Below are 91,570 nucleotides of genomic sequence, written 5' to 3' on the forward strand. Positions count from 1 at the left end.
CGCGGAGCTTCGCGCGGCGGGGCCGCTTACGCGCATCGGCATTGCCGGGCTGCAAGACATCCCGGAGCCGCTTATGGCGATCATTCGGGCGGCCGCGGGAGAAGCGGAGCTGGCGGATGCCGGCGGACTGTTGTATGAGCTGCGGATGACCAAATCCGCTCACGAGATCGCTTGCCTGCAGGAAGCGGCGCGCATCGCGGATGCGGGCTACCGGCGGATGATCCGGGAGGTGAGACCCGGCATGACGGAGCTGGAGCTGGCGGCGCTGGCCTATGGGGAATGCACGAAGGAAGGCGCGGAGTTTATGCCGTTTATCGTGCTTGCAACCGGGGCGCGCGTCGATACCATCATCGGCCGTCCGACCCGCAAGGTCATTGCGGACGGAGACATGGTGATGGCGGCAATCGCCGTGCAGTACGAAGGTTATGTCGCCACCGTCGGATTTCCGTTTGTAGCCGGGACGATGTCGGAAGGCCAGCGGCGGTTTATCGACATCCTGGTGGAGGCGGAAGAAGGGGCGCTGAACGAGTTAAAGCCGGGCGTTCCGATGGGACAGCTGGTTCGCGCGGTGAAGGAACGGTTTACCCGGCATGGCGTAACCGAATACGACCTGTATCCCCCGATGCATGGCTGCGGGCTGGCGGAAGCGGAGTCGCCGTACCCCGACGAGCACAGCGAAGCGCGGTTTGCCGCGGGCATGACGGTCAATACGGATGTCAGCTTGTTCGGGCACCCGCATGGTTCGAACCGGATCGAAGAGAGCTTGCTCGTTACGGATGAGGGTTATCGGTCGATGTCCGGGCTGGTACGGCAGCTAAGCAAAACCTGGCGTGAAGAAGGCGTCATTGAAGCGAGATAGAAAGGAGATCACAACATGGAGAAGCAAGGGAAGCGCAACTGGTATGTAATCGACGGCTATCTCCCCTATAAAGGCAAAGTGATGGACGAACCTTTCGAAGGCCATGAAGCCATTATGATTCTGAACTGTCACGACGAAGACGCCGATATCGCCATGGATATTTATTACGAGGATCGCGAGCCCGATCTGAACATCCCGCTCACTGTAGCGGCGCGGCGGGTCAAATGCTTCCGCATGGACCGTCCGGAGGATATCGGAGGCATCGCGCTGGAGCGGCAGTGCCAATATTCCTTGCGTTTCCGCAGCAATATCGAAGTCGTGCTGCAATACGGTCGCATGGATATTGCCCAGCCCAATCTGGCGTATATCGGATTAATGGGTTACGGCGAATGAACAAAAAAGCCAAAACCAAACGGGAATTGCCCCTGCATTTTATGCTGCTGCCGGGCGCGCTGCTGCTGATCGTGTACAGTTATATCCCGATGACGGGCGTCGTCATCGCATTCCAGAAATTCGTGCCGATTAACGGGTTGTTCGGCTCCAAGTGGATCGGGCTGGACAATTTCCGCTACGTGCTGCAGATGCCGGACATCTGGCAAGTGCTGTGGAACACCGTTTTTATTGCCAGCATGAAAATAATCGTGGGCCAAATCGTGCCCATTGCCATTGCTTTGTTGTTAAACGAAATGAGGAACGCCCTGATCAAGCGCGGGGTACAGACGTTGATTTATTTGCCCCATTTCCTGTCATGGGTCATTTTGGGGGCTATTCTCGTCGATATTTTGTCGCCTTCCCAAGGGATCGTCAATCAGGTGCTGGGAGCTATCGGGCTGGAACCGGTCTATTTTCTGGGCAGCAACAGCTGGTTTCCCGGCGTGCTGATTGCTTCCGAGGTGTGGAAGGAGTTCGGCTTCAGCACCATCGTCTACCTGGCGGCCATCACCGGCATCAATCCGGCTTTGTACGAAGCGGCGATCGTCGACGGGGCCAGCCATACGCGGCAAGTGTGGCATATTACGCTGCCGGGGATGGTCCCCATCATCATCCTGCTGGCGACATTAAGTCTCGGCAATGTGCTTAACGCGGGTTTCGATCAGGTGTTTAACCTGTACAGCCCAAGCGTCTACCAAAGCGGCGATATTCTCGATACGTTGATTTATCGCATCGGCCTGGTGGATGCCCAGTTCGGCGTGGCGACCGCAATCGGTTTTTTCAAATCCTGCGTATCGCTTGTGCTGATTTCGATTTCGTATTATTTGGCTTACCGGCTAGCTAACTACCGCATTTTCTGAGGAAGGGGAAAAGGTTATGCATGTTCAATCTCTGGGCAGAAAGATATTCGTTTTTTGCAATTATACGTTTCTTATTCTACTGTCGCTGTTATGCCTGTTTCCCCTGATTCAGGTATTGGCCATTTCGTTCAGTTCCAGCCCGGCGGCATCCGCCGGACTGGTCAAATTCTGGCCGGTGGACTTCACGATGGCCTCCTACAAGTACATTCTTGGGAAACGGGAGTTCATCCAATCCTTCGGCATTACCATGCAACGCATCGCCATCGGCTATACGATCAACATGTTGATCTCGTTATTATGCGCTTACCCGCTGGCCAAGGAACGTCACGATTTTCGCCTGCGCACGGTATACGCCTGGTTTTTTATTTTCACCATCCTGTTCAGCGGCGGCCTCATTCCGGTTTATCTGATCGTCTCGAATACCGGACTGCTGGATTCGATCTGGGCGCTCGTGCTGCCGGGAGCCGTGCCGGTATTCAATGTCATCCTGCTTCTTAATTTTTTCCGGGGTTTGCCGAGGGAGATCGAGGAGTCGGCGTTTATGGACGGGGCGGGCCATTGGACGGTGCTGTGGCGGATGTTTGTCCCCATGTCGATGCCGGTACTCGCGACCATCACCTTGTTTACGCTGGTGGGGCACTGGAACTCTTGGTTTGACGGGTTGATCTATATGAATTTCCCGGATCGTTACCCGCTGTCCACCTATTTGCAATTAATGGTCATCAACAGCAATCCCATGAAGATGGACCCCACCAATTTAAGCGGCATTATCCAAATATCCGAACGCACGACCCGTGCGGCCCAGATCTTTTTGGGCGCGTTGCCGATCTTGCTCGTGTACCCGTTTTTGCAACGTTTTTTCGTCAAGGGAATTGTACTCGGCAGCGTCAAAGGATAAGGATGAGCCAGCGGAGGAGAGCTATGAAAACGCAGCCTTACGAGAGATGGATCTGGATCGAGCTGATCGGATTCGACCATGGGGCGCCCGACTTCGGGGTGGCCGATTATTTGGAGAACGCGGGATTCGTACCCGAAGCCGTATCGCTATTGCTGTTTACCCCCGATTTCCTGCACGGTCATGGGGGCATGGAGCGGGAGTGGGAGCTGCCAATCGAGGCATGCTCTTATGCCGCCAGACCTTACGGCAAGGAGCGCAATCGCCAGCCGTGGAGCAATTGGCAGCTGCGCGGCTTGGTAGAGCAGCTGCGGAGCCATGGCATTGCCGTCTATTGCAGCTTCTTTAACCTGTTCCTGTACCGGGACAACGGCAAGCAAGCGGCGAGCCGATGGTGCTCGGCCCACCCGGAGCTGTATGAAATGCGCGGCTCGGGCGAGGCTTTCCCGGTCATAAATCCGCTCAAACGGCTCCAGGACGGAACGTTATACGAAGATTTGTTTGTCGCCGATCTGGCGCGCGTCATTGCCGATTTCGGCTTTGACGGCCTGCATGGGGGGGATGGCTATACGAGCCCGCGACTCAGTCTGGCTGATGCCGATTATTCTGACGATATGGTGGGGCAATTCCTCGCCGAAAGCGGCGTGGCGCTTGAGCCAGAGCTCGAGCTGAACTGCGATGGCGATGCGGCCGCGATGCAGCGGCGCGCGGATTGGATTTGGAAGCGGCAGCGAATGGCATGGATCGGGTTTTATGCCCGCCGCTGGGCCGGGTTCTGGCGCAAGACGATGGCGGAGCTGCGGCGGATGGGCAAAACCGGCTACCTGAATACGGCTTGGACGCGCGAGCCGTTCGAGGCTTTGTATCGCTACGGAGTCGATTACAGGCTGCTGGTGGAAGCCGGGATAGACGGCTTTATCGTGGAATCCGGAGCTGCGGGACTGTCGGCCGGCGCGGATGGCATCGAATATGAGCCAAGCACGGAGTTTATGGCTACCTTGCTCGCGCTGAAGGCGTATGTTCCCGATACGAAGCTGATTTGCCTTAACGGCATTCAAGATACGACGGAGCAATGGGACGTGCTTAGCCATGCCCCGACCTTGATCGAACGGGATATTTATACGTTGGCCAACGTCTATCTGCATGAGCCGGGCGAGCTGCGCCGCTGCGCTGACGGCTTCCTGGCCTGCCTGGGCGATGGCATCGAAGCGCGCAACTGGGCCTGGATCAACGGACGTTGGCAATCTGCTTTCGCCGGCGAGCCGCGGCAGGTTGCGGGAGCCACCTTTGTTTGGAGCGATGCGGCCTTGTATCCGTCATTGGCGCAATATTCGGACAATAGGCAATGGCCGGCGCACAAGTTTTTGCAAAGCCTGATTGAGCAAGGAGCGTCGATGGGCGCCATTGCGCGAGCCGAACAACTGGAGGGGATCACGGGAAATATCTGCATGGCCGATTTGCATCTGTGGCCCGATGAACAGCTTGATCAGGCATTGTCTTATACGGCGGGCGGGGCTTTGCTCATTGCCAAGCTGGATGATCGGATGCAGTCGGCCTTGAGCCGGCATGGCATGGAAATGGAGGGCAGTCGGAACGAGTGGTGCGCGATTGTCAGGGAAGCCGGGGGACGCATCGTCAAAGCAATTTCCGGCGGACTGGCCGCGGAGTTGGCCGACGATGAGACGGATGACAAGCTGAGCTGGATCCAGCCTTTGGCTTATGCGCCGCTTCCCGCTGATTTCGTCGGCGATTGCGTACAAGCGCTGAACGAATTAGCTTGCGCGCCCAGGGTAACCCGATCTGCGGAGATGTCACCGCTGGCGGCATTCCTGATGGACAACGGGCATTACCGTCTGTTCATCCGCAATTTGAATGCCAAATATCGGGCGGTGCAAGTCGAGGCGGCGCAGCCGATCGGCAAGCTCGAGGTTGTCACCGATTTTCCCGGCGTGCCGCTGTTTCCCGAAGGCAACCGGTTTACGACGCAGGTGCCGGGCAGGGGAATTACGGTCGTCGATCTGTTTACCAATCCATAACGAGGTGAAGAAATGAACGCTCATGAAAATCGCAATGGCGCGGTGACTAAGGGCAAGAGGTGGGACGTGGACGGCCAGTTTCCAATTGGCGTCTTCCACATCCCGGGGCCTGCGGATACGTCCCATGCCGCCTATGCAGCCATACGCGAGCTGAATGCCAATTTGGTCGTCGCGACCAATGAAATAACGACGCCGGCCCGTACCGATTGGGCGCTGGAGCAGGCGGAGGCCAACGGGCTGAAAATGCTCGTGACCGACACCGGCATCCGATGGGTGCAATGCGAATGGATCGCGCAGGATGCCGATGACGGCTCCGCCCTGTTCGTGCGGAAGGGCGAGCCGATTGGGCAGACCTTTACGACGCCGGCGGTGGAAGGGCTCAAGCTCGCCTTCGTATCCTTCAAGCTGGGCGAGCCGCCGGAAGATGAATCGCTGACGCTGCGTCTCACGGTTTACGATAGCCCAGGCAAGAATGAATTGGTTGCCGCATCCAGTTGGCATGCGGCGGCAGGTACCCGCTACCCGGAATTCGTATTTGCCAACTTCCCGCAGTCGCGGGAAGCCGACCGTTTTGCGCTGGCGCCCGAAACGGCTTATTACATGGAGCTGTCGACGGAGAGCGATAAGCCGATCGGTCCGCTGCTGACCAGCCGGGAGGATGCTTATAGCGGAGGCGCGGCCTACAGGGGATGCGATGAATTGGGATGCGATCTCTATTTCCAACTGACGTTGGCCACTCCGCGAGGGGGCTCGATTTCGGCGTTTGCGCCGGATAGCCGTCCGTCCGATGAGTTCGTGCGCACCTTCGTGCGTCATTACAAGGACAATCCGGCCCTTCTGGGATACAACCTGATCGACGAGCCGTTCGGCGAAATCTACTCCAGCATGCATGGAACGACGCAAGCCATTAAGGCGCTGGATCCGGATCGGCTGGTGTATGTCAATCATTATGCGCTTAACGATGAGGGGGAACATTATTTCTCGCTCGAGGGCACGCCGCCGATGCGTTACGAAGCCTACGTGACGGACTGGCTGGATACGAACCCGGATTTAATGTCCTACGACTACTACCCCTTCCTGACGAGCGGCTTGGACGAGAAGGTGCATTATCAGACGTTGGAATTTCTGCGCGAGCAGTGCGCGGCTTATGGCAAGGACCTGTGGGTATATATCCAATCGGTCGCGTACGATACCTTCCATATCGCCAAGCCGACCGAACATGAAATGCGGTTCCATGTCTACTCATCGCTTGCTTACGGGGCCAAAGGCTATATTTATTTTACGTACGAAACGCCGCATACCAATGGCGAAACCGGTTTTCATAACGGCCTCCTGCTGCCGGACGGCACGCGCAACGATACGTTTCAATACGCGGCCGCGATCAATCGCGAGGTGCAGAAGCTTGGACCTGCCTTGTTGAACCTGACGCTGGACCATGTCTATCATACCGGAGGCTTGCCCCCGGCCACGCGGGAGCTCATGCCGCAATCCGGCATCGAGCTGGCGGAGGGAGGAGACCATTCGGAGCAGTCGCCGCCATTGATTATCTCGCTCTTTACGGCGGAGAACGGCGACAAATTCGTTATGATCGTAAGCAAACAACTGCTAGAGGTGCAGGATGCCCGCTTGCGCTTCCTCGCCAAGCCCGAATTCATTCACGAATGGAGAAACGAGGACGGCAAAAAGTGGCATCAACAAGAGGAGGTGGGAGTACTGTCGGAAGCCGACTACGACAAAGAGACGGGGGTGCTGAGTGTTAGTCTTCGCCCAGGCGAAGGAAAGCTCTATCGCATTGAAGGTTAGTCCATTCCAATCGAAGAGGTGAAGCTTGTTATGAGACGCATTCGCTTGCCCATCATTGCCGCATTAGCCTTTGTATTGACCTTATTCTCCGGCTTGACGGCCGGAGCCAGCTCGAACCCGACGCCAACCGTCGACGGCGAATTCCCGATCGGCATTTTCCACAATCCGCCGCCCAGTGATACCACAGATAGCGCATATGGGGATATTCGGGCGATGAATGCCAATTTCATCGTGTCCACCAATCTGATGACGACGCCCGCGACTACGGATTGGGCGCTGAAGATGGCCCAAAACAACGATTTGAAAATTTTGGTGACGGACACCGGCATCCGCTGGTACCAATCGGAGTGGATCTCCCAAAACGACGATACGGATGCAAGTCTGTATCTGCGCAATGATCGGGCGCTCGGCCAGACGTTTACGACCCCGGACGCTACCGGGATGGCGGTCTGGAAGCTTAGCTTCAAGAAAGCGGGTGCTTGGCCGGCAGGGAAGTCCGTTACGGTCGACATTTACGATAGCCCTGCCAAAACAACGCATATCGCGACATCCACGCTGTCCGGTCCCGTGGTGACGGACTTCCCGGAATTTACGATTAACGGGGCCGTCGTGGCGGCCGAGACGGACTATTATTTTGAGCTGACGACGGATTCTGTCACGGACTTGGGCCCGTTCCTCGCCAGTACGGGAGAACAGTACGGTGATGGCGATCTCTATGTGAACGGCGTGGCGGCCGGCAACGATCTCTATTTTCAGATGACGCTTCCGAAAGACGGGGGAGGCAATTGGTCCGCTTTTTCGCCGACGGGCCGTTCATCGGATGATTTCTTCACCACTTATGTCAATCATTATAAAGACCATCCCGCCTTGCTCGGCTATAATCTGGTGGATGAACCGTTCGGCGACCAGTTCCCGCATCTGCAATCCGCCACGGAGCTGATTCGCACGCTCGACCCGGATCATATGGTATACACCAATCTGTATGGATTATGTCCGACTTGCATGCACTATTACAGCGGCACGGACGATCCGCTGCGCGGCAGCTACCAGGATTACGTCAACGGCTGGCTGGATACCAATCCCGATATCATCTCGTTCGACCATTATCCGTTCTATAGCACCGGCTTCGATGAGGCTTGGTACTTGCAGTTGGAATATTATCGCGAGCGATCCTTGCTGTACGATACCGACTTATGGGTGTATATCCAGGCGATGCAATACGACTATTACAATATGATCGAGCCGTCGGAAGAGCAGATGCGCTTCCAGATTTATTCTTCCTTGGCCTATGGGGCCAAAGGTTATGTCTACTTTACTTACTATACGCCGGACGGCATGGACAACGGATTGATTTTGCCGGACGGTACAAAAAACGATACGTATTATTATGCCCAGGATGTTAACGCGGAAGTGTTGAATCTGGGTTCTACCTTGCTTGGCCTTACCTCCAAGGAGGTTTACCAAACCGGCGGAACGCCCCCATACACGACGGCATTGCCAAGCGGTTTTTTCTGGCAGCCGACAACCGGCGCACCGGAAATGCCGATGATCGTTTCGCTGCTGGAGGATGAGGACGGACGTGAGTACGTGATGATCGTCAACAAGGATATGGAGGATGCCCATGCAGCTTCCTTTACGTTATCCGGCACACCAACGGCCGTAACCGAAATTTCCAAGACAACCGGCCTTGAAGTCGGAACTTCCTATAATACGACGACGGGCGTGTTGACGGCCAGCTTTGAACCTGGCGAAGGCAGACTGTATGCGCTGCCCGCGCCGCCTGCTCCAAGCGCGGCTCCTGCATGGGAGGAAGGCAGCGAGCTGGCGGCCAGCCAGGCTACCACGTCAAGCATTAGGCTGACTTGGCCGGCCGCTGCTGCCGGCGGCGAAGCGGCAGGGTATCGAATTTATGCCAACGGTGGCTTGCAAGGGAGCGTCGCGGGCGATGTGCTGACGTATACGGTGAGCGGCCTCGCATCGGGAACATCCTATGGGTTCAAGGTGGTCGCCGTCGACGCCAACGATGAAGAGCATGGACTGCTGGAGCGGACTGCATCGACGATATATGCGTCGAATGGATACGTGCCGCCGGCAGATCCGCCTGCATCAGGCGGCGAGACCGAAGAGGACAACGGTGGCGACAACGGCCAAATCAAAGAAGACAACGATGATGACAACAGCGAAAGCGAGCGGGCGCCGTTGTTCGACGATATTGCAGAGGGCCATCCCGCATGGGAGGCGATAGCGGAAGCCTTGGAACGCGGCATCGTCACCGGTTATGCGGACAAAACCTTTAAGCCGCAAGCGCCCGTCACCCGGGCGGCATTCGTAACGATGCTTGTCCGTGCGCTGGAGCTGCCGGCTGCAGGCCAAGCGCCGCCGTTCCGCGATGTCGCTGCCGGCGTATGGCACGCCAGGGCGGTAGGGGCGGCATACGAGGCCGGCCTTATAAACGGAGTAGACGGCGAGCGGTTCGCCCCCGATCGGACGATCAGCAGAGAACAGATGGCGACTTTGCTTGTCCGTGCTTATGCGTACTTGGCAGGGGCGGATGCTCCGCCACTTGTGCCGGATGAGTCCGTCGCCTATCAGGACGAAGCGGCTGTCGCGGACTGGGCACGGGCGTCCGTCAATCAAGTCGTGGGAGGCGGTATTATGGAGCTGAGCCAAGGCGACTTGTTCCAGCCTCGGACCGCCGCCACTCGCGTGGAGGCCGTGGAGGCCATTCTGAAGCTGCTTGGTATAGCGCGGGAGTCATAAAGAGGATGAAGATATAACCGCATGTACAGGGCGAGAAAAGCTGAGCGCGGGATTTCCTTGCTCGGCTTTTTTCGTTGAATAGGAAGTAGGCGAACGAGCAATTGTAGGCGTTAAAAACGTCGATTGACCGGAAAGTAACTCTGATTAGCTTCCATAAGCGCTAGTAACGCTTATGGCTCTAAAAGGTAGGCGAACGAGCAGCTGTAGGCGTTAAAAACGCCGATGGACTGGAAAGTAATTCTGATTAGCGTCCATAAGCATTAATAACGCTTATGGCCCCAAAAAGTAGGCGAACGAGCAGTTGTAGGCGTTAAAAACGCCCATGGACCGGAAAGTAACTCCGATTAGCGTCCATAGACGTTAGTAACGCTTATGGCCCCAAAAAGTAGACGAACGAGCAGCTGTAGGCGTTAAAAACGCCGATGGACCGTAAAGTACCTCTGATCAGTGTCCATAAGCGTTAGTAACGCTTATGGCTCCAAAAAGTAGGCGAACGAGCAGCTGTAGGCGTTAAAAACGCCGATGGACCGTAAAGTAACTCTGATTATTGTCCATAGGCGTTAGCAACGCTTATGGCTCCAAAAAGTAGGCGAACGAGCAGTTGTAGGCGTTAAAAACGTCGATGGACCGGAAAGTAACTCTGATTAGCGTCCATAAGCGCTAGTAACGCTTATGGCTCTAAAAGGTAGGCGAACGAGCAGTTGTAGGCGTTAAAAACGCCCATGGACCGGAAAGTAACTCCGATTAGCGTCCATAGGCGAAAATAGCTTCTGTGAAGCCGAAAAGTACAAGATTTGCAACCACTATGCTGGCAAAGTCAGTGAAACGCAAACGTATGGTGGAGAAAAGAAAAGGAAGAAAGGGAGCGAGTTGGGCGGTAGATCGCATATGAGTTTGCTAATACCCCGTCAGGTGATTTTGTTCGTTTTTATACGCTTACACTTTAAACCGCACAGTGCTGTACTTTCCCTGCAAAAACGTTCCATCCTTACTGTATATAGTAGGAATGCAACATGCTGTTCTGCCAAAGGACGTCGACGGATTTTTTACCTAGAGACGGGTGCTTGTTGAAAGCGATCTGAGGTAGCTGCATGGAATGACTGCAGCCTGCTTATCTCGCAGGATAAGCAGGCTGCAGGCTAAACCCAACTTTCTAAGTGCTTCCAGTAACTATAGATGTCCGCTGAGATGTCTATCGGTTAATAAAAGCCGCCGCCGCAAGCTCCGCCACATCCGCCGCCGCAACCGCATCCTCCACCGAAGCCGCCGCCGAAACCACCGCCGAAACCGCCTCCCCAGCCGAAGCCGAACGGAACGATGAACAACGCCGCGATGAACGCGAGCGCGATGGCCGCGCCGAAGAAGAAAAACGATACATGCGCTTTTGTTTTGGCTCGTTTGGCATGACGTTTTTTGAGACGATTGTAGGTCGGCCCTTTACCCTTGTCGATAGAGGAGAAGTAGAGTCGGCCATTTTTGTACGCTTTGATCGTTCCGCGAATCATAGAGCCGTCCTTCAGTCTTGCTTGAACCACTCTGCCGATATACGGGCGCAAAGCCGCTTCATTTAGTGCAATTCGTTGCATTTGGTACACCTCTCTTTCCGTTAAGCATCTAATATTCTATTCCGAACTCGTCTTAATAGATTGTATGAATAGCGGGGTAGGGGCTTAATACGGCTTATGTCACGGGGGGCTCAGCAGCGCCGCCTTGTGGAGTTTAAGTCGGCGCGATCGATCCAAACCGTCGGCAGCACCGCTTTTACGGTGATTAGATCGGCGCGGCCGATCTAAAACGTCGGCAGCGCCGCTTTTATGGAGTTTAAGTCGGCGCGGCCGATCTAAAACGCCAGCAGCACCGCTTTTACGGAGTTTAGGTCGGCGCGATCGATCTAAAACGTCGGCAGCGCGACTTTTATGGAGTTTAAGTCGGCGCGGCCGATCTAAAACGTCGGCAGCACCGCATGTGTGGAGCTTAGGTCGGCGAGGCCGATCTAAAACGCCAGCGGCGCGACTTTTATGGAGTTTAGATCGGCGCTATCGATCTAAAACGCCAGCAGCGCCGCCTGTATGGAGTTTAAGTCGGCACGACCGATCTAAACCGTCTTCAGCACCGCTTTAACGGTGATTAGATCGGCGCGACCGATCTAAAACGCCAGCGGCGTCGCATTTATGGAGTTTAAGTCGGCGCTATCGATCTAAAACGCCAGCAGCGCCGCCTGTATGGAGTTTAAGTCGGCACGACCGATCTAAACCGTCGTCAGCACTGCTTTTATGGAAGTTATGTCGGCGCAGCAGACGTAAAATCCCATGGCGAGCGTTGATATCTGCATTTGAATGGTGCGAGTCCAGGGCACGTACCGTGAACAACAAATATCATGTTGCCGGCGTCGCAAACATAAGTATGGATAAACAGATAGATTGGAGTATAGATAGCTTGTACGTCACAAGTGCTGGACCACTAGACAGACTACGATCCGAAACGGCACAAATGCCGGATCACTAGGCAGCCTATGATCCGAAGCGTCACATGAACGAGCGGGGACCATAAGTTGCGCAGCAATCGCCAAGGCGAGAGGGGATGGGAGCATGGCTTCGACAACCGTTATCGTCAGCGGAGCAAGGACGCCCTTTGGCAAGCTCGGCGGTGTGTTCAAGGAAATCACGGCCGTTCAACTGGGGGGTGAAGCCATCAGAGAGGCTGTATGCCGTGCGGGACTGCGGCCGGATCAGGTAGAGCACGTCATCATGGGCATGGCTTTACAGGGAGGGGCTGGACAAAATCCCGCGAGACAAGCGGCGAGATATGCAGAATTGCCATGGAGCACACCTGCCGAGACGATTAATAAGGTTTGCGCGTCAGGGCTTCGGGCGATTACGATGGCGGACGGAATGATTCGAGCGGGAGATGCCGACATAGTCGTTGCAGGCGGTATGGAAAGCATGAGCCAGGCGGCGCATGCCATACCCGGGATGCGCTGGGGCAGTCGGCTTGGCAATGCGACGATCGTCGACTTGATGCTTCACGACGGGCTGCAATGCCCGTTCGATAAAGTGCATATGGCTGTGCACGGCAGCAAGGTGGCACGGGAATATAACATAACTCGGCAGGAACAGGACGAGTGGGCGCTCCTCAGTCATCAGAGAGCGATACGTGCTATGCAGGACGGTAAGCTGCGCGAAGAAATTGTGGCCATTCGTACGCCAGGCAAGCATGGGGCGGAGAACGTTATCGAAAGCGACGAAGCTCCTCGAGCCGATACGAGTGCGGAAGCGCTATCGCGCTTGGCGCCCGTTTTTGCTGCTGACGGCACGATCACGGCGGGAAATGCGCCAGGGGTGAACGACGGCGCAGCCGCGCTGCTGCTGATGTCGCAAGATAAGGCGAATGAGCTTGGCTTTAAGCCAATAGCCCGCATTGTAGGTCACGCCGCGTCGGCGCTGGAGGCGCCTTACATTGCGACGGCCCCGGCTGCTGCCATCAGTAAGCTGCTCGACCGAAGCGGCCATTCTGTCCAGAACATTGATTTGTTCGAGATAAACGAGGCATTTGCGGCTGTCACTCTAACAAGCGCGCGTATGCTGGGATGCGTTCCATCCAAGGTGAATGTAAACGGAGGAGCGGTTGCGCTCGGACATCCCGTCGGAGCAAGCGGGGCGCGCATCGCATTGACGCTCGTGATGGAGCTTCGCCGTAGGGGCGGCGGTCTGGGAGTTGCGGCCATATGCAGCGGAACCGCGCAGGGGGATGCGGTTTTGCTCGAGGTCATGTAGCTCGTTTATGGCCCTGTTGTCTGCCGGGAGTGGAGCGATCGTAGAGTTGCGGCCGTTGCATGATCAGGATAGAGCCGACTCGACTTCAATAAGGAAGTCTGCCGGTCGGCTCTGACGCACGCGAGACCAATGCAGGAAGGAATGCGTGAAGCATTAAGTCCAAGTACGATATCCGAATGAACAATCGTAACCGGACGTTGATGGTTGTTTATGTACGATATCCGAATGAACAATCGTAACCGGACGTTGATGGTTGTTTATGTACGATATCCGAAAGAACAATCGTAACCGGACGCTGATGGTTGTTCATGTACGATAACCGAACCGCGGAAAGGAGGCCATCCATGAGCAATCGTATCCGGACGCTGATGGTTGTCGGCGCGGGGCAGATGGGAGGCGGCATTGCCCAGTCGGCGGCGGAGGCGGGGCTGACGGTGCTTCTGCATGATGTGTCGCCGGAACGCGCGGAGCACGGGCTGGAGTCCTTGCGACGCCAAGCGGCGCGAGATGTCGCCAAGGGACGGAAGAGCGAGGCCGAAACGTCGGAGATGCTGGGGCGGATTATGATTGCCGACGATATTGAAGCGGCGGCACGCGCGGAGCTAGTCATCGAAGCTATCGTCGAGAGTTTGCCGGCCAAGCTTGAATTGTTTCGCAGCCTCGACGATCGTTGTCCGGCGGCGACCATCCTGGCGAGCAATACGTCGGCGCTGCCGATTACCGAGATGGCAGCCGCTACGGGGCGGGCTGATCGGGTCGTGGGCATTCATTTTATGAACCCGGTGCCCGTCATGCCGCTTGTGGAGCTTATTCGCGGCCTTGCTACCTCGGATGCAACTTTCCGGGAGGCCCATCATTTCGTGCAGAGGTTAGGCAAGACGGCGGTCGAAGCGGGAGACAGCCCGGGCTTCGTTTCCAACCGCGTGCTGATGCCGATGATTAACGAAGCGATCTGCTGCGTGCATGAGGGCGTAGCTTCGCCGGAGGCGGTGGATGCCATCATGAAGCTGGGCATGCGGCATCCCATGGGACCGCTGGCGCTGGCAGACCTGATCGGTCTCGATACATGTCTGGCCATCATGGAGGTGCTTCTTCAGGGCTTCGGCGATTCCAAGTACCGCCCTTGCCCATTGTTGCGCAAGTACGTGCAGGCCGGTTGGCTGGGCAAGAAGACGGGGCGGGGTTTCTATTTGTACGACACATGATGTTGTCTGCGACAAAGCGGTTACAACGTATATCCCAATCAGCACGATTATACAGCGGGGGAAGTGGATGCCATGATGCCGCCACTGACAAGCGAGCAGGAAGCGATGCGCGAAATGATACGGGATTTCGCGAGGAGAGAGGTAACGCCGTGCGTCGCCGATATGGAAGAAAGGGATGCCTTCCCTGAGGCTCTGATTGCCGCAATGGGAGGGCTGGGGCTCATGGGCATCGCCGTTCCGGAGAAGTATGGGGGCGTCGGGGCGGATTACGTTTCGAACGTGATCGCCATCCATGAAATATCGAAGGCAAGCGCCGCTGTTGGCGTTATTCTGTCCGTGCACAGCTCGGTCGGTACTTGCCCGATTCTATACGACGGAAACGAAAACCAGCGAAGCCGGTTCATCCCGCGGCTTGCCTCGGGCGAGGCGCTTGGAGCCTTTGCTCTGACGGAGCCGAGCGCTGGCTCGGATTCCGCAAGCATGCGGATGAAGGCGGAGAAACGCGGCGACCGCTACATTTTAAACGGCATGAAATCGTTTATTACGAACGGAGGTTACGCGGACACTTACATTACGTTCGCGGTAACGGACCCGGGCAAAGGGATGAAGGGCATATCCGCATTCATTGTAGAGCGCGGCACGAAGGGACTGACGGTCGGAAAACGCGAAAAAAAGCTGGGTCTTCACGGATCCAGCACGACCGAGCTTGTGTTCGACAATGCGGAGGTGCCCGCAGACTGCTTGCTTGGCAAAGAGGGAGAGGGCTTGCGAATCGCGCTTTCGCATCTGGATGCCGGCCGAATCGGCATCGCGGCGCAGGCGCTTGGCATCGCGGAGGCCGCCCTGGACTGCTCGATGCAATACGCGGGCAGCCGCCATCAATTCGGCAAGCCGATATCGGGCCATCAGGCGATCGCCTTTAAGCTTGCCGACATGGCGACCGCCATCGAAGCGGGGCGGCTGCTTGTCTATCAGGCGGCAGCGCTGCGCGCTCGCGGACTGCCTTGCGGCAAGGAGGCGGCGATGGCGAAGCGCTTCTGCTCCGACGCGGCTTTGTCGTGCGCGACGGAGGCGGTGCAGATTTTCGGCGGGTACGGCTATATGCGCGAATATCCCGCGGAGAGGCTGTTCCGGGATGCGAAGGTGACGCAAATTTACGAGGGGACGAACGAGATCCAGCGGTTGGTTATTTTTAAACATATGGTCAAGGAAGGGCGATAGGAGGCGGCAGACGGGATGACGAAGCCAGAGGGAATGCAAGCGGACGGCAGCGAAACCAGGCGGCCCATTCGGTTCGTAACCGCCTCGGCCTTGTTCGACGGCCACGATGCGTCCATCAATCTGATCAGAAGGCTGCTTCAAGCGGCGGGAGCGGAGGTCATCCATCTCGGACACAACCGCTCGGCGGAGGAGATCGTATCGGCAGCGATACAAGAGGATGCGGCGGCGATCGCGGTCAGCTCTTACCAGGGCGGGCATGTGGAGTTTTTGCGCTACATGGCGGATTTGCTTCGGGAGCGGGAAGCCACGCATATTCGGATTTTTGCAGGGGGAGGGGGCGCCATTACGCCGGAGGAAGCCGAGCAGTCGGCAAAGTACGGCGTATCCAAAATATTTACGCCGGAAGATGGCCGGACGCTAGGGCTGGAAGGGATGATCGCGTGGATGCTCCGCGAATCGGACTACGAGATGGCGATCGATCCGGCGAGGGAGCTGGAGCGTCTGCAGGAGCGCGAACCCTCCGCGCTCGCACGCCTCATCACGGCAGCCGAGGCGGATGGGTCGGCAGCTTGGCTTGCCGGCATTCGGGAGCAGCTCCCCCTCGGCGTACCGGTAATCGGCATAACAGGTACGGGCGGCGCGGGCAAAAGCTCCGTGACCGACGAACTCGTCAGGCGGTTTCTGCGAGAGAAGGCGGCAGGGACGATCGCCGTCATCTCCGTCGACCCGACAAGGCAGAAGACAGGTGGCGCGCTGCTCGGCGACCGTATTCGAATGAACGCGATAGGCGGCGGCCGCACGTACATGAGGAGCATGGCGACCCGCGGCTCGGGCAAGGAGCTGAGCGCGGCAACATCGGATGCCGTCGTGCTTGCGAAGCATGCGGGCTTCGACTGGATCATCGTGGAGACGAGCGGCATCGGTCAAGGGGACTCGGCAATAACGAGGCTCTGCGATATTGCGGTGTACGTTATGACAAGCGAATACGGAGCCCCCTCCCAGCTGGAGAAAATCGACATGCTCGATTACGCCGACATGATCGTCGTTAACAAATTCGACCGTGCCGGCTCCGAGGATGCGCTGCGCGACGTCCGCAAGCAATACCGTCGCAGCCGCGGCATGGGTACGGACATTGCCGACGAAGAGCTGCCGGTGTACGGCACGATCGCAAGCAGGTTTGGCGACTTGGCGACCGATGCGTTGTTCCGCGACATTGCGGAAGCGGCGGAACGTTATGTCCGTAACGCTTTGAAGCCGGCGTCGCGATCGCCGCTGATTCCAGAACCTCGGTCGCCGGCCGACGATGCCCGGGTCGCTCCTAAATGGTCGAAGGTGTCGCTTCCCGGATTCATCATTCCGCGGGAGCGGAGCGGATACCTGGGCGAGATCGTCGAGACGTTGCGGGAACGTCGAACATTTGTAGAGGAGCAGGCCGAGCTGGCGAGGCGGATCGGCAAGCTGCGAGGCGCGCGGATGCTGGTGAAAGCGAATGGCGGAAGTTTTATATTGCACGAGGCAGCGTTCGAGCAGCCGGAGCAAGGTACAAGATCTCAGGCGCGGGACTCCTCGCAAGCGCCGCCCATAGCTGCTCAGTTGCCAGATGCGGCGATATCGCGACCGGCGGCGGAGCAAGGAGGAGCCATGCCGCCGTTGGCTGCGCAGTCACCCGATACGGTTGAGTCGCAACCGGCGGAGCACGAAGCGTATGGATCGCCTGTCGGGCAGTCGAACCTGGCTCAAGACGACACCAGGCAAATCGCTGTGCTTCTGGAAGCGATGGCGGCCGAGCTGGAGCTTAAGCTTCATCCCTCCTGCAAGAAGCTGCTGGACGAGTGGCCGGCCGTGCGGGAGGCTTACGGTGTTGGAGCAACGCTTCTAACAGCGGGATCAACGCCTGCTGCTGCCAAAAAGTCCCCGAATGCGGGGCCAGCTGCTTCTAAGCCCTTATCAGCGGAAACTGAAGCTGCAAAAAAGCCCTTGGATACGGGACCAGCAACCGCTAATCCCTCATCGCCCGAACCAACTGCTGCTCAGCCCTCTCAGTCGAGACTGCACTGGACTACGCTCTCCGGCCTGACGCTGCCTCGCATCGCATTGCCAAGGTATTCCTGTCCGGGCGATCTGCTGCGTTGGCTGCTGACGGAGAATGTGCCCGGCAAGCCGCCCTACACGGCTGGCGTATTCCCGATCAAGCGAAGCGACGAGGAGCCGAAGCGGCAATTCGCGGGCGAAGGAACGCCGGAACGAACGAACAGGCGATTCCATTATTTGAGCAGGCATGATAACGCGAAGCGGTTGTCCGTGGCATTCGACAGCGTCACCTTGTACGGGCATGATCCCGGCAAACGTCCCGATATTTATGGCAAAATCGGCAACAGCGGCGTCAATGTCCCGACGCTCGACGACATGGAACGGCTCTTCCGGGGCTTTGATCTGTGTCATCCCGCCACGAGCGTCTCCATGACGATTAACGGTCCCGCGCCGATCTTGCTTGCGATGTATATGAATGCGGCGATCCGACAACAGCTTGCGAAGTTCGCGGCTCAACATGGCCGAAAGCCAAACGCCGCAGAGGAGGAGGCTATACGGACGCGGACCCTGCAAACAGTTCGAGGCACGGTGCAGGCCGATATTTTAAAGGAGGATCAGGGACAAAACACCTGCATCTTCTCGACCGGGTTCGCGCTGAAAATGATGGGCGATATTCAGCAATATTTTATTGACCACGGCGTGCGCCATTATTATTCGGTAAGCATCAGCGGCTACCATATCGCGGAGGCCGGAGCCAATCCGATCTCCCAGCTGGCGTTTACGCTGGCTAACGGCTTTACGTACGTCGAATATTATCGGAGCCGGGGGATGGCCGTCGACGACTTCGCGCCGAATCTTTCCTTCTTCTTCAGCAACGGGCTTGATCCCGAATACGCGGTGCTGGGCCGCGTCGCCAGACGGATCTGGTCCACGGTCATCAGGGATAAGTATGGAGGCAATGAACGGAGCCAGAAGCTGAAATACCACATTCAGACCTCGGGTCGTTCGCTGCATGCCCAAGAGATGGATTTTAACGATATTCGGACGACGCTGCAGGCGCTGCTTGCCATCTACGACAACTGCAATTCCCTTCATACCAACGCTTATGACGAGGCGATTACAACGCCTACGGAGCATTCCGTTCGCAGAGCGATGGCGATTCAGCTCATCATCAACAAGGAGTTCGGGCTCGCGAGAAACGATAATCCATTGCAGGGCTCCTTCCTGATCGAAGAACTGACCGACCTGGTAGAGGAGGCGGTGCTCGTGGAGCTTGGGCGGATTCATCACCGGGGAGGCGTGCTCGGGGCGATGGATACCGGCTACCAGAGGGGCCGGATTCAGGAGGAGTCCATGTTGTACGAGAGCCTCAAGCATTCCGGAGAGCTGCCGATCGTCGGGGTCAATACCTTCCTTAATACGAATCCCGCAGCAGCGCTGGCGTCGGATCCGGAGCTGGCTCGTTCGACGACGGAGGAGAAGGAGACGCAGCTCGCGAATCTCCGGACTTTCCGGGAGAAACATGAAGCGGCTGCCGAGGAAGCTCTGGAGCGTCTAAAGCAAGCGGCGCTGGGCGGCGGGAACGTGTTCGAGGAGCTGATGGAGACGGTTCAGGTCGCGACGCTGGGTCAAATAACGACCGCCTTGTTCGAGGTTGGCGGACAATACAGGAGAAACATGTAGTTGGAACGCTGGATCGCCGGAACGCCGGAACGCCAGAACGCCAGATGGCCGGAAATCTAAATCGCAGGAACGATGGATTGCGAGGGTAGTTGACCAAGACGGGAACGCGAAAATACGGGAGCGTGAAACCATTATGACGGATGATCGTTATGTGCCTGGTCTTGAGAATGTGATCGCAAGCGAAACGAACATCTCCTACCTGGATGTAGAAGCGGAACAAATTGTGCTGCGGGGTTATGATCTTATCGAGCTTGCGCGGAGCGTCTCCTATGTGGAGGTGGCCGGCTTGCTGCTGAACGGCAGACTGCCCGATGGCAAAGGAAGAGATTTGCTGGAGGAGCAATTGTCGGCGGCTAGCGCTATTCCTGACGCGATCTACGATATGCTGGCTCATGTTCCCGCAGGGACGCACCGGATGGACGCGTTGCGTACAGCCATATCCGCGCTGGCAGGCTTCGACGGCGAGCTGGAGGATCATTCCGCCGAGGCGAACGGCCGCAAGGCCATCCGGCTGCTGGCCAAGGTACCGGACTTGGTGGCGAACGGCCATCGCATTCTGTCCGGGCAGCCCGTCATAGAGACGCGCGGCGATCTCAGCTTTGCCGGCAACTTCTTGTTTATGCTGACCGCCAAGGTGCCGGAGCCGCTGGAAGAGAGAATTTTCGATCAGTCGCTCATCGCCTACAGCGAGCATGAGCTGCCGAACTCGACCTTTGCGGCAAGGGTCATCGCCTCCACGATGTCCGACATGTACGGCGCGGTGGCAGGAGCGGTGTCGTCGCTCAAAGGTTATTTGCACGGCGGAGCGAATGAGGCGGTCATGGCCATGCTGGGCGAGGCGGCGACACCCGGGGAGCTGGAGAGCGTCATGCTCGGCAAGCTGGCGCGCAAAGAGCGGATTATGGGCTTCGGCCATCGGGTCTATATGCGGAAGCCGGATCCCAGAGCGCTGCTGATGAAGCAAGCGCTCGCGAAGCTTGCCGAGGCCAAGGGACGGCAGGACTTGTACGAAATGTGCGACGCCGGAGAAGCGGTCATGAAGCGGGAGAAAGGGCTCTATCCCAATCTGGATTATTACGCCGCGCCGGTCTATGCGCTGCTTGGCATACCCGTCCCGTTGTTTACGCCAGTCTTTCTAGCCGCCCGTACGGCGGGACTGTGCGCGCATGTTAGCGAGCAGCATGCCGGCAACCGGCTTTTTCGGCCTCGCGTGAGCTACACGGGCCCAAGGGGGCTGCGGCTTTCATAAGCAGTGCCGATGCCTTCTTGGTCCGAGCTGAGGCATCCTTGATCCGGACTGAGGCCTGTGCCGATACCTCCTTGAGCTGGACCGCCTCGAACCTTTGTGCAAGGATCGTGGGTGTTGCAGTCAGTTATGAATGGGATAAAGGGAAAAACGCCATCTAATCTCGCTGCTATACCGGTTTTTGCGGCTTTAAGTGGAAAACTGCCCTCTAATTTCAATCCAATGGGCGTCTGCCCTCCATTCTACTTGGATTAGAGGGAGAATTTCCCTCAATTACGCCGAAAAAACGAAAGGAAATCCAACTAAAGGGAGTTTTTCCTCTTATTCAAAATATAGGAAAGTCATAAGTTTTCTCCAAACTTGCCCTACAATTCTCGGAATAAAACGCGCTGCGCCGCCAAAGGACGGCGACAGCCGTTTCACCTTATCCACGCTGAAGTACGCGTATGACTAGGCATAGTCCGCGAGTCGCAAACGTCGGTTACCCGCACATCTAACTTAGTCACTGCCCGCTCATTTAGTCACCGCACACCAATCAGCCTTAGTCACCGTCAACTCATTTAGTCAGCGCACACCCATCTGCCCTAATCACCGCCCGCTCATCTGCCTTAGTCACCGAATGCTCATTTAGTAAACACCCGCACATCTGCCTTAGTCAACGTACGCTTATCAGCGACTTCAGGCTAGAGGCCGGTTCATTTTGCCTGCTCCAATCTTGCAGAAGCGAAGGGAGGATCCATGCATGGTACGAGATTCATTGCTGACCGAGCTGGCGGCATATGCGGCCCAATACAGGGTTGAAAGCGAAGAGGCGTTGCGGATCGCCCAATATATGCTTATGGATTCCATCGGCACGGCGGTGCTAGCGCTGCGGTTTCCGGAATGCGCGAAGCATATCGCGCCAATTGTCCCTGGAGCCGTATTGCCCGGCGGTGCTCGCGTGCCCGGCACGCAGCTCGAGCTGGAGCCCGTGCATGCCGCGTTCAACATCGGCACCATGATTCGCTGGCTCGATTATAACGATACTTGGCTGGCCGCAGAATGGGGCCATCCGTCGGATAATCTCGGCAGCATTCTTGCCGTCGCCGATTATGTCAGCCGGAAAAGGCTGGCCGAGGGCGGAGAATCGTTGACGATGAGGGATGTGCTCGAAGCTGCCGTAAAAGCCCACGAAATCCAGGGCATTTTGGCGCTTAACCATTCTTTTAACGGCGTGGGGCTCGACCATGTGCTGCTTGTGCGCATTGCTTCTACGGCGATGGCGACGGCGCTGCTCGGCGGTACTGTTAAGGAGATCGAGGCTGCGTTATCGAACGCCTGGCTTGACGGCGGCGCGCTCCGGACCTATCGCCATGCGCCGAACACGGGCTCGCGCAAAAGCTGGGCGGCGGGGGATGCGGCTAGCAGAGCGGTGCGTCACGCGCTTATGGCGATAAACGGGGAGATGGGGTATGATACGCCGCTCACGGCCGCGAAGTGGGGGTTTCAAGATGTGTTGTTCCAAGGCCGGGAGCTTGCTCTTGCCCGTCCGCTTGGCGCCTATGTCATGGAGAACGTCCTCTTTAAAATATCGTTCCCGGCCGAATTCCACGCCCAGACCGCCGTAGAGTGCGCGTTCGCCCTGCATGACATCGTGGTCAACCGTTTGGAAGATATCGCTGAAATTACTTTGACGACACATGAGTCGGCCATTCGGATCATCGACAAAAAAGGGCCGCTCGCCAATCCCGCGGACAGGGACCATTGTTTGCAATATATGGCCGCGGTGGCGCTTATTTACGGTTCGCTTACTGCGGAGCATTACGAAGACGAGGCGGCGGCCGATCCCCGAATCGATTCGCTTCGCGCGAAAATGACCGTCGTACACGATCCGCAATTCAGCCGCGACTACCTGGATCCGGATAAACGTTCCATTGCGAACGCCATACAGGTGCGGTTTACAGACGGAACCGAGACGGAGAAGGTCGTCTGCGAATATCCCATCGGACACCGAAGACGGCGCGAAGAGGGACTGCCGAAGGTGATCGAGAAATGCGAAGCCAATCTGTTGACCCGGTTCCCGAGAGTTCGCACTGCCGAGATTTTGCGCTCCGGCTTTGATTTTCTGAACTTGTCCGGCATGCCCGTAACGCGATTTATGGGAATGTTGGTTATCTAAAAAGATTTGCGGACGTTTGCAGTCGGAGCAGATAGAGAGGAAGGGAGAATGGGGCGATGTCATGGCTAGTGGAAGAAGAGCCGAGTCAATATGAGCTGTCTCAGAAGTTTCGCGCGCTTGTCGCAAGCGGACCGATCGTTCAAATACCGGGTACGCATGACGGCATGTCGGCCAAGGTGGCGAAAGCTTGCGGATTTCAAGCTTTGTATTTGTCCGGAGCGGCTTATACGGCGAGCCGGGGGCTGCCTGATCTGGGGCTTATCTATAGCAACGAAGTGGCGGAGCGGACGCGGGAGCTGGTTCGGGCATCGGGGCTGCCTGTGCTTGTCGACATCGACACCGGTTACGGTGGCGTATTAAACGTAGCCCGCGCGGCCAAAGAGCTGGTGGAGGCCAAGGCGGCGGCCGTCCAGCTTGAGGATCAAGACATGCCGAAAAAGTGCGGTCATCTCAACGGCAAGCGGCTTGTGACGGCGGAGGAGATGGCGCAAAAAATCCGGATGATCAAGGATGTGAGCCCGAGCTTGTACGTAGTCGCGCGGACGGATGCGAGGGACGGGGAAGGGCTGGAGGCGGCGATATCGAGGGCAAAAAAATATGCGGCCGCCGGCGCGGACGCGATTTTTCCCGAGGCGTTGGAGGGGGAGGCGGAATTTCGGACATTTAGCGAAGCCGTCCGTATTCCTCTGCTCGCCAATATGACGGAGTTCGGCCGAACGCCTTATTATACCGCCGATCAATTCGCGGACTGGGGCTTCCGAATGGTCATCTATCCCGTCACCTCGCTGCGCGCCGCGGCCAAGGCGTACGAGCGGGTTTTCACGGAGATTGCCCGCAGCGGCACGCAAGTCGCATCGCTGCCGGATCTGCAGACGCGCAAGGAGCTGTACGAGACGATCCGTTACTCGGATTACGAGGCGCTCGACGGCCGAATCGCGCGGACGGTGCTTCCGGAAAAATAGGGTGGGGAATTATTTCGCCGGACGATCGTCAGAAGCTATGTTTCTTACGGTAATCGGACGGATTGATTTTACACTTGCTCTTGAACATTCGGCTGAAATAAAAGGCGTTTTGGTACCCGCATTGCTCGGCGATATGTTCGAGCGTATCATCGGTTTCGACGAGCAGCGACCGCGCCTTCTGAAGCCTGATGGAAGTCAGATATTCAACTGGGGATTGGCCGTACGCTTGCCGGAAACGTCTGGTCAACTGAGAGGCTCCGATGCCCAGCTCGTTCGATAACTGGCCAAGATTCCAGCCATATTCCGGAGCATGCCGCTCCAAATAAGCCAGAACCCTGCCCATGACAGGGTCCTGCTTCGTTTTGCGGGCTCTGTCCGCGGAGGATGCCTGCTCCAGCGACAGGACGGCGAGCAGGTCGCCGACGAAGTGGCGAATGTAGGCCGTTCCTTCGCCTTCTCCCGATTGCGCGCACGCGATGCGCAAATAACGATAGGTAGACTCCAGTCGCTGCAAATCCCGAATCGCAAGCTTGCCAGACGGCCACTCTTGTTCGGAGGCGAATTCGATAAAGAGAAAGGAGAGGGGCTCCATTACACGGCGTTTCAGCCGCATGCCGGGCGGACAGAGGACAAGCTCGCCGTAGGCGGCCTCATCGAAGCCGGTTTCCTCCCGGTCGTCCATCGCGAAGGCGAACCGTCCAGACAACGCGGCAAGCATCACCCAGTCCTCATATTGATCCTCCTCCAGCTTAAATTCCGCGCGGACTCCGCTTACGTAGCTTCTTTTGATTTCCAACGACTGCAAGTCGCTTTCCCCTTTCACTTGATATTTGCAAAAAAGTATATGAAATAGAATAAAGCAGTGCATGTAAAAAGTAAATGGCGGCGTTTATTATAGGTATCAAGAAGATAACCACAAAAAAAAGTGAAGGGGAAATGATAATGAGCAACATTATGCTGTTGTCCGACGAGCAAGTGAAAAGCTATAACGAGCAAGGGTATTTGGTGCTTCGCCATGTATTTAGCGAGGAGGAAGCCCGCGTCCTGCAAGCGGAATGCGACAAACTTCTGACGACGGAGCGTTTCCTGGATAGCGGCAACGTTCGCGCCGGCTACAAGAGCTATGCCAATGGAGACGTGAAGATCGAAAGAATGGATCCGGTGCAAGATATATCGCCGCTGTTCGCCGAATTGGTGAAGGATGAGCGCATTCTGTCGCCGCTGCGCGACATCTATATGGATGAGCCGCTGCTGTTTAAGGATAAGCTGATCTTTAAGCTGCCGGGAGCGAACGGATACAGCATGCATCAGGACGCCTCTTGGTGGCAAGGCTTCCCGATCGAAGGGCTGATCAGCGTCATGATCGCCATCGACGGAGCGACGGTGGAAAATGGCGGACTGGAGCTGTTCCCCGGTTATCATGACCGTTTCCGCTCGACACCGGGCGAGCTGCGCAATATGAATGCGGCGGAAATCGCCGAGATTGATCCTCGGAAAGGGGAGATTGTCGAAACCAATCCCGGGGATGTCATCATCTTCCATTCCTTTACGCCGCATCAGAGCGGAGCCAACACTTCGGGCAATAGCCGCAAGCAGCTTTATTTGACCTATTCCCCGTCGAAAAACGGCCAGCTGTACAACGCGCATTACCAGCACTACAAGCGGTATGCGCTCGCGGGCAAAGATTTGAGCAAATATTATTTCTTGTAATCGCATTGCACGAATCGCCGAAACCTTCTCCTGATCGTCAGGAGAAGGTTTTCTGCGCGTCTTGCCCCATTTTTTAGCTGAAATCTGCTATAAGCGGATACATTCGGCTATTCGCGGCTATCCCAAATAGAAGAAGAGGAAAGTGTTCAATGAGTTTCGGAGGAATTCGGTATGGACCGGGCACAAAATGAAAGGATGGATGGCCCTTCCGAATAGTAGATGGGCTTTATTGTAATCGGGTGGAGGAACTCCTGACGACTATTTCCGGTTCGAGAGCAATCGTCAGCAGTTCGTCCGATATCTCAATCAATTTGTGAAGCGCTTCTGCGATGACGGAAGCGATCGCGTGGACGGAGACGCCGACTGCCGTCGTCGGTACGTCGAGATCCTCCATCAGCGGAATATTGTCGTAGCTGACGACGGACAAGTCCTCCGGTACCCGAAGCCCCCGCTCGCGCGCTGCGCGGTAAATGCCGCGCGTCAGATCTACGCCGCCGCTGATGACCGCCGTTGGTGGCGAGGGCCAACCGAACATAGCTTCCGCCGCGATGTAGCCGTCGTGAGTCTCGAGCCCTTCAATTCGCAAGATGGATTCGTCGGCAACGCAAAGACCGAGCTTCCGTGCTTCGCCCAGAAACGCTTCGATCTTGACGGTTTGCATCGGGTCGTCGCCGTCGGGTCTGCCGAGGTAGGCGATTCTCGAGTGGCCAAGCTCCGCCAGATGACGGACGGCGAGGCGAATCGCCTGGCCTCTGTTGACGTCGACGGTGGAGAACGGATGCGACCCGGCCGCCCCGTAGACGAGCAGCGGCGACTGCATGCTCCCGATCCCGCTTAGCTCGTCGCGGTTGCCGCTGTGGTCGCCGAACAGCAGGACGGCATCCATCCGGTAGCGGTTAAATGATTCGATCGCGGCGTCCGTCCGGCTGATGGAGAGCAGCGTCGTGTAACCCCGCCGCTCCAATTCGTCATTCAGCTTTGTGATTAAGGAGGACAAGGCTCCGCGTTCGACGGTGGGCCAGATGATGCCGATCGCGCCGGACTTCCGCGATACAAGGCTGCGGGCCGCGATGTTGGGCTGGTAGCCCATTTCGCGCGCGATCTCCCAGATCCGTTCTTTGGTAACCGCTTTAATATTCGGATTGCCTAGAAGCGCCTTGGAAACGGTGGAGAAACTGACTCCCGCGCGTTTGGCGATGTCCTTAATCGTTACCATATATTCTCTCCTTATGGGGATAATGTTTGAGTAACAATAGGTGTGGAAAGTAATTGTAACGTATCCAGAGTAGATGGAGGGATCGAAGTTGATGTATCGTCTTCTTGTCTCGTATCTGCGGCTGCATGCCGTGAATTAGTCAATTATTTAAGGCGTCCGGAATACTTCGTTTTTTGTGGTGGACAGTACTAGCTTAATCTATTATGATTGAAATTACAACGTTGTAAATTATGAGCGAAGGGGTTGCTCTCATGTTTAATTTGGAGAATACCGTGTCCGTCGTCATCGGCGGCAACGGCGTGTTGGGAAGCGCGATGTCGGAGGCGCTGGCGGAAGCAGGATCTAAGGTGGCCATCATCGGCCGCGATATGGAGAAGGCGGAACGCGTATGCGAGGCGATTCGCGAGAAGGGCGGCGAAGCGATCGCTTTGAAAGCGGATGCTGCCAATAAAGGCGATCTGGAAAATGTACTGGCCAAGGTGCTGGAGTGGGGCGGCAGCGTGGACACGCTGATCAACGCGTCGGGCACAAATAGCGCAACGCCTTTCTTCGAGCTGGAGATGGATGAGTGGGACCGCATCTTGGACGTGAACCTTAAGAGCGTCGTGCTGGCCTGCCAAGTGTTCGGCAAGCAGATGATCGACCAGGGCAGGGGAGGCTCTATCATTAACATTTCGTCGGTATCTTCGGGTCCTCCGCTGTCCCGCGTGTTCACGTATTCCGTGTCCAAGTCGGGCGTAAACTCGGTTACCCAGTTCCTTGCGCGCGAATTCGCGAAGGACAACGTGCGTGTCAACGCCATTATCCCGGGTTTCTTCCCGGCCGAGCAGAATCGCAAAATTTTGTCGCCGGAGCGGATCGAATCCATTATGGGCCATACGCCGATGGACCGGTTCGGTACGCCTGAGGAGTTAAAGGGAGCCGTCGTTTACTTGGCCTCTTCCAAAGCATCCTCCTTCGTGACGGGTTCGTTCTTGCGTGTTGACGGCGGCTTCGGAGCGATGACGATATGAGCGATCTGCTGACACGCCTTGTCGAGCAAACGCCGCTTCCGAGCCTGTATCGCATCCGTCAGCGCTTCGATGGCACTAAGCTTGAGGATCCTGTAGGTGATCTCCGTCGTGGGCTGAAGGAAAGCCCGCAGCTGCAAGCCCTCAAGCCGGGGGCAAAGGTGGCGCTGGCCGTCGGAAGCCGCGGCATCTCGCGAATCGACGAGCTGACCAAGGCCGTCGTGGACGAGCTTAAGCTACAGGGCTGCGAGCCGTTTATCGTACCTTGCATGGGCAGTCACGGAAGCGCTACGGCGGAAGGCCAGACGGCCGTTCTCGCTCATCTCGGCATCGACGAATCGACGATGGGCTGTCCCGTTCGTTCCTCCATGGAAGTGATCGAGCTTGACCAGCTGCCGAACGGCTTGCCCGTTTATTGCGACAAGATCGCGGCGGAGGAAGCCGACGCCATCGTGGTCGTGAATCGGATCAAGCCGCACACGGCGTTCCGCGGCCCCATCGAGAGCGGCCTCTTCAAAATGATCGCGATCGGCCTCGGCAAGCAAAAGGGCGCCGAAGCTTGCCACCAGCTCGGTTTCAAATACATGGCCGAGAACGTTCCCGCGATGGCTCGCATTATGATCGACAAGCTGCCGATCTCCTTCGGCGTCGCGGTCGTGGAGAACGCGTACGATCAGATTTGCCGCGTAGAGGTGGTCGGGACGGACGTCATGGAAGCAAGAGAACGCGAGCTTCTCGCGGAAGCAAAAGCGCGCCTTCCGAAGTTTCTGTTCGACAGCTTCGACGTGCTCGTCGTCGACTATATCGGCAAGAACATAAGCGGCGACGGCATGGACCCCAACATAACCGGACGGTATCCGACTCCTTACGCGTCGGGCGGTCCCGAAGTGAACAAGATCGTCGTACTCGACTTGACGAAGGAGTCCAAGGGCAACGCCAACGGCGTCGGCACGGCGGATTTCACCACGAGCCGGCTTGTGGGCAAGACGGATTGGCCAGGCACCTACGCCAATGGTCTGACATCGACCGTGTGCGCGCCGACGAAGCAAGCGACGACGCTCGCGAACGATATGGACGCCATTAAGGCGGGCATTAAAACGAGCAATATTTTGGACTATACGACGGTTCGCCTGGCTCGCATCAAGGATACGCTGCATCTTGGCGAGATCGAAATTTCGGAGAGCCTTTTGGAGGAAGCCAAGGGTCATCCCGATATCGAAATTCTGGAAGGCCCGTATCAATGGCAATTCGACGAGGAAGGGTTTCTGCCGAAATGAATCATGAATCCAAGCTGATTATCAGCATCGATATCGGAACGACAAGCACGAAGACGCTGGCCGTCGATTACAACGGCGGGATTCTCGGCTCCCACTCGATCGGCTATCGGCTGCATACGCCGCAGCCCGGTTATGCGGAGCAGGACCCGGAGGAGATGTCGGAGGCTGTCATCGAATGTGTCTCGCAACTGATGGCGAAGGGCGGCTGGAGCGCGGATGACGTGCTGTGCGTAAGCTTCAGCTCCGCAAATCATAGCGTGATACTGATGGACGAAAGCGGCAAGGCGCTGACCCCGGTCATCACCTGGGCTGACTTGCGCAGCGCGGAGCAAGCGAATGAACTGAACGTCATAGGCGAAGGGCTGGGCGCTTACTTGCGTTCCGGTACGCCAATTCACCCCATGTCGCCGCTGCCCAAGCTGATCTGGATGAGAGAAAACCGTCCGGACCTGCTGGCCAAGACCAGCCATGTTATCGGGATTAAAGAATATTTGCTGCATAAGCTCTTCGGAAGATATGTCACGGATTACTCCATGGCGAGCGCGACGGGACTTTTCAATGTGGAGACGCTGGACTGGGATCCGCAAAATATGGAGCTTGCCGGCGTAAAGCGCGAGCAGCTTCCAGAGCTGATGCCGTCCACGGGCCGGATCGAGGGGCTGAAAGCAGAGTTCGCGGAGCGGATGAAGCTGTCGGCAGCTACGCCGTTCGTGCTTGGAGGACAGGACGGCGTACTGGCGAATCTCGGCATCGGAGCGATTGAGCCTGGCGTTGCCGCCGTCACGATCGGCACGAGCAGCGCCGTACGCACCGCTGTTCGCGGTCCGCTGTTGGAGCCGGAAGGACGCCTGTTCTGTTACGCGCTTGCGGATGATTATTGGATGATCGGCGGAGCTTCCAACAACGGCGCGATCGTCGCTCAATGGACCGCGGAGCGGCTGTTCCCAGGCAAAGCGATGGAGGACGTGATGCCGCTTGCGGCGGAAGTGCCGCCAGGTGCGAACGGCCTGTTCTTCTTGCCGCTGCTGTCGGGAGAGCGCGCGCCGTTCTGGGATGGCAAGGCCAAGGGCGTTATGTTCGGCCTGACGCTTGCTCACACGGAGAAACATATGCTCCGCGCCGCGATGGAAGGCGTCATGTACCAGATCGCCGCCATCGTATCGCTGATGAAGGAATGCGGCAACGAAGTGAAGGAGATCCGCGCCTCGGGCGGCTTCGCACGTTCGGAGATATGGTGCCAGATGTTGGCCGATATTCTCGGCGTCCCGGTGTCGATCCCGGAATCTGTGGAGAGCTCCGGTCTCGGAGCGGCTCAGTTGGGACTGTTCGCCATGGAGGAGGGCCGTGGCCCGCTGCTTCGTTGGAACTCGGCGAACGGCGTATCCTACGAGCCCAACATGGACACGCATGCGATCTACAGCGAGCTGCTTCCGTTTTATTTGAACCTGTACCACGCGTTGAAGCCGTCCATGCATGAAATGGATCGTTTGCCGATCTAATCGAGCGGGCGGGCTTCGGCGCGGATTCGGTCGAGCCTGCTCCATTGCACGGCTCTTGTAAGCCGAGAAAATCGGGTTACAGCATGACGCGAAGTAACTTTCGGCTCTGTAGCCCGAGAAAATCGGGTTACAGTATGGCGTGGAGCAACTGTCGGGTCTGTAAGCCGAGAAAATCGGGTTACAGCATGGCGAGGAGTAACTTTTGGCTCTGTAAGCCGAGAAAATCGGGTTACAGCGTAGCGCGGAGTAACTTTCGACTCTGTAAGCCGAGAAAATCGGGTTACAGCATGGCGCGGAGTAACTTTCGACTCTGTAAGCCGAGAAAATCGGGTTACAGCATGACGCGAAGTAACTATCGACTCTGTAAGCCGAAAAAAATCGGCTCGCGGCACAACAAGCAGCACAATGAAGGAGGGGCGTTATGGCTCAGGAAAAGGTTGAGAGACTTCAAGAGATTTTGCGCGAAATGGGCTCTGTTGTCGTCGCCTTCTCGGGAGGCGTGGACAGCACGTACCTCCTTTATGCGGCGCTGGAGACGTTAGGCAAGGATAAAGTGTTGGCGGTAACCGCGGATTCCGAGACGTATCCGGCCGAAGAGCTGGAAGCTGCGAGGACGCTGGCGCTTCAGATGGGCGCCAATCATGCCGTCATCGAGACCTCGGAGCTTAACATTCCCGGCTACAAGGAAAACAACGGCAATCGCTGCTACTTCTGCAAAAGAAGCCTGTTCGAGCATTTGGAGCCGTTCGTTCAGGATGGCCGCTATCGCCATATCGTCTACGGTTTGATCGCCGACGATATGAGCGAGCATCGCCCGGGCGTACAGGCGGCGAAGGAGAAAGGCGTGCGGGGACCGTTGCAAGAGGCTGGATTAGGCAAGGAAGAAATTCGCGAGCTGTCCATGCGCGCGGAGCTGTCGACTTGGGATAAGCCGTCTTTCGCCTGCTTGTCCTCCCGTATCGCTTATGGCGAAGAGATTACGATCGAAAAGTTAAACAAAGTCGGCTCTGCGGAGCGGTTCATCCGATCGCTTGGCATCCGCCAGGTGAGGGTAAGAGTGCACGGCGATCTTGCGCGCATCGAGGTTGAGCCCTCAGCCATGGTCGAGCTGGTCGGTCACGCGTCCGTTATTTCCGACGAGCTTAAGAAGCTCGGCTTTCTGTACGTATCGATGGACATGGGCGGTTACAAGAGCGGCAGCATGAACAAAGCGCTGAAGCTGGAAGGAGCCGTCTAATGTCCGGATACGAGGAGATGGATTTTTGCAAGCTGGACGTGGACAGGGAGGAGCGTACGGGCTTCCCTGAGGTCATCTTCGGACTTGGCAAAACGCCGGAGCAAGCGGAAGCGATCTTCGGCCGCGTCGCCGAGGTTCATGGCCGGGCTCTCGTAACGAGGGCTTCGGCGGAAATGGCGGAGCGAATTCAGGCCGCGTACCCGGGAGCCGTCTACGATCCGGTGTCGCGGCTTATTCGTTTGGACGGCGAACCGAAGCGGCTGCCCGGAACCGTGGCGGTTCTGACCGGGGGAACATCCGATATTCCCGTAGCAGAGGAAGCGGCCTGCACGGCGGAATGGATGGGCTGCCAAGTGGACCGCATCTATGACGTAGGCGTCGCAGGAATCCATCGTCTGCTGGCTCAGATGGATCGCATTCGCGCAGCATCCGTCGTCATCGCTGTTGCGGGGATGGAAGGCGCGCTCGCCAGCGTTGCGGGCGGACTCGTGCGGCGTCCCGTCATCGCGGTGCCGACCTCGGTGGGATACGGGGCGAATCTGCAGGGCGTAACGACGATGCTGGCGATGTTGACCTCCTGCGCGTCAGGCGTCACGGTCGTCAACATTGACAACGGGTTTGGCGCCGCTTACCAGGCGGCGGTTATTTTGCAATTGGTTGCGGAGGCGAGCGAAAAATGAAGACGTTATACCTGGACTGCGTCTCCGGCATCGCCGGCGACATGACGTTGTCTGCGCTGGTTGATCTGGGGGCGGATACGGCCTATATTAGCGAGCAATTGCGTATGCTGCCCATCGACGAATTCACCATGGCGTTCGTGCCGGTTATTCGCAAAGGCATCTCAGCCAAGTGGCTCGACCTTCGTTTTGAAGAGAGCCAGGATGACCATGGCCATTCGCATTCACACGAGCACGGACACGACCATGGTCATTCACACTCACACGAGCACGGACACGACTATGGTCACTCGCATTCTCACGAGCACAGCCATGACCACGGCCATTCGCACTCACACGAGCACAGCCATGACCACGGCCATTCGCACTCACACGAGCACAGCCATGACCACGGTCATTCGCACTCACACGAGCACGCCCATGACCACGGTCATTCGCACTCACACGAGCACAGCCATGACCACGGCCACTCGCACTCACACGAGCACGCCCATGACCACGGCCATACTCATGATCATCATCACGACCACGAGCATCGCAAAGCCTCGGACATCTTGGCGATGATCCGGAATTCCGCGCTGCCGGAGCGGGTCAAGGCGCGATGCCTTGCCATCTTCGAAGTTATCGCGGAAGCAGAAGCGAAGATCCACGGGATGAGTCCGGCGGATGTGCATTTTCATGAGGTCGGCGCGATGGATTCCATCGTGGACATCATTGGGGTATGTCTGGCGCTGGAGAATCTCGGCATCGACCGGATCGTGGTATCGCCGGTGCCTGTAGGTCATGGCCGTATTCGAATCGCGCACGGCGTTTATCCAATCCCAGCCCCGGCGACGGCGGAGATAATGACCGGCGTGCCGATCTCGGCGTTTACGGCGCAAGGCGAGTTGACTACGCCAACTGGGGCTGGCATCGTCAAAGCGCTGGCGTCGTCGTTCGGACCGACTCCTGCCGGCGTGGTCGAACGGATCGGGTACGGCGCGGGAACAAAGGACATGGATCATCCCAATGTCGTGCGTGCCGTTCTTTACCGCGAAGAGAACGCGGCCCAGGCGGAGCGGATCCTCGTCCTGGAGACGCAGGTCGACGATACGACGGGAGAACGGCTCGGCTATACGATGGAGAGACTGTTCGGCGTCGGAGCGCTTGATGTTTATTACACGCCGGTATTTATGAAGAAGAACAGGCCTGGCGTCCTCCTGACCGTCCTATGCCATGCGCGGGACAAAGCTGCCTGCGAAGATATTCTGCTTCTGGAAACGTCGACGTTCGGCGTGCGGAGCTACGAAGCGGACAGACGTATCCTGGACAGAAGCTGGGTGGAGGCGGAGACCCGTTACGGCATGATCAAAGTAAAGCAAGCGCATGACGGCGAACGGCTAGTGAAGTCTTCGCCGGAGTACGAGGACGCGGCCAAGGCCGCGCGGAAATACGGCGTCTCGCTGGAGGAAGTGTACCAGGAAGTATTCCAATCGCTTCTGTTCCGCGACAAGCAAGGAGAATAGGGGAGGATCCAACCGATGAACGAAGAGATTCGGCAATTAAGAGAGAGAACGGTACATCTGGCAAACACGCTGCCCGTCACCGACATGCACACCCATCTGTACGCGCCCGAGTACGGGGAACTGTTGCTATGGGGCGTGGACGAGTTGCTTGTATACCATTATTTGGTGTCGGAGTCGTTCCGCAGAACGGACCAGCCTTACGACGAATTCTGGTCCTTATCCAAGAAGGAGCAGGCCGATCTGATCTGGCAGCGGCTGTTCGTCGAGCATTCGCCGGTGAGCGAGGCGGCAAGCGGATTTATTACGATGCTTAATCGCCTTGGCATCGACGTATCGTCGAGGAATCTGGACGATTACCGCGAGGCCTTCGCGAAGCGCAGCGTGAACGAGCAGGTAGACGCCGTGATGGAGATCGCCAAAGTTGAGCGAATCGTCATGACCAACGATCCGTTCGATCCGCTGGAACGTCCCGTTTGGGAAGCCGGCAACGGCAAAAAGGATCCTCGTTTCTACGCCGCCCTGCGCGTCGATTCTTTGCTCAATAATTGGCCGTTCGCGGTCCAAGAGCTGAACAAACAAGGCTACCGGGTGGAAGAGGCATGGACCGAAGGGACCAAAAACGAGGTGCGCCGCTTTCTCAAAGAATGGATTATTCGCATGGACGCGTTGTATCTGGCCGTTTCCATGCCTGGCGACTTCGCGTATCCGGCCGAACATCATCGCACGTCCATGATCGACGAAGTGATGATTCCGGTCTGTCAGGAGCAAGGTATTCCGTTCGCGCTAATGATCGGCGTGCGCCGGGCATCCAATCCAGGGCTTAAGCTTGCCGGCGACATGAGCATGAAGTCCGATGTGTCCGCGATGGAGGCGCTGTGCCGGAAGTATCCGGAGCAGAAGTTCATCGTGACAATGCTGGCCCGCGAGAATCAGCACGAGCTTGCGGTGCTTGCCCGCAAATTCCGCAATCTGATGATTTTCGGCTGCTGGTGGTTCCTGAATACGGACTCCATCGTGGAAGAGATGACGCGCTTCCGGATCGAATTGCTCGGAACGACGATGATCCCGATCCACTCCGACTGTCGCGTGTTCGAGCAGCTCATCTACAAGTGGGAATATTCCCGCAAGATCGTCGGCGAAGTGCTCGCGGACAAGTATGTCAAGCTGCTGGAAAGCGGCTGGCGCGTAACCGACGAGGAGATCAAACGCGATCTGGAAGATATGTATCATCGCAATTTCTGGCGTTTCCTTGGCCGCGAAGCTTAAGATCGATCCAGGCTCCCATTCCGCAGCAACGGCGGAGCGGGAGCTTTTCTGCTGGATGGGGATCTACGGATCCAAGGATCCGAAATTACATATAGCTGTTGCTTAGCAAGGACGGAATCGGTAAAATGATGACAAACAATAGGCGGCGCGAGGAGACTCGCGCCCGTACGCTGCAGAAGAGGTGAAACGCGTGACTGTAAATTTTGACGAATTGCTGGATCGCCGCAATACGAGATCCTACAAGTGGGATCAATCCGAAAATATGTTTGGCGACAAAGATGTTCTTCCTCTATGGGTAGCGGACATGGACTTTCCGAGTCCTCCAGCCGTGCAAGAGGTGCTTAAGCGCCGTGCGGAGTTAGCCGCTTACGGCTATGCAATCCGGACGGACGATTATTCGGAGTCCATCGTGGGCTGGTTCAAACGCCGCCATGGCTGGGATATCGATCCGGCCTGGCTCGGCGATGCGCCGAGCGTCGTCACTTCCCTGAGCCTGTGCGTCGAGCAATTTACCGAGCCGGGCGATCAAGTGGTGCTGCAATCGCCGGTCTATTATCCGTTCTACAACGTCATCGAAAACAACGGCCGCAAGGTAGCCAAGAACCCGCTGATCCTCAAAGACGGTCGATATGACATGGATTATGAGCATCTGGAAACTTTGTTCCAGGGCGGAGCCAAGTTGCTCCTGCTGTGCAGTCCGCATAATCCCGGCGGACGGGTATGGGAGCGGAGCGAGCTGTTGCGGCTGGGAGAGCTGTGCTTGCGTTACGGCGTCATTGTCGTATCGGACGAAATTCATTGCGACTTGACGTTCCCGGGGCATGTCCATACGCCGTTCGCGACGTTGTCTCCGGAGATTGCCGACATTACGATTACGACGTTGTCCGTCACGAAGACGTTTAATTTGCCCGGCCTTGTAACTTCCTTTATGGTTGTTTCCAATAAGGAACTCAAAGCCAAGCTGGACAAGCGGATCCAAACGCTGTCTCTCCATATGGCCAGCCATTTCGCGCAGGATGCGGTCGTAGCTGCCTATAATGAGAGCGAGCAATGGCTGGATGACATGTTCGCCTATGTGGAAGGCAATCTCGCTTACGCGCTCCAATACTTGCAGCAACATCTGCCATCGGTAAAGCCGATGAAGCCGGACGGAACCTATCTGCTGTGGGTGGATTGCAGGGAATTGGGACTCGATAAGGAGGGTCTCAAGGATTTGATGTATAAGCGCGCCAAGGTCGTCTTCAACGAAGGCTCTTCATTTGGCAGCGAAGGCGAAGGCTGGCTGCGTATCAACCTGGCTTGCCCAAGGTTTATTCTCGAGAAGGCTCTCCGTCAATTCGCGGAGGCGGCAAACGGTCTGGAATCCCGATAAAGGCGGCGATGTACGTGGAGCAGCAGGATAGCGGCATGAAGACGGAGGAAGGACAGGCTATGCTGGAACGGGTTCGGTCGATATGCGCGGAGTTTCCCGAATCGACCGAGCTTGTCGACGGCCATGGACACACGGTATATAAGGTGAAGGGCAAGTCGTTCATTATGATGCGGGATTCCGTTATGCATATCAAGTCTACGCCGGAAAACGCAGAGATCTTGCTTCAAGACGCCAGATTCTTTCGGGCTCCATACATCGGCCGGTATGGCTGGATCAGCATCAATCATCCCGAGGACTGGGAAATGATCGCCGATCTTTTGGAAGAGGCTTACCTGCTGGCCGCGCCCAAGGGACTCGCGAAGGCATGGCTTCAATTCAAACGAGGCTAATGCCGCTTACTGCCCCTCCATACGCATCTATAAAGCCCCAAAAGTCAATTTGTGATTTTTCGAGCCCCGCATTAAGTCGGATTTTTTAAGAAAAAGGACCTCATCTCCACTTACAGTGGAGTTCGAGGTCCTTTCACGTATAAAACTCTAACAGACATAATCGACGCTATTTGCCCGTTAGGCGGCAACAGGACGCTTTCGGAATTGTCGAATAGTTGTCGGGTAATTTGTTATCACGTTCGCTCCAACAGCGATTGCTCCAGTACGGAACGGATCTGCGGGTACCTGGCGGTAATGCCCAGGAACGACTCCCGCTTCATCGACAGCACGGTTCCGGATGCCGAAGCCCTGACGGTCGCCGTACGCGGAATATCCCGCAGCAGCGCGATCTCGCCGAAATGGTCGCCGTCCTGCAGCACCGCAACGGTGATCTCGCCTTGCCCTTCGATCTCCTTGCGTACCTCGAACCGGCCCCGCACGATAATGTAGAATTTGTCGCCTTCCTCGCCTTCGGTGACGACATCTTCTCCTGCCTTGAAGGTTTCGGTCGCGAAATGGGCGGCGATCTCCTCCAGCGCGTCCGATTCCAGACCTGAAAAGAAAGCAAGCTTGGACAAACGCTCTCCCTGCACGGCGGCATGTCTGCCGTCTTCGGAAAGGCGGAAGCCATGCTGCTTGTCCCATAAACCCCGATAAACGCCGCCGCGTTCCATCAGCTCGGGATGCGAACCGGATTCGACGACGACACCTTGGTCGAAGACGAAGATCAGATCCGCTTGTGCGGCGGAATCCAGTCTATGCGTTACGGATACGAGAGTATGATCGCCGCGAAGCTCCAGCAGCAGCTTGTTGATATCCGCCTCCGTCGCGGGATCAAGCGCGGACGTCACCTCATCGAGCAGGAGCAGCCTCGGTTTGCGGAGGAGCGCCCGCGCGATGGCAAGCCGTTGGCGTTCGCCTCCCGACAAGGTGCCTCCCTCGTGATGCACCTTCGTATCGTAGCCATCCGGCCAGCGCTCGATAACGGCATGAATCCTCGCTTTTTCGGCGGCTTCGCGCAGCGCTTCATCGGTCAGGCCGCTCTGATCGAGCACGAGATTGTCGCGAATGGTGGTGTTGAACAAGAAGGTTTCCTGCGTAACCAATGTGACGTACCGTCTCAAGGAAACTTCGCTGATGGAGCGGAGGTCCAGGTTATCGGCCATCACGGCGCCTTCGCGAGGATCGTAGAAGCGGGCCAGCAGCTGCAGCGCCGTGCTTTTGCCGGAGCCGCTGGAGCCCACGAAGGCAACGTAGCTGCCCGAAGGAATGGCCAGGCTTACATTCCGCAGCTGCGTCGTCGTATCGGAATAACCGAATGTCACCTGGTTTAACCGAAACGTTCCGACTTCCTGCTGTAGCGTTTTGGCGTTGTCGGCTTCCGGCACGGTTGGCTCTACCTCCAGCACCTCTCCCACTCGCCGGAAGCTGACGCCGGATTCGATGAAATCCGGAATGAGATACGACAGATTGGCTCCTCCTTGCGCAACGGTCAGCGATAGGGTGAAGAAAGCCATAAAGTCTCCGATGCTCATCATTTCCCGGAAAATAAGATACCCTCCAAGGCCAATCAGACCGCCGTTGGTCAGCAGCATGATGGCCAGTGGAATCCTTTCCATCAGCGAACTTGTCATATGCAGCCGGAATCCTAGAGTGAACAGCCCTTTAATGTCGCTGCCGCCGCGGGCCGCGAATCGTTCCTGCTGATGCAAACCTTTGATCGTCCGGTGACCTTTGATCATCTCGTCAATCGTATTGGAGAAGTCGGCTTGCGCATCGCGGTAGGCGATCGTCGCGGCTTCCGCCCGCTTCTGCATCAGTTTGGGAGCGATCATCATAAGCAGGGAGGCGGCGAGTAGCGCGAGCGCCAGTCTCCACTCCAGCAGGAAAAGAGCCGTCAACCCGAGAATGACCGAGAACGACTCCTTCAGCAGCGAAGGGCTTGTCAATCGGACGAGGCCCTCAATCGAGGACATGTCCGACGAGAAACGTGTCGTCAGGTCGCCGATTCGATATTGCTGAAAGAAGGGAAGCGATTGCTTTTGCAGATGCGAAAACAGCTTCGCTCGAAGGGTCCTAATCGTATTGCCGCTAAGAATGCCGAGCGAATAGTCGCCCAGCAAATTCGCGAGCACGCTGACTGTGCCTCCGATCAGAAGAATGCCCAGAATAAGGAGGAAAACCTCCATGTTTCGCGGAATCAGCGCTTCGTCCATAATAAATTTCAAGCTGTAAGGCGCTGCTACCGCATAGGCAACCTCCAGAACGAGGGCCAGCAGGAACAGCACCGTCCAAAGCTTATGCTTCCATAATTGCGACAGAATCATTGTGGTCAACTGCAACGGGACACCGCCTCTCAAGTAACTCTAGCGTACTTCAGAAGAGGGCGGTCTGTAAATATGCCAAGATCCGATCTTACAACTGCCAGAGTCGATAGAGAATGACGGCGGCTTCGGCTCGGGTGAGCATGTCTCTTGGCGCCAGGCTGCCGTTTTTGCCGACAATGATACCTAGGTCCGCGAGCGCCTCCGCGCTCTCTCTTGCATACCCGGCCATTTTTTCGGCGTCGCCGTACTTGTCTAACGTCGATTCCGAGGAAGCCGCAACCTCGATCCCGGCTGCTTTCAGCGCGCGCATCGTCAGCACCATAACGTCCTGGCGAGTGATCGGGCTATCCGGATTGAAACGGCGCTCTCCGATGCCTGCTGCAATTCCTAGTTGCTTTGCGGTTAACAGTTCCTCGTAATAATAAGCGTCCGAAGGGACATCTTCGAACATTTCCGCCTCGTAGTCCGCTTGTTGCAGCTCCAGCGCTCGCACCAGCAGAGCGACGAAGTCGGCTCTCGAGATAGAGGCTTTTGGCGAAAATAAGTTATCGCCGACCCCTCTCACGATATCGCGTGCAGCCATTGCATGTATTGCGGTTTCGGACCATTTCACGCCGGACAGATCCCGGAAAGCAGGGCTGGCATAAGCAATCGCGTAGGTGCTGAAATGTGTCGTCCGGAACACGACTGCGCCTTCGCTTTGGTCGTAAATGCTATTTTTGACCGGAGTAGGCGCACCCGATTCATCTATATACCAGACCACGATTCCTTCCGGGTGCAGAATCTCCTCTGCCGCTGGCGTATAAGGAACAACTACTGTAACAGGTGCATCCGGGTTATTCCATGGGATGATACGGTCGCCGTCCAGCATTTGCAGCTCGATGACGGGACGGTCTCCGATAAGCGTCTTAACAGCAGAGTCCAGCTCTGTCGCAGCCGTGTCCGATATTCGAATGGAAATTTCGGCGGATAAACCGTCCGTGCCGGACAACATGCCGCTCGGAATGTAGATCATGTTGGCGCCCATCTTTACTGCGAGCACGAAGGATTCTTTGTTTCGCAGACTTTCCGTCGGCAATACAATTTCGTAAGACGACGCGTTCGCCTGCGTCGGCAGCTCAATCCAAATCTGTTTGGCTCCTCCATAGCCGGAGTCCGCCAGCTTCAGTGCATCCTTTAAGTTGTCGCCAGTTACCAAGGCGGTCGAACGGCCATCCTTGAAAGCTGCCCGAGGCTGGATGGTGACGACGCCCTCCTTGCTGATCACAGCCCCGGAATTGGGGAGAACAATTACGCCGTTCCCGTTCCCGTTGCCGTTACCGGAGCCTTGGCCGAGAAGGGCAAGCACCCCGTAGACAGAGGTGTCCTGATAACCTTGGCCTGTCATATCGTTCCATGTCGCGACGCTTTGACGGGAGCCGTTTTTGCCGTCGTTGATTTGCACGTCGAAACCAAGCTTCGAACCGATGTGCGGGGTGACCGACGTCAGCGGTATCCGCAATTCCACCGTATAGTTCGTTCCGTTAATCGCGGTTGCGGAATGGAATCCTTCGGCGATGGAGGGCGGATTAAATGACGTTTCATTGTCATAGTTGACCCGGTATTGTCCGTCATCGTTCTGATAGGACGAGGTTTTCCCGTTGTTTTGATCCAGGAATATTTCGACGGAGTCTTGCTCGTATGAGTTCGGACTGCTTTTGTCGAGCTCGGCGTTGTTGACCTGGAACAGCACGTACAAATATTCGTTGTCCCATAGCGCCTTGGCCGTGCCATAGGCGCCTTGCCACGCCATCTGATATTGATTGACGGGGATGTCGGCCGTCGTGCTCCAGATCCCGTCAATTACGCCGTCTACGACAGGCGTGCCGTAACGTGCCGCCGTTTCCTTGGCCGTGACGTCTACGGGAGGATTTTGTTCGATAAATAAGTCAGGATCGATAACTCCGTAATAGGCCGGCTTGGCTTGCAGCTCCCTGTCAAAGAGGAGCGGGTTATTGTCCGATCTCCAGCTGGAAGCGTCGTTAAGCCCCCAGAACGTCACGCGCGCAATATGATCGGCATGTTTCTTGTAAATGTTCATGAGCTGCGCGTACAAGTAGCCTTGCGCCTTCGCTTGCGCATCGGACAGAGTCGCATTATCGCCGGCCGTAATGTCGATCTCCGTAATGCTGACCTCTACGCCAAGCGCGATGAAACGCTCAAGAGACGCTTCCACGTTGTCAGGTTTCGTATTGAGATTGTAATGGGCCTGCATGCCGATTCCATCGATGAGCAGCTCGCCGTTATGCGTCGCGGCGTATTTATCGTTAAGCTCCTTCACCATATTGGCGATAGCGGTAGACTTGTTCGCGTTGTCGTCGTTGTAGTCGTTGTAATAGAGCTTGATATCCCAGCCGTTGTCCAAAATGACTTCCTTGGCGATCAGAAAGGCCTGTTCGACATAGTCGTCGCCAATGGCCGCTTTCCACGGAGAATTTCGCAGCGAGGCCCGCCAGTCGGACGGATTGGGGGGATTATCGCTCATGGCTTCGTTGACAACATCCCAGGATATGACTTTGTCCCCGAAATGCTCCACGACTGTCTCGATATGCGTCCGCAGATTGGCCAGCGCAGTTTCCCTGCTGAACGGCGTATTATCCTCCGCGGTGCTTAACCATAACGGCATCTGCTGATGCCAGACAAGGACGTGACCGTGCAGCAGAAGCCCGTTCGCTTCGATCTTGGCGATCAGGGCACCCTCCGCGGCGAAGTCGAACTGCCTGCTCTCATTGTAGGCATAATCCGGCTTCATCGCATTCTCCGCTGTTACGACGTTATGATGCCGCTTTAACAGATCCAGGCGGTTGCCGTCGAACTCGGCGTCTCCAACCGCGTTGCCGATCAGGAAGTAGTCCTCATAGGTTTCCTTGATCGGAGTCAAATTCTGAATCGGCTTCGGCGCCGCCACGGGACCGATATAGGAGAGGACGAAGTCATCCATATAGAAGGCAACAGATGCGGCTGGCTTCTGAGCCGTCTCTACATAGGCCTTTAATACGCTCGGAGTAGTGGCGACTGTAAAGGAACCGGACAGTTGAACCCAGTCTCCGTCCATTGCGGTCACGTTGGGGGAGACGTTTGTATATGTGCTGTCGCCGCTTTGTACGCTGAGCCGAAGCGAGGTTGGCGGCTCTCCGGGGGCCATCTTGACCCACGCCGAGAGCTTGTACTGATGTCCTCTGTGCATCTTGCCCATCACATCCAGAATAGGGCCGTTGTATTGGGACGACACGTTCACCAGCAGACTGCCTCCGCCGCCGGCGGTATGATTGTCTGCATCGGAGACTGCGATACTTTCGCCAGGACTGCCGCTTCTGATGGCCCAGTTGCCGGAACCGTTCTCGAAGTCGGCCGTCAAGCCGGTTTGATCGAGGTCGCCGCCGCCTGGCGAGGTATCCGGCGTCACGTCTTTGATCAGCACCTCGTCGATGTAGATATCCGCCGTTGAGACGGAATCACTGGCGGATTCTACCCAAATACGGAATTCGGTTGTGTTTGCCGGAACCTCGTAGTTGCGGATCGAAAAGGTCGTCCATTCCGTAGAAGATACCGTTTGGTTGCCGATGATCCAGGGGTATTTGTTTTCCAGAAGCGGGGATTCGACCTTGGAAGCGACATGGAACGTATCGCTGCCGGAGCCGGATCGTACTTTGAGGGAGAGGTCGTAGGTTTTGCCGGAAGTCATGAGAGCCGTTAGGTTCAGACTGGGGCTGTTGCCGCGCGTTTCACGGCCGCTGAAGAGCAAGGAATGAGAGCCTTCCGAAGCCTGTTCCGTGGTGATGGAGACAGTGCCGGGACCACCCCAGACGGATGCCCAGCCGCCGGTCTGTCCATCTTCGAAGCTTTGGGACAATACGATGTTGTCCGGTGCCGATTCTGCGCCCTCAGCCATCGAAATCCCGGCTGACCAGCCTGCCGGCAGCAGCAACAGCGTGGCCAGCGCGACCGCAATGACCTGTTTAAGCGATTTCCTCATTGCTTGTTTTCCCCCTTGCGGATAAGTGGTAGAAGCTGCGGCAGGATGCCGCCAAGGCAAGGCAGACCTTGCCAAGCCTCCCGACTTTCATTATATCGCGGGGGTTGTAAGCGTTTGCTTAAGAAACTATAGAACATACTGGACATATTAAACATATATTCGAGGGCAAAGGTGGAAGAAGCCGGGAATGGGGGGCGTTCCCGCCTCCCGACGGAAGACCGCATGTTCAAGACGCGGCACATGCTTCAAGCGATTGCGGCTTGTCAGGGGAGAAAGCCGGCCTGGCTTACAAGGACGGCCTCCGGCGGAAATGCTCGCCGCAATCGCTCCAGCAAGGTGCGATAGGCGGAAGGCGTATACCATTCCTGCAATTGAAGCTCATCGTACAGCTTGTCGATGCCAAGCCGCTTCGTTCGTTTGCCGCCGCTGCCGTCACCCATGAAATAATCGTCGACGCATACACGGTCCACGACCGCGCGCAGAGTCTCGGCGAACCCATCGCTGCTTGGCAACAGGGGAGCTATGGCCGCCTGCGTTGGTACACCTGCTTCGGCTAACTCGCGCAGCGCCCGCAGCCTGGCAGGAATCGGAGGAGCGGAAGGAGTAAACGCCCTGCGAATGTCTTCGCGATCCGTCTCTATCGTCATGCTGACCCGAACGCATTTGCCAAGCTTAAGCAGCAGATCGATATCGCGCGTTACGAGCGGGCTGCGGGTCTGCACCAGCAGGAAGTCGGGAGGAAGCTGAGTCATCACCTCCAGCAGCGAACGCGTAACGGTTTCCCGCGCTTCCGCCGGCTGATAAGGATCCGTGCTTGACGACATAAAGATCGTGACAGGTCCTTTGGCTTTGGCCCTCGCGAGCTCCTTGCGAAGCACATCTGCCGCGCCTTGCTTGACATCCACCCACGAGCCCCACTCCTCCCCCCGGAACAAGGAGACGGGCATGCCGCGCACATAACAGTAGGAGCAGGCGAACGAACAGCCGGAATAGGGATTCAAGGAGTGGCTGTAGCCCTCCAGAAATCCCGTTCCTTTGTTCAGCAGCGTCTTGGGTTCCTTGCGGACAATTCTCGTCATCGGGATGAGCCCATCGCAAGATGAACTCCTGTACTGGAATGGACAGCCCCGTCTTCCAGCTCAAGCAGCAGCTTCTTCATCGGCAATCCGCCGCGATAGCCCGAAAGCGCCCCGTTTTTGCCAATGACGCGATGGCATGGCACGAAGACGAGTACCGGATTGGCGCCGATCGCTGTGCCTGCCGCGCGAACGGCGGAAGGGCTGTCGATCGCCTTCGCGATATCTGCGTAGCTTCGGGTCTCGCCAAAGGGGATGTCCAGAAGCGCCTTCCATACCCGAAGCTGGAACGGAGTGCCCCGCAGGTCCAACTTCCCTTCGAACAACGATCTGTTCCCGTCCGCGTATTCCGCAAGCTCACTGCCATAGTGCTTCATCCGCTCGTCATCCCGAATCCATTCTGTGCGACCGAATCGACGCGTACACCGCTCCGCCATTTCGTCGAACGGTTCGCCCAGCGCCCCGGCGTAACAGAGACCCCGCTCGGTCTCCGCGATATGCATATGGCTGTCTCCGAATGCAATGAGAGACCAATATAGACGGCTTCCTCCGGCTTGCTTATTCATGATTAGCATCCTCCTTGCGCTGTAATAACCGATATTGGGCGGGCGTGCACCCCGTAACCTTCTTGAACAACGTAATAAAATAAGGGGCGTTCGGCAAGCCGACCCGCGCGCCGATCTCCGCTACGGAAACGCCGCTCTCCGCAAGCAGCTCCTTTGCCCGCCGTATGCGGAACTCCTGAATGTAAGAGACGGGCGTAACGCCCGTCACTCGTTTGAAAATCCGATGCAGGTGATACGGACTGCCATGGCCGATCTCGGCCAGCTTCTCCAGCGTCAATGGCTCCATGTACCGCTCACGGATATAGTCCGTTATCGTCAAGATCCATTCCTCGTCGGGCAGACGCACGCCTGTTGGCTTACATCGTTTACACGGTCTGTACCCGGCGCTTCCGGCGGCATCCGGCGACCGGAAGACGGAGACGTTTTCCCGAAGGGGCGGTTTGGATTTGCAGGAAGGTCGGCAGAAGATGCCCGTCGACCGAACCGCGTACCAGAACGTTCCGTCGCTTGCGCCATCGTTGCCGACGATAGCCTCCCATTCCGCCACCGAAGGGCGATCTCCCGCTCTGCGGGGAATGATTTCGTCCCTGTACATCTGCCATCACCTCTGCTATAAGTATAACCGCCGAGGACGAAGCGCGCGCGTATATCCTATTGGAAAAGCAAGATTTCGAAAGACATATTCAGCCATAAGTCTCCTCAAATAGGGTGTTGGAACAAGAACGGATCCCCGTTTACATAGGCCCTATGTTTCTCTGGTGGCGGAGAGTTCAGAAAGCTAACCTTCAAAAAATGACAAAAAGAGTGGGCAAGTACCTTGATTCTTGCTCACTCTTTTTGTCTATGATTTAGTTTCTAATCGGTATTTCCTTATCAAAAAAGACGATGGATACGATTTCCTTGTCATTGATCACATTTTCAAATGTTTTAACCGTAAATAACCGAGTGCCATTCTCCGTCAAATGCAATCCGTTAAACAGGTTTGTTGTTTCCACCGTACCGTCCAGGTACTTTATCGTGATCGGATAGTTATCCAAGTGTTGGTTAACGCCAATTTCCTTTAATGAGCCAGCAGCTTCGTTAATCTTATCCATTGAACTGCTCTCTATCTTTAATGAAATCGAAATCGGCGAGACGGAGATTGTTTTTAGTACCGCTCCATAACCAAACATGGCAATGTTTTTGTTGACTTCATAAGGAGTAGAGTACTCCTTGAAATCCAGCTTAAAATCCGTTTCCCAAACGTCTGGTATGACCGTTGTAAAAATGCCAGGAAACGGACCTGCCGCTTGTAGATCTTTGAGTTGAAAATGAACGTTTTGACCAGCGATGGAGTTTTTCGTTAGGATGCTCATAGCCAAACTAATTGTATTGTCACTGCGGTTGCCATCGTCAAGCACTTTAAAGCCTACGCTCTTATAGTCCTGATTTGTTGTAATGTCGTAATTTAAAAAGCGATACCGTGCCGCGTCTAATACCGTACCTTCAGGTGCTGCAAAGTCCATTAAGATATAGGTCAGATTACTGTCGCCAATGACTTGTTTAATTTTAAGCGTTCCGTTCTTATTTTTTACCTGTTTATCAACCACATAAGCGCCATTTGACAAATATTCTGCTTGCTCTTGGTTTACCGGATTAAGAAATCTCATAAACACATCATCTAATTTCATATATGCCGCTGCAAAAGCGGTTGTGGCTAAACAAACCATCAATACAGCAACCAATAAAGCGGGTCTTAAACGTTTCGAAAAAATAAATCCCCTATTTTTTTTATTTCCATCCCTGCTTTGCACTAAAATGTTATGAAACATCACTTCTTTTTTTTCGGTAGTTGGCGTAAGAGCTTCGAAAAGTCGATTAATATTATTGTTACTCAAGGAGCTTCCCTCCCAAGTCAATTTTGAGGCGTCTGCGACCCCTGAATAGTTGTGTTTGAATCGTGCTTTCTTTGTATCCCAACATCTCAGAGATCTCTTTTACGGTGTACTCCTCGAAATAGTACAGATATAAAACGGTTTTGTATTTTTCGGGAAGTGAAAGTAGTCTTGCAAGCACGTTTCCCGACGGCTCTGCACCATCCCAAGAAGAAACCTCAGGTAAAGCGTCTAAAGCGACTCGACGGGTTTTCCACCAATTTTTAAGAACATCTTTACAGTAATTTCTGGTCGTTACCGTTAACCACGCTTTTTCATGCTCGCGGTCATTGAAAACCATTTGGTATTTGATCAGCTTTAGAAATACAGATTGAACAGCATCTTCTGCATCAACGGGATTCTTCAAATAGATAAAGCATAGCCTGTAAACTCGATCTACATGCCGTTGATATAGTTCAGCCAATTCTTTATCCGTTCGCAATAAAGAATTGTTCTCCATTTTTTCGCCTCCTGCATATAACACGATCGGGGACTCGAAATAATCCCATTATCGATAATTATTTTACAGTACGCAGAGAAGCAAAGTAATCATAAAGAAAAGCCCAAACAATATGTTCGATTGGGCTTTGTGATGCAATCCTATTCAAAGAACAGATACAATCCATTTTATCCAATAAGCAGCTGGCACCAGTAATACCTGTGCAAAAACAGTTCCTAATAATCGGGATATCATTAATAAACCAAAAACCTTATTAAGTGTAGCGATCTTTTTTTCACCTTTAAGGACTTTATCGGTCATTAAACCAACTTGCGGATCAATAAGTATGGTAAGTAAAATGGTCGCCATTCCATTTATTAGACCAGATGCTTGTGATGCGGTAATCGAGTATTCTGTCGTTAAAGTTGAAGCCAGTAGAGCAGCTAACACACCGATTGTGTAAATGGCTGTCACCAGACAATTAAGAACCACTAGCCTTTTGGGAATACCTCCGATCCTCAATCGCGACAGCATCGATAACTTTGGGGATCGCAAATGATATCGTGCATGATTTATCTTTTGAAAGGAAACAGAAGAACGGACCATTTGAGGTATGGATCCTGCAACTTCTAAATGAGAGATTACCCTCGAAGATAGAAAAACTGCGGATGGAAACAGTAATAAAGCTGTAAAAGTTCCTACTGTTGCCGCACCGATAATAATACGAAACTGATCAATTAGATTATATTCTAAGTTGAATTTTTTTGATAAATCAATAATGTTACCTGTAAGTGGGGCCTGTAGCATATTAGCTGTTCTTGAAATGAGCAGTATGATCCCCGATAAGGATAAAGCAACTGCCAATTTCCCTAATCGTACACCTGCCAAACGAATAGAATAGGTAAGAGTCTCCGAAAGATGAATAATAAAAGTAAACATAGATACAAGCAATACTTGCTCCAACAATCGAACACCTCATATCGTTCTTGACGATAGTGAATAAAGATAAGACCTATATAAATTATATTGATGTAATAACCTCCAATAAAGAGAAATGAGCTCCTTGATTTTTTCCTGTTTTTTGGAGTTTTATTGATCTGCTCTTTAGCTTAACAAAATAAGGAGCAGCTGCCGCGGCGGCAAACTGCTCAACAAAAACAGACGGATATCCGAGTTAACGAATCCTGAGCCAGCCCCAGAATGGCGCTTTCCGGCTCCAGAACGGAATATAATTTAGACTGAGCATGGAAAATGAACCAGCGACAGCCAAGGACTTTATTTCTCGTCCTTGGCTGTCGCTGTTGTCATTCAACTAACGTTCCCCGATGGCGTAATCCGGATCAGGAATCAATGGGGGCGAATCCGATAATGATTTGACGGAATCTCTTTCGATTAACTTTGAGTTCACGTACACAAACTGTGCCTCTTCATCGGGATGCTGGAGTCTCCACTGCATTCGTTTTAACGCCTTTTCTGCAAATTCGAATCTATCGATATGCATCGTCGTAAGTGCAGGGACCATAGTTTGACTGATCTCCGTATTATCGAAGCTGATAAGCGAAACATCCTCGGGTACCCGAACACCATTTATTTGGAGCTTGGATAACAAGATATGCGCAGCCATATCGCAATAACAAACAAATGCCGAAGGGAGCTGGTCCGGCAACGAAAAGTCGAAGTGATATTTTCCCGATTCATCGTTATTGACGATATGCCATTCTTTGCGAATTTCCAGTCCGTGCTGCGTTAAGGCTCTAAAATATCCGCAGTATCGATCCATTACACTGCTGGTATAGTTCGGGTTACCGACAAAACCAATAGTATGGTGACCTTTTTCAACCAAATAATTAGTTATGAAATAACCCATCCGGTAATTATCAGACACGATATAATCCAATCGCAGGTTGTTTTTGTAAAAGTCAATCGCAACGATTGGTATGGGCAGATTTAAAAGCAATTTTAAATAATCGCTCTTAATTTCACCCGCAATAAACAAGCCGCTCAGTTCGCTTTGATCTTGAGTAAACGATAAAGGGTAATTTAGGGCATCTTCTTCCTTTGGTTCGAGGATGTAAAGGTTCAAAGTATAGTGCAAGAGGGCACACTCTCGATTCAAGTAATAAAAGATCTTCGTATAGAAATCATCGATCTCCAGAAAAAAACGTTTCGGGACGATGAGTCCCAACTTATAGACGGTCTGAATCGGTTTTTCTTTACGGGTTACGTATCCCATTTGATTGGAAAGCTCTATGATCTGTTTCTTTAATGCCTCACTGACGCCGGGCTGGTTTTTAAGTGCTTTTGACACCGTAACCTTAGTAATCCCGAGTTTACTGGCGATCTTATCCAGGGTTACTTTTTCTTTAGTCATACTCAACTCTCCTCCAAAAGATAACAAAAACCTATATGTGCATTATCGCAATTATATAATATTGTAACTTTACAAGTCAACAAAATAAACAAAGTGGTTTGATCGTCTTTAATGTTGAATTTATCGCTATTCAGTAATGAATGAAAGCGGAAACAAGAAAAAAGGAAACACAAAATAAAAGGTGTTGACACAAAAATGTGAAGTGACATATACTTGCTTCGAAAGGTTATTTATTAGAAATTAATAAAAAAGTAAGGTTACAAAATGAATGGGGAGGTTGCTTAAGATTTATTGGAAGCGAATTAACTTGATGAGGTGCTTGGGGCGATTGACGCGTTTGGTTCCTCGCACTAACAAAATGGTGGTGTTAGTAAATTGAAACATAAGGGCTTAAGAGATTTGGTGAAAAATCGTTACATATATCTAATGACGCTCCCGGCTCTGTTATTCAGCTTGATATTTTCTTATTTGCCGCTCGCAGGCATTACGATGGCATTTCAAGATTTCAACCCTATCAAAGGTATTTTTGGAAGCGAATTCATTGGTTTGCGAAACTTCGAGTTCTTTTTTCGAGGCCGAGATTGGTTTACCGTGACGTTTAACACGGTCTTTCTTAATCTTCTATTCATTGGATTTGGAACACTGCTGTCCATTACTCTTGCCATCATGTTATCCGAGCTTGGTAAAAGCTTGTTTGTTCGAGGAATGCAGTCGATCATGATTTTGCCCAACTTTATATCCTGGCCCATTGTCGGGCTGTTCTCCGTAGCCTTTTTGACTGCGGATACGGGCACCTTGGACGGACTTATGAAATGGTTGGGTATCTCGGATGCTTATATGGAATCTTCGATTTGGCCTGTTATTCTGCTCTTTTTCAGCTTATGGAAAGGCGCGGGTTTTGGAGCCATTGTGTACTTGGCGGCAATAGCGGGCATAGACAGGGGACTATACGAAGCGGCAAAGATTGACGGGGCCAGTCGACTCCAATGCATTTTCCGAATTACGCTGCCGATGCTTAAAAGTACGATCATTATGCTGTTTTTGCTTGCATTAGGCGGGATATTCTCGGGCACGTTGGATATGGTCTATTCGTTGGTCGGGGATAACTCATTCCTGTTTCCGACAACGGACACGATAGATACTTATGTATTTCGCGCGTTGCGTACGCAAGGCTCATTTGGGATGTCCCAGGCCGTAGCCTTGTATCAATCGATTATCGGGTTCATCCTTGTCGTGCTCTCCAATCAACTTGTCAAAAAATTCGATAAAGATTCATCCATTTTCTAGAGTGGAGCGGTGAAAGTAATGAAATTATCATCTTTGTGGTCGTTGTCTGCTTTATTTTACTTATTTACGGCATTGTTTTCTCTGGCCTGCGTCTATCCGTTTGTACTCGTATTGACAAGCTCGTTGACCGATGAAGTGGAATTGATACGGAACGGCTACTCCCTGTTTCCTGAAACTTGGTCTATTGCTGCTTATAAAGCCATATTAAGCACTCCGACGATCCCGAGAGCCTATCTAGTAACCATATTTACAACCGTTGCGGGTACGCTTATCAGCTTGATTGTTACCAGTATGATCGCCTATGCCTTATCAGGTCGAAAGCTGTATTACCGTAACCACATTAACTTCATTTTCTACTTCACGATGCTGTTTAATGGCGGACTTGTATCCTTTTATATTTTAGTAACCCGATACTTGCAGCTAACGGACTCCATTTGGGTTTATATTATCCCTTTTGTTCTCAATCCATGGAACATGTTCCTCATGCGCAACTTTTTTAACGAGATACCGGATGAGCTGTACGAATCGTCGAGGCTGGAAGGCGCAGGGGAATGGCGGATTTTATGGCAAATTGTATTGCCGTTGTCATTGCCGGCGTTGGCAACCATTGGTTTGTTTTATGCCCTTATGTATTGGAACAGCTGGCAACCGGCACTTCTGTTTATTAACAATGACAAGTTATTCTCGCTGCAGTATATCATCATGCAGATTATTCGCAACATTGACATTGCGCAGAATATCGCAGTCTCAAGTACGGCCGGTTCGGTTATCAACACCCAGCGGCCTCCTGCTTTTACCGTAAGACTTGCGACCGCCATGGTTACAATCGGCCCGATTATCTTTCTCTATCCGTTCCTGCAGCGATACTTTGTAGGAGGCTTGAAAATCGGGGCAATAAAAGGATAAATCACAGCTACAATCAGCAAAGCTGAATTAGCATATAAAAATATCGGAGGGGTTAAATATGAAAAAAGGTATGAAGAAGACACTTTCTTTGATCTTTGCAGTCACCATGAGTACTTCTATGCTTGCAGCATGCACCGGAAAAAACTCGCCATCGACACCGGATAGGGGCGAGTCGTCACCGACAAATTCGGCGCAAAACAATTCGTCGGAATCGCCTGCAGTTAATACTCCGTTGGAGCCTGTGAAGCTGGAGGTCATGCTCTGGGGGGATAAGCCGAAGCAATTCGACGAGATTGTCGATGAATTCGAAAGGCAGACCAAAGATACTTTGAACATTGACTTAAACGTGACTTGGACGCCGCTGGCCGACTACGGCAATAAAATAAAGCTGATGCTGTCAGCCGGGCAAAAGATCGACCTGGCCTTCGATGCACCGTGGTTGAACATGCCTGGTTTGATCGCTAACGGCAGCTATATTGAATTGGACAAGTATTTTAATAACGATCAATATCCGGGCTTGCAAAAAGCGTTCGGCGAAAGCTTGCTGAGCAACAATAAATTTGTTGGTCCCGATAAGCAGCAGCATGTTTATGGGGTACCGCTTGGTCAAGGTTATGCTCCCGTATATGCGCTGTATTACCGGAAAGACTTGGCCAAAAAACACGGTATATCGGAACTGAAGTCCTATGACGATATGATTGCTTATTTTGATGCAGTAAAAAATAATGAGCCTGGAATTACTCCATATATCTTTAATAAGGATCAATACCCGCCAGCATGGATTATTGACGGAAATAGAGCCATTAAAATCGATCAGGCCAAAAATAATATATGGGAAGTATCGACAGGCTCCGCTGGCGTAGCCAAATTGCATATTGTAGACAACAAGATTAAAGCAGCCTATTTGCCAGGGGAAAGCACGGATGTTTTGAAGGATTTTCCGGAGCCCTTTCAAACACTCGACTTCACAACCAATGAAGAGATATTGAATTGGAACGAGAAGGGTTACATCGAATCCAATGCAATCAACCGCAAGGATGCGCAGGATCAATTTACTGCAGGCACCGCCGGCTCGTACATGCAGACGTTAGACAGCTATGTCGCTCTAGAGAACGCATTAAAAGCGGCAGTGCCGGGAAGCGAGCTGGGTGTATATGTGTACGAGAACAACGTTCGCAACATGGAACCGGCTTCTCTGCTAACCGAATTTAAGTTTTGGAACTTCTTGAGCATCCCCGCTTCGTCTAAGAATGCCGATCGTTCTATGATGTTCCTGGATTGGATCTTTGCAAGCCAACAAAATCACGACTTATTTGAATACGGAATTGAAGGTAAAAACTGGGTTGCGGTAGGGGACGATAAATACAAACTTCCGGACGGTGTGGATCCTGGCCAGAACTATGCATTTCCTGGGTACCAGTTAACTTGGAATCCGAACTATATGCGTCTTGCAGAAGCCTATCCGCAAGATGTAGTGGAGTATTACAGTTATGTTGCTCAAGATACGACGTTCCTCAAACAAGTTAGCGCCGGCTTTACTTTTAACGGGGAGCCTGTGAAAACCGAAATGACCAACCCTTCATTTGCAAAAATGGCCGCCGAAAACGCAGGTTTTGAGCTGGGACTCATTAAAAATATTGCGGACAACAAAGCCAAACAAGAACAGAATCTGTTGAAAGACAAGCAACTCCAGGCAGATATTCAGAAAATCAAAGCGGAATTGGTTCAACAACTGCAAGTGTTCTTGGATGAGCAATAATGACGGTACTTTGGACCGTTGATAAACTGCGGGAAAGGGGCGGCAACCAGCAAAGGTGGCTGAGCCTTCCCGGTAGTCGCGTCGTTGTAAATCCGTTTAATTTCAAGAAGGCGGGGACGACGTCCCCTTCTTCGTACAGCAATCGATCCACAATGCCTATGAATATCGGATACCTCGCTCCGCATATTTCCGAGTCCGAGATAGGGTTCGAGTTTGGCGATATGATTATGATCCACACGGATGCCCATCGCTCACCGCAGCGAATCGAGGGATGCGTATTACATGTATCTGATCGGGCCCGGTGGACAATGAGCGAATATGATGTGCCCGGTCATGGAACCGCCCTGTTCGGCGTCTCCGGCATTACGATTACGGTTAATAGCGATGCAAGAGATTACTGGCAGTATCTTACGACCGAAATTGAGGTTGACCTTGATCAAACGCCAATGCTGAATGTGGTTGTGCCGGAATGTTTGTCCGCATGGAGCATTAAAGTCGCGCCGCTTGAGGCGGAGTCTGCAAGAGAAGATATAGAACTGATTACGGAAAATTCCAACTCGGGCGTCTTTAACGCTAATATTGCCGAAGCGACGGGATGGGGAGGACGCAAACGTTTTAAGCTGAGGTTATACGCTTATGGGTTTGGCAAATCCATAACCTTTGAAAAACTGGAGATTGCGGGTGTTTTGAATCCTTACGCGGATGCTATCCGCTATGAAACCGAGTGGGCGCCCCACGAACTTGCCTTTCAAGCGGTTTATCGTAATCATATGACGTTGGAAGGGCGAGACTATTTCTATAACACGAACACGGTGTGTAGATCCTTAACTTGTACGCAAGAGGCGTCGGGCGCCGACATCATCTTGGGCGGCCGTTATACGGGACAGCTGACGTATGAACCCAGCCTGGCCATGCTTGTTGTAGAAGACAGACGGTATGCCTTCGCGATTCGACTATTAGGAGAACACGTTGAGGGGATGGTTTACTATGCCAATTATTGCGATTATTTAAGCGGCGCTCGGGCATTGGAGGAGCCTCCGCAATACGGGTATTGGCAGATGCGGATTAAACCTGTTCGGAGCAGCGGAGAAGGCATTCATCTATTGGTCTCCTTCCCGGGTCCGCTTGAAACGGTCGAGAGCCTGGTGCGCGATTTGAGCGCGATTTCGCTTCGGGAGTCGGTCGACGAACGTTTAGAGGAAAAAAGGCAACAGAATGAACGATTTTGGAACGGATTTTTGGAAAAGATCCCATCGCCTTCTTTGTTTTCGCTTGATCATGTTCCAACCAAAGGAGTAACACCCGATCAAGCGGAGGAGCAGTATTATAAGGCATGGATTTTCCTGGCGTCCAATGTGCTGGACGTATCGCCCGAGGCTGGGTATCCGTACCCCCAATTATGCTGCGGCAAACCTTCGTTATGGGGGTCCGGTGCTCACGAAGCTCCTTATTCGGCTGCATGGGAAAGCCTCTTTGCGATACAACTGTACGCGTATATCGATCCCGACGTGGCTTGGGAAGCGTTTAAAGGTCTGATGTCTTTGGTTGACCCGACCGGCATGCTCGGCGGAGAAAGTCTGCCCTCCAGAAAAGCGCAAACGGCCATGATTTTATATGAACTAACCGGAGATATATATTCCTTGCGGACCGTGTATCCGTCAATCCGTTCATACTTACGTTGGCGCGTGGACAACCCGCGCTGGATTCTTGGATCGATTAATAACCCGAATTCGAAAGATTCGGAGTTCGTCGTGTCCGCCCTTATCGATATTTCTTATTTCATTCGAATGGCGGAATTGCTCGGCAGGCAGGACGAGATTCCGATCTGGCAAGAAACGTATGCCGAATTATTGCAAAATTACAAAGCGTGGTTCTGGGACTCGCCGGGCGGATTTCCTCATCAATATTACGATACCGCGACGGAAGCGAGAAACCCGGGCTGGACCTCCTGGGTGCTGACGGGCGTTTACCTCCCTTCCTTGGAAACGCCTTATGCGGAGAGCTTGATTAACCGGTTCCTGGGGGAATTCGACCCGAATAAACCGTTTGGAGGACTTGCATACCCCAAACATCCGGATATTAACTTCGACATTTACGGTTTGATACAGTTGGGTTTTCTGGAGGAGGCACGGCAGCTTGTCGAGGTATGCATCCGCGATGTAACGATGTCCGGTTTTTTTGCGGAGCAGTATGATGTGGAGGATAAACCTCATCCGACGGGTGTCAGGCCATCCATTTTCGGATGTGCGCAATTAATAGAATGCTTACTTATGAAGAACGGGTACCGCTTGGAAAACGGCAAGCCTTATCGGATGAATTTGTTCCATGAGCAAGCGCCGCTGGTTGAGAATTTATAGGAAATGTATTCGATCATAGAGACTTCAAGGATTGGGAGTGTAAAAGCTGACTAACACCGTATCTTTAAATGAATGTGAATGGGGATTAATGGGCTTTTACAAAAACCAATGGCGATTATATGAGTCCATGGAGCTCGGTCATGAAATCATTCCTGCTATTGGGCATATGAAAGCAAGGATCCCCGGCAGCGTGCAAACGGATTTAATGGCGAACGGGTGGCTGAAGGACCCCAATGTAGGATTGGCCAGCTTGGACGGCGAGTGGGTTGATAACAGGGAATGGGTATATGAAACGAATTTCAGCATATCCGATGACTGGCTGAAAGATCGGTGCGAACTCGTATTCGAAGGATTGGATTATTCCGGAGAAATTTATCTCAATGGCAGCAAAGTGGCGGGTTTTGAAGGCATGTTTATCCCCGTGAGACTGGATATAACAGACCGGATCCGCACGAATGGATCGAACCGATTGTTAGTCGTCTTTCATGCGGCGCCGGATATTGACGGACAATTCGGTTATTCCAATCAAATCCGAAAGCTGAAATCGCGTTTCAACTATGCCTGGGATTGGTGTCCGAGGATTGTCCCGGTCGGTATTTGGAAAGACGTCTATCTTCAAACCTACAGCGAGATCAAAATCAATGACTTCTACCCCAATGCGATGGTAGAGGATAACATGATCGACGGCCGTGTGCGGTTTCGTACGGAAGTGACGGTTCAGCGACGGGGCTCCTATACGATCTCTTATAAGGTCATGACAGACCAAGGCGAGCAGAAGGCGCTTGCCGTTCATACGAAGGAGCTTGAATGCGGGAATTATTGCATGGAAGACGAACTCTCAGTGAATGACATTGAATTATGGTGGCCTAACGGGTACGGAAATCAGCCTCTGTATAAGGTTGGAATTGAGATCGCTAATGATAAGCATACCATTGAATGCCATGATAGGAAGCTCATCGGGTTCCGTAAATTGGAAATTATTAAAAATCCGAATTCACCTGAAAGCGCTCTACCTTATACGCTCGTAATCAATGGCAGATCGATCTTCATGAAAGGTGTTAACTGGGTGCCTATTCGCCCATTTTATGGAGATGTCAAGGCGGACGAATATGCCAACTATCTTGGCCGATTTAAAGATATGAATGTCAATATTTTGCGAGTTTGGGGCGGCGCCATTATTGAAAAGCAGGATTTCTATCAATATTGTGATGCCAATGGACTTATGGTGTGGCAGGAATTATTGCAATCCTCCAGCGGAATCAATAATACACCGCCGGATGATCCCAAGTTTCTCGATGATTTGGAGCAGGTGGCCGTCCATGCCATTAAGAAAAAAAGATCGCATCCAAGTCTTGTCATCTGGTGCGGGGGCAACGAGCTCATGTGGGAAGGGTTCAAGCCTGTCGATGAGAGACATGCAAATATTGCGAGACTAAAAAAAGTTGTCGAGGAGTTTGATCCTGGCCGTGGATTTTTGCCGACAAGCGCCTCCGGCCCAAGCTTTAATGCTAATGTCAAACATATGGGCAACGGGCTTCATCATGATGTGCATGGACCCTGGTTATATTTGGAATCGGACCACTACGAATTTTTTAACAAGGACGACTCTCTATTGCTGTCCGAGATGGGCACCCCCGGTATTTCAAGAGCGGAAAATATCGAGAAATATGCGATAGGCTGTTCGGCTTGGCCTCCAACAAAGGAAAATCCGTATTGGGTTCATCGGGGGGCATGGTGGATTCAATGGGAGCAGTTGAACCGGTTATTCGGCGAATGGAGTCGCCATCATAATGAATTGCAAATATACAGTCAAGCCAGCCGGTATGTGCAGATGGAATCGCTGCGCTATGCGATCGAAGCGACTCGGAGAAGGGAGCCATACGCATCCGGTTTTATTATCTGGATGGGAAATGAACCCTTTGCCAACAACTCGAACACATCTGTAATCGAATATGACGGAATGGTTAAACCGGCTTATTATGCCGTAAAAAACGCATTTTCCCCGCTCCATATTTCGGCGAAGTACGACAAAATCAAGTTTAGCGAAGGCGAGCGTTTCAGCTGTCAATTGTACTTGCACGATGAGCTTGGAACAAACGGACAGACCTTTGAAGTACAGGCCGAAATTGTAGGGATCGATGGGACGGTGTATAAGCAAGACAGGTTTACCTGTACTTCCGAACAACTTGCAACGCAAGCAGGCGAGCTGGATTGGATTGTCTCAGAGACTCCGTACTCCCTATTCTTCCTGAGATTACATGTAAGGGATAAAGGGAATAAGGTTGTCAGCTCCAACACGTACCTGTACTCTTTGGACTTGCTCTCCCCTTATCGACCGCTGCGACAGCTGCCTAAAGCATCGGTAGCCGTGGAACTTATGGGAGAAGGGCAACTGCAGATTCGGAACGTCTCCGATATTACGGCAGTAGGCGTGATGATTCAAGAAAAAGAAGCTTCCAGGTTTACATCATTTGATCATAACTATCTTTATATTTTCCCTGGAGAAAGCGTTACGATGGCGTGTTCTATGGCGCATATGGATACAGTGGAGCGGTTTGTAATTAATGGCTTCAACATAGATTTGCCGAGTTAATCATCGATTTGAAGAAAGGGAGGGGATTCTATGTTTAGGTTTAAGAGATTAAGCAGGCCTATTTCATTACTTGTTATCGCATGTCTATTGATTTCCTATCCGGGTTTGGTCTCAGCGCAGAAATCGGAATTGGAAAATCATTGGGCACAACGGGCAATGACAAAATGGATAGATAAGGGGATCATCCGAGGAGATTCCAAACAGTCGTATAAGCCTGATCATCCAATGACCAGGGCGGAACTAGCCAGCTTTATCGTACGCATATTGAACCTGAAAGAAACGAGCAATAAGCCATTCGCCGATGTACCTTCCAATGCCTGGTATGCTTCCGACTTTTCGAAGGCGTTTGCTGCCGGACTTATATTGGGCGATGCAAGCGGACATGCCAGGCCGCTCGATTTTATTAGCCGCGAGGAAGCCGCGGTCATTTATTCCCGTGTATTTCAATTGCAAGCAAGCGACAAAGCTCCTTCTCTGAAGTTTGCCGATGCAGCGCTTATTGCCGATTGGAGTCGTCAAGCGGTACAAGCCATGCAAGAGAAAGGCTATATCAAGGGGAAGATCGGAAATAAATTCGACCCCAAGGGTCGCTTAACCCGTGCGGAAGCCTTTCAAATTTTCGATAATGTCGTAGATGAAATCATTAACGATGGAGGTACGTACTCAGGGGATTACCAAAAAAGCATTATCATTAATGGCAATCATGTTGTTCTTACCAACATGACAATAAAGGGCGATCTCTATCTTACGGTTGGAGTCGATGCCGGTGTCGTCACACTGGACGGGGTCGAGGTAGAAGGAAATATTATCATTAATGGCGGTGGGCCTGAAGGTGTAATTATTTCTAATTCTCAAATTAAGGGCAAGGTTGTCGTGAACAAGGAGCAAACGAAAGTCGTTGCAGACAACAGTGTCATTCACGCCCTGGATCTGGTGAAACCCGCAAACATTAGCTTAAACAACTCTAAGGTGGACGAAATGGTTCTCGGCAACAAGGGGACAGGGAGCGAGCTCCATCTCGATAAGCAATCAACGGTGGGGCAATTCATCGCCCAAGCTCCAATAACCATTACGGGAGCCAATGGGATAGACAATGCCGATATTCAAGCTGGCGGAGTAGTGATGGATAATCAACCTGGCAAGATCATTATCGCTCCGGGTATAAGCGCGAAGATTGCGGGTAAGGACCTAACAGCTCAAGACTTGACGAATCCTTCGGGATCGACTGCCCCTGGCGGGGGGAGCTCCAATCCAACAAACCCAATCGATCCAACCGAGCCAATAGATCCCATGCTAAGTCAGCAATTAATAGAAAAGGATAGTCCGCAACAGCGTCGCTGGATGAGTGTGCCGCAAAGCAGGATTGTCGTCAATCCTTTCGACTTTCATCTGCCGGACCCAACGACACAGGTGCATTATAGCAATAGCCCAATCCTTCCCTTGAATATTGGCTTTCTTAGCCCCTGGCCAACGAATTACAAGGGGTATACCCTGGATAAAGTAATGGGAATCTTTGATAAGTCGAATACGGATCAGACTGTCGAGAACGTATGGTCGGCTAGCTTTAACGATCCGGACAAATGGAGAATTAGCGAGTTCGAATATCCCGAGGATGCCATTGTTGACTTCAATCCGAATTATATGCAATTGTCTGTAAAAAACGATGCGACCTATCCCTGGCAGTTTCTAACAAGCGAATCGATAGCGATAGATTTAGATAAGAATCCGTTACTTCAGCTTCATACAGAAACAACCGGGAGCTGGGCCATTAAGATCTACGACTTGAGTAAAGGCGACCGTGGAGATGAACGGGTATTACGCGCGGAGGGCTCGGGTGACGGAACGGAAACCGTTGATATTGCCAAGATGGTTCCGGACTGGACGGGCAAGAAGGATGTATTGCTGCGCATATTCCAGGTGGGCAAGGGCAGCTATCTCAAAATAAATACATTGGATATTGTCGAGATTCAATCGACATTGGCGGAAGCGAGCGACTATACGACAACATGGGCGCCGCATGAGCTAACCTTCGGGGCGGACTACAATAGCGGTCTGCAACTGGAAGGGGCAGACTTCTTTTATGACGAGAACACGGTTGTACGAACCATTAAAGCAAAGCAAAACGGTACTAGCCATTTCATCTCTTTGTTCGGGCAATACAAAGGGGATATCCAATGGGATGAAGGTATAAATACCCTATACGTATCGACGGGTACAACCTTGCAGGATCAACAGTATGCGATTTCCTTCGGGCAGCAGCCTTCTGGCGGTATTCGATATTTCGAAAGCTATGCGGATATGCTGATTGACAACGGCTCATCGCAACCCCATGGCAAAGGGTACTGGCTGATGGACTTCGAACTTGATGCGTTGCCGCCCGGCGGGTTATCCGCAGCATTTAGCATAGGAACGCCAGCGGACAGCAAGGTTAGTATGATTGAATCCGTTCGCAATCCTTTTGAGAACAATGATCGCGATCGTAAATTTAAGGAACGATTGGATAATTGGAATCAATATCTCGCCAAAGTACCTAAACCTGGTAAGTTCGAACTGGAACATGTTGAACCGCAAGGCGTCACATTCGAACAGATTGAACAGGAATATTACAAGGCTTGGGTGTTTACCGCTTCGAATATTTTGGCCGCTGCTCCCGAAGTCGGTTTTAACTATCCGCAAATCGTGACAGGGAAGGCTTCGCTATGGGGACATGGCGATCAAAAAGCGGCGTATTCCGCTTCGTGGGAAAGTTTGTTGTCGATCCAACAGTATGCATACATTGACGTCGATTTGGCTTGGGATGCGTTTAAGGGGATGATGTCCCTGGTGGATGACGACGGGCTTATGGCAGGGGAAAGCCTGCCTTCCAGAAAGGCTCAAACGGCGCTTATCCTTTACAATATATCCAAAGACGCGGATTCGTTGGAAGAGATTTACCCCGCTCTAGAGCGGTATCTCTTGTGGAGAATCGATCATCTTCGTTGGATTATGCCCGGCGTCGACGATCCTGCTGTCATTGACGCGGAATTTGCCGTCTCTGCGCTTAAGGATATCGAATTCGCAATGGAGATTTCTCGCATATTAGGATATACCGACAAGATTGACTTCTGGGAAGATCGCTATAAGGAGTTATACAAAAAATATACAACTACCTTTTGGAAAGATGGAGTGCCTTACCAATATTACAATGTGGTTAATGGCGAATTTACGCCGGGCAACCCGCTTTGGACCTCCACGGGAATGTATATTACGGATTTAGACCCGACTTTGCGTGAAAGTTTATATAATCGACTGAAAGCTAATATGAACCCGGAAGCGCCATTTGCAGGGTTGTTTATTCCGAAGCATCCGGATGTTGGTTATTTGACTTACGGCCTAATTGAAAACGGCTTTATAGAAGACGCAAAAATGATTATTGAAACAATGATAAGGGATGTGACCAAAGCCCATTTCTTTGCCGAACAGTATTCGGTGCCGGGAGTGCCATATCCGCAAGGCGTACGTCCATCCTCTTTTGGAGCCACTATGCTCGTCGATAACGTGCTTCAGCGCAACGGTTATCGTATGGATATGGGCAAACCGATGTTTACGAACTTGTTTGAGGCCGACGGTGAAGTTTCCAATATTTTATTGGATGGATCGACGCTTAACTACAAACTGGACGCTTCCAAGAAGCAAATCAATTTGTCGGGATCTTGGATGGGCGGCACATCTGCGATTATTGATGCGCCTGATCATAAGCCCGTTCATTTGCCGGCAATAGCGGAATCGCCGCTCAAGGATCAAATCATTGGCGTTGGGGAACAAGTGAGACTCCAATTGCAAGACGCGGTCACTTATTATGTTGCGAGCAGCAAAAATACGACAGCAGCAGTTGAACGGGTTGACAACGTACTCACTGTGACAGGCCTCTCTGCCGGAAACGCTGTTATTACCGTTGTTTCCAGTCGAAATGGCTATTCGGATACAATCCGTACATTCGATGTGGGTGTTTCCGCAATCACAGGATGGCAGCATGAACAGGCAGGTTTGGATGCATGGACTTGGGATCGCGAAAAGTTAAACGTGAACGAGGCCGGTGGAAAGCTTCAGCTTGACGTGTTGCAGGACAATTATATCGAAACGGTAATTGAAGCCGATTCCGGTACGATCCAACTGCTAAAGCTCGCTGTTACGGAGGCTAGCGCTCGTTGGGGTATCAGCTTGATCAACGAAAGCAATGAAGAAGTGGTTGTAAGAGAGATCGGACAAGGAACAGGCGACTACCTCTACGATTTGGAAGCATTGACGGGCTGGACGGGTCAGCAGACATTTAAGCTGCGGATCTACGCTTCGCAGCTTGGCGGGCGGGTAATCTTCAATACGTTGAAGCTGATGAGCAAGCCCGAGATCACGATGCAAACCATTGCCGACTATGAAGTAGAGGCATATACGGATACTACGATTCCACTACGGACAACTCCGGGGCTTGTCAACTATGAATTGACCTCGGAACATCCAGAGATCGCCAATGCTCAGATGGCGGGGAATCAGTTGAAGCTGCAAGCGCTAAGCGAAGGGACGACAACGATAACCATTCTATTACAAAGAGCATTTTATGGGGATCGGAGCCTCTCCTTTCATGTAAACGTCAGCATTCCGGATGTCGCTGTTGCGGATATTGCCCCTCAGTATGTTTCGGTCGATGCGAGCAAGCGGGTGCAGGTTGTTGCTGTTCCGGATGACGTAACGATTGTTCCGGTATCAAGCGACAGCGCTATCGTTCAGGCAACCGTACAAGACGGGGAATTGTCGATTACAGGTGTATCCGAAGGGAATGCGACGATTTCGTTAACGTTGTCGAAGACTGGATATCAGTCCGCAACGAAGACATTTTCAGTCACGGTATTCGCCAAAGGTTTGGGCTGGCAAGCGGACTTTACAGACTTGCAGCGGTGGAATGCCGGATATTCCTCGAACCCGGGCGGCCTTGATGTCGTGCAGTTGGATGGCGGAGCGAGCGGCGTTAAACTAACCATGACCGATCAGGCAAGTCCGACATGGCAACCGTTCTACACAAAAATAAAGGTAAATGTGGATGAAACGCCGATTCTGCAAATTCGCGCCTCCGACGCAGCAAAAAATTGGACGGTAAAAATCGGGACCAGCGAATTCGGAGATGAGCAGGCCTTGAAAGGGGAGGACGGATCGGAAGATACGTTCAACTTTAATCTAAAGGCTTATGGACCGATGTCAGGTTGGACCGGGGAGCAGGAATTTTTCGTCAAGGTTTATGTTGTCGGCGGGTCGGGCGCTTCCATTACGATCGATCAACTGCGTATGGTCAGCCAGAGTTATCTCGACAACATCGCGTCGGCTATTACGGTTGACGATATTGCGCCGCAGTATGTTTCGGTCGATGCGAGCAAAAGAGTGCAGGTTGCGGCTGTTCCAGGCGACGTAACGATTGCTCCGGTATCAAGCGACAGCGCTATCGTTCAAGCAACCGTACAAAACGGGCAACTATTGATTAGTGGCATATCCGAGGGAGAAGCAAATGTTACGTTGACGTTGTCAAAAGCCGGGTATCATTCGTTGACGATGACGTTCCCGGTGACAGTGCTGGCCGAAGGTTTAGGCTGGCAAGCGGACTTCACAGACTTGCAGCAGTGGGAATACGGATATCCACTCAATCCAGGAGGTATTAAAGTCGAGCAGGTAAACGGCGGAGCGGATGGCATTCGCTTAACGACAACAGATTTGGCAAATCCGGCATGGCAACATTTTTACACGAAAGTTAAAGTAAAAGTGAATGTGGATGAAACGCCGATTCTGCAGATTCGCACCTCCGCTGCAAAGGATAACTGGACAATTAAGATTGAGAATACAAGTCTTGCAATTGATCAGGCCCTGAAGGAGGAAAACGGATTGGTAGGTACATTAAACTACAATCTGACTAATTATGGACCAATGTTAGGTTGGACCGGGGAGCAGGAGTTCATCATCAAAATATTTGTCATCGGCGAGCCGGGCGCTTCCATTACGATCAATCAACTGCGTATCGTCAGTCAAAGCTTTATTGACGGAAACGTGTAACAGGTATGCCTAACAGTCAGCGGTGATGTCGCAATTACTGAGATGTGTGTTTTGCGACTCGCTGCTGACTGTGTTTTTTCATCTGCCGAGGGTGATTGAACGGGATGAAATCTTAATCTATGGGGAGGAGCATGAAATGATGCGGAAAACCAAAAAGTCGGGTCTGTATTTCCTGGTATTCGCGATTCTTGCAACATTGCTCGAAAGTTCCTTTGGATCTATGAAAGCTCATGCTGCACTGATTGGTAATGTGGAGATGGCGGGAGACGCTGCTTTTAACAGCGACAGTATTGCGGACAGCAGCGCTCAACAACCCCGCTGGCTTAGTTATCCGGGTAGCCGCCTATCTTTGAACGCCAACATGGGGGACTCATCAACGCCGCCTGGGGCATTGGATGGAGAATTAGCGGCTCATTTGGGCGGATGGTTTAAATCATCCACTTTCAAATGGCCTTCCGTAGTGAATACAAGATTGGTAGCTACCGGAACGAACGGAAGCCCGGCCAGCACCGTTCAATCTACTTGGTATCCTTACAAAATCGATTTTAATGCAACTTACTCCGGCTTGGTCAACCAATCCTTAAGCGGCTACGATTTTTTTGTGGATGACAATGGCACATTTGTCCGTTATCTCCAAAATAATTCGGGCGTCCCCAATGATATTCTGGTAAAAGGGACGATCACCGGCTCGGGCGGCGCACAATGGGACAGCACCAACCGTGTCCTGTTGGTATCGGATGCCAACTATTATTATGCCGTTCATTTTGTTGGACTGACTGCGGATACAACCCCGGTAGCGTTAAATGAGGTCCCTGTTCTTGGAGCATCTACATGGAGCTTTAGAAAACATTTTAATTCAGGCGGGAGGATGGCGGTCAGCATAGGCGTTGCCTCCTCATCCGAAGGCAGTACCGTAGCGATTTCTCGTGCTAAAGATGTGTTTACCCTTAAAGTAACGGATCGATTAACGGCTGCCAAAGCCTATATGGACACGCAACTCCGGAAAGCGCCGCTGCCTTCCGTTTGGGGATTCTCCACGGTTAACCCCTATGGGGTAACCGCTCAGCAGCATCGCGATAGCTATTACAAGGCCTGGACGTTTTATTTGCAGAATTATATGAAAGCGCTACCGGAAAATGCTGCCTCTTTTCCCTATCCGCAAATGATGACGGGCAAGCCTTCGTTATGGAATTTCGGCGAGCCGCGCAATCCGGGATCGGCGCAATGGGAGAGCCTGTTCGGTTACCAGTTTCTATCTTACATGATGCCTGCAGAAGCATGGAACGCCTATTTGGGCTTAATGAGTCTGGTCGATTCCAACGGAGCGCTTGCAGGAGAATCTTTGCCGACTCGAAAAGCTCAGACAGCATGGATGCTTTATAAAAATACTAACGATTTGAACAAACTGCAGACCGTATACCCTAATCTAAAACGGCATCTCGATTGGGCCGAGGATCACCCGTACTGGTTTATGGAGGGGGTCAATACTCCGCCTACGTCCAGGGATTTGGATTTCGTCGCCTCGTGGCTTTTCGATGTGGATTTTGCTATAAAAATAGCCAACGAACTAGGGATAACAGCCGACATCACGATGTGGCAAGCTAAAAAACAATCGATGATTGCAAATATGGAGGCTTGGTTCTTCGCAGAGCCTCAGCAAATCTATCAATATTATGATACGATATCGGGTCCAGTCAGCCTTGGGGGCGACTATATTAAAATTAGCGCGCTTGCGGTTAATGGCTTGTCATCCAATCCTTTGTCCAAATTAAAAGATTATTTTATAAGCATTCATAATCCAAGCGGACAAATGAGCGGCTTTGGCGCAATGAAATATCCAAACGCATCTTTAACCATTTATGGTCTGTTGAATTATAGCGGTCAAAAGCAAGCGAAGGAATTTATCGAAGCCAATTTGCGCGATGCGATACGCGCCCCGGATTTTGCTGAGATGCTTCTTCCTGGCAGTTCGAATAATCCGACCGTCGGCGGCGTTCGGCCGAGTCTGTTTATGGCAAGCGCGGTTATTGAATTTACCTGGTTGTTGAACGGCGTTCGCATTGATTCCGGGTCGGCTACGAACTTTGCTTTTAACTCATCCACATTCTCCCTGCCAAATGTTCCGAATGTTATGCCCACTGTGGAAGATTTCAAAAATGTGGAAGACTGGACCGAACGGGTAAATTCAGGTATGTATGCGATCGGCGGAGCGGGTACGATATTCAACTATTCCTTCAACAATCTCAACTACGGATATTGCGCCAAGCAAGTTACCTATGACGTAGACGCATTCTCTCAAATGACGATCAAGGTGGATAAAGTGCAAGGGAATTGGGCATTAAAAGTCAATGATGGCGGAGTCGATATTGACTTGCAGACATCCACCTCCCAGGTCGGAGAGTTCACGTATGACTTGAAGGCGATCACGGGGTGGTCCGGTAAGAAGACATTTAAAGTCAAGTTGTTTGCTGTTAATGGTTGGGTAAAAGCCGATACGATCCATGCCATCCCTGCAACAGTACTGGAGGATTTCAATAATGTATCGGACTGGACGAATCCATTTAATGCATCCATCTCAACAACTTCGGGGGTAGCTACAGTATCCGCAGCAGTCGGTCCTTATGGTTCTGTAAGAAAAAACGTAACTGCCAATCTAACGGATTCGCCGTTATTGCAGATTACCGTACCCCAGGTTTCGACCGGGACCCAATGGGCATTAAAAGTGAACAAAGGTTCGGGGGATATCAATGTGCAGACGGACACCTCTCAAACCGGAACCTTGACCTATGACCTGAATGCTATTACGGGTTGGAGCGGCAAACAAACCTTTGATATTTTGTTATATGTCGTAGGTCCGCCAGGGTCGGGTTTTAAAGTCGATCTACTATCGATCCCTGCCTACACACTGGAGGATTTCGGCAATGTCGCGGATTGGCCGGTCCGTAACAATGCCATCGCAAGCTCTTCGAACGGTCTTACAACCCTTTCCGCCGTAAGTGGTCCTAACGGAAATATGATCCGAGCAGTGGAATACGATTTAAATCGATACCCTATTCTAATCGTTCAAGTTCCGAATCTGATCAATGGCGCTAAATGGGCGTTAAAACTCAATGACGGAACCGGTGACAAAGTCATTCAAGCGGATACACTGGAGACTGGAACTTTTAGATACAATATCCCAGCCCTTACAGGGTGGAGTTCAGAGAAGAAATTCGATATAGTCCTGTTTGAAATTGGCGGAGCGGGAACATCCATGGTAGTCGATGAGATGAGGATTTCGAACGCCCCGTAATGTTAAGCATAGTCCCGTTCAGTTGAACGGGACTATTCGATCATTTACAGAAGCGACTCCACGCCGTCAATATAAATCGCCGTGCCGGATATATGGCTGGACTCGTCCGAAGCCAGAAACAGCACGAGATCGGCGACTTGCTCCGGTTTGCCGGGACCCTGCTCCAGCGGTTGATTGCCCTCCGGATACTTTACGGGAATCGTAATTTCGTCCACCTCGGGCGTTTTGTGCGTGTTCTCGCCGATATTGGTCTCGATGGCGCCGGGACAGATGGCGTTGACGCGAATGCCGTATTGCGCAAGCTCCAACGCCGCCATCTTGGCGAAGGCGACCTGGCCGGCCTTGGAGGAGCTGTAAGCGGACATGCCGAAGCCGGTAAACTTGCGGCTGCCGTTGATGGAGCTGGTAATGACGATGCTGCCGCCGTTCTCCTTCATATGGGGAATGGCATATTTGGCGGCTAGAAACGTTCCCTTAAGATTAATGCCAAGCGTCGTATCCCAGTCCTCGGGCTCCATGTGTTCGATCGGCGCCAGCGTTCCGTTTACGCCAGCGTTTGCGAACAGGATGTCGATGCGTCCGTACTTGTCGGCCGCCTGCTTAAGCGCCCGTTCCACGCGGGCGGGATCGGATACGTCCGTATCGGCAAAGAAGGCTTCGCCGCCTTGCTCTTGAATTTCCTTTTCGACCTCCTGGCTTCTCCCGTCGACAAGATCGACCAGCACGACCATTGCTCCTTGTTCCGCAAGCCTCAACGCGGCTGCCCGGCCAATGCCGGATCCTGCTCCCGTAACGACCGCTACTTTTCCTGCTACTCTTCCTTCGTTTTTCTTGTCCGCTGTGCTCATGCTATCGCTCCTTCCAGAATTGTCGTTCTAATCTTTCCATAACCGCCAGACGGCTATTCCGAATCTTTTGATATTCGAATATAACCGTATGCCGGATATTCAGGGCTCGTTGGCAGTGAAGGGTTGGCCCGCATCGATGCCCGTATTGGTTAGACGTACGTGCACTTTAATCTCGAATTTTGCTTGCTTGAAGCGTTCCCTCCAATTTTGCCGCAAGGTTTTCCATTGGCCGTTATGCCAGCGGTGCAGGTGTTCGCCTACTCCGATCACATCAGCTTCCTGTTCCTGCAAGTAAGCGGCCGTCGAGGCAAGCTGCTTCTCCAGCTTTCCGGCGATTTTGTCGGTGAAGCTGCTCACGTCGCCTTGCGTTGCGATGCTGGTGCAGACAAGCTCCTTGACGCTGCCCGATATCTCCACGCCAATATGCACCGTCAACTGGTCGTTGATCAGCCGAGGTTTGATTGTGCTGCGGAGAGACCCGATCTTAAACGCTTCGCTTCCCTGACCGTTGTTTTTGTCTTCGCCGCAGGGGATATTGACGAAACCGTTACGATAACGATTCATCAGCATGAGCAGTAATGGGGTCTTCGAGACCGGCACGACGTCAACCAGCTTGCCCTCGGGAAATCGGAACAGCGCCAAGGTTGGCGTATGGGGGATGGTGCCTGCTCCCGTGAAAGGAAGATAAGGAAGAACGAACGTCGCTTCCCGCTGCTTCGCCAGGATGCTAAGCTCCCTGAGGCTTACGGACAACGACATTCCCGTAAGCATTTGGGCATTCTGGATACTGGAGGCCAACTGCGTGCCGACGTTGTTCTCCACGAGAGGTTTGACGTCCAGATGCGATCTTGCATCGCCCTTGGCGATCACAATCGCCAAGGTGCTCTTCGGTTCGTTGGAGCGGGAAAAAAAATCCAGCACTTCGCCGATATTGCGATTCCTCGCGAAAGCTTCGCTAATAATCAATGTTTCCATATGGCTCCACTGCAGCTTTCGGCCGGTTTCGTTGCCCGCCGTCAGCGAGGCGCCATATACGGTGGCGTTTTCGCTGGAGATGTTGAAGAACGTTGCCCCGGTGGAGGGGGACATGCTGGATGCCTCCGTAGAACCGGGCTTGTAGATCTGGCTGGTGAGACGCAGCCGCCCGTCCTTGGACAGATCGACGGAGGCTGCCTGCACGAATGCCCAATTGTTGATCTCCAGCTTGTCCCAGCATCCGGATAGGAGGAAGGGAAGCATGCAGAGGCAGCAAGCGATTAGCCATCCTTTTCCTTTGCTATGAGACGGCATGGGAGCTCCTCCTTATTCGAGGTTGTATCTTGCGCATGACGTTTCCGCACGCGATGTCAGGGATGCGGACGTCTGCCTCCTAACCGGAGCAGCTTGCGATTGCGCGGCGATCGCAGAAAAACCTTGAGCGGCACCCTGATGAACAGATCGCGCCAATCTCTGGGCTTGAACGGCGCAATCGACGTTAGATAAGGCTCGCCAAGCGAATGCAGGCTGGTGAGATGCAGCAGCGTCAACAGGAAAACGACCATCAGCCCGTAACCGCCAAGCAGACCGGCCGCGATCATGTAAGGAAAGCGTAAGAGCCGCAGGGAGATCGCCAGATCGTAATGCGGGATCGCGAAGGAGGCGATGCCCGTCAGCGCCACGACGATCACCATGATCGGCGAGGCGATCTTCGCCATAATGGCGGCTTGTCCGATGACCAGCGCCCCCACGATGCTGACGGCAGATCCGACCGTCCTTGGCAGCCGGATGCCGGCTTCGCGGAGCAGCTCGAAGGAAGCTTCCATGACGAGCGCTTCGAAGAAGGCGGGAAACGGGATACCCTCGCGGGAATCGACGATCGCCAGGAGCAGCACGGTCGGGATCAGCTCCGGGTGGAAGGTAGACAGCGCAATATAGAGACTGGGCAGCGTCAAGGCGATGATGAACGCGAGCAGACGCAGCATTCGGATAAACGAGGAGAAGATGGATCGCACGTAGTAATCCTCCGCCGTCCCCATAAAATCCACCAGAAATGCCGGACAAATCATGATCATCGGCGAATTTTCCACGAGCACGATAATTTTGCCATCCAGCACAGCCGCGGCGGCCGTATCGGTCCGCTCCGTATAACGGACCTGCGGAAACGGAGACAACGTCGATTCTTGAATCCAATCATCGATGTAGGAGGTCTCCAGCACCTCATAATCCGTGATGGATTCGACTCGCCGCCTGAATTCCGCAAGCACGTCGGGGTTTACGACCCCGTCCAGATAGCCGAAGCAGATAGCGCTCTTTGTGACTGCGCCGGATTGCAGAAATTCGAGCTTAAACGCCGGATTGCGAATGCGGCTCCTGAGCAAGGTCAAATTCAGGGACAAGTCTTCCGTCGTGCCTTCCCGGGGGCCGTGCACCGCAGGTTCGTTGACAGGCTCCGTAATTTGCCTTCTGGTTGCCGATTCCGTCGGGAATCCTAACGCTTGATTGACTTGGTCGAACAAAATGACAATAAAGCCGTTCATGACAGACTCGTACACGTCTTCGAATGATTCCAGCAGCGAGAACGGTTGAAGGGAGGCATTATTAACCTGCAAGCAGCGGCGCAGCTTTTCCGGCGTCATGCTATTCCAGTCTTCGCTCTCGTATCCAGGGATTTTTTCCAGAGCACGCTGGAGGAGGTGGCTGGAGTAGTCGGCGAGCGATGAGCAGTAGACGGACACGGCCTGGAACGCGAAACCGTCGCCATAATTCCATTGTTGGAAGTGTACGTCTCCGCAGCGGGAAAATACGCCTTCAAGTTTCTCTCGATTAAATGTGATGTCGTCATGAAGAGCGTTGGTCGTACGACTGTCCGTAGTCAAGAAGTATCGCCTCGTTCCGCTTGAATATATCGATGCTTGATCCACGTAATCAAGGTAAACAGGAGAATAAGTCCGCATCCCACGACAATGACCGTGAACGGCCAAATCGTATAGACTTGCTCCTGAAAGTCGGCAGGACTTTGAAACATGGTGGCCGATAAGAAGATGCAGGTCACCGAGAGGGGATAGATCAATACATGATCGTCCTTTAGGTTAAAGAGCTGGATGAGACATTGGTAGAGAATGAAGAGCAGAAGCGTCGCTTTCATATAAGAACCCAAAATAAGCGCAATGCCGATTATGGCTTCCATTCGCTGGAACAGCTCGACGATGTGAATCTCGATGGCGAGGCGGTATAGCGAATAATTAAAGTAACCGGCCGCCGGACCGAATGCCATGAGGGTGCACAGCGTCGGCACGATCAGCATCAGCGCGGAAAAGGAATAGGACGCGTACATGGCTTTGCTTAAGGATTGTCCGGTTTGAAGCCGCACGAACGGCAGCAGCATCGCGAATATTACGATCTCACCAAACGGGAACCCGGCCGAGATGAACAAACCATGAAGCATGGGCTTGATGCCGTTCTCGAACAACGGAAGAAGCATTGTCGGTTGATAGATGGGGACGGCGAGGATCATGACCAACAGTGAGAAAAAGAGCATCAGCCACAACAGCAAAAAAAACATGCGGGCCATAACGCGAATGCCTGAACGCGCCGTCAGCGCGGATAGCAACATGCCGATAGTATGGAAAATATACGGAGGGGTCCGCCTCATCATCACGCTCGTGAAAAAATCGCCGATGCTCGCATTAATGGCGCATGCGGCAAATAAAAGCATCAAGATATAAAGGAGTCCGACGGGATAGGTAGCCGTCCGTCCGATCAGTTTGCGGCTATATGCGATTACGCTCGCTCCATCGTGCCTGTTGTGAAGGTACAGGACGCAAGTCAACATGATGATGCCGAAGCCGTAAGCGAGCGTCATCGAAATCCACGCATCATTGCCGGCCGCGGCCGTAAGAGGATTGGGAATAAACACGATGGCGGAACCGATCACGTAGCAGCATAACAGACCTGCCAGCTGCCTTAAGTTGATGGTGGACCGATCGGACGACATAGCTACATCCCTTTCCGCGCTCGGAATTATTTGAGCAGCGCGACGATTTGTCTGGCAGGCCATCCATACATGGCTTTGGTGAGATGTCCGATGTTGAACCAAGGCAATTGCAGGATGAACAATAAGGACAAGTAAGAAGCCGGGAGGAGAAGGAGCATATACAGCACCTTCGTCCTGCGTTCCGACCGTGCGAAGCTGCGCCTATCCGCGAACAGGAGCGCCATCGCAATAATGACTACGACTAAGAGGTTTTCCAGCAAGGGGCAACTCCTTCTGGCGCTGGCCGGAATATCGGCATTATTATTCCATTTTGCTGCTAAAATATGCAAGATACTGAGGTGCGAAGGAAGAAATGCAAAAAGGCCCCGAAGGGCCTGTTGGCGGGGAACATATAGGGTAGAATGCCATGAAGCCGTCTAAGCCTGTTCGATAAGAGAGGATTGGCGCCGTCTTAATTCCGCCAGCTTTCGATCCTTGGCTCCCAGTTCGGTTTCCAGCTCCGCAACAATGCGGCGAATTAGCGCGCGTTTCTCCCTCACGGATTCCGCCGCGTCCTTAATACGGCCCTGTACGACCCAGTCCATCAGGAAACCGTCGAAGAAGTAATCCGCGAAAGTCATCATGGAGCCAATATCGATCGTCATTCCAACGTCGCGCTGAACGTCCTTTAATTCCTTCTCGAATCGACGCAGCGAGCTCTGGGCGGAGTGAATCGCCGAGCGGGCATCATCGATATGGCCGTGTTTGGCCATAGTCGTAAGTAAACCGCCTCCGAGCATGTCCGCGGTTCCCCAGTTCCTCGCTGACTGCAGCCGTTCGCTGGCGCGATCCAGAGAGGAGACGACGGACCGGCCCGCGTTAACGGCCTCGCGCAGCTCCTTGGCGTCTGCCTCCGTCTCTGCTTCCTCGTCGGACCACAGCTTTAACTCCGACGCCAAGGCAGGATGGGCATCGTAGATGTGTTTTTCCTTCTCTCGCATGGCCGCTTCGATGTCGGACTCGACATAGCGGATTGGCGCGAGACTGGCTTCGATATCCGCGAGCTCCTTTTCGAGATCGGATACCGTATCCGAGGCTTCATCATATTGAAGCTTGGCTTGCAGCAGCTCTGCTTCTTCTTCCGAGAGCTTCTCCTGTTTTTTGCCGATAAGCGAGTAGAATAGTCCGCCAAGAGACAGTTTCTTTAGCCGGTCGACGTCTCTTTGTTCCTCTTGAAGCCAGGCTTCAAGCCTGCCCAGATCCTCCTTGGCGTCTGCCAGACTCGCCTTCAACTGCTCTCTGCTCGCGGTCCAGTTCGATTTCTGTCTTTGCCGATTTTTTAATTCGGCCAACCGTTCATTGTAATGCTGCAGCATGTTGCGTATCCTCCTCTTCTATTTAATAATGCGCGGCTAGGCTCTTCGTATGATCAAATACACGATCAGCCCTGCAACCGGGAATATCAACGTGCCGATCAGCAACAGCAGCGCGTATTCGTTGCTCTTGCCCAGCTTCTTTGCATCCAGGTAAGCCCATACGCTCGTAGCGATATTAACCAGGAATAAGAAGAAACCGAACATGAGAAATATGCCGAATAATCCGAACCCCGACATGCGCAACTCTCCTTTCGTCCTCTTTGTGTATCCCTATGTACGTTAGCAAACGGATGATGTTTCGGTTTCGTGGAATTGGAGGGGAATATTGTAAAAGGTTCGCAGCAAAAAAAAGCCAGCTTCCGGCAGTGAAACCGGTGCTGGCTGTAAAGCGTTAAGTGCCGGATCAGTGGCCCCCGGCTTCGGAATCGTTCGTTAAACGCAGTACCTCGAACAGCTTGAAGAGCAGGCTGAGTAAAATCGCGACGATTGTCGCGAGCGCCATGCCGGTGAAGGACACATCGCCGAAAGTCAGCTTGACGCCGCTCAGGCCGACAACCAATACGACCGTTGTCAGGAACAGGTTAGTCGGTTTGCTGTAATCCACCTTGGATTCCACGAGCATGCGCAGGCCGGAGGCTGCGATGACGCCGAAGAGCAGAAGCGATACGCCGCCCATAACGGGACCGGGAATGCCGGACACGAGGGAGGAGAACTTGCCCGAGAAGGACAGGATGATCGCGATTACGGCCGCGCCGCCGATGACGAAGGTGGAATATACCCGCGTAATCGCGAGTACGCCGATATTTTCGCCGTACGTCGTGTTCGGCGTCGAACCGACGAAGCCCGACAGAATGGTCGAGATGCCGTTGCCAAGCATGGAGCGATGCAAGCCAGGGTCTTTGGACAGATCCTTCTCCACGATGTTGCCGGTTACGATGAGATGGCCGATGTGCTCCGCAATGACGACCAAGGCTGCGGGAGCGATTGCGATAATTGCGGTCCAATGGAACTCCGGAAAGGTGAGTGTCGGTGCGGCTAACCAGCCAGCCTTACCCAGTCCGCTAAAGTCGGTCATGCCCATAAAGTAAGCCAGCACATAGCCGAAGATGATGCCGAACAGGATGGGAATGATGCGCATGAAGCCTCGGAACAGAACAGAGCCCAATACGGTGACCGCCATCGTGGATACGGCCAATAGGACGACATCGGTATCCATCGTCCAAGTCGGCGGATCTTCCGGGTAAGGGATAAAGCCGGACATCCTGGCCGCGACCGGAATCAGCTCCAGGCCGATGATCGCGACGATCGCGCCCATGGCTGCCGGAGGGAACACGACGTTTAGCCAGCCTGTACCCGTATATTGAATAATAAAAGCAACGACCGTAAAGATTACGCCGACGGCGATGAAGCCGCCCAGCGCAGCGGCGTAGCTGCCGCCGGATGCTTCGTTTGCGATTACGGCGCCGGCAGGACCAAGGAAGGCGAAGCTGGATCCGAGATACGCCGGTATTTTGCCCTTCGTCACCAGGATGTAGAGCAAGGTGCCGATGCCGTTCATCAACAGGCAGATCGCTGGATCCACCTTCAGAATGTTCGGTACGAGCACGGTTGAGCCAAACATGGCGAATAGATGCTGGAAGCTCAGCATCAAGCTTTGAAGATGCGGCGGTCTTTCGTGAACGCCAATGCTTTTTCTCATGGTATGTAAGATCTCCTTCGAGCAAATTGGACCGGAGCTCCGTCCGGCCGCTATGGATGATTCTACCTAGTTCGACAAAAGAGCGCAAGCGTTTTCTTGTGATTATTATCAGGCGGAGGGGGCACTTGCTTTCATTCCGTATAAATGAGGCAAAGCTGCTCCGGGCAAGGTCCTTCAAGACCTTCCGAAGCAGCTTCATGACAGCCAATCGAGTTGTTGTTTCCTAATTCCAATTTCTATAGAGAAAGGGAACGGGATGAAAGGGAGGAGGGTAAGGGGAATAGGCGGACTCGATCGGCCGCAGCGGATAAGCATACGAACCGTGGCTTTGCTGCGTTTGCCCTTGCATCATGCCGGCGCCTTGCTGTTGACCCGACAGTCCTTGCCCTTGCATCATGCCGGAGCCCTGCTGTTGTCCCATCATGCCTTGCCCCTGCATCGTCCCCATGCCGTAATCGGCTTGGTGGTCCATGCCCGGCGTATTCCAGCCTCCATCATGTACGGCAGCCGGCCCATTGGACGATTGGCAGCCGGCGGGAGGACCGATGACGACGGTGGATTCGATCGGAGCCAGCGTCTCCTTTACCAAGTCCTCATTGAGGCAATAATTGGCGGCAAGTACGGAAGCCGGCGTAAGACGCAGTATGTCCGAGCCGAAGATCGCTTCCGGTACCGGAGCATCGAAGATGGCCAGCAGATGCGTGTCATCCTGAGACGCCACTTCATAGTGCCACCAGCCTTGCGGCACGTTGGCGACTTGCCCCGGTCCGATGGGGAAGTGAAGCAGCTCGTTCGTAAAAGGGTTAATCAGCGAGACGACAGCGGAGCCGGCAATGCAGTACACTAGCTCCGACGCGTTTTGATGATAATGCGGCTCCACATAATTTTCCTTGTCCAAATAGATGTCCAGCAACGAGGAATTGCCCAGCGTATTCAACTGCTTGACGGATAACGAAAGAATGAGGTTATGGTCGTCTTTCTTAAAGAATACATTGTTCCTCAGATCGTATGTGAATTGAGTGTTCGGAGCAGCGTAATCCATGCTTGTTGCTTCCATCAGCTATCCATTCCTTCCATGACTTAAATGCCACAATGCCTAGGGTAGTGTATGTATTCGCCCAAAACATGGTGCATGGCTGAGAAGGCTAGAGGACTTGCGATAGCTTCCGGTATTCGGACGCCGACACGCCCTCGTGCTTGCGGAATTGCCGGCTGAAATAATGGATGCCGGAATATCCGACGGCGTCGCCGATCTCTTCGATCGACATGTCGGTCTCCCGAAGCAGCTTACGGGCCTCGCGATGGCGAATGGAAGCAATATGTTCGCCGGGCGGGCGTCCTACAAGCTCCCGGAACAGCTTGGCCGCATGATCGAGGCTTAGATCGAGCCGTTCGGCGATCATAGCGTTGGTCCAGGCGGCGGAAGGGTGCCGTTCGATTTCTTCCGCCAGCTCTTGCAAGCGGAGAGCGTGCTGCGAAGAGAACGCGTGCGACCGGGAGTGCGGGAGCCGCAGCAGATGAGCAAGAATGTTCAGCATCAGCGCCTTGCAAGCAAGCTCGTAGCCAAGCGGACGCATCGTAAATTCGTTCACGAGCTGCTCCATTAACGCGACGCATGCGAGAGTTGGCGTATAGACGACTTGCTGGGACAGCGGCGGAAACACATCGGGGACGGCCTCCGTAGCGAATCGATCAAGACCTGGAGCGGCATCGCCCACGATCATATCGTACTCCGTATGGATATCGAGCTCCCCGAAGAAGTCGAAGTGGATGCCGAGGAAACGCGTGCCGCCGGGCGATACCACTTCGTTCTGATGCAGCACGCCCGACGGGAGGAAGATCAGGTGCCCGGTTGACAGCTCGTACCGCCGCCCGTTCATGATTGTGGCGGCTTCTCCCTGGCTGACGTATAACAATTCGAAATTATAGATGCGCCTTGGCGCAAGCTTCCCCTGTTCGAGCCTTTGAGACTTCGCATAATGAATGACGGGGGACCACTCCCGGAATGGAGCGGTCCGCTGCAAGGGAAATACCGTTTTATGGATCGTCACAGCGGCTTCACCTCTTTGTAGAGAAGTTACAGAAATTACATAACGGAATCGTGCAAATATTCGCTTGTATTGCTAAAGAAAGTCTCGCATAAATCTTTTATGATATAAGCATTATTACAGAAATATGGAGATATCGCAACGAAACGGAAATGGATAAAGGAGCGATTGCGTCGATGTCTCGGGACAAGGATCTGAAACAATACTTATGCAGGCCTGCAAAGTGGATCGCCGGAAGCGAGACAGCAAGCGTTGAAGAGGGGCGGCAACTGGATTGGAGCGAGTGCGAAGCCGCGCCGTTATCCGAAACGGTAGACGGAGGCGCCGTCATGGAGCCTACGGAGTTCCAAGCCTGCTGGAGTCCGGATTATGTCTGGTTTCGAATCAGGTGCACGGACCATCATGTCTTCTCGCGCTTCACGCAGCGCGACGAGCCGCTGTACGAGGAGGACGTCGTGGAGCTGTTTATTGAAGAAGGGCATCAGGAGGCTGGTCCTTACGTTGAACTGGAGCTAAGTCCGCATAATGTGGTATTCGACGCAAGAGTGTGGAACGACGGACAGGGCGGGATTGCCCGTATTGACGTGGAATGGAATATGGAAGGGCTGCGGACGGAAGTTGTCAGGCACGGCAACGAGCTCGTTTATCACCTGGCGATTCCGACCGCAGGCTTCGCAAGGAAACCGACGCCTGGCGCATGGTGGCGAATGAACGCCTACCGGATCGATCAGGACGAGAAGGGCGTCCGGCAATACCAGGCTTGGAGTCCGACGGGAGCGGTCAATTTCCATCTGCCCGCGCGGTTCGGGATGCTGCGGTTTCTGGATCAAGGCGACAATCCAACTATCGAGGAGGAATGACAATGAAAAAAGGAATTAATATTTGGTCGTTCAAGGAAGGAACTTCTATTGCCGATGCTATCTCTCTTGCGAAAAAAGCGGGATTTGACGGCATCGAGCTGTCTCTTAACGAGTCGGGCGAGCTGGGGCTGGATGCCGGCGACAAGGAGATTCTCGCCGTTCGCAGCCGTCTGGAGGATGCGGGGTTGGAGATTGCCGGTCTTGCTACGGGTCTCTACTGGTCGTACGCCATGACCAGCGAGGATGGCGGCAAGCGCGCGAAGGCGGTCGACGTCTGCAAGAAGCAGCTGGAGGTTGCGGCCGCGCTAGGCGTCGACGCGATTTTGGTCATCCCCGGCGCCGTAGGCGTGGATTTTATTCCGGGAGCGGAGGTCGTGCCTTACGATAAAGCATACGACCGCGCGCTCGAAGCGATCGGCAGTCTCGTGCCGCATGCGGAAAGCGCCGGCGTGTCCATCGCGATCGAAAACGTATGGAACAAGTTCCTGTTGTCGCCGCTGGAGCTGAGAACATTTATAGATGCGCATGGCTCCCGTTATGTGGGCTCTTACTTCGACGTAGGCAATGTCGTGCACAGCGGGTACCCGGAGCATTGGATCCGCATTCTCGGCGACCGCATTAAAAAGGTTCACTTCAAGGATTACCGACGTCAAGCGGGAGGACTGCACGGCTTCGTCGACTTGCTGGCGGGCGACGTGGATTACCCTGCGGTCGTATCGGCGCTTAAGGAAATCGGCTATGACAATTACGTGACGGCGGAGATGATTCCTCCGTACACCCATCACGCCGAGCAGATCATCTACAACACTTCGGGCGCTATGGACGCCATACTGGGCAGAACGGACCGCTAAGGGCGGATTACGCGATAAGGGAGAGGACATCTATGCTAAAAATCGGATTAATCGGTTTCGGATTTATGGGAAGGATGCACTTCGATAACTATGTACGATTGATGCAGGAAGGGGCGGACATTAAGCTTGTGGCGATCTGCGACAAGCTTATCGAGGAGTTGAAGGACGGCGCCGCTTGGGGCAATATCGCTACCGAGCAATCCGTATACGATCTGACCCCGTACAAGCTGTACGATTCCATAGAAGCCATGCTGTCGGAAGAGGAGCTGGACATCGTCGACATTACGCTGCCTACGCCGTTGCATGCGGACTTGACATGTTCCATGCTGGAGCGCGGCATTCACGTATTGTGCGAGAAGCCGGTAGCCCGCACCTCCGAGCAGGGCTGGCGCATGGCGGAAGCGGCTAAGCGCACGGGCAATACGCTGATGATCGGACAATGCCTGCGCTTCTGGCCGGCTTACGAATATTTAAAGGCCTGCGTAGAGGACGGACGCTACGGCGCCGTAACGTCGGGGAGTTTCTTCCGCGGAGGCGGCTTGCCTCAGCCGTGGTTCCTTAACGGGGAACTGAGCGGCGGCTGCATGGTGGATATGCATATTCACGATACGGATGTCATCAACTGGCTGTTCGGCAAGCCGGAGAGCGTCTCTTCCATCGCGCGCAACGTAGTGCCGGGCAGCGCCTACGACGTCGTATCGACCAACTATGTCTATCCTGACGGCAAGGTGCTGAACGCGCAGGCCGACTGGACGCTGGGCGGCGACTTCGGCTTCTCGATGACATTCCGCGTGAACTTTGAGCGCGGCAATCTCGTATTCGAGAATAATGTGCTCAAGGTGAATCCGCATGACGGCGAAGGGTTTGTCGCGGAATTATCCCCGGATATGGGCTACTACCGCGAGATCAAGTATTTCGTCGAATCGGTGGCGGCGGGAGAGCCGGTTACGGTTTGTTCGCCGGAGAGCGCCGTCCAATCGCTCGAAATCGTCGAGGCGGAGATTCGTTCCGCGGACAGCAAGGGCGCATACGTCAACGTTTGATAAACAAGCAAAGAGGCTTCTACCTTATCGGGCAGAAGCCTTTTTGGCGAGTCCTGTTAAAATACAGGAAAGCATTCTTCGCAAGACTTTCCCTATATTTCCCGGAATGAACCGAGCAGCGCAGCCAAAGGACGGCGACAGTCGTTTCACCTTGTTTGCAATGGTGCCTTCGTTCATAATATGATGGATTTATTCGAGCATCAAGGGCGCGCTCCGCGTCTTGAACGAAGGAGAATTGAAGAGATGAGCATGACGAATTACCAGATCGAGCAATTCAAGAAGCTGAAGACCGAAGTGACGCGGTTTATGATGATGTACCAATTTGCGCTCAACGAGCTGGAGACAAAGATCGAGATCGTGAAGGAGGAATTCCAGTTCCTGCACGACTATAATCCAATCGAACATACGAAGTCGAGAGTCAAGTCGCTGGAAAGCATTATGAACAAGATCGGCCGCAAGGGCATCGCGTTCTCTCTGGAGGATATTAAACGGGAGATCAAGGATATAGCGGGCCTGCGGATTACTTGCTCCTTTATTTCGGATATTTACCGGATCCGCGATATGCTGCAAAATCAGTTTAATCTGCATATCTTCGAAGTAAAGGACTATATCGAACATCCCAAGCCGAACGGCTATCGAAGCCTGCATTTGCTCGCGGAGGTGCCGGTCAACATGTCGGACGGAAGCGAAAGCGTCTGCGTCGAGATCCAGATTCGCACGATCGCGATGGACTTCTGGGCAAGTCTGGAGCATAAAATCTTTTACAAATACAATCAATCCGTGCCGGCAAGGCTAATCCAGGAGCTTAAGGAAGCTTCGGATTCCGCTAATCGTCTGGATCAGCAGATGGAGCGGCTGCATAGGGAAATCTCCGTCATCAAGGAGAATCAGGCTGACGATACGGAGGAACTAACCCGATTGTTCTTAAATAATAAGGCGTTCCAATTGCCTCAAGCTTTGTTGGAGCTGGGCAAAGAAGCCGAATAATCCGCCGAGCACGCAGCATCTCGTCGACTATCGCTCTATGAAACTCTGGCAAGTCAAAACCTCTTCCGCCTGCTATTGGACAGCGATGTCGTTTTTTAGTAGGATAATAGAAATGGAAAGAGAGACTACAACGACAAGGGCGATTGGGGGAGATTGGATGTTGCAGCTGGGCTCCAAAGTCATCATAATATCGGATCAATACGAACAGAATCTTCCCGTTGGGGAGCATGGATATATTATTGCCTATGACCGCAATGCCGACAACGTGTTCGATTACGTAGTCAGAGTTCCGGCATCGAATCGCAATTTCTTGCTGCCCGACGAGGACGTCGAGCTGGAGGAAGTGCTGTTTCAATTGGAGGCGGAGCGGATCGAACGGGAGGCGCTGATCGATTACGCGCTTGCGACGCATAACGAAGAGCTGTTCTATCGGATCATGAAGGGCGACGGAGAGCAAGAGGATGAAGTAGCGGCGAAAGAGCCGCTGAGCCGTGAAGACTTTATTCGCCAGGTAAACCTCAAGGCCTGGATTTAATAGGCAATCCAAGGGAGCGGACGTTGGTGTCCGCTTCTTTTTGCTGCCCTTCGGGAAATTGTTCGGCGCATCAGATTCGTTGCTTCTTACTAATTGATGTACGCGCCGAATGTAGGCTATAATGATGGGTATGACTGACGCAGAGAAGGAGAGTTACCGATGAGCATTACGCTGAAGGATGTCGAGCATGTCGCTAATCTGGCGCGGCTGGAATTGTCGGATGCCGAGAAGGCGCAATTTACCGACCAGTTGAACGCCATTTTGAAATACGCGGAGAAGCTGAACGAGCTGAATACGGACGAGATCGAGCCGACCAGCCACGTGCTGCCGATCACGAACGTCATGAGGGACGACGTGCGCAAGGAGTCGCTGCCGATCGAGAAGGTGCTGCTTAACGCGCCGGACGAAGAAGACGGACAAATCAAAGTGCCTGCGGTGCTTGAATCATAATTTGCTAGGATTTGAAGGGAGGAGCTACTGTTGGCATTGTTTGATCTGCGCCTGCAGGACGTACATAACAAGTTAAAGGGCAAGGAGCTTTCCGTGGCGGAGCTCGTAGATAGCTCGTTCGACCGGATCGCGAAGACGGATTCCGCGATCGGGGCTTTTCTATCATTAAACGAGGACGGCGCCCGCACGCAAGCCGCCGAGCTGGACAAGACGCTGCAAGCCGGCGGCGATCGCGGCCTGCTGTTCGGCCTGCCTGCCGGCATTAAGGACAATATCGTAACGGAAGGCTTGACCACGACTTGCGCAAGCCAATTCCTGAGCAATTACAAACCGATCTACAACTCAACGGCTGCAGGCAAGCTAAACGCGGCCGGCGCCGTTACAATTGGCAAGCTAAACATGGATGAATTCGCGATGGGTGGCTCCAATGAAAATTCCAGCTTCCATCCGACTCGCAATCCTTGGAATACCGATTACGTGCCGGGCGGCTCCAGCGGCGGCTCTGCGGCTTCTGTAGCGGCCGGACAAGTCTACTTCTCGCTGGGCTCCGACACGGGCGGCTCCATCCGCCAGCCAGCTGCCTATTGCGGCATCGTAGGTTTGAAGCCGACGTACGGCTTGGTATCGCGCTTCGGCCTCGTGGCGTTCGCCAGCTCGCTCGACCAGATCGGCCCGCTGACCAAGAACGTGGAGGATTCGGCTTACGTGCTTCAAGCGATCGCCGGCTACGACGCAAGCGACTCGACGTCCGCGAAGGTGGACATCCCGGATTATACGGCCGCGCTGACCGGCGACGTCAAGGGCCTCCGCATCGGCGTTCCAAAGGAATATCTCGGAGCAGGCATTGATCCCCGCGTTAAGGAAGCGGTTATGGACGCTCTTCGCGTATATGAGTCGCTTGGCGCGACTTGGGAAGAGATTTCGCTGCCGCATACGGAATATGCGATTGCGGCGTACTATTTGCTCGCCTCCTCGGAGGCATCGTCCAACCTGGCCCGCTTTGACGGCGTGCGTTACGGCGTGCGCGCGGACAATCCGGACAATCTGATCGACCTGTATCGCAAATCCCGAAGCCAAGGCTTCGGCGCGGAAGTCAAGCGCCGGATCATGTTGGGCACGTACGCGCTCAGCTCCGGTTATTACGATGCCTATTACTTGAAGGCGCAGAAGGTTCGCACGCTGATCAAAGGCGACTTCGACAAGGCGTTCCAGCAATATGATCTCATTATCGGTCCAACGGCGCCGACGCCGGCATTCCGCATCGGCGAGCAGGTCGGAGATCCGCTCACGATGTATTTGAACGACATCTGCACCATTCCGGTCAGCCTGGCGGGCGTTCCGGCCATCAGCGTGCCGTGCGGACAAGCCGACGGCTTGCCGATCGGACTGCAAATCATCGGCAAGGCGTTCGACGAATCGACGGTGCTGCGCGCCGCTCATGCGTTCGAAGCGCACACGGACTATCATAAGCTGCGTCCGCAGCTGTAATTCGAACGGAAGGGAACGATAAGAATGTCAGTATCGAACAAATACGAGACGGTCGTCGGGCTGGAAGTACACGTCGAGCTCCACACGAACAGCAAGATCTTTTGCGGCTGCTCGACCGCCTTCGGCGCGCCGCCCAATACCCATACGTGTCCGGTCTGTCTCGGACATCCCGGCGTCTTGCCGGTCCTGAACAAGCAAGCCGTGGAGTACGCGATGAAAGCGGCGATGGCTCTGAACTGCACGGTTGCGGATATTAGCAAATTCGACCGCAAAAACTACTTCTACCCGGATTCGCCCAAAGCGTACCAAATCTCGCAATACGATCAGCCGATCGGCGAGCATGGCTGGATCGATATCGAGGTGAACGGGGAGACGAAGCGCATCGGGATTACCCGTCTCCATCTGGAAGAAGACGCGGGCAAGCTGACGCATGTGGACGGCGGCTACGCGTCGCTAGTCGACTTTAATCGCGTCGGCACGCCGCTAGTCGAGATTGTCTCCGAGCCGGATATTCGCACGCCGGAGGAAGCGAAGGCGTATCTGGAGAAGCTGCGCGCGATCATGTTGTATTGCGACGTATCCGACGTCAAGATGGAAGAAGGCAGCCTGCGCTGCGACGCCAACATCAGCTTGCGTCCATACGGACAAGAGAAATTCGGCACGCGCGCCGAGCTCAAGAACATGAACTCGTTCCGCAGCGTGCAGCGCGGCCTGGAGTACGAGCAGGTCCGCCAAGCGGAGATTCTGGATGGCGGGGGCGAAGTCGTGCAGGAGACGCGCCGCTACGACGACGCTGTCGGCAAGTCGTTCTCGATGCGCGGCAAGGAAGAAGCGCATGATTACCGTTACTTCCCGGATCCGGATCTTGTCCGTCTGCATATTAGCGAGGAGTGGAAGGAGAACGTACGCGCCTCCATACCAGAGCTTCCAGATGCACGCAAGGCACGCTACCAGGCCGATTACGGTTTGTCCTCCTATGATGCAGACGTTATTACGGCATCCAAGAAGCTTGCCGACTTGTTCGAGGAGAGTCTTGCCTATACGAAGGACGCGAAGGCTGTGGCGAACTGGGTTATGGGCGATCTGCTCGGTTATCTCAATGCCAATAATCTGGAGCTGTCGGACGTAAAGCTGACAGGTCAAGGCCTTGGCGAGATGATCGGGCTTCTGGAGAAAGGCACGATCAACGGCAAGATTGCGAAGACCGTCTTCAAGGCGATGCTGGAGAACGGCAAGCTGCCGGGTCAGATCGTCGAGGAGCAAGGACTTGTTCAGATTAGCGATGAGGGCGCGATTTTGGCGATCGTCGATGCCGTGATCGAAAGAAATCCGCAATCCGTGGAGGACTTCCGGGCAGGCAAGGAGAAGGCGATCGGCTTCCTTGTCGGACAGATTATGAAGGAAACGAAAGGCAAGGCCAATCCGGCACTCGTAAACAAGATGCTGCTTGATCGGCTTAGCTGACATAGACCCGGACGCGAACGGCGGGGGATATAGAGCGAAGGCGCGGTTCATCCTAGAGATGGACTGCGCTTTTTTTCATTTTTGATATCCCCCCGATTTGGGTACTCATGCATCCAGCCATTAATAGTCTGATAAACGTCGGACTTATCCGGCGATTTCAAAGAAAGGCGGGGGATTTATGGATATGTTTGTTGCTGCGGCAAGGGATCCCTGGTTCATTAATGAATTGGACATTGCCGCCCGGCTTGGGCTCTCGATCGTGCTTGGGGGGTTAATAGGCTTCGAACGGGAATCGTCCAATCATGCTGCCGGCTTCCGAACGAATATCCTGGTTTGCTTGGGAGCCTGCTTGTTGATGCTGTTATCCATCTACGGATTTGCGGACTTTGTGGAGGAGCCCAATGTACGGGTCGACCCTGCGCGTCTGGCTGCAGCCGTTATTACCGGGGTAGGTTTCCTTGGAGCGGGTACGATTTTATTTACTGGAAAATCCATTACGGGACTGACAACGGCGGCTTCCTTATGGGTGGTTGCGGCTATCGGTCTCGCCGTCGGAGCGGGATTTTACTTTGCTTCAGCAACAGTTACGGTTATGGCATTATTAACCTTATGGGGTTTTAACAAGATCGAGAAGAAGTTCATGAGCGCAAAGAAGGACAGAGTGATCAAGATTGAAGCTCATGATCTGTCCTCCCTGCTGGGTAAAATTAACGACATGTTGGACCAACGCAAAATTGCGATTCGTAAAATGTCGATGGAAACCGTAGCTCCTTCAAAGCTGAGTGGAGACGAAGCTTTAACGAGGCTGATTCTTCATGTCAGAATGCCTTCGCGCAAGAAGGATCCCGCCGTTCGGTTGCTCGACGAGTTGAATAAATTGGAGGGCATACGTTGGGTAAGCTCCGAATAACGCAACGAAAACGGGCGTGGCTTGCGGTCTTGCTTGCGTTCGCGATCCCGGGCATGGGACATGTGTACAATGAGCAATATTCGCGCGGCTTGCTGCTTCTTGCCGGTTTGCTGCTGGATGTTACCGCCATCTTCCGGCTTGCCGATTCCGACGGCGGCAGACATCTGCTGCTAATCGTTTATCTGGGCATGCTGCTGCCCGTCTTCTATTTCGTCAGCGTGTACGAGGCTCTTCAACTCAAGGAGATACCGCGAGAGGAGCGGATGCCAGTGCGTCTGGCGCACGGCATTTTGCTTGCCTTGTCGGGAATCGTCATGATGATTATGGTCAAGCCGCCGGATATGCTGCTGCCTTGGATGAACGAGCTGGCGGAGCTGATTGTCGGTCCGCTGCTGATGACGCTCGCTTGCGTCGTCGTATGGACAGCCGCGAGGAGAGGAGGGTTCGCCGTGTTTAAGCTGGGGCGGCTGACGGCTGCCATTCTGATCCTGAGCGTCGGAGCGCTGCTGCTCTGGGACCAGGCGAGGGGATCAAGCGATATTGCGCTTCTTGGCGACTGGTGGCCGCTTCTGTTCCTGCTGCTTGGCATTGAGGTCATCCTGTACAGTACGACGCTTCGCGCCAAATCCGCCAAGCTGAAATTTGATTTGTCCGGCGCCGCCGCGGCGCTTGTCGTTACGGTGACGGCTTACGCGGTGACGCAATATGCGGACTTCCCTGTCCGCTGGCTGGACCAATTTAACGTCGATTTAAACGGAATGGTCGATTACGGCGATGAGAAGGGCTACCGCATCGACAAAAACGTGATGAAGGTGCTTGTTGACGAGGATTTGTCATCGATTACGGTCAAAAATGTTAACGGCGATGTGACTCTCCGCGCCGATGACGTTGCGGGAATCGAGGTCTACTCCACCGTGTGGGTCGATGCCGGAGACGAAAACGAATCGAAGCGGATTGCCGAGCAGTCGACCGTCGACGTGACCCCTGGCAACGAGACTGTGCTGGAAGCCAAAGGAGAGCGGTATGGAGCCGATAACAACCGCGTCCCCAAGATGAATCTGACGGTTGTGGTGCCGCGTATCGAACCTAGCGTCAAGCTGTCGCCTCCGGATGTGCAGCAGGACGAGCAGGATGATCAAGGCGGAATCGAGGGCGATGGACAAACAGAGGACGCGGAGGGAGCACTAGCGACCACGTCCGCGGATATTGAAGCTGATGGATCAGAAAGTCCTTCAAGCAATACTCCGACAGCTTCTTCCGAGACCGTGCTGACGCTGGAAGAACAACTCGCGGCTTTGCCCGGAGATGAGCCTTCGCTTGCTTTACCCGATTTCGAATGGGAAATGTCGCCGCCCCCGGCAGCTCCTTCCGCTATCAGGGTTGCGATCGAGAACATCAATGGCGATACGGAGGTTACGGATCTGGTGGCAGAAGACGGATTAACCGTGAAGAGCGGAGATGGCAATATCAGGGTCGCGCGAATTATCGGTCCGCTTGCCGTAACGGGTAACAGCGGGAGCATCGAGGTCGATACGCTGGACGGTTCCAGCACGCTGGAATTGAAGAACGGCGAGATCACCGTCAATGACGCGACCGGCGGCGCTTTATATGCTGTTACATCCAACGGGAACATTTCGTTGGGAGGAGTTTGGGAAGATGCGGAAGCCGAGACCAAGAACGGCAGCATTACGATAGCGGAAGCGCATGGGCCGGTAAAGGCGAGCACGATGAACGGCGGCATTGCCGTAAGCAGCAGCCAGGTTGGCGGCAATTGGGATCTCGACAGCTCCGTGGGCGAGATTAAGGTTGTTTTGCCGGAACTGGGCGACTATTCGCTTTACGGCTCGGTAACTTTTGGCAAGATCAATGCCGAGATGCCGTTCAGGCAGATCCGCAAGACAGTGAGGGGAACGGTAGGGACAGGCGTATACCGGATTCATATTAATGCAACGAACAGCATAACCATTGAAAGTCAGGACACTACTTAGAGGCGCTTTCATTGACAAAATCTTTGAACTGAACGTACAATAGATTATAACGATTATTAATTAACAATAAAGAAAGGCGTGAGGGGAATGGCAGCCAACGTTCATTCGGCACTGGAACAACTGAAGATGAATGGCGTTCGTATGACCCCGCAACGACACGCCATACTGGGATATTTGATGGATACCAAGTCACATCCGACCGCCGACGAGATCTACAAGGCGCTGTCGCCGACTTATCCGAGCATGAGCGTTGCGACGATTTACAATAACTTAAGGCTGTTTGTGGAAGCGGGCCTGGTTCGAGAGCTGACATACGGAGATGATTCCAGCCGATTCGACGCTGACTTGTCTGACCATTATCATGCAATCTGCAAGGGCTGCGGCCAGATCGTAGACTTCGGATACCCGCCGCTGCTGGAGGTCGAGAAGGTAGCCTCGAAGGAAACGGGATTCACCGTTCACGGGCATCGAATGGAAATATATGGATTGTGCGCTACTTGCAACACTTAAGACGGATTCGTCGTCTATAGAATTGGATAACGGCTATTATAACGTGCTGGGCAGCGTTCTGACGCTACTTCTTGCACGTTTTTATTTGAGGTGACAGCAGTATTCGTACAATATCGAACAATAAGGAGAGTGAGTGCTTGGAGACGAATTACGTCCGCTCGCCGCGCAAGAAGCGGAGAGTCGGATTCATGACACTGGTATTCCTATTTATGATTTCAGCTATAGCTACCTTCGGGTGGTTCGGATATATGAAGTATGTACCAAGCAGGGATTATCAAGCGCCGGCGTACGCATCGACGAATCCCATCATGATCGGCGGCAAGGAAATGGGGCATGGGGCGTTGATCGAGAACGGCGAGGTAAAGCTCCCGCTGCCCGTATTGGAGGAGCTCTTCGCCCAGGACAAGCCTCTTCATTACGAAAGCTCGACGGGGACGATTGTGCTGACGAGCGCGGACAAGGTGCTTCGGCTCAAGACGGATACGCTGACCGGCATCCTGAACAGACAGCCTTACAAGCTGACAATAGCTGCGGAAGTAACGAATGAAACGGTGTACATTCCGTCTGCGCCTTTGAAGGAGCTGTATGGCCTCCGAGTGGATTATGATGCGGAGAGCGGCATCGTCACGCTTCTTACGGAAGGAGAAACGGTGCCGCTGGTAGAAGCAAAGCCCGAGAAGGGGGCGGCGGTTCGCACGGGACCATCTATTCGCGAGCCCTACTTGCTTAAATTGCCTCAAGGAGAGAAGCTTCGCGTCTGGGAGGAGAATGAAGGCTGGCTGCTCGTACAGAGCGGCGATGGTCATATCGGCTACATTAGAGAGAAGGATGCGACGCCTGCAGGCTCCGAGACGGTAACCGAAGTAGAACGAGACGATCCGTTCGTGCCGTGGAAGCTGGATGGCCGAAAGATCAATTTGACCTGGGAAGCGGTTTATGAGCGCCGTATTGATCCCGCCAAGATCGGCGAGATGCCGGGCCTTAATGTGGTTAGCCCGACTTGGTTCGAACTGATTGACGGTACGGGAGCGATTAAAGGCAAGGCGGATTCCGCTTATGTAAAGTGGGCGCATGACAGAGGGTATCAGGTATGGGCGCTGTTTAGCAACGGCTTCGAGCCGGATCGGACGACGGAGGCGCTGGCGACGGTAGAATCCCGATTTGTTATGATTCAACAACTGCTCGCCTTTGCGGAGATGTACAACCTTCAAGGCTTTAACATCGACTTCGAGAATGTTTATACAAAGGATAAGGAAAATCTCGTTCAGTTTATGAAGGAGCTGACTCCACTGCTGCACGAAGCGGACCTGGTCGTATCGATCGACGTCACTCCCAAGTCGAACAGCGAGATGTGGTCGGTCTTCCTGGATCGCGAAGCGCTTGGCCGGACGGTAGATTACATGATGGTCATGGCCTACGACGAGCATTGGGCGTCGAGTCCGAAGTCCGGCTCTGTTGCATCGCTTCCATGGACGGAGCAATCCATCGCCCGCATACTGGATGAGGATAAAGTGCCCCCGGGCAAGCTGATTCTCAGTATGCCTCTCTATACGAGAATTTGGAGCGAGGAGACGGGCAAGGACGGCAAACTTAAAGTTTCGTCCAAGGCCGTGGGCATGGAGCGAGTGAAGACGATTATTCAAGAGAAAGGGCTAAAGCCCGTGTTAGATACGGCGTCGGGACAGAATTACGTGGAATACGACGAAAATGGCATCAAGCAGCGGATTTGGATCGAAGACGATATGTCCATGAAGGCAAGAGTCGAGCTCGTGCACAAATATAATCTTGCAGGGGTCGCGACTTGGCAAAGGACTTTCCAGACGCCATCCATCTGGCAAACGATCGACGAAGCTTTGCATAACTAGCAGAAGGCTCTAATTCAAATCATCATCACTATTTTTGCCCCAAAAAAACCTCCATTTCGAAGCGGCTTAATCACCGCTGAGCATGGAGGTTTTTTTGTGGCTTCGTACGAAGTTATGCATTGACCTCGTTGGCGGCATCTCTGGCTTGATTTGGATCAAGCGTCAGCATCGTTCTGCAGAACATGCAACGGTCCGTCTTGCCTAACATCTTGGTCTGGCGTCCGCATTCTGGACACTCCAGCATAGTAGCGCTCGTCGACATCATGCCGGCCCAGAAGTAGACAGCAACGCTGATCAGCAGCGAGATCATGCCGAAGATCATAAAGATGCCTGCAACGATCTTGCCGGCTTGCCCCCACAATACAATTCCGGCCGTCCCAAGGATCATGATACCCATGCCGACAAGCGTGAATACGAGTCCCCAGAGGCGGAATTCATTGATTTTGGCCGATTTGAAAAAAATTCTGTTCATGGTTCAAACCCTTCCTATTACTATTGGCTTACGAAATTGAGGCTGGAAAGCTGCATGCAAAAGCAGGAAACCGCAAGGTTGTTGTCGAAAAGAAATAAATCTGTAGATTATTATTATAGCCTAATAGAAG

At 53.5% G+C, this 91,570-nt stretch carries 66 protein-coding genes (1 of these 66 cut by a window edge); 43 read left to right on the plus strand and 23 right to left on the minus strand.

All coding sequences use genetic code 11. The annotated features are described in order from the left end of the window. The 7 genes in view from H7F31_RS11525 to H7F31_RS11555 are tightly spaced (at most 30 nt apart) and all read left to right on the plus strand, a layout consistent with a single transcriptional unit that may run on beyond the window. Nucleotides 1-859, plus strand: partial view of a M24 family metallopeptidase gene (locus tag H7F31_RS11525; RefSeq protein ID WP_187104300.1) — the 3' portion only. 365 nt of this gene lie to the left of the window's left edge; 859 of the gene's 1,224 nt are visible here — the last part of the coding sequence; its start codon lies off the left edge, out of view; the stop codon is at nucleotides 857-859. A gap of 15 nt (nucleotides 860-874) precedes the next feature. Continuing rightward, nucleotides 875-1,252: a sensory rhodopsin transducer gene (locus H7F31_RS11530; RefSeq protein WP_087566260.1), complete on the plus strand. Its 378-nt coding sequence runs from the start codon at nucleotides 875-877 to the stop codon at nucleotides 1,250-1,252. Next, the gene (locus H7F31_RS11535; RefSeq protein ID WP_187104301.1) at nucleotides 1,249-2,151 is read left to right on the plus strand and encodes an ABC transporter permease; all 903 of its coding nucleotides are present in this window, start codon (nucleotides 1,249-1,251) and stop codon (nucleotides 2,149-2,151) included. Before H7F31_RS11530 ends, H7F31_RS11535 begins: the two co-directional genes overlap by 4 nt. A 16-nt stretch (nucleotides 2,152-2,167) precedes the next feature. Further along, on the plus strand, nucleotides 2,168-3,049 hold the full coding sequence (locus H7F31_RS11540) for a carbohydrate ABC transporter permease (protein WP_187104302.1): 882 nt from the start codon (nucleotides 2,168-2,170) through the stop codon (nucleotides 3,047-3,049). A 23-nt stretch (nucleotides 3,050-3,072) separates the two neighbouring features. Further along, on the plus strand, nucleotides 3,073-5,082 hold the full coding sequence (locus H7F31_RS11545) for an ATP-binding protein (protein ID WP_187104303.1): 2,010 nt from the start codon (nucleotides 3,073-3,075) through the stop codon (nucleotides 5,080-5,082). Between the two features lie 12 nt (nucleotides 5,083-5,094). Continuing rightward, a complete protein-coding gene (locus H7F31_RS11550; protein ID WP_187104304.1) occupies nucleotides 5,095-6,885 on the plus strand; it encodes a beta-galactosidase in 1,791 nt (596 codons plus the stop codon). Nucleotides 6,886-6,915: 30 nt separating this feature from the next. Beyond that, the gene (locus H7F31_RS11555) at nucleotides 6,916-9,645 is read left to right on the plus strand and encodes an S-layer homology domain-containing protein (RefSeq protein ID WP_187104305.1); all 2,730 of its coding nucleotides are present in this window, start codon (nucleotides 6,916-6,918) and stop codon (nucleotides 9,643-9,645) included. A 1,199-nt stretch (nucleotides 9,646-10,844) separates the two neighbouring features. Here H7F31_RS11555 and H7F31_RS11560 read toward each other — a convergent pair. Continuing rightward, nucleotides 10,845-11,231 (minus strand): hypothetical protein, encoded by a 387-nt coding sequence (locus H7F31_RS11560; protein ID WP_187104306.1) that lies wholly within the window; start codon nucleotides 11,229-11,231, stop codon nucleotides 10,845-10,847. A 1,002-nt stretch (nucleotides 11,232-12,233) separates the two neighbouring features. On the opposite strand from H7F31_RS11560, the gene H7F31_RS11565 reads away from it, so the two are divergent. The 7 genes from H7F31_RS11565 to prpB all read left to right on the plus strand — a co-directional run bounded on the left by H7F31_RS11565 (nucleotide 12,234) and on the right by prpB (nucleotide 23,924). After that, nucleotides 12,234-13,418: an acetyl-CoA C-acetyltransferase gene (locus tag H7F31_RS11565; RefSeq protein ID WP_187104307.1), complete on the plus strand. Its 1,185-nt coding sequence runs from the start codon at nucleotides 12,234-12,236 to the stop codon at nucleotides 13,416-13,418. A 344-nt stretch (nucleotides 13,419-13,762) separates the two neighbouring features. Then, complete coding sequence (locus H7F31_RS11570) at nucleotides 13,763-14,623, plus strand: 3-hydroxyacyl-CoA dehydrogenase family protein (protein WP_187104308.1); 861 nt, start codon at nucleotides 13,763-13,765, stop codon at nucleotides 14,621-14,623. A 72-nt stretch (nucleotides 14,624-14,695) separates the two neighbouring features. Then, nucleotides 14,696-15,844: an acyl-CoA dehydrogenase gene (locus tag H7F31_RS11575; RefSeq protein ID WP_187104309.1), complete on the plus strand. Its 1,149-nt coding sequence runs from the start codon at nucleotides 14,696-14,698 to the stop codon at nucleotides 15,842-15,844. Between the two features lie 15 nt (nucleotides 15,845-15,859). Further along, nucleotides 15,860-19,558 carry a methylmalonyl-CoA mutase family protein gene (locus H7F31_RS34165; protein WP_261800386.1) on the plus strand — a complete coding sequence of 1,233 codons (3,699 nt, stop codon included), beginning with the start codon at nucleotides 15,860-15,862 and terminating at the stop codon, nucleotides 19,556-19,558. Between the two features lie 133 nt (nucleotides 19,559-19,691). After that, the gene (gene mmgD / locus H7F31_RS11590) at nucleotides 19,692-20,807 is read left to right on the plus strand and encodes a citrate synthase (protein ID WP_187104310.1); all 1,116 of its coding nucleotides are present in this window, start codon (nucleotides 19,692-19,694) and stop codon (nucleotides 20,805-20,807) included. Between the two features lie 739 nt (nucleotides 20,808-21,546). Further along, nucleotides 21,547-22,962, plus strand: coding sequence for a bifunctional 2-methylcitrate dehydratase/aconitate hydratase (locus H7F31_RS11595; protein WP_187104311.1), 1,416 nt, complete (start codon nucleotides 21,547-21,549; stop codon nucleotides 22,960-22,962). Between the two features lie 56 nt (nucleotides 22,963-23,018). Further along, nucleotides 23,019-23,924, plus strand: coding sequence for a methylisocitrate lyase (prpB, locus tag H7F31_RS11600; RefSeq protein ID WP_187104312.1), 906 nt, complete (start codon nucleotides 23,019-23,021; stop codon nucleotides 23,922-23,924). Nucleotides 23,925-23,952: 28 nt separating this feature from the next. On the opposite strand, the gene H7F31_RS11605 is transcribed toward prpB, so the two are convergent. After that, on the minus strand, nucleotides 23,953-24,729 hold the full coding sequence (locus H7F31_RS11605) for a helix-turn-helix domain-containing protein (protein ID WP_187104313.1): 777 nt from the start codon (nucleotides 24,727-24,729) through the stop codon (nucleotides 23,953-23,955). Between the two features lie 137 nt (nucleotides 24,730-24,866). On the opposite strand from H7F31_RS11605, the gene H7F31_RS11610 reads away from it, so the two are divergent. Further along, entirely contained in the window at nucleotides 24,867-25,634 is a 768-nt protein-coding gene (locus tag H7F31_RS11610) for a phytanoyl-CoA dioxygenase family protein (protein ID WP_187104314.1), read from the plus strand. 226 nt (nucleotides 25,635-25,860) lie between these two features. On the opposite strand, the gene H7F31_RS11615 is transcribed toward H7F31_RS11610, so the two are convergent. Continuing rightward, nucleotides 25,861-26,850, minus strand: coding sequence for a LacI family DNA-binding transcriptional regulator (locus tag H7F31_RS11615; RefSeq protein ID WP_187104315.1), 990 nt, complete (start codon nucleotides 26,848-26,850; stop codon nucleotides 25,861-25,863). Between the two features lie 251 nt (nucleotides 26,851-27,101). Here H7F31_RS11615 and H7F31_RS11620 point away from each other — a divergent pair, with 251 nt between their 5' ends. The 9 genes from H7F31_RS11620 (at nucleotide 27,102) to H7F31_RS11660 (ending at nucleotide 37,082) form a co-directional block, all read left to right on the plus strand. Next, nucleotides 27,102-27,863 carry an SDR family oxidoreductase gene (locus tag H7F31_RS11620; RefSeq protein ID WP_246608521.1) on the plus strand — a complete coding sequence of 254 codons (762 nt, stop codon included), beginning with the start codon at nucleotides 27,102-27,104 and terminating at the stop codon, nucleotides 27,861-27,863. Next, nucleotides 27,860-29,137, plus strand: a complete 1,278-nt coding sequence (locus H7F31_RS11625; RefSeq protein ID WP_087566277.1) for a nickel pincer cofactor-dependent isomerase, group 22 — start codon at nucleotides 27,860-27,862, stop codon at nucleotides 29,135-29,137. The genes H7F31_RS11620 and H7F31_RS11625 overlap by 4 nt, the downstream gene beginning before the upstream one ends. Then, a complete protein-coding gene (locus H7F31_RS11630; RefSeq protein ID WP_261800387.1) occupies nucleotides 29,101-30,636 on the plus strand; it encodes a gluconokinase in 1,536 nt (511 codons plus the stop codon). Before H7F31_RS11625 ends, H7F31_RS11630 begins: the two co-directional genes overlap by 37 nt. Nucleotides 30,637-31,057: 421 nt before the next feature. Then, nucleotides 31,058-31,873 carry an ATP-dependent sacrificial sulfur transferase LarE gene (larE, locus tag H7F31_RS11635; protein WP_187104316.1) on the plus strand — a complete coding sequence of 272 codons (816 nt, stop codon included), beginning with the start codon at nucleotides 31,058-31,060 and terminating at the stop codon, nucleotides 31,871-31,873. Further along, a complete protein-coding gene (gene larB / locus H7F31_RS11640) occupies nucleotides 31,873-32,553 on the plus strand; it encodes a nickel pincer cofactor biosynthesis protein LarB (protein WP_187104317.1) in 681 nt (226 codons plus the stop codon). Before larE ends, larB begins: the two co-directional genes overlap by 1 nt. Further along, a complete protein-coding gene (gene larC / locus H7F31_RS11645) occupies nucleotides 32,550-34,055 on the plus strand; it encodes a nickel pincer cofactor biosynthesis protein LarC (RefSeq protein WP_187104318.1) in 1,506 nt (501 codons plus the stop codon). Before larB ends, larC begins: the two co-directional genes overlap by 4 nt. Before the next feature lie 15 nt (nucleotides 34,056-34,070). Continuing rightward, nucleotides 34,071-35,321, plus strand: a complete 1,251-nt coding sequence (locus tag H7F31_RS11650) for a glucuronate isomerase (RefSeq protein ID WP_187104319.1) — start codon at nucleotides 34,071-34,073, stop codon at nucleotides 35,319-35,321. Nucleotides 35,322-35,511: 190 nt separating this feature from the next. Further along, entirely contained in the window at nucleotides 35,512-36,693 is a 1,182-nt protein-coding gene (locus H7F31_RS11655) for a MalY/PatB family protein (protein WP_187104320.1), read from the plus strand. Nucleotides 36,694-36,707: 14 nt separating this feature from the next. Further along, complete coding sequence (locus H7F31_RS11660; RefSeq protein ID WP_261800388.1) at nucleotides 36,708-37,082, plus strand: MmcQ/YjbR family DNA-binding protein; 375 nt, start codon at nucleotides 36,708-36,710, stop codon at nucleotides 37,080-37,082. 233 nt (nucleotides 37,083-37,315) lie between these two features. Here H7F31_RS11660 and H7F31_RS11665 read toward each other — a convergent pair whose 3' ends face one another. The 9 genes from H7F31_RS11665 to H7F31_RS11705 form a co-directional block, all read right to left on the minus strand. Further along, nucleotides 37,316-39,463: an ABC transporter transmembrane domain-containing protein gene (locus H7F31_RS11665; RefSeq protein ID WP_187104321.1), complete on the minus strand. Its 2,148-nt coding sequence runs from the start codon at nucleotides 39,461-39,463 to the stop codon at nucleotides 37,316-37,318. 73 nt (nucleotides 39,464-39,536) lie between these two features. Next, nucleotides 39,537-43,463, minus strand: coding sequence for an endo-1,4-beta-xylanase (locus H7F31_RS11670; RefSeq protein WP_187104322.1), 3,927 nt, complete (start codon nucleotides 43,461-43,463; stop codon nucleotides 39,537-39,539). A gap of 263 nt (nucleotides 43,464-43,726) precedes the next feature. Beyond that, entirely contained in the window at nucleotides 43,727-44,542 is an 816-nt protein-coding gene (locus H7F31_RS11675) for an SPL family radical SAM protein (RefSeq protein WP_187104323.1), read from the minus strand. Further along, nucleotides 44,539-45,114, minus strand: coding sequence for a methylated-DNA--[protein]-cysteine S-methyltransferase (locus tag H7F31_RS11680; protein WP_397374308.1), 576 nt, complete (start codon nucleotides 45,112-45,114; stop codon nucleotides 44,539-44,541). Before H7F31_RS11680 ends, H7F31_RS11675 begins: the two co-directional genes overlap by 4 nt. Continuing rightward, entirely contained in the window at nucleotides 45,098-45,700 is a 603-nt protein-coding gene (locus H7F31_RS11685) for a bifunctional transcriptional activator/DNA repair enzyme AdaA (RefSeq protein ID WP_187104324.1), read from the minus strand. The genes H7F31_RS11680 and H7F31_RS11685 overlap by 17 nt, the downstream gene beginning before the upstream one ends. A gap of 253 nt (nucleotides 45,701-45,953) precedes the next feature. Further along, nucleotides 45,954-46,982 (minus strand): DUF4179 domain-containing protein, encoded by a 1,029-nt coding sequence (locus H7F31_RS11690; RefSeq protein ID WP_187104325.1) that lies wholly within the window; start codon nucleotides 46,980-46,982, stop codon nucleotides 45,954-45,956. Further along, complete coding sequence (locus tag H7F31_RS11695) at nucleotides 46,975-47,478, minus strand: RNA polymerase sigma factor (RefSeq protein WP_187104326.1); 504 nt, start codon at nucleotides 47,476-47,478, stop codon at nucleotides 46,975-46,977. Before H7F31_RS11695 ends, H7F31_RS11690 begins: the two co-directional genes overlap by 8 nt. A 144-nt stretch (nucleotides 47,479-47,622) precedes the next feature. Then, a complete protein-coding gene (locus tag H7F31_RS11700) occupies nucleotides 47,623-48,423 on the minus strand; it encodes a lipid II flippase Amj family protein (protein WP_187104327.1) in 801 nt (266 codons plus the stop codon). Nucleotides 48,424-48,769: 346 nt separating this feature from the next. After that, complete coding sequence (locus H7F31_RS11705; RefSeq protein WP_187104328.1) at nucleotides 48,770-49,828, minus strand: LacI family DNA-binding transcriptional regulator; 1,059 nt, start codon at nucleotides 49,826-49,828, stop codon at nucleotides 48,770-48,772. A gap of 489 nt (nucleotides 49,829-50,317) precedes the next feature. Here H7F31_RS11705 and H7F31_RS11710 point away from each other — a divergent pair, with 489 nt between their 5' ends. From H7F31_RS11710 to H7F31_RS11740, 7 genes are all read left to right on the plus strand, one after another. Next, nucleotides 50,318-51,115 (plus strand): ABC transporter permease subunit, encoded by a 798-nt coding sequence (locus H7F31_RS11710; RefSeq protein WP_246608524.1) that lies wholly within the window; start codon nucleotides 50,318-50,320, stop codon nucleotides 51,113-51,115. Between the two features lie 18 nt (nucleotides 51,116-51,133). Beyond that, complete coding sequence (locus H7F31_RS11715) at nucleotides 51,134-52,021, plus strand: carbohydrate ABC transporter permease (protein ID WP_187104329.1); 888 nt, start codon at nucleotides 51,134-51,136, stop codon at nucleotides 52,019-52,021. A 58-nt stretch (nucleotides 52,022-52,079) separates the two neighbouring features. Next, the gene (locus tag H7F31_RS11720) at nucleotides 52,080-53,780 is read left to right on the plus strand and encodes an extracellular solute-binding protein (RefSeq protein WP_187104330.1); all 1,701 of its coding nucleotides are present in this window, start codon (nucleotides 52,080-52,082) and stop codon (nucleotides 53,778-53,780) included. Further along, nucleotides 53,780-56,137, plus strand: a complete 2,358-nt coding sequence (locus tag H7F31_RS11725) for a glucosidase family protein (RefSeq protein ID WP_187104331.1) — start codon at nucleotides 53,780-53,782, stop codon at nucleotides 56,135-56,137. The genes H7F31_RS11720 and H7F31_RS11725 overlap by 1 nt, the downstream gene beginning before the upstream one ends. 88 nt (nucleotides 56,138-56,225) lie before the next feature. Beyond that, entirely contained in the window at nucleotides 56,226-58,730 is a 2,505-nt protein-coding gene (locus H7F31_RS11730) for a glycoside hydrolase family 2 protein (RefSeq protein ID WP_187104332.1), read from the plus strand. A gap of 30 nt (nucleotides 58,731-58,760) precedes the next feature. Then, the gene (locus tag H7F31_RS11735; protein ID WP_261800390.1) at nucleotides 58,761-64,802 is read left to right on the plus strand and encodes an S-layer homology domain-containing protein; all 6,042 of its coding nucleotides are present in this window, start codon (nucleotides 58,761-58,763) and stop codon (nucleotides 64,800-64,802) included. Between the two features lie 136 nt (nucleotides 64,803-64,938). Beyond that, nucleotides 64,939-68,094: a hypothetical protein gene (locus tag H7F31_RS11740; protein WP_187104334.1), complete on the plus strand. Its 3,156-nt coding sequence runs from the start codon at nucleotides 64,939-64,941 to the stop codon at nucleotides 68,092-68,094. 44 nt (nucleotides 68,095-68,138) lie between these two features. On the opposite strand, the gene H7F31_RS11745 is transcribed toward H7F31_RS11740, so the two are convergent. The 10 genes from H7F31_RS11745 to H7F31_RS11790 form a co-directional block, all read right to left on the minus strand. Beyond that, the gene (locus H7F31_RS11745) at nucleotides 68,139-68,942 is read right to left on the minus strand and encodes an SDR family oxidoreductase (protein ID WP_187104335.1); all 804 of its coding nucleotides are present in this window, start codon (nucleotides 68,940-68,942) and stop codon (nucleotides 68,139-68,141) included. Between the two features lie 99 nt (nucleotides 68,943-69,041). Further along, on the minus strand, nucleotides 69,042-70,232 hold the full coding sequence (locus H7F31_RS11750; protein WP_187104336.1) for a Ger(x)C family spore germination protein: 1,191 nt from the start codon (nucleotides 70,230-70,232) through the stop codon (nucleotides 69,042-69,044). Nucleotides 70,233-70,288: 56 nt separating this feature from the next. Then, entirely contained in the window at nucleotides 70,289-71,797 is a 1,509-nt protein-coding gene (locus H7F31_RS11755) for a spore germination protein (RefSeq protein WP_261800391.1), read from the minus strand. Continuing rightward, the gene (locus H7F31_RS11760) at nucleotides 71,794-72,915 is read right to left on the minus strand and encodes a GerAB/ArcD/ProY family transporter (RefSeq protein ID WP_187104338.1); all 1,122 of its coding nucleotides are present in this window, start codon (nucleotides 72,913-72,915) and stop codon (nucleotides 71,794-71,796) included. The genes H7F31_RS11755 and H7F31_RS11760 overlap by 4 nt, the downstream gene beginning before the upstream one ends. Before the next feature lie 26 nt (nucleotides 72,916-72,941). After that, nucleotides 72,942-73,175, minus strand: a complete 234-nt coding sequence (locus H7F31_RS11765; RefSeq protein ID WP_187104339.1) for a hypothetical protein — start codon at nucleotides 73,173-73,175, stop codon at nucleotides 72,942-72,944. A 156-nt stretch (nucleotides 73,176-73,331) separates the two neighbouring features. Next, a complete protein-coding gene (locus tag H7F31_RS11770; RefSeq protein ID WP_187104340.1) occupies nucleotides 73,332-74,270 on the minus strand; it encodes a hypothetical protein in 939 nt (312 codons plus the stop codon). A gap of 36 nt (nucleotides 74,271-74,306) precedes the next feature. Next, entirely contained in the window at nucleotides 74,307-74,507 is a 201-nt protein-coding gene (locus H7F31_RS11775; RefSeq protein ID WP_187104341.1) for a hypothetical protein, read from the minus strand. 166 nt (nucleotides 74,508-74,673) lie between these two features. Then, nucleotides 74,674-75,969 (minus strand): uracil permease, encoded by a 1,296-nt coding sequence (uraA, locus tag H7F31_RS11780; protein WP_187104342.1) that lies wholly within the window; start codon nucleotides 75,967-75,969, stop codon nucleotides 74,674-74,676. 223 nt (nucleotides 75,970-76,192) lie between these two features. Further along, a complete protein-coding gene (locus tag H7F31_RS11785) occupies nucleotides 76,193-77,026 on the minus strand; it encodes a cupin domain-containing protein (protein ID WP_187104343.1) in 834 nt (277 codons plus the stop codon). Nucleotides 77,027-77,114: 88 nt separating this feature from the next. Further along, nucleotides 77,115-78,020, minus strand: coding sequence for a helix-turn-helix transcriptional regulator (locus H7F31_RS11790; protein WP_187104344.1), 906 nt, complete (start codon nucleotides 78,018-78,020; stop codon nucleotides 77,115-77,117). 173 nt (nucleotides 78,021-78,193) lie between these two features. Between H7F31_RS11790 and H7F31_RS11795 the strand changes: the two genes are divergently transcribed. The 12 genes from H7F31_RS11795 to H7F31_RS11850 all read left to right on the plus strand — a co-directional run bounded on the left by H7F31_RS11795 (nucleotide 78,194) and on the right by H7F31_RS11850 (nucleotide 90,968). Continuing rightward, complete coding sequence (locus H7F31_RS11795) at nucleotides 78,194-78,877, plus strand: carbohydrate-binding family 9-like protein (protein ID WP_187104345.1); 684 nt, start codon at nucleotides 78,194-78,196, stop codon at nucleotides 78,875-78,877. A 2-nt stretch (nucleotides 78,878-78,879) separates the two neighbouring features. Then, nucleotides 78,880-79,728 (plus strand): sugar phosphate isomerase/epimerase family protein, encoded by an 849-nt coding sequence (locus H7F31_RS11800; RefSeq protein ID WP_187104346.1) that lies wholly within the window; start codon nucleotides 78,880-78,882, stop codon nucleotides 79,726-79,728. A gap of 32 nt (nucleotides 79,729-79,760) precedes the next feature. Beyond that, nucleotides 79,761-80,771 carry a Gfo/Idh/MocA family protein gene (locus tag H7F31_RS11805; RefSeq protein WP_187104347.1) on the plus strand — a complete coding sequence of 337 codons (1,011 nt, stop codon included), beginning with the start codon at nucleotides 79,761-79,763 and terminating at the stop codon, nucleotides 80,769-80,771. Between the two features lie 249 nt (nucleotides 80,772-81,020). After that, nucleotides 81,021-81,758 carry a GTP pyrophosphokinase gene (locus H7F31_RS11810; protein WP_087566335.1) on the plus strand — a complete coding sequence of 246 codons (738 nt, stop codon included), beginning with the start codon at nucleotides 81,021-81,023 and terminating at the stop codon, nucleotides 81,756-81,758. A 157-nt stretch (nucleotides 81,759-81,915) separates the two neighbouring features. Beyond that, a complete protein-coding gene (locus tag H7F31_RS11815; protein ID WP_108995907.1) occupies nucleotides 81,916-82,293 on the plus strand; it encodes an ATPase in 378 nt (125 codons plus the stop codon). A gap of 159 nt (nucleotides 82,294-82,452) precedes the next feature. Next, nucleotides 82,453-82,743 (plus strand): Asp-tRNA(Asn)/Glu-tRNA(Gln) amidotransferase subunit GatC, encoded by a 291-nt coding sequence (gene gatC, locus H7F31_RS11820; protein WP_087566326.1) that lies wholly within the window; start codon nucleotides 82,453-82,455, stop codon nucleotides 82,741-82,743. Between the two features lie 30 nt (nucleotides 82,744-82,773). Then, nucleotides 82,774-84,231 (plus strand): Asp-tRNA(Asn)/Glu-tRNA(Gln) amidotransferase subunit GatA, encoded by a 1,458-nt coding sequence (gene gatA / locus H7F31_RS11825; RefSeq protein ID WP_187104348.1) that lies wholly within the window; start codon nucleotides 82,774-82,776, stop codon nucleotides 84,229-84,231. 24 nt (nucleotides 84,232-84,255) lie between these two features. Continuing rightward, nucleotides 84,256-85,695, plus strand: a complete 1,440-nt coding sequence (gene gatB / locus H7F31_RS11830; protein ID WP_108995905.1) for an Asp-tRNA(Asn)/Glu-tRNA(Gln) amidotransferase subunit GatB — start codon at nucleotides 84,256-84,258, stop codon at nucleotides 85,693-85,695. 184 nt (nucleotides 85,696-85,879) lie between these two features. After that, the gene (locus tag H7F31_RS11835; protein WP_187105312.1) at nucleotides 85,880-86,605 is read left to right on the plus strand and encodes an MgtC/SapB family protein; all 726 of its coding nucleotides are present in this window, start codon (nucleotides 85,880-85,882) and stop codon (nucleotides 86,603-86,605) included. Continuing rightward, a complete protein-coding gene (locus H7F31_RS11840; protein WP_187104349.1) occupies nucleotides 86,587-88,593 on the plus strand; it encodes a DUF4097 family beta strand repeat-containing protein in 2,007 nt (668 codons plus the stop codon). Before H7F31_RS11835 ends, H7F31_RS11840 begins: the two co-directional genes overlap by 19 nt. Before the next feature lie 87 nt (nucleotides 88,594-88,680). Beyond that, the gene (locus H7F31_RS11845) at nucleotides 88,681-89,103 is read left to right on the plus strand and encodes a Fur family transcriptional regulator (RefSeq protein ID WP_087566330.1); all 423 of its coding nucleotides are present in this window, start codon (nucleotides 88,681-88,683) and stop codon (nucleotides 89,101-89,103) included. Between the two features lie 137 nt (nucleotides 89,104-89,240). Continuing rightward, nucleotides 89,241-90,968: a glycosyl hydrolase family 18 protein gene (locus tag H7F31_RS11850; protein ID WP_187104350.1), complete on the plus strand. Its 1,728-nt coding sequence runs from the start codon at nucleotides 89,241-89,243 to the stop codon at nucleotides 90,966-90,968. A gap of 112 nt (nucleotides 90,969-91,080) precedes the next feature. On the opposite strand, the gene H7F31_RS11855 is transcribed toward H7F31_RS11850, so the two are convergent. Further along, nucleotides 91,081-91,431 (minus strand): YgzB family protein, encoded by a 351-nt coding sequence (locus tag H7F31_RS11855; protein WP_108996068.1) that lies wholly within the window; start codon nucleotides 91,429-91,431, stop codon nucleotides 91,081-91,083. Nucleotides 91,432-91,570 lie beyond the last annotated feature (139 nt).

It is taken from the genome of Paenibacillus sp. PAMC21692, from assembly GCF_014303795.1.
In the GTDB taxonomy this organism is placed as follows: Bacteria; Bacillota; Bacilli; order Paenibacillales; family Paenibacillaceae; genus Pristimantibacillus; species Pristimantibacillus agaridevorans.

Bases quoted from the DNA above. Each gene is read 5' to 3' on its own strand.
- H7F31_RS11540 (WP_187104302.1), top strand. From the start codon at position 2,168: ATGCATGTTCAATCTCTGGGCAGAAAGATATTCGTTTTTTGCAATTAT.
- H7F31_RS11565 (WP_187104307.1), top strand. From the start codon at position 12,234: ATGGCTTCGACAACCGTTATCGTCAGCGGAGCAAGGACGCCCTTTGGC.
- larC (WP_187104318.1), top strand. From the start codon at position 32,550: ATGAAGACGTTATACCTGGACTGCGTCTCCGGCATCGCCGGCGACATG.
- H7F31_RS11740 (WP_187104334.1), top strand. From the start codon at position 64,939: ATGATGCGGAAAACCAAAAAGTCGGGTCTGTATTTCCTGGTATTCGCG.
- H7F31_RS11685 (WP_187104324.1), bottom strand. From the start codon at position 45,700: ATGTACAGGGACGAAATCATTCCCCGCAGAGCGGGAGATCGCCCTTCG.
- H7F31_RS11545 (WP_187104303.1), top strand. From the start codon at position 3,073: ATGAAAACGCAGCCTTACGAGAGATGGATCTGGATCGAGCTGATCGGA.
- H7F31_RS11760 (WP_187104338.1), bottom strand. From the start codon at position 72,915: ATGTCGTCCGATCGGTCCACCATCAACTTAAGGCAGCTGGCAGGTCTG.
- uraA (WP_187104342.1), bottom strand. From the start codon at position 75,969: ATGAGAAAAAGCATTGGCGTTCACGAAAGACCGCCGCATCTTCAAAGC.
- larB (WP_187104317.1), top strand. From the start codon at position 31,873: ATGTCCGGATACGAGGAGATGGATTTTTGCAAGCTGGACGTGGACAGG.
- H7F31_RS11770 (WP_187104340.1), bottom strand. From the start codon at position 74,270: ATGCTGCAGCATTACAATGAACGGTTGGCCGAATTAAAAAATCGGCAA.
- H7F31_RS11555 (WP_187104305.1), top strand. From the start codon at position 6,916: ATGAGACGCATTCGCTTGCCCATCATTGCCGCATTAGCCTTTGTATTG.
- H7F31_RS11615 (WP_187104315.1), bottom strand. From the start codon at position 26,850: ATGGTAACGATTAAGGACATCGCCAAACGCGCGGGAGTCAGTTTCTCC.
- H7F31_RS11845 (WP_087566330.1), top strand. From the start codon at position 88,681: ATGGCAGCCAACGTTCATTCGGCACTGGAACAACTGAAGATGAATGGC.
- H7F31_RS11735 (WP_261800390.1), top strand. From the start codon at position 58,761: ATGTTTAGGTTTAAGAGATTAAGCAGGCCTATTTCATTACTTGTTATC.
- H7F31_RS11535 (WP_187104301.1), top strand. From the start codon at position 1,249: ATGAACAAAAAAGCCAAAACCAAACGGGAATTGCCCCTGCATTTTATG.
- H7F31_RS11675 (WP_187104323.1), bottom strand. From the start codon at position 44,542: ATGACGAGAATTGTCCGCAAGGAACCCAAGACGCTGCTGAACAAAGGA.
- H7F31_RS11530 (WP_087566260.1), top strand. From the start codon at position 875: ATGGAGAAGCAAGGGAAGCGCAACTGGTATGTAATCGACGGCTATCTC.
- H7F31_RS11595 (WP_187104311.1), top strand. From the start codon at position 21,547: ATGGTACGAGATTCATTGCTGACCGAGCTGGCGGCATATGCGGCCCAA.
- H7F31_RS11650 (WP_187104319.1), top strand. From the start codon at position 34,071: ATGAACGAAGAGATTCGGCAATTAAGAGAGAGAACGGTACATCTGGCA.
- H7F31_RS11730 (WP_187104332.1), top strand. From the start codon at position 56,226: ATGGGCTTTTACAAAAACCAATGGCGATTATATGAGTCCATGGAGCTC.
- H7F31_RS34165 (WP_261800386.1), top strand. From the start codon at position 15,860: ATGACGAAGCCAGAGGGAATGCAAGCGGACGGCAGCGAAACCAGGCGG.
- mmgD (WP_187104310.1), top strand. From the start codon at position 19,692: ATGACGGATGATCGTTATGTGCCTGGTCTTGAGAATGTGATCGCAAGC.
- H7F31_RS11795 (WP_187104345.1), top strand. From the start codon at position 78,194: ATGTCTCGGGACAAGGATCTGAAACAATACTTATGCAGGCCTGCAAAG.
- H7F31_RS11680 (WP_397374308.1), bottom strand. From the start codon at position 45,114: ATGCTAATCATGAATAAGCAAGCCGGAGGAAGCCGTCTATATTGGTCT.
- H7F31_RS11750 (WP_187104336.1), bottom strand. From the start codon at position 70,232: ATGCCGTCTCATAGCAAAGGAAAAGGATGGCTAATCGCTTGCTGCCTC.
- gatB (WP_108995905.1), top strand. From the start codon at position 84,256: ATGTCAGTATCGAACAAATACGAGACGGTCGTCGGGCTGGAAGTACAC.
- H7F31_RS11705 (WP_187104328.1), bottom strand. From the start codon at position 49,828: ATGACTAAAGAAAAAGTAACCCTGGATAAGATCGCCAGTAAACTCGGG.
- H7F31_RS11710 (WP_246608524.1), top strand. From the start codon at position 50,318: ATGGCATTTCAAGATTTCAACCCTATCAAAGGTATTTTTGGAAGCGAA.
- H7F31_RS11670 (WP_187104322.1), bottom strand. From the start codon at position 43,463: ATGAGGAAATCGCTTAAACAGGTCATTGCGGTCGCGCTGGCCACGCTG.
- H7F31_RS11620 (WP_246608521.1), top strand. From the start codon at position 27,102: ATGTTTAATTTGGAGAATACCGTGTCCGTCGTCATCGGCGGCAACGGC.
- H7F31_RS11745 (WP_187104335.1), bottom strand. From the start codon at position 68,942: ATGAGCACAGCGGACAAGAAAAACGAAGGAAGAGTAGCAGGAAAAGTA.
- larE (WP_187104316.1), top strand. From the start codon at position 31,058: ATGGCTCAGGAAAAGGTTGAGAGACTTCAAGAGATTTTGCGCGAAATG.
- H7F31_RS11835 (WP_187105312.1), top strand. From the start codon at position 85,880: ATGTTTGTTGCTGCGGCAAGGGATCCCTGGTTCATTAATGAATTGGAC.
- H7F31_RS11725 (WP_187104331.1), top strand. From the start codon at position 53,780: ATGACGGTACTTTGGACCGTTGATAAACTGCGGGAAAGGGGCGGCAAC.
- H7F31_RS11570 (WP_187104308.1), top strand. From the start codon at position 13,763: ATGAGCAATCGTATCCGGACGCTGATGGTTGTCGGCGCGGGGCAGATG.
- H7F31_RS11610 (WP_187104314.1), top strand. From the start codon at position 24,867: ATGAGCAACATTATGCTGTTGTCCGACGAGCAAGTGAAAAGCTATAAC.
- H7F31_RS11785 (WP_187104343.1), bottom strand. From the start codon at position 77,026: ATGGAAGCAACAAGCATGGATTACGCTGCTCCGAACACTCAATTCACA.
- H7F31_RS11810 (WP_087566335.1), top strand. From the start codon at position 81,021: ATGACGAATTACCAGATCGAGCAATTCAAGAAGCTGAAGACCGAAGTG.
- H7F31_RS11695 (WP_187104326.1), bottom strand. From the start codon at position 47,478: ATGGAGAACAATTCTTTATTGCGAACGGATAAAGAATTGGCTGAACTA.
- H7F31_RS11805 (WP_187104347.1), top strand. From the start codon at position 79,761: ATGCTAAAAATCGGATTAATCGGTTTCGGATTTATGGGAAGGATGCAC.
- H7F31_RS11800 (WP_187104346.1), top strand. From the start codon at position 78,880: ATGAAAAAAGGAATTAATATTTGGTCGTTCAAGGAAGGAACTTCTATT.
- H7F31_RS11775 (WP_187104341.1), bottom strand. From the start codon at position 74,507: ATGTCGGGGTTCGGATTATTCGGCATATTTCTCATGTTCGGTTTCTTC.
- H7F31_RS11550 (WP_187104304.1), top strand. From the start codon at position 5,095: ATGAACGCTCATGAAAATCGCAATGGCGCGGTGACTAAGGGCAAGAGG.
- H7F31_RS11630 (WP_261800387.1), top strand. From the start codon at position 29,101: ATGGCAATTCGACGAGGAAGGGTTTCTGCCGAAATGAATCATGAATCC.
- H7F31_RS11715 (WP_187104329.1), top strand. From the start codon at position 51,134: ATGAAATTATCATCTTTGTGGTCGTTGTCTGCTTTATTTTACTTATTT.
- H7F31_RS11575 (WP_187104309.1), top strand. From the start codon at position 14,696: ATGATGCCGCCACTGACAAGCGAGCAGGAAGCGATGCGCGAAATGATA.
- gatC (WP_087566326.1), top strand. From the start codon at position 82,453: ATGAGCATTACGCTGAAGGATGTCGAGCATGTCGCTAATCTGGCGCGG.
- H7F31_RS11560 (WP_187104306.1), bottom strand. From the start codon at position 11,231: ATGCAACGAATTGCACTAAATGAAGCGGCTTTGCGCCCGTATATCGGC.
- H7F31_RS11720 (WP_187104330.1), top strand. From the start codon at position 52,080: ATGAAAAAAGGTATGAAGAAGACACTTTCTTTGATCTTTGCAGTCACC.
- H7F31_RS11625 (WP_087566277.1), top strand. From the start codon at position 27,860: ATGAGCGATCTGCTGACACGCCTTGTCGAGCAAACGCCGCTTCCGAGC.
- prpB (WP_187104312.1), top strand. From the start codon at position 23,019: ATGTCATGGCTAGTGGAAGAAGAGCCGAGTCAATATGAGCTGTCTCAG.
- H7F31_RS11815 (WP_108995907.1), top strand. From the start codon at position 81,916: ATGTTGCAGCTGGGCTCCAAAGTCATCATAATATCGGATCAATACGAA.